Genomic DNA, 112,319 nt, shown 5'->3' with positions numbered 1-112,319 from the left:
TTTCCCGTGGGGGTGAGGCGACCCTCGAAGGCGATCTGGAAGGCGTTCAACGGCGCCTTCCAACGCATCGTCCACCGCTTGCGGCCCTGGCCGGATGAGCGTTTCAGAGTGTCGGCAGGCCGAGCGCGATGATGGTGGACGACAGGCCTTGCCAGGTGCGTACGTCCCAATCGGTGAGTTGCTGCCAGCGCTGCAGGCGGTACTTCACGGTGTTCGGATGCACGTGCAGGACGCGGGCGGTCGCGGTGAGCGAGAAGCCGTTCTCGGCGAACCTGAGCACTGTCTCTGCCAGGTCAGGGTGTTGTTGCGCGGCCTCTCGGCGCGGCTCGAGCAGCACCGCGAAGCGTTGCGCGGTGGGCGCCAAGGTGGCGAGCAGCCAGTGGTCGGCAAAGGATTTGACCTGTCCCGGATCCGTCAGGAGCAGCGCCGCTCTCGCGTCCGCCATGCTCATCGCAGCGCCGGGGAGCCCGGTCCGCGGCAGGCCGATGCCAAAGCTCGCATCAGGGTTCTGCCGCTGGGCCGCTTCGACCACGGCCTGCGGCGAGATGTCCTGGACCAGGGCGATCATGAGGTTGCCGCGGGTCGCGCAGCGCAGCGTGCCCGGCCACCGGCGGTGCCGCAGATCCATCATGCGCTCGTCGGGCCAGGCCTCGGCCGGTGAGCACAGCGCCTGGAACTCGCCGGCCGGGTCGAAGGTGAGGGCGGCAGCCAGTTGCTCGAGGTCGACGCCTGCGGGCGCGGCGGTGGCAAGGCCGTCGAGGAACTGGTGGGTCAGCCTCAGGAGCGTAGCATCGGCGGCGCGGACGGCGACGCCGTACGCCTCGGCGGCCGCGCTGCTGGAATGCTGCACCCACGTCCAGACCATCCCGACGATCGATACGAGTTGCGCGCCGGCCCGGGTGTCGTGCGACTGAGCGCGAGCGAGCAGCACGTTCCACATCTCGCGGTAGCCGACGTGGTAGGCCTCTATGAGGGCGTGCAGCGGCAGGCCGGTGGCGGCGCGTTCGGCTCCGAGCGCATGCGCGGCCTCGACCTCTTCGCGGGTGGGCGAGCGGCGTGCGACCACGCCGGTCAGCAGTCCCTGGTAGTGGCGGGTGACGTCGCGTTCCTGCTGCTCGCGGTCCACGATCTGATAGCTCGGGATCTCGAGCCGTATGCGGTCAACGATCCTCGGGATCACCGTGGGCAGTTCTGCGGCGAGTGATTCGCAGAGTTCGACGACGGGCTGCCACGCCGCAGCGGTGTCGGCCTGCGCCCTGGCTGCCCCCTCGGTCACGGGCTCCACCATCGCCCCTCCCGATGTGGATTTCATAGTGATCTCTCTCGCGAGTGTATGGCACCTTCACTGCGACCATGCGTCGACGAGAGGCGAGCAAGAACGCGCATGCTGCTCTTTGTGGACTCCGCAAAAACGACGCCGGGAAGTTCTCAGATTCGGTTCTGGTCCCGCGGACCGGTCGTCGGCAGGCTGGACAGCGGACGCCGCGGGGGCCTGGTCCCCGGCGATGGGTCGAAAGCATCTGGGTGCACTGGAGGACGCGTGGAGACATTGATGGAGTTCAGTCATGAATCGGTCGTGGTACGACGTGGGCGGCGGAGCCGGCTGCCGATCGTCGTCGCAGTGCACTCCACTGCTCTCGGCCGTGCGGTCGGCGGCTGCCGGATGTGGGCGTATGACAGCTGGGAGGACGGCCTGCGCGACGCGCTGCGCCTGTCAGAGGGCATGACCCGTAAGTGCGCTGCCGCCGGACTGCCGAACGGCGGCGGTAAGACGGTCGTGGTCGTTCCCACCGGGCGGAGCGTCACCGCGGACGAACGCCGCGCGGCGCTGCACGATGTCGGCGACATCGTGGCGGAGCTCGGCGGCGCCTACGTGACCGGTCCCGACGCGGGTACCGGACCGGCCGACATGGCGGTCATCGGCGAACGGACCGAGTACGTGTTCTGCCGGCCGGAGGCCGCCGGCGGAAGCGGTGACCCCTCGCCGTTCACGGCCCTGGGCGTCGTCGCCGCGCTGCGCTCGACCTGCCTGGCGCTGTTCGGCTCGCCGACCTTGGCGGGCAGGAGATTCGCGGTGATCGGCTTGGGACACGTCGGGGAGCAGATCGCCCGGCAGTTGGCGGCGGCGGGAGCCGACCTGGTCCTGAGCGATGTCGACCCGGCGAAGCGCTCGCTCGGCGCAGAACTGGGCGCGGTGTTCGCCGAACCCGACGCAGCGGCCACCGCCGAGGTGGACGTGCTCGTCCCCGCTGCGCTCGGCGGCTTGCTGACCCGGGATCTGGTGGCGCGGCTGCGATGCGGCGCGGTCGCGGGCGCGGCAAACAATCAACTGGCCGATCCCGGCGTGGCGGAGTTGTTGCGGGAGCGCGAGATCCTCTGGGCCCCCGACTACATCGCCAACGCCGGCGGTGTCGTCAACGCGGTATCGCGCGAAGTCCTCGGCGACGAACCGGAGGAAGCGGTCAAGCGCATCGAGTCGATCGCTGACACCCTGACCGGCCTGTTCGACACGGCCGCGCGCACGAAGATCACGACGGCGCAGGCTGCCGACGACCTCGCGCGCCAGCGGCTGGCCGCACCGATGTCCACCGCGCCGGGATCGGCATGAACCCCCGGGTCTACGTGCTGGCCCTGGCCACCTTTACCGTCGGCACCGAGGGCTATGTCATCGCCGGCGTGCTGCCGGCGATCGCGCACTCCATGCACGTGTCCGTATCAGTGTGCGGACAGTTGGTCACGGTCTTCGCGCTAGTCTACGCTCTGGCCGGGCCGCCGCTGATCGGCGCGTTTCGGAGGGTGCCGCCGAAGTCGGTGCTGATCGGGGCCATGCTGGCTTTCGCGCTCAGCAACGTCCTCGCGGCGTGCGCACTCGACTATGCCGTGCTGGCCGCGGCGCGCGTGCTGGCCGCGTTGAGCGCGGCCCTGCTGGCCGCTCCGGCCGCCGCGGCGGCGGCTGCGCTGTGCCGTCCGCAGGACATGCCCAACGCGATCGCGGTCACCGCCAGCGGCAACGCTCTGGCGCTCACCCTGGGCGCGCCGATCGGCACCTTGATCGGCGGAGCGCTCGGCTGGCGGGGTACGTTCCTCTTCGTCGCGATCCTGGCGCTGGCGACCGCGCTGATGCTGGCGGTCTTGCTGCCGACGGTGCCGGCGGCTCCCGTCGGCACCGGTCGAGCCGGACTGCTGCGCGGCCCGGCTGTCCGGTGGAGTCTGCTGACCACCTTCGGGGTCTTCCTCGCCGCGTACTGCACCTACACGTATCTCGCGCCGATCGTCGAGCGGGCGACCAGGATGGGAAGCCAGGGTGTCGCGGCGCTGATGATCGTCTTCGGCGCAGGCGCGTTCCTGGCCGGGTCCACGATCGGCCGGATCCTGATCAAGGCGCCAGTGGCGCGGGTGCTGCGCGTGGCTCTCTCACTGATGGCGCTACTCCTCGGAACCATCGCCGTCGGCACCGCCTGGCATCCCCGCACCGCCGCGGAGATCGCCGCGTTTCCGGTGATGTTCTGCCTGGGTGCCGCCTGGTGCTGCGGCGGGGTCTCCCAGCAGACACGGATCGCCGCCCTGGCGCCCTCGCAGCGATCCCAGGCTCTGGGGCTGCACTTCTCCGTGCAGTTCCTGGGCGTCGCCGTCGGCGGCGCCATCGGCGGGCTCGCCCTGTCGACGGGGGGACCAGTGGCCGTTCCGGCCCTGTCTGCACTGATCGCGTGCGTATCGCTGCTCTCCGTGCGACAGACCGTCCCGGAAACAGCCGGCTCGCCGGATCGCGTGGCGCCCGCGACGATCCCGAGGTGATCACCGCGCAGGAGTGAGCAGCGGATCGGCCCGGAGAGTTACTCAGAAGCGCCTTCGCACGTGGAGGCGCTTCTGATGTTTGTATGCCGCGAATTATCAGCGCCCTGCTGACGCGAGCGGGCCCAGTAAACCCCTGAGTGAGAGGCGCGCCCAATAGTGCAGTTCGGTCTGCGCAGCCCAGACAGAACATCATCCAGCGTGAGTCAGTGAGTCGTCCTCTGTAACCGTTCGTCGCTCTGCGTAGTGGCCAGTTGCCCCTGGTATGCCGTGGCCCGGTGATCGATATGCGTAAAGCGCGGTCAGGTGCACGTTTAGGTTGTCCGACCACCACGCCAGGGGTGCGTTCGGCTACTGGTGGGTGGCCACGATCAGGCCGCGGTAGTCGATTCGGGAGAAACGACTTGAGTTCGTTCGTGCGCCGCCAGTAGACGTGCAGCCTGTAGAACAGGTGCAGCCGTTCGCCGGGCCGGTAGGCCAGGACGGCGGCCTGTTGGCCCGGCCGGAACCCGTGTCGCGGACCGTCGCCACCGGGCGGGCGCCACATGGGGCCCTGGAGGTGAGATGGAAGCTCGATCATGGTCCACAACCTGTGAGCTACAACGGGAACGGGCGGGACTCCGTGAGACTGGAGGCCCGCCCGTACCTACGATGTTCGCCCTGGTCAGCGGCCGGAACCGCTGCTCAAGATCGTGTGGCCCCCTGTAGGATTCGAACCCACGCACCGGCTCCGGAGGCCGGACGGATTCATGCTTGTGACCTGCAGAAATGCCCTTGACAGGCCTGCCCCTGTACGTCTCCCGTACGTGATCGCGCTGCGGCGAACGGTGGCGGGTACGTCACAGCTGAAGGGAGGGCGAAGAAGCAGGAGTTCGCCGAGGCGATAAACGGTGAGTAGCGGCTCACGTCGCCGCGGACGCTCGTCGTCGGTGCGCGTCAGCCAACACGATTATCTCGCTATTGTCGACGTCTAGTGGCGGCGACCGGGGGTTCCATCAACTGGCCGGCAACTACACGACCAGGTTTACCGACGCTCAGGTCAGCACGATTGCCCGCCACTGTCGATGGTGCGCTTGTACGACAGCTAAGCCAGATCCGGCTTCACACAGGCGACACTCTGACAACGGGTAGGCCGTCCGGGGATACCCAGACGGTCACGTCAATCCCGCTCCACGGATGTGAAGCGCGGACAGACTCCATCGAGCTCCTTAGGCTCAAACAGTAGAAATCAAGAAAGAAACACGAACCGCCCGCCTCCGCCGCCTGAACTGGGGAGTAATGAGCGGTGCATTCCACGACCAGCGAGTTCGGAGCGCCGCATTCTTCTCGCGGCGCCTTCCCGCACAGCTCGTGCGTTAAAGCTGCGTAGCAGGCCATGTAGGCGTTTTTCATTCTCGCGCAGACGCCGCTCTCGAGCCCGGCGTTCCTTGCGCATTCGGCCTCCCGATGACCGAGGGCGAAGCAGGAATTCCGCGCGTACTGCTCCTGGCATTCCAGAGCGTCGGTCATAACGCCAGAACACCATGCGTCCGGCTGGCCATAACGGACACGGCACGCCTCGTAAAGCTCTTGTCCTCGACGGCATTGCTCAGCTCCATACGCTGGCGGACATTCTCCCACCTCCGCCACCACGCCCGCGGCCGAAACGGTGCGAGCTGCGACGGCGGGGCCGGGGAACTGCACCGCGATCACGCACGCCAGGAGGACGATTGCCGCGATTCTAATCATGTCGCCCTCCCGGCGCCTCGTCGTTGATCCTTCCAGCACGTACATGCAGCCGTCTGATGAAGGTAAGGGCATAGCTCGATACTACAAGCAACTACAATCACGAGAACTAGGGCAGGGCCTCGCCCTAGCACTGGCCAGGCACGCGCTCAGGCAGCGTTACCCGGACCGTTTCATATCGATCGTCAGCGCGGACGCCATCCTACGTGCGGGGTGGGCCAAGGGATCGTCTGGCTATCCGTACCAACCTGACTTCTTCGCCGAAGTCTGGAAGCCAGGCGAGCCGTCACAGGTCTTCCCGATGGCGACCAAGGGAAATCACGGCCGCGGGCCCAATTCTTCCTACGGGCAACTCGCAGCATGCTCAACCCACGTGGAGGCTATGCACATCGGGAGGTGGGGCCAGACGCCTTGCATCGTCTTCAGTGCGGAGTTGCCAATGGAGGGTCCGGTCACAATCCACTGCCTCCATGCCCGTGGAGAGGGTGGCCAGCTGAGCGCTTTCCCCGAACTGCCGCTGCGCAACATGGACAGTGCCGCCGAGAACGAGAACATCATGCCCGGGATCCAGCCCCTCGCTCAAGGCGGTAAAGTCCCGGATTCAGAGCCAGGCTTTCATATCCAGCCTCAGCATTATGCATGGTTCCAACACTTGCTGGCGCGAACGGCTACAGCTGGGGTGGCAGCCTTTACTGGCGATGGAGACACCACCGCTCAATACTTGACGACACGCCAGGGAACAGCGCTACACCACTGGTTTCGCGCACGCGGCGGCAGGCAGTGTTCAGGACGCGGCCCAGGAACTGCTCGATATTCGATTCATCGGCACGGATCATGTCTTTCGACTGAACGACAAGCGAGTGGAAGCGTTCTCCGGAGTCGCGTTCGATCTCTTCGCCCTCCTAAGCCCAAGAGGCAAGAACGGTCACCCGATGCCGGGAAGAGTTGAGCAGTACCGCAATGACATCTACAACAGGCGTGGAACCTGGCCTGAGCAGACGTGGGGAGGTCCCGTTTCAGTCCACGAGGACGGAACCGTCTTGGCCATGCGTCTACTAAAGGTTTGACCTCGACGGCCCGAGGGTCACCATGTACACGGGTCAACACGCTGCGCCGCCGCGATGCTGACGGCGTGGTCGAATCTCATACACCACGATCTTGGACGCGGCCGATGCAGGTAGATCTAGGCCAGGAAGAGGCGAGGATGCCGAATAAGCAACGTTACCGGGGTGACCAGCCGGTAGTCACGAGCCAACTCTGCGATCTAATTCCTATTTAAGCAGCAATCGCATCGATAGTCACATTAGTGTCACTAGCGTCTTCTCTTTCCTTTCTCTCCGCGGCCTTGCGGCAGTCGGCGAGGATTTCCAGGCCGAGGTAGCGCCGGCCTTCGGTCCACTCATCGTGCTGCTCGGCCAGCACCGCGCCCACCAGCCGGATGATGGCATCACGGTTGGGGAAGATGCCGACCACGTCGGTGCGGCGGCGGATCTCCTTGTTCAGCCGCTCCTGGGGGTTGTTGGACCAGATCTGCCGCCACACGGCCTTGGGATAGACAGCGAAGGCCAAGATGTCCTCGCGTGCGTCATCCAGGTGCTCGGCGGCCTTGGGATACTTGTCCTCCAGCGCTTGGACGACCTGGCGGTGCTGCGCTCGCACCGAGGCCGTGTCGGGCTGCTCGAAGATGGTGCGCAGCATGGTGGCCACCCACGGCTGGGCCACCTTCGGAACTGTCGTCGAAAGATTACGCGCGTAGTGGGCGCGACACCTCTGCCAAGAGGCGCCAGGCAGCGTGGAGCCGATCGCGTCGCGCAGCCCGGCATGGCAATCGGAGATGACCAGACTGACCCCCGACAAGCCGCGGGCGACCAGTCCGCGCAGGAACGCCAGCCAGCCCGCGCCATCCTCGCTGGAGACGACGTCGATGCCGAGGATCTCGCGGTGGCCGTCGGCGTTGACGCCGGTCGCGACCAGGGCGTGCACGTTGACCGTCCGTCCGCCCTCACGCACCTTCTGCGTCAACGCGTCGATCCACGCGAACGTGTACGGCCCGGCATCCAACGGCCGGTTACGGAACTCACTCACCATCTGATCCAGCTCCCGGGACATCACGCTGACCTGCGACTTGGACAGCTTGGTCACCCCGAGCTGCTCGGCCAGCCTCTCCACCCGCCGTGTCGAGACGCCCAGCAGGTACGAGGTCGCCACCACCGAGGCCAGCGCCCGTTCGGCCCGCCGCTGCCGCTCCAGCAGCCAGTCCGGGTAGTACGACCCCTGCCGCAGCTTGGGGATGGCAAGTTCGACCGTGCCCGCGCGGGTGTCCCACTCGCGCCGCCGGTAGCCGTTACGCGAGTTGACGCGCTGGTCCGATACCTCGCCGTAGCCGGCGCCGCAGCGCTGCTCGACCTCGGCGTCCATCATCATCTGCGCCATCCGCACGACCATCTCGCGCAGCACATCGGGCGATGCCTGCGCCAGGGTCTCGTCGAACCACTCACCCTCAGCAGGCAGAATGTCCATAGCGGCCACTTCTCGTTCTCCTTCTTATGCCTTCGACAGCTGTGAAGGATCGCGGAGTGGCCGCCCCCATGTCACATCGATCTTCCCTCACGGGCATCAAGGTGACGAGTAGGTTCAAACCCGTACACCACTCCCGTGGACGCTAACGCTCTCGGGTCGCGGCGCTCTTGGGCGCCGCCCTTCATCGAGGCGTCAAGCAGTGGCCGTTGGGCCGCGAGTTCCAGGTCCCGTCTCGACGCTCCTGGGCACCGCCCTTCATCGAGGCTTGTAGCCCAGCGCGCCCGGGTCATCCATGCCGGAGGTCGCGGCGCTCTCGGGCGGCGCCGCCCTTCATCGAGGCGTCGTCATGCGCACGCCCTCAGTAAGCTGAGAGGCATCCGGTCGCGGCGCTCTCGGTCGCCGCCCTTCATCGAAGCTAGCTCGTCATGGTGTGCTTGGGTAGGCCGTCGCGGGTCGCGGCGTTCATGAAGGCCGCCCTTCATCGAGGCTCCTCGAACACCGCGGCGTCGCCGGTGCGATCGAGCGGGTCGCGGCGCTCTTGGGCGCCGCCCTTCATTGAGGCGCGGGCTGGGTCATGTCGACGACGTCGACCATACGGAGTCGCGTCGGTCTTGGGCGCCGCCTTTCATCGAGGCCCCACGATCGCGGCCACGATGCCGCCGCCGACCAGGTCGTGGCGCTCTTGGGCGCCGCCCTTCATCGAGGTATCCGGACCGTCCGCGCCGACGCCAAGGATCCGCTGTCGCGGCGCTGATGGGCGCCGTCCTTCATCGAGGCCCGTGCGCCAGCGAGAAGGAACAGGCCAGGATCGTGGTCGCGGCGTTCATGGGCGCCGCCCTTCATCGAGACCTCTCGCTGGTCTGCATCATCTTGTTGCAGAACAGGGTCGCGGTGCTGTTGGGGGCCGCTCTTCATCGAGGCCGGTAGATGCGCGGGATGATCGCCAGCCCGGCCCCGGGGTGGGCGCTCTTGGGCGCCGCCCTTCATCGAGGTGAGCACCTCGAGTTCCGGGCGCCGTTCCGGCACCCCAGTCGCGGCGCTCATGGCGCCGCCCTTCATCGAGGCCCGTTGTCGAAGTCGTACGCGAACGACTCCGAGGCGCGTCGCGGCGTTCTTGGGCGCCGCCCTTCATCGAGGCGGCGAGATCGCGCTGCTGCTGCCGCCGCTGCTGCGCGTCGCGGCGCTCTTGGGGCGCCGCCCTTCATCGAGGCTGCGGCACCACCAGGCTGGTGAACGCGCCGGTGCCAGTCGCGGCGCTCATGGGCGCCACCCTTCATCGAGGCACGAAAACGGCGAAGCTGAACCCAGCCAGTGGGCCGAGGTCGCGCCACTCTTCATCGAGGCTTGGGCAGGTTGAAGGTGGTGCCGAGGCCGGTGATCGTCGCGGCGCTCATGGGCGCCGCCCTTCATCGAGGCGCGTCGGCCGTGTGCGGGGCCTTGAACTTCTCGGCGAAGTCGCGGCGCTCTTGGGGGCCGCCCTTCATCAAGGCTCGGTCTTCACGAACACGTTGACCGTGCGGTCCTTGTCGTGGCGCTCTTGGGGGCCGCCCTTCATCGAGGTCGAGGAAACCCCTACCGAGGGCTCGGTAGCGACTCCTCCTGGCGCTTTCCAGCGCCGCCCTCCATTGAAGCCCGATGTCGATGTACGCTCACTGGCCCCGCGTGTCGCGGCGGTCTCCAACGCCGCCCTTCATTGAGGTAATGCGGCATGTGAGGAAGGCACAGGGTGGCATGGCGCCGCCTCACCTTTCGAGGCTTGCTCAGAAGCTCTATCCTGGCCCACACCTGGCCCACAACCCGCGAGCGCCAACGAGAACGGGCGGGACTCCGTGAGACTGGAGGCCCGCCCGTACCTACGATGTTCGCCCTGGTCAGCGGCCGGAACCGCTGCTCAAGATCGTGTGCCCCCTGTAGGATTCGAACCTACGCACCCGGCTCCGGAGGCCGGTGCTCTATCCCCTGAGCTAAGGGGGCTCGACGAGTGAAAGGCTATCAGCATCCCGACACCACTCGGCACCGGATAAAGCTCCTCGTACGCATCCAGCGAAAACCACCCGTCACCACCCCGCTACAGGTAACTTTGCGGCCGTGGGCGAGGTTCTTGGGAAAGTACTGGTCGTCGACGACGATGAGGTCATCCGTCAGCTCATCGCGGTCAATCTGAACCTGGAGGGGTTCGAGGTCGCGACCGCCACCGATGGGCAGGACTGCCTTGATCGCGTGCTCGACGTCATGCCGGATGTCATCACGCTGGATGTGATGATGCCGTGCCTGGACGGATGGGCGACGGCGGAGAAGTTGCGCACCGGGGAGGCTACCAATCACATCAAGATCGTGTTGATCACGGCGCGGGCGCAGGACGATGACAAGAGGCGGGGGCTGGGGATCGGGGTGGACGCCTATCTGACCAAGCCGTTTGATCCGGCCGAGCTGATTCAGGTTGTGAGAGATCTGGCGGCTGGTGGGCTGGGCTGAGGAATGACCTCCGCCAGAGAGGGTGAGTGGGGTGCTGGGCGTGGATGCGCGGCTTGAGCGGGCCGAGGCGATGTACGAGCGGGCCGTTTTCGGTGGTGACGCGGGCGGGCTGGAGGTGGCCGACCGGGAGTTGGACGCTCTGGAGGCCGATCTGGCGCTGGCTCGCGGTCGCGTCGCGCACGCACGGTTTCTCGACGGGCAGGGCGAGGACGCGGAGGAGCTGGCGCTGTTCGAGCGGGCGGTGGCGCTCTATCGGCTGGTCGGCGACGTGCGGGGTGAGGGTGCGGCGCTGTTCTGGGTGGGGGTCTTTCATCAGGTCGTCCGGCGCGACCAGGAGTCCGCGCGGGCGGCTTTCGAGCGCTCCCATGACCTCGCGACCAAGGCCGGCGACAAGCTGACGCTCTCGTACGTCCTACGCCACCTCGGCATCGCCGAGCACGTCGCCGGGCGGTTGCAGGCGGCGCGGGAGCGGCTGGAGGAGTCCGTACGGCTCCGGAGAGAAATCGGGTTCCAGGCCGGCGTGGCGGCCAATCTGGTGGGACTGGCCTATATCGCCGTTGCGGAAGGGCGGCATGATGACGCCGTGGCGGTGCTCGATGAGGCCGGTGAGATTGCCGAGGCCAATGGCGCGGCAGGCGTGATGCGGTCGATCGAAGAGGCGCGGGCCCAGTTGTAGCCGATTCTTTTTACGCGCTGTAGCCGAATTCCTTACGTACGCTGGCCCTACTGCTTGTCCGACCCAGGAAGGCCCAACCGTGCGTAGCTCCATTTTCGGCAATCTCGAGTCCCAGCCGCTGCCCCCGGGATTCGCGCTCCAGAACGGCAAGATGCTCAGAGTTCAGCTGCCGCACGAAGTTCTGGCCAAGCAGGGCTCCATGGTCGCCTTCCAAGGGCAGATGGACTTCGACTACGAAGGCGGAGGCCTCGGCAAGCTGTTCAAGAAGGCCGTGACGGGCGAGGGCGCGTCGCTGATGCGCGTACGCGGTGAAGGGCTGCTCTACCTCGCCGACAATGCCGACGACATTCACCTGTTCTACCTGGAGAACGAGGGGATCACCGTCAACGGGCGCAACCTGCTGGCGTTCCAGCCGCAGCTCACCTGGGACATCCAGCGCGTGCAGGGCGCCGGGATCGCGGCGGGCGGGCTGTTCAACACCACGGTCACGGGGACGGGGTGGGTGGCGGTGACCACGCACGGCACGCCGGTGCTGCTCGACGTCGCCCGCATGCCCACGTACGCCGACGGCCAGTCCGCGGTGTGCTGGAGCACCGGGCTGCGGGTGGGCGTCAACCGGACGATGAAGGTGGGGGCGCTGATCGGGCGTGGCAGTGGGGAGGCCATGCAGCTGGCGTTCAGCGGGCAGGGGTTCGTGCTGGTGCAGGCCAGTGAAGGGGCGCCGGTCGTCACCGCCTCATGATCCGTCGCCGGCAAGGAGAAGGCCGAGGAGCCGGCCGGGAGCATGAGCGGGACGGTGCTCCCGTTCAGCCACGACTCCCGGCTCGAGCTGGTCGCCGACCCGTCGCTGCTCGACCAGCCCGAGCTGTACTTCAACGCCGCCAGGCTCGACCGGTCCGTCGCGCCGGCCACCGACGACTACGTGCGGCTGGGCCGAGCCCAGGCTGGCACCGATCATTCTCACGTAGCCAAGATCAGGCCGTAGCCAAGCCCAGGCCGTAGCCAAGCCCAGGCCGTAGCCAAGCCCAGGCCGTAGCCGATCACGCTCGCGTAGCGTAGGAGAGGTCAGGAGCAGGTGGGCGTGGGAGCGGTGTTCGTGCCGCTCCACGAGGCGATGAAGCCGAACGTCGTCGAGGCCCCGGGCGCGAGCGACCCGTTCCAGCCCACATTACGCACGGTCACCGAAGAGCCGCTCGTGCTCAGCGTGCCGTTCCAGAGCTGGCTGATCTGCTGCCCGTTCCCGAACGCCCACTGCACCGTCCACCCGCTCAGCGCCGCGCCGCCGTTCTTGACGGTGACCTCGCCCTGGAAGCCGTCCTGCCACTGGTTGGTGATCTTGTACGTGGCCGTGCAACCGCCCGCGGGAACGGTAGGAGTAACGGTTGGGGTGATCGTCGGCGTGGAGGTCCCGGACAGGGCGCTCACCAGGGCCGGGTACCACTTGTCGGACATCTTCTGGTCTCCCGCGGCGTTCGGGTGCACGCCGTCGTACGTGTCCGTGCTCGTGCTGAACCCCGTCCACTGATCGACCACCGTGATCGGCGACTGCTGGGTGGTGGTCGCGGCGGCCCAGGCCGGGATGGCGTTGTTGAAGTTCACGGCGCGCTGGCCGCAGTCGGCGCAGCTCGACGGGTTCATGGGGATGATCTTGGCGACGATGATCTTCATGTTGGGGTTGCCGGCCCGCATCTGGTTCACGAGCGTGGTGAACGCGCTGAGGATCGTCGCCGGCGCGATGTTGCTCCACACGTCGTTCGTGCCGAGGTGCATCAGGACGATGTCGGGTTTGGTCGCGGAGAGCCAGCCCGGCAGCTGGTTCTGATTGGCGATGTTGGTGGCCAGGTAGCCGCCGTGGCCCTCGTTGTCGCCGTCGTACGGGACGCCGCAGCCCTGGAGCGGGAGGGTGCCGACGAAGTCGATGTTGGTGTAGCCGGTGCTCTGGAGCCGGTTCCAGAGCAGGGCCCGCCAGCAGCCGGGGGATCCGGTGATCGAGTCACCCAGGGGCATGATCCTGGTGGCGGCGGCGCCGCTGGCCTGGGTGGTCGTCGCGAATAACACCGCAGCGGCAAAGGCCAGCATCACCGCCAGCAAAGTGCTGGTCCTGCGCATCGTCTGCTCTCCCGTCGTAGCCTGCGCTGATCGTAAAAAGCGCTTTGGTACGACGAAAGGCGACTCAGTACGCACAGGTCCATGACCTGCGAAGACGCCGTGTGACTTTCAGGCCTGGCCCTGGCGGACCACGACGAGCGGGCAGGGCGCGTGGTGGAGCATGGCCTGGCTGATCGAGCCCATGAGCATCCCGGCGAGCTGGCTGCGTCCGTGGGAGCCGACCACCAGCAGGTCCGTTCCCTTGGCTGCCTCCCTCAGGACCTCGACGGGATGGCCGTGCACGACCTCCGTCACCACCTCGACCCCGGGATGCCGATCGCGCTGCCCCGCCAGCAGATCGTTCAGCTCCCGCAGCGCGTCCCGCTCGCTGTCGGGGTCGGCGGGCTCGAAACCGCTCGGATGCGGCCAGGCCCACGCGTGTACGGCGCAGAGCCTCGCGCCGCGCAATTCGGACTCGGCGAACGCGAACTCGATCGCCCGCCGGCCTCCTGGTGAGCCGTCGACCCCGACGACGATCTCGCCCCGCGGCGTCGAAGGGCGCTCGCGTACCAGGACCACGTCCGTGGCCGCATGCGCGGCCACCCCGTACGCGACGGAGCCCACCAGCAACCCCCGCACGCCGCCGATCCCCCGGCTGCCGACGACCAGCAGCTCGGCCCCCTCCGAGGCCTTGACCAGGGCGGATCGGGGGTCACCCGGGAGCAGGACGGTCTCTGCGGTGATCTCGGGCCGCTCGCGGAGCGCCCTGTCCCGGGCGGAGACGAGCACCGTCTTCGCGCCCTCGCGCATCCACCGGCCCACCTCGGCGTAGCGGCCTTGGGTCTCCTCGCACACCCACTTCGGAACGGCGTGCGCCACGGTGAGCGGCGCTTGACGCAGCGCCGCTTCCGTGGCGGCCCAGCCGGCGGCGTCCAGCCCGGTGCGCGAGCCGTCGACGCCCACGATGATCACGGAATCTGCTCCTTAGGCGAACGCGTAACACTCCACCTCGGCGCGTCGGAACGGAAGTCCCCTGGCTATGGAGTCGCGGAGGCACTGGCGCTGCGCCTTGCCTAGTTTGAGCGTGCCACAGACGGTAACGCCGGAGTACGTGCGGCAGTCGAGCTTGGTGTCGACCCTGCCCACGCGGTATGTCTCCTTGACCGCTTCCCGGCATTTCGCCTTACCGGTTTCGGCGTAGCGGCACTGGGAGATGAGGGTGTCGTACTGCTGCTGACTCACTTCTTGCTGGCCTGTACCGTCCGCGAAGGCGGCGGTCACGCTGGACGTGGCCATGACCACAAGTCCTGCGACAGCGGCGATCTTTTTCATTGTTTCCCCTGATGGGGACCATACCGCCCAGGGCGCTCGTCAAACCTCACGCTTGATCGCGAGCACGCTGAGCCAGGTGCGGTGGGTCGCGCTCACGCGGTGTTCGAGGACCTCGAACCCGGCCTCGGAGAGCAGGCCGAGCAGCACTTCCGGCTCGCGGTGCACGAACCACCGGTACAGCTCGCCGCCGTACGGCACCTGCTCCCAGCCCTCGCCGTCGCCCGCCGAGGTGCTCAGCCCCAGCATGCCGCCCGGACTCAGGGCCATCGACCAGGCACGCAGCGTGAGCTCGGTCTGGGCGGCGGGCACGTGCAGGAGCGCCGCGACCGACCACAGACCCGACAGGGAGCCGGGGGCGAGCGGCGGCCGTCGCAGGTCACCCAGCATCGCGGGGACCCCGCGGGCGCCGGCCAGCCTGACCATCTCGTACGAGCGATCGACTCCGACGACCAGCAGCCCCTGCTCCAGAAGCCAGGCCGCGTCCCGTCCGGGCCCGCAACCCAGGTCGGCCACCAGGCTGCCTGGGGACAGCGCGTTGGCGAAGCGCTGCCTGAAGGCAAGGAAAGTGCTGTCCAAGGTTTCCGAGCGTGCGGCGAAATCGGGAGCGATGCGGTCGTAACTGGCCGTGGTCGTGGGGGTGGGATCTTCCATCGCTGGATCATGCCATGCCGTGCCACGTCAGGGTCAGGGGATGGGCTCCAGCATCCGGTGGGGTGACTCGAGGGCGCGGCTGACCGGATCGTGCCTGTTGCCCTCCAGGCCGGGGCCCGGCCGTACCTCGATTTCGTCCAGCGGGACGTTGCGGCCGCAGGCCGGGCAGTACGACTGGCGGTCGAGCCTGGTCTCGCAGGTCACGTGGTGGAACAGGCGGCGCGGGCCGCGGTCGCTGAGATGCCTCTCGCCCCACTGGCCCAGGGTCAGCACGGGGATCCAGAGCTCGCGGCCCATGGGGGTCAGGACGTACTCGTCGCGCGGCGGGGTGTCCTGGTAGCGGCGCTTGGCGAGGACGCCAGCCTCGACGAGGGCGGTGAGCCGCTGGGACAGCACCGCGCGCGGGATGTCGAGGTGGGCGAGGAAGTCGCCGTAGCGGCGCACGCCGTACATGGCGTCGCGGACCACGAGGAGCGTCCACCGCTCGCCGATCACTTCCAGGGCTTTGGCCAGGGAGCAGTCCTGGCCGTCGTAGTTCTTGCCGAGCGCCATGGGATCCATATTAGTTCATTCACTGAACTGTGCTACCGTTCGCGGCATGAGTTCAATGACCGAACTGACTGTGGAGCGGCGGGCGACGCTCACCGTGGCGTCGTCGGCGCCGCTGCTCGTGCTGACGAACTACACCTTGCCGATGGTGACGCTGCCGCAGACGGCCGCGTCGCTGGGCGCGGGGCCGACCGGGCCGGTGTGGATCCTGGGGGCGATCGCGCTGGGATTGTCGTCGGTGTTGCTGGTCTCCGGCGGTCTGGCCGACGACTACGGGCGCAGGCGGGTGCTGGTGGTGGGTACGGGAGTGCTGGCAGGTGCGAGCGTGGTGGCCGCGGCGAGCACGTCTGTGCCGGTGTTCGTGCTGGCCCGGCTGGTGCAGGGCGGGGCGAGCGCGGCGATGCTGGCCGCGAGCCTGGGCATCGTCGGTCATGCCTACCCGGGAGGGAGGGAACGGGTGCGGGCCAGCGGGCGGTACGGGGCGATGATGGGGCTCGGCACGGCGCTGGGGCCGCTGGTGTCCGGGGCGCTGGCGACCGTGGTGAGCTGGCGGGCGGTCTACTGGCTGATGGCGGCCTGCGCGCTGGCGTTGGCCGTGGTGTCCGCCCGGGTGCTGGAGGAGTCGCGGTCGGCGATGCCGCGCAGGTTCGACGTGCCGGGGGTTGCGCTGCTCAGCCTCGGCGTGGCCGCGCTGGTCGCGGGGGTCACGGAAGGGCGGGTCGGATGGTCGCGGCCGGTCGTGCTGGGTGCTTTCGTGGTGGCGGTGGTGCTGGTAGGGGCGTTCGTGGCGGTGGAGCGCCGGCGGGCGGAGCCGCTGCTCGACCTGGAGTTGTTCCGGCGGCCGGCGTTCCTCGTGGCGACGGGCGGGGCGCTGGTCGTGGGGGCGGCGGTGGTCGGGATGCTCAGCTACCTGCCGAGCGTGCTGCAGGCCGTGCACGGGCTGACGCCGCTGGACGCGGCGCTGCTGTTCTGCGTCTGGTCGGGGCTGTCGTTCGTGGCGTCGCTGCTGACCAGGCACGTACGGCTGGGCACGGCCGCGCGGCTGGCGCTCGGCCTGGGGCTGAGCGCGGCCGGGTTCGCCGGCCTGCTGGGCGTGGGTGACTCGCTACGCCTTCCGCTGGTCGTCGCCGGACTGGCGGTGAGCGGGGCCGGATCCGGACTGATCAACTCCTCGATCACGCAACTGGCGATCGACAGCGTGCCCGCCCACCGCGTGAGCATGGGCTCCGGGGCCAACAACACCGCCCGCTACGTGGGCTCCTCGCTGGGCGCGGCCGCGGTGGCGGCCGTCATCGGCGCCTTCGGCTGGGGCCGGGGGACGACGATCACGGTGGCGGCCTGCATCGTGCTCATGGCCGTCACTGCGGTCGCCGCCCTCGCCACGCCGGCTCGTGCCCGGCACGAGCTTCCCTGAACCGCTCGTGCGATCTCATCCAGATGGGGTAGGGGGCCTTCGTTGGAAGATTCCCTCGACCGTCTCGGAGGAGGTAGCAATGAGCACATCGGGAGTCGGCAAGACCGTTCAGGACGTGATGCACCACGGAGTGGAATGCATCGGCGAACATGACAGCCTGCGCAGGGCTTCGCAGATGATGCGTGACCTGTCGGTCGGCGCGTTGCCGATCTGCGGGGACGACGACCGGCTCAAAGGAATCATCACCGACCGGGACATCGTCATCAAGTGCTGCGCCGAGGGCAAGGACCTCGACCGGACCACGGCGAGCGAGCTCGCCATGGGGCTGGTGTGGGTGGATGCCGGCAGCAGCGTCGAAGAGGCGCTGATGAAGATGGAGCAGCACCAGATCAAGCGACTGCCCGTGATCGACAACCACCGGATCGTGGGCATGGTAAGCGAGGCCGACCTGGCAAAGGAACTGCCGGACAACAAGCTCGCCGAGTTCGTCCACAGGGTCTACGCACCCTCCTGAGGCGACGCCTGTCCGGACCGATCAGACGAATGGGACTCCAACTGGGGTCCCATTCGCCGTGTAAATGGAGTGCAACCTTTTGCCCTATGGGACGCGTTGGCAACGGGCGAAAGGAGAGCGCATTGGATCGTCACGACGGCTTCCGCGAGTTCGTGCTCGCCCGCCAGCAATCGCTGATGCGAACCGCGTACCTGCTGATGGGAGACGCCCACCTCGCCGAGGACCTGCTCCAGAGCGTGCTGACCAAGGTCGTGGGGCATTGGTCCAAGCTGTCCAGGGACGGCAACCCCGAGGCTTACACGCGAAAAGCACTGGTCAACCAGTACATCTCCTGGCGGCGCCGGCCCCGCCCCGAGTTACCGAGCGCCGACCCGCCCGAGCAGGGCACCTCCCATGACGAGGCCACGCTCGACCGGATCGTGCTGCGGCAGGCGCTGGCCAAGCTGACCCGCAAGCAGCGGGCAGTGATCGTGCTGCGCTTCTGGGAGGACCTCACCGAGGCGCAGACGGCCGACGCGCTCGGCTGCTCGATCGGCAACGTCAAGAGCCAGACCCATCACGCGCTGGCCCGCCTGCGCGCGCTCGCGCCAGAGCTGGCAGACCTGCACATCCAGGAGGTAGCCCGATGACGAGGTTGCGCGAGGCACTGAAGGACCTCGCGGAGGAGGCACCGCTGGTGAGCCTGGCCAACGCGGCCATCGCGGGCCACCGGCGCAGGCAGCGGACCAGGCTGGTGGTGACCGCTGTGGTGACCGCCGCGGCGCTGGTGGCGACGACGGCGGGGGCCGTCGCGATCTGGCCCCGCGTCCCCCAGACGGCCACGCCGCAGCGCACCGCCACGGTGGCCGACCTGCCGGACGGCAAGGTGGGGCCGATCAGCCACGCCTACCTGACGCCCTGCCACATCGACGACAAACGGCGCATCATCGACTGCGGCGTCCAGGAGTGGCGTGTGGTCACCCGCACCGGCACGACCTACCGGGTGCCGCAGGCGCTCGTCGCGAGCGACTTGAGCCGGGACATGCGCATCGCGGTCAGCCGGGACGGACGGATGCTCGCCTACTACAGCCGCGAGGCCCAGGCACACGTGGTCCGTGACCTGGTGAGCGGCGCCGAGGTGACCTCGCCCGTCAAGGTGACGGAGGACCAGTTCGACCTGGGCAACCAGCTCGTGGTCTCCGACGACGGCCGGTATCTGGTCTTCGACCCGAAGGTGGGGAGCAAGAAGCCCGGAATGCTGATCGACGTACGCACCGGCAAGTCGACGACCCTTCCGGGCAAGTACGAGGCCGTCACCGTCAAGGACGGCGTCGTCGAGCTGGTCCGATACGTCAAGACCGACCTGTGGCTGATGCCCGTCACAGGCGGAGGCAAGCCGGTGCGCTTCGACGGCGTGTTCATCAACTTCAGCGAGCTCGCCCCGGACGGCCGCACGGTGGCCGCCTACGACACGAAGGACCGGACCAAGCCGGTGCTCACCCTCCTCGACGCCAAGACCGGGCGGATCCTGCGGAAGGTGACCGTCCGGGGCCTGGCGAAGCCCCGTGGCATCTTCCGCATCTCCGTCTGGCAGAGCCCGTCCGAGGTCACGGTCCTCACTCTGGACGGCGAGTACAGCACCTACGTGGTCGACGTCAACACCGGGAAGGCCAGGCACGTTGCCGACTACTCCCCCAAGACCATGCAGAGCCTTACCCTGCCCGGAACCGCTTCCGGGAAGTAGCCGCGCGGACGAGGACTGGGCGGACCCCTGCTCCGGCCTGGCCGCCGGGAGGGGCCCGCCAGGGGGCGTCAGACGCGGTCGGCGGCGATGAGGAGGTACTGGAAGCTGCCGTCCTTGTACGCCTCGAGAAAGGCCTCCTCGATCCCCGTCGCCAGGTGGGTCTTGGCGCGAAGCTCCCAGTACGGGATGGTGGCGGCGGTGAGATCGACGACGTTGATGGGGACGAGACGGTTGGCCGCCAGCTCCTTGAAATAGGTGCTGCGGGGATGGATGTCGCAGATGTAGTGGGCGTTGATCTGACTGACGGCGCGGGACGGCAGGCCGTAGGCGTCGTTGTAACACCCGGTGATGCACACGTAACGGCCGCCGCGGCTCAGGAGGCGGGCGTGCTCGGCGAACAGCAAGGAGAGCTCGACGTACATCGTGCTCTCGTTGTTCCAGATCGCCTGGAACGATCCAGTCTCGAACCCGGTGTCCAGCATGTTGCGGAAATGAAAGCGCACCTTGTCGGCGACACCCCGCATCCTGGCCTGCTCGTTGGCGAAGACCACCTGGGACTCGGAAATGGACACGCCGTCGACATGGCAGCCGTGCCTGAGGTTGACCAGGAGGCTGGAGCCGCCGCGGCCCGAGCCGGCGTCCAGCACCCGGTGGTCCGGCCGCAGAGGGCCGAGATTGGTGATGAGGGTGTCGGCCTGCGCGTGCTCGAGCCGGTGGAGCTCCTCGACGACTCGTTGCCGGCGGGTCGCCTCCGGACCCTCCAGGACCGACCAGTCCGCTTCTCCGAGGCCGTAGTGGTGGTGGTAAATGCCATCGACCTCGCCCAGGCGCAGGTTGACCGGGTTCTGCTCCGAGTTCCAATAGTCGGCGACCGAGTGCTGGTAGAAGGTGCTGAGGACGGGTGTGGCCGTCATCGGCGGAGCTCCTTTCTCTATGACTTGTAGCGGCTGGTGGTGCTGTGCCATTCGAGGCAGCCGGCCATCCACGCCTGCGCCCCGCGCAGGAAACGCTTCAGTTCGACGGACGGGACGGTGGCGAGTTGTCGCTGGCTGGCTTCGAAGCCTCGGACGAAGTCGTTGTGCATGGCGACGGCGCGTTCTGTCGCCTCGCGGATTGAGCAGCCCTCTTCGGCGGCGATGAGCAGGATCACGTTGGAGTCGGGAAGCTCGTCGGCCGCCTCCCTGGCGACCGAGTGGAGGTCGTTGACGAGCACGCTGGCGGTGCCGGCCTGCATGAGCGCGGTGTGGAACCCGCTGTCGAAGAAGAGGTCGGCGGGCAGTTCGTACGAGCCCACGATGTCGATGAGCGTCATGGACGTGTAGAAGCTGTCGTGCTGCCGGGCGGCGAGATAGCGCCACACCGGCGGCGGCGTCTCCAGGTAGCGCCAGGCCGCGTAGGCGGTCCAGCTCACGTACATCTGGGATGTGATGTTGCAGACCCGCCCCACCTGCGAAGGGCTGGCGTGACGGCGTACGTGGCCGGTGGCCGATCTCAGCGAGACCAGGACGGGGTCCGCCTGGATCGCCTCTTCGAGCTGACGGGTGTAGTCGCCCGCGGGCGGCGGCGGGTCCATGGCCGACGTCACGAGGGCGAGCCGCGGCGGGAGCTCGGTCGGCGTCGCGCCGAGCTCGGTCTCGTCGGCGTAGTAGTCGTCGGCGGCCCACCAGGCGGCGTTCATCTGGGCCGCGACCAGCAGCAGGTCGGGGTCGTCGGTGTCGGGATGGGCGAGCATGGCCAGCCGCCCGTACCCGGTCGCCCGGAACTCCTCCATCCGCCCCTCGTGGATGCCGGCCCGCTCCGCCCAGGCGGCCAACCGCCGGTCCACCTCGTCGGCGAGCTCCTGGTCGTCCCTGACGGTCTCGGGGCAGTACAGCGGCGGGTACGACCCGTCGCCCCACTGCCGCTCCCGGTACGGCAGCGGGGCGAGGCTGTGCTGGTAGGCCGCGCCGCGAAGCGCCTGCGCGGGGTCCAGTGGGACGGGCCTGGGGGGCTCGTGCCCGTCGCCTTCGCCGGGCCGTGGCACGCGATGGCGGTCCACCGGTGGCAGGTGCAGCGCGGAGGTCCCCAGGCCGGTGGGGCCTGCTGCGATGTCGGGCATGACGTCGCCCTTCCTAGACGCGCGGGGCCGCGATGTCGACGTTCTCGAGGATCCCGATCGCGTCGGGCACCAGGATCGCCACCGAGTAGTAGGCGCTGACCAGGTACGACATCACGGCCTGCGGGTTGATCTCCATGAACCGCACGTTCAGCCCCGGCTCGTGCTCCTCCGGGATGCCGGTCTGATAGAGGCCGACGACCCCCTGGTCCTCCTCTCCCGTGCGCAGGGCCATGATCGAGGTGGTGTTGTTCTCCGAGATCGGGATCTTGCCGCAGGGGAAGATCGGGACCCCTCGCCAGGCCGGGATCTCGTGGCCGTCCACGTCCGCGCTGCCGGGCACCAGCCCGCGCTTGTTGCACTCCCTGAAGAACGCGGCGATCGCCTTGGGGTGGGCGAGCAGCAACCGGGTCTTGCGGCGCATGCTGATCAGGTCGTCCAGGTCGTCGGGGGTCGGAGGGCCCGACCAGGTGCTGATCCGCTGGTCGTAGTCCGCGTTGTGCAGCAGGCCGAACTCGCGGTTGTTGAGCAGCTCCCACTCCTGGCGCTCGCGGATCTCGTGGACCGTCAGGCGCAGCTGCTGCTCGAGCTGGCTCATGGGGTCGTTGTAGAGGTCGGCCACGCGCGTGTGGACCCGCAGGACGGTCTGCGTGACGTTGAGCTCGTACTCGCGGGGATGGAGGTCGTAGTCCACGAACGTGCCGTCGATCGTCGGCTCGCCGACGTGCCCGGACGCGATCGCGACGGCCGCCTCCCCGCGGCGGTTGACGGGCTTGCGCGTCTCCTCCAGATACCGCTCGACGTGCTCCCGCAGAGCGGGCGAGCCGTCGAGCAGTCGCTGGAGCTCGGCCTGCGGCGACACCAGGATCGTGCCGGTGGTGGCGGCCCTGACGGTGTACGGCCAGCGCGGGTTCTCGTGCTCGAGCACCTCGTCGCCCAGGTGCTCGCCGTCGGTGGTGACGCCGAGGAGCTGCGTGTCCCCGTAGTCGCCGGTGGCCAGCCGGTTGAGCCGGCCGTGGGCGATGACGTACGTCTCGGTGATCGGGGCGCCGGCCTCGGCGATGACGTCGCCTGCCTGGAACTCCCGCGGCGCGAACGTCGCGGCGATCGCCGTCAGCACGTCGAGGTCGTCGAAGCCGCGCAGCGGGGGAAGCTCCGAGAGCGTTTCGGGGATGATACGGACGTCGTCCGCCCCGTTCAGCACCACGCTCACCCGGCCGCGCCCGATCCGGTGCGTCAGCCTGCGGTTGACCCGGTACGTTCCGCCGCGCACGTCGACCCACGGCAGCCTGCGCAGCAGCCAGCGGGAGGTGATGGCCTGCATCTGCGGGCGCGTCTTGGTGGTGGTGGCCAGGTTGCGCGCGGCCCGAGTGTCCAGGCTCAACCGCGGCTCCGTTGACATGTTCCCTCGCAATCGATCGCCTGTGACAGCAGGTGTTCATGAGGCATCCACCACTGAACGTAGTCAGGCCGGATCATTGCGTAGAGTTGCCTGACGGTCACGTAGCGCTAACCTCGATGCGAGAGTGATCTAGCCACGGCGGCTCACTCGTTTGTGCTCGGCCCTGCCCTGCCGCGCGCGGCACCGCGGTCTCGTCTCCGGCGAGCAGCACGGTCCTGGTGCCGTCCGGCGGGTGAGGCTGACCCCGCCGACGCCATGAGTCCTCTCTCACTGCGCGGGTATGGCCAACGTGCTGTCCTTCGGCCCCGCCCATGACCAGGAAGGACTACATGCCGACACCTACCGGCCCAGGCACTGGCCGGCGGCCGCCCTATTTCGGCCGGCTCGGCTACTTCGCGGGCCGCACGATCTCCGAGCTCGCGCAGGACCTGCGCGAGGGGCGCACCACGTCGGTGGAGCTCACGAAGCACGCGATCGACGCCATCGCGGCGCTCGACACGGCCCTCAACGCGTTCGTCACCGTCGACGCGGAGGGCGCGACGGCCGCGGCGAGCCACGCCGACAGCGAACTGGCGCGCGGGCTCGACCGGGGACCGCTGCACGGCCTGCCCACCGGGGTGAAGGACGTCATCATGGTGGCGGGCCTGCCCGCGACCATGGGTTCGCGGCACTTCGCCGGTTATGTCCCGGACGCCGACGCCGCCTGCGTGGCCCTCCTGCGCCAGGCCGGGGCCGTCATCGTCGGCAAGACCAACACACACGAGTTCGCGTACGGTCCGACCGGTGACCGCTCGGCCGCCGGCCCGACTCTCAACCCGCGGGACATCTCTCGCATGCCGGGCGGATCCAGCAGCGGCAGCGCGGTCGCCGTGGCGGCAGGCATGGTCCCGCTCGCCCTCGGCACCGACACCGACGGCTCGACCCGCATCCCCGCAGCACTGTGCGGGGTCGCGGGCTTCAAGCCCGCGTACGGGGTGATCCCGGCGGACGGCGTCTTCCCCTTGGCACACTCCCTGGACCACGTCGGCCTGCTCGCGGGAGACGCGCAGGACTGCCTCATCGCCTACCGGTCCCTCACGCCGGTCCACCCCGATACGGGCGCGGGCGCGCCGCGTGCGGACTGGCTCGATCCGGCCGCCCTCTTCCCCTGCGACCCGCGCGTGATCCGTACGGCGCGGCAGGCGCTGGAGGCCGGGACCGGCCCGCTGGAGGAGCGGCGGCTGTCGCCGGAGGATGCCGGTGACCTGCACGAGACGTTCACCGCGATCCAGAGCAGTGAGGTGGCGGCCGTGCACGCGGACCGCATGGCGGACCAGCCCTCACTGTTCGACAGCGAGCTGCTCCAGCGCCTGCGGACCGCCGCCACGGTCCCGGGGTGGCGGTACGTACGCGCCCTGCGGGCCAGGACCCGGCTGGCCGAAGCGGCCGGCGCGCTGTTCGAGCACCATGACGTGATCGCGATGCCGACCGTCCCCATCACCGCCCCGCCCCTCGGCCGAAGGGAGCTCGAAGTGGGCGGCACGCTGGTCGCCGTACGAGACGCCCTGCTCTCGCTGACCAGCCCATGGAGCCTGCTGGGCCTGCCCGCGCTGAGCGTCCCCGCCGGAACGGTGGACGGCCTGCCGGTCGGGCTCCAGCTCGTCTGCCGTCCCGGGCATGAGCACCTGCTTTTCCGAACCGCGGCCGACGTGACGTCATGAGGGCCGCATAACCGGCGCGAGCAGCCGTCAAAAATGGGGCATTGACGAAAAATCCTTACATGGTACTCATAGATCAAGTCGGAAAGCTTCAGGACCGTCGAGACCGTCCAGAGCTCACCCAAGGAGGACGCGCATGGCGCGCACCCAGCCCCCCGACACCCCCATCGACTTATACGCCGCGGTCCAAGGAGAGGTCTCCTGGTTCTGCTGCGGCACCGCCTGGGGACCGTGCAGCACGACAGGCAAAGGCGCCTGCGGCACCTGCAACTCCGGCAGCATGCAGCACGCGTGGCCCAACACCTCCGACGCCTGCTGGGCCATCACGCATCCCGACACCTGCGGGGTCAGCCTCTCCCGCAGGACCTGCGGTTTCAAGCACCGCACCACGAATCTGTGCAGCGGCGTCAGCGTCGTCACCTCCATCGCCGACTGCGGCCCGCAGACCGACCTGTTCTGCGGCGAGCGCAGCTGCTGCGGCTCGACCTGCGCCAGCAACCGGCTGGTCGACCTCACGCCCGCGGCGTACAGCAAGATCGCCAGCCTCTCGACCGGCCTGCGGCCGTGCTCGATCGACGTGGGGTGAAGGGGCGACGATGACCAGCAGAAGAGAGATGCTCAAGTCCGCCCTGCTCGGCGGCGGTGCCACGGTCGTCGCCGCGACCGCGCTGGGCTCGCTCGGCCCGGAGGCGGCCTTCGCCAACGCGGCGCCCGACATCGAGCCAGGCTCCCCCGACCCCAACTTCGCCGAGGGCAGGATCCGTTCGATCAAGGACAACACGCTCCTCGTCCTGGGCTCGAACATGGTGTTCCACAACATCAAGATCGTGGACGGCACGAGCCTGTGGAAGCTCGGCCCCGTTCCGTTCGACGAGGCCAAGCCTGGAGACGGCCTGTACGCCCGCGGCGTGCGGATGCCGGACGGCGTGCTGGCCGCCGAGTCGGTGTGGCTCAACATCGTCAACATCAAGGGCCACATCAAGAACATCACCGACAAGACACTCCACCTCGACCACAACGGGCAAGAGGTGCTGTGCCACGTCGTAGCCGGCAAGTCGGTCGCGGTTCACTCCGAGTCGCCGCCCACCGCGGACCTGTCGATGCTGAGGGTGGCCCAGCACGTACAGATCCTCGGCGCCTGGCGGCCGGACACGAACGAGGTCGACATCGCAACCGTCTTCTCCCCCCACTAGGAGTCAGCCGATGCACGGGATCGCCGCGACGCAGCCGTACGTGATCGCCCTGTTCCTCGTCTGGGCGGGCCTGATGAAGCTGTTCAGCCGCAGGATGCGGGCGCGGGCCGGGCAGACCGCCCTGGCCCGGCTGGTCGGCGCGGCGCGCGCGGTCCCGGCGCTCCGGCTCGTCGGAGTGATCGAGCTCGCGGTGGCCGCCGCGCTGCTGGCGCCGCCCTTCTCCCTGTGGGAGGGTGTGGCCGCCGCGCTGCTCTCCGCCGGATTCCTGGCGTATCTCACCTATTCGTACGTGGCCGCGCCCACGGCGTCGTGCGGCTGCCTGGGCGCGCACTCCCGCCCGGTCGACCTGCGTGCCTTCGCCCGCGCGGGTCTCCTGCTGGCCGCGAGCCTCCTGGCGATCCCGGCGGATCCGCAGCCTCCCCTCGTGGCGCTCGGCCTGGCGGAGGCCGTGGCCCTCATGGCCCTCTCAGCCGAGCTGGACCGCCACTGGCTCACCCCCTTGCGACAGCTCCTCGTACGGCTGCGCCGCCCGCTCGCCGTGACGCCGTCCGAGCACGTCCCGCTGGGCACCTCGCTGCACCTGCTCTACCGCAGCCCCGCGTACTGCTCGGCGTCCGCGCAGCTCACCTCGGACATCCAGGACACGTGGGACGAGGACGGCCTGCGGTTCGTCGTCTTCGGCGCTCGCGAGCGTACGGCGGTCTTCGCCATCCCCCTCGCCGGCGACGACCCGTCCGCCGTCCTGGTCACGCTCGTGGGTCATGACACATCGCTCGCGATGTGAGTCCGGATCATCCATCACACGGAAGGTCGGTGCCATGCGTTTACGTGCTTGGCTGGTGTCGGGGGCGATGGCCGCCGCCGGTCTGCTGACGGCTCAACCCGCGATGGCGGCCCAGGCCGTGGTCGGCTTCTACGCCGACTCAGGAGACCAGTGCCTGCGCGGGGTCACGGAAGGCACGCTGGAATGGGTGGAAGGGCCCGTCGTCCGGCCGACCGTCAAGGTCGACGGATACCTGGCCGATGAGGCGTCCATCTCGCCCTGCTCGACGGACGGAATGTACTCCACGGCCACCTTCTCGGCCTACAAGGGCAGCTCCCTTGTCGACTCCGAGACCGCCAAGGCGGACAACGGCAAGGTCGCGCTCTCCTTCGCCTTGTCCGACCCGGCGGGGGTCACCACCATCGATCGCGTGGTCGTGCAGGTGTGCCGGTTCAGCAGCACCCCGGTCGGGACCAGCTACTGCGGCAAGGCGGCCGAGTACAAGGCGCCCTGAGCCGTGAGACCGCGCCGTGCCCGTCCGGCCCGGGACGGGCACGCGCCGGTCAGCGCAGGGTCACCGCGCCCAGAGGAGTGTCGAGCACCGCCTCCAGTGCCTGTTCCGGGCCCTTTGCGACCTCCAGCACAGTGTCCAGAGCGGCCAGATCGCGGTGGAGCGCCTCCGGATCCGGATGGATGGCGGTGAAGGAGACGAGGCGGAGCTGCGGGAGGCCCGAGGCGGCGGGGTGGGCGGTCTCGCCCCAGTCGATGAGGAAGGGCACCGGCCTGATCTCCGCCGGGTCGCCCCACCTGGTCAGGCGCCACTCCAGCAGCGTGCCGGCGGGCGTTCGGCGCGAGAGCGGCTGCACGTCGCCGGGGTCGTAGCCGTGCTCGCGCGCCTGCCGTACGGTCGCGTCAATGTCGTCGGTCCGGACCGCCCACGCGGCGAGCCGGGGCTCGGCGAGGGCCTCCAGGCCGAACGCCCGGGGCCTCGTGCCGGGTGCCGCCGCCGGGTCCGGGCCGATGATCTCCAGGTACGCGGTCGAGCCCAGGCCGGCGAGGTAGTTGGCGGTGCCGCCAGGGTGGCTGCCGCCTGCCGCCGGGGTCACCCCGGTGCGTTCGGCGAACGCGGTGACGCCCGCGACCAGGTCCGGGACCGCGTAGACGAGATGGTCGAGCTCGGCCGTCATGCGGAGGGCTCCTGCACCGGCTCGCCCAGGGAGAGCATGAGGCGGTTGGCCCAGTTGAAGAAGGCCGCCGCGTGGATGACGTCGCTGATCGCCAGGTCGTCGAGGCCGGCCGCGCGCAGAGCCTCGATGTGGTCGGCGTTGAACTCGCCCGGGGTGGCCGCCAGGGCCACCGAGGCGTCGATGATCGCCTGCCACTCCCCGTCCTGAGGCGCGTTGACGCCCTCGTCGAGCAGTCGCTGCACGTCGTCGGCGCGCTTGGAGTAATGGGCTGCGAAGCGGGAGTGCACCGAGGCGCAGAACACGCAGCCGTTGCGGCGCGAGGTCGCCGTCGCCGCCAGCTCGCGCTCCGCCCGGGGCAGCCCGCCGTCGGCGTTGTAGAAGATGTCGTTGTCGGTCTTCGTCCTGGCTTGCAGGATGGCCGGGTCGCGGGCCAGGAGGAGGAAGTACGGCGACTTCGCGCGGGCCTTGTCGACCAGCGCCTCGTAGTGCTCGTCGGTCAGCTCGTCGGTGGCCAGCGGCGCCAGCCACGGCTTCCAGCCGAGCTGCTCTCGCGTGAACGCCAGTTGGGTCATGAGGTCGGTCCCTTCTGCAGGTGACGCAGGCCGGCCACCACGCGGATCTGGAAGGTGAGGAAGGCGACGAGCTGCGACAACGTCACGATGCCCGTGGTGCTCCACCCGGCCCGGGCCAGCGCGTCAAGGGCCTGCGGCCCGGCCTCCCGGGGCCGGAAGACGAGCAGGTGGGCGTGCTCGAAAGCGGCGGCGAGCCGTACGCCCAGCTCGGCCGGGCGCCGTGCCCGGTAACGCAGCCCCTCGTCGCTCTCGGCCGACAGCGGGCCCTCGCCCGGATAGACCCCGTACGGCCCGGTCGTGACCCCGGCCGAGACCTCCGACTCCACGATCTCCAGCAGCCCGGGCGAGAGCTCGGCCAGCCGCTGGGTGTAGAAGCCCGCGACGGCGGGATCGTGGTGCAGCCCGGCCACGAAGGCGGCCACCGCGTCCCGTTCGACGAGCGTGACCTCCTCCTCCGTCTCGGGGCTGAACAGCGCGTCGTAACTGCGCTGGGCGTGCTCGCGGGTGGCGGGCCGGCGACCGCGCAGCCGGTCGAGGGAGGAGCCGGGCTGTATGCCCACCAGATGGTCGATGACGTCAGTGATCATGTGGAGCTCAATTCTGTGGAGGGAACCCAGCCGAGCGCGGGCGCCACCTCGGTAGCCAGCAGTTCGATCGAGCGGAGGATGAGCGGGTGCGGCGGGTCCACCGAGTGCACCTGGAGGACCAGGTCGGTGACCCGTTCGAGGGTCGGGTCGGCCTTCAGGCTCTCAATGACGTCCTGCGGCGTCCCCACGTGCACGTCGAACGCGGCGATGCGCCGGTCGAGGTCGCTGTCCGGCAGCTCGAACGGCAGCCGCCCGCGCCCGAGCCCGAGCTCGGCGTACCGCAGCGCCTCGGCCCTGCTGTCGGCCACGAAAGCGGTCCGCGAGGCCATGATCCGCGGCGCCGCGCCGGGCGGCAGGTTCTCCAGGTACGCGTCCACGATGGGCCGCTGGATCTGGGCCAGCGTGGCCTGCGGGTCGTCGGCCGGCCTGGGCTGCGTACGCGACAGCATGAGCCCGTGGCCGGCCTTCCCCGCGCGTACGCCGCCGCCGGCCGAGAACGTCGCCTGCCACACCGCGTCCAGCAGCCTGGGCGCGGCCGGGTAGAGCCGGTTGCCGCCACCGAGGTCGCCCCCGGACCAGGCGTTGAGCAGCACCGCCAGATGCTCGGCGTAGATGGCCGAGCGGTCCGCGCTTTCGTGCCCGAACGGCGTGAACGACGAGGGTGTCCCGCCGCTGCCCACGCCGACCTCCAGCCGCCCGCCGGTCAGCAGGTCGAGCACGGCGGTGTCCTCCGCCACCCGCACCGGGTGCTCCAGCGGGAGCGTGATGATCCCGGTGCCGAGCCGGATCCGGCTGGTCCTGGCCGCCACGTGGGCCAGGAACACCAGCGGAGCCGGCAGGCCGCCCTCCGCGCCGTCGAAGTGGTGCTGCGCGACCCAGGCCGTGTCGAACCCGTACGCCTCGGCATGCGCGATCTGCTCGGTGGCCAGCCGGTAGCGTTCGCCCGCCGGCGCGTCGTCCAGCAGCCGGGTGAAGAAGCCGAGCCTCATAGCGCCGGCTCCGGGATGGCGGCCAGGAGTTCGCGGGTGTATTCGTGCCGCGGGTCGGTGAAGACCTGCCGGGTCGTTCCTGATTCCACGATGGTTCCCTTGTTCATGACGGATACGGTGTGCGAGATCTGCCGCACCACCGCCAGGTCGTGCGAGATGAAGAGGTATGTCAGCCCGAGGTCGCGCTGGAGCTGTTCGAGCAGGTCGAGGATCTGCGCCTGCACGGTGACGTCGAGGGCGGAGACGGCCTCGTCGAGCACGACCACCTCGGGCCCGGCCGCCAGCGCGCGGGCGATGGCCACCCGCTGCCGCTGCCCGCCGGACAGCTCCCGCGGTTTGCGCGTGAGCACGTCCGGGGGCAGCGCCACGCGCTCCAGCAGGTCGAGCACGCGGGCACGCCGTCCGGCCCGGTCCCCCAGCCGGAAGTTACGCAACGGCTCCTCCACGATGTCGGCGATCGTCTGCCGGGGGTCCAGCGAACCGTACGGGTTCTGGTGGACGAGCTGCACGTGCCGGCGGAACGCGCGGCCCTCCCCCGCCCCGGCGATGCTCACCGTTCCCGACGTGGGCTCGGCGAACCGCACCACCATGCGGGCCGTGGTCGTCTTGCCCGATCCGGACTCCCCCACCAGCGCGTGCGTGGTGCCGCGCGCCACCTCGAACGAGACCCCGTCCACTGCGCGGAACCCCTTGAACTCCTTGACCAGGTCGCGCACCACGATCGCGTGCTCCCTCGCGGCGGGGGGATCGCGGAACGGGGACGCCGACAGTGCGGGGGCGTCGTTCAGCAGGCGCTTGGTGTAGTCGGCGACCGGGGACGCCAGCACCTCCGGCGTCGGTCCCTGCTCCTCGATGCGCCCGCCCTTCATCACGACCAGCCGGTCGGAACGGCCGGCGGCCACGGCGAGGTCGTGGGTCACCAGCAGCAGCGCGGTGCCGGATTCCGCGCGCAGGTCGTCGATGAGGTCCAGGATGCGCCGCTGAACGGTCACGTCCAGGGCGCTGGTGGGCTCGTCTGCGATGATGAGGCGGGGTTCGAGCGCGATCGCGATGGCGATGAGCACGCGCTGGCGCATGCCGCCGGACAGCTCGTGCGGATACTGGCGTGCCCGCCTCTCCGGGTCCGGCAGGCCGACGCGGGCGAGCAGGTCGACGACCCGGTTCCTGATCGCCCGGCGGTCGCCGCGCTTGTGGATGCGCAGCCCCTCGGCGATCTGCGCGCCGACGGTCTTGACCGGGTCCAGCGAGCTGGACGGGTCCTGGGGGATCAGGCCGATCTGCGCGCCGCGTACCGACTCCATGCGCTTGGACGACCAGGTCGCCAGGTCGGTGCCGCCGAGCAGGATCCGGCCCGCGTCCACGGCGCCGTTGGAGGGCAGGAGCCCGATGACGGCGTGCGCCGTGGTCGACTTGCCCGACCCCGACTCGCCGACGACCGCGACGACCTCGCCGGGCTCCACCGCGAACGAGACGCCCTCGACCGCGCGTCTCCCGTCGTAGGAGACGGCCAGGTCACGGACTTCCAGCAGGCTCACGCGTGCCTCCCCATCGAACGGCTGATGCGACCGGCGGCGAGCACGACCGCGACCACGACGGCGCCCGGCAGCGTGGTGAGCCACCACGACGTCGCGAGGTAGTTGCGCCCTTCCGAGATGAGCAGGCCCCACTCGGGCGTGGGCGGCTCGGCGCCGTACCCGAGGAAGCTGAGCGTGGAGATGGCCAGGATCGCCATGCCGAACTGCAGCGCCGCGAGCGCGATGACCGGGCCGAGCGAGTTGGGCAGCACGTGCCGCCACAGCACGGTCAGGAACCGGCCGCCGCTGCCGAACGCCGCCTCCACGTAGTCGGTGCGCCGCACGCGGACCACCTCCGAGCGCGACAGCCTCGCGAAAGCCGCGACCGAGCCGACGCCCACCGCGACGGCCACGTTCACCGTGCCGGGCCCGAGCAGGATGATCACGGTCAGGGCCAGCAGCAGACCGGGAATCGACAGCAGCACGTCCACGACCCGCATGACGGCATCGTCCAGCACCCCTCCGACGGAGCCGGCCAGCAGCCCGAGCAGCGTGCCGGCCACGAGCCCCACGGCGACGGCCACGAACGCGCCCGTCAGCGAGTGCACGGAGCCGTGCACCACCCGCGCGAACAGGTCGCGTCCCACCGCGTCGGTGCCGAACAGGTGGTACGCGCTCGGCGCCTGCAGCTTCTCGGCCGGCACGCCCGCGATCGGGTCGTAACCGGTGAAGACGCCCGGCACGGCCGCCCAGAGCACGACCAGCGCGATCAACGCCCACGCGAGCACCAGCCCGCCCCTGCGGACGCGCTTCACGACGCGGCCTCGAGTCGCGGGTCGAGCACCGGGAACAGCACGTCCACCACCAGGTTGACCAGCACGAACACGGCCGTCGCGAGCACCACTATCGCCAGCATCACCGGCGTGTCCTGCGCGTTGACGGCCTGCTCGGTCAGCCGCCCGATGCCGTTGCGCCCGAAGACCGTCTCGGTCACGACCGACCCGGCGATCAGCTCGCCGAACGTCAGCCCCGCCACGGTCAGTGTCGGCAGCACGGCGTTGCGGGCCACGTGCCGCCACAGGATCCACCACCGCGAGGCGCCCTTGGCCGCCACCACGGGCACGAACGCCTGCGTGGAGACCTGGTCCATGCTGCGCGCCAGCACCTGCGCGATCGGCGCCGAGATGGGCACCGCCAGCGTGAGCACCGGCAGGATGAGTTGCTGCACCGGGCCTCCTCCGATGACGGGCACCAGCTTGAGCCGGAACGAGAACACCTGGATGAGCAGGATGCCCAGCCAGAACGCCGGGACCGACACGAAGATCGACGGCACCGACAGCAGCGCGTTCCTGAGCCAGGAGGTCCTGCTGTAGCCGGCCGCGAACGCGATCAGCACGGCGATCAGCACCGCCAGCACGAACGCGGTCGAGGCCAGCTTCGCCGTCTCCGGCAGCGCCTCCCCCAGCCGCTCGACGACCGGCGTGCCGGTGTCGATCGAGTAGCCGAAGGAGCCGCGCAGGAAGCCGAGCAGGGTGTTCAGATAGTCGAGGATCGGCGGGTCGCCGGCCCCGTAGTACGCCCGGATCTCGGCGATCTGCTGCGGCGACAGGCCGAGCTCGGGGTTCTGGAACTTGATCAGGATCGAGTCGCCGGGCAGCAGCTGCAGCAGCACGTAGCAGGCCGTGAAGGCGATCCAGAGCACCAGCGCCGCCTGCCCGGCCCGGGCGAGGAGGTACCTGGTCACTGCTCCGACTTCCACACCGAGTAGAACCACGGCCGGGCGACCGCCTCGAAGGCCACCCCCTGGACGTACGGGGCCCCGCCGTACACCTGCGGCTCCTCGAAGAGCGGGATCGCGTAGCCCTGGTCGAGCACGTACCGCTGGATCTCGGCGACCTTGGCGTTGCGCTTGGCGACGTCGGGCTCGGCCGACTCCTCTTCGAGCAGCCGGTCCAGTTTGGTGTCGTCGGAGAGGATGACGTCGCGGTTCTTGCTGTGGAAGTGGCTCTTGATCACGTCCTGGTCGGCGCGGCCGACCATGCCGTGCTGGATGGCGGTCTTCTCGGCGTCCTTGATGTCCACGGCCTGGGTGCCCGCGTCGGCGGGGCGGATCTCCAGCTTCACGCCGAGCTTGGCCCACTGCTGGCCGACCAGCTCGAGCGTCTGCTTCGACAGCGGCTGCGGGCCGGAGACGAACACGCCGAGCTGCAGCGGCTTGCCGTCCTTGACGCGGATGCCGTCGGCGCCCTTGGTCCAGCCGGCCTCGTCCAGGAGCCTGTTGGCCTTGTCGGGGTCGTACACGAGCTCCTTCGACAGGTCCACGTAACCCTGCGCGAGGTGGCTGAGCACCGAGGTGGCCGGCGGGTAACTGGTCGTGAAGAGGGTGTCGACGACCTCCTTGGCGTTCGTGCCGGCCTGGAGCGCCTGGCGGACCTTGATGTCCTTCAGGATGCTGTTGCGCGGCCGCAGGTAGAGGCCGTTGTTGACGCCTCTCGTCGGCTCCGCGTAGATCTGGAACCCCGCGTCCTTGACGGTCTTCTCGTCGTACGCCTGGACGTACCGCACGAAGTCGGCCTGGCCGGAGGTGAGAGCGCCGACGCGCACGTTGTCCTCGGGCGTCACGATGATCTTGATCTCGTCCAGGTACGCGCGGCCCTGGTGCTTCGAGGACGCCGGCGCCCAGTTGTAGTCCTTGCGCGCGACCAGGTCCACTTCCTTGTCGACGACCTGGTTCTTCAGGGTGAAGGGGCCGGAGCCGATGACGTTCTTGAGCTGGCACTGCTGCTCGTACGGCAGCGAGATCGTCTTCTTGGAGACCAGGCCGGCCCCGATGACCGAGGTGCCCTGGAGGAAACCGGGGGACGGCTTGTCGAAGTGGAAGCGCACGGTCAGCGGGTCGATGACCTCGCTGCGCTCGTAGTTGTTGACGAACTCGGCGACCGGGAGCTTGAGCTTCTCGTCGCCCAGGCCGTACACGTCGAAGTCGGCCGCCACGGCGGACGCGTCGAGCGGGCTGCCGTCGCTGAAGGTCACGCCGTCGCGCAGGTGGAAGGTGTACTCGGTGGCGTCCTTGTTGATCTCCCACTTGGTGGCGATCCACGGCTCGATCTCGAGCGTCTCCGGGTTCTGCCAGGTGAGCTTGTCGGTGATCTGGTTGAGGATGCCGCCGTTCGGATAGAAGCCGGCCGCGGGCAGGTACAGGCAGGTAGGCGGCTGGTGCTCCAGGTAGGTCAGCGTGCCGCCGTACACCGGCTGCCCGCCGCTCTTCGCGGTGCCGGTCGCTCCGCCACCGCCACAGGCGCCGAGCAGCCCCACGACGGCGAGCATGGCGGTGCTCGCCACGGCTGTGGTGCGCAGTCTGGAGGATGACATGGAGGTGCCCTTCGTGAACGGACGTAGGTGGCTTAAAGCCACTATAACCTACCTACAAAGAAGGAAATAGGTCGGGTCATGGCCTTGCCAAGAGAACCCCCTCGCTCTAACATCCATATGTCGACTTGTTAAGTAGGAAATTAGGAGAATCGGTGAACGTACGCAGGCATCTGGCGACGGCTACGGTCGTGGCGTCGATCGCCACTCTCGCCGCGTGCGGGGGCGGCGGGTCCGACAGCGGGTCGGGCGGTCAGGTACAGCTGTCGCTGGTGGCGTACTCCACGCCACAGGCGGCCTACGAGAAGATCATCAAGGCCTTCCAGGCCACGCCGGAGGGCAAGAACGTCACCTTCACCAAGTCCTTCGGAGCGTCGGGCGACCAGAGCCGGGCCGTGGAGGCCGGCCTGAAAGCCGACATCGTCGCGTTCTCCCTCGAGCCGGACATGACCCGTCTGGTCAAGAAGGGCCTGGTCGCCGAGGACTGGAGCGCCGGCGACAACAAGGGCATGATCACCGACTCGGTCGTGGTCATCGCCACCCGCAAGGGCAACCCGAAGAGCCTCAAGACCTGGGACGACCTGACCAAGCCGGGCGTCGAGGTCATCACCCCCAACCCGTTCACCTCGGGCGGCGCCCGCTGGAACGTCATGGCCGGTTACGGCGCCAAGTCGAACAAGGGCGCAGACAAGCAGACCGGCGTCAACTACCTCAACGCCCTGTTCGCGAACGTTCCGGTGCAGGACGACAGCGCCCGCAAGTCGCTGCAGACCTTCTCCAGCGGCAAGGGCGACGCCATCCTCGCCTACGAGAACGAAGCGATCTTCGCCCAGCAGAACAACCAGCCGCTGGACTACACGGTCCCGGACTCCACGATCCTGATCGAGAACCCGGTCGCGGTGACCAAGAACTCGGCTCACCCGAACGAGGCAAAGGCGTTCCTGAAGTTCCTCTACACCACGGAAGCGCAGAAGATCTTCGCTGACAACGGCTACCGGCCGGTGGTCAAGGGCGTGCAGGGCGTCTCCTTCCCGGCTCCGCCCGCCCTGTTCACCATCGCCGACCTCGGCGGCTGGCCGAAGGTGACCACCGAGTTCTTCGACCCCAAGGGCAGCGTCATGGCCGACATCGAGCGCAAGCTCGGGGTCTCGACGGAGAAGTAGGCACCACGTGTCCGCACAGACTGTCGTCTCCAGGGCGGCGCTCAGCCAGAAGCGAGGCACCTCGCTCGGGCTGGGCGCGGCCGTCCTGTACCTGAGCCTGATCGTGCTGATCCCCCTGGCCGCCGTGGTCTGGCGCTCACAGGAGCGGGGGATCGTCTACTTCTGGGACGCGGTCACCACGCCGGACGCCTGGGCGGCGCTCTCGCTGACGATCGGCGCCTCGGTGGTCGTGGCCGTGATCAACCTGGTCATGGGCACGGTCATCGCCTGGGTCCTCGTCCGGGACCGCTTTCCCGGCAAGGCCGTGGTCGACACGCTCATCGACCTGCCGTTCGCGCTGCCCACCATCGTCGCCGGGCTGGTGCTGCTGGCGCTGTACGGCCCGAAGAGCCCGCTCGGCGTCGACCTGGCCTACAGCCGCGCCGGCGTGGTGCTGGCGCTGCTGTTCGTCACCCTCCCGTTCGCGGTGCGCACGGTCCAGCCGGTCCTGCTGGAGCTCGACAGGGACATGGAGCAGGCCGCGGCCTCGCTCGGCGCGAGCACGGCGCAGATCTTCCGGCGCATCATCCTGCCCAACCTGGTGCCGGCCATGTTGTCGGGCACCGCGCTGGCGTTCTCCCGATCGATGGCCGAGATCGGCTCCGTCGTACTGATCTCGGGAAACCTCCCGTTCAAGACCCAGGTGGCCTCGGTGCAAATCTTCGGACAGATCGAAACCGACAACCCGGTCGGCGCGGCGGCGGTCTCCACGGTCCTGCTCGTCGTCGCCCTGGTGACGCTGGTCCTGCTGGACCTGCTGCAGCGGTGGGGCAGTCGCCGTGGCTAAATACGGGCTCCGCGCGCTCGCGCTCCTCTACCTGCTGTTCCTGCTCGTGCTGCCGGTCGTGCTCATCGGCTGGCGCACCTTCGAGAACGGTCTCGGCCCGGTGCTGGAGGCGCTCACCACGCCCCAGGCCCAGTCGGCCTTCCGCGTCACCCTGATCGTCGCGTTCTGGGCCGTGCTGGCCAACACCGTCTTCGGGGTCGGCACGGCCATTCTCCTGGTACGGCACGACTTCCCCGGCAAGCGGCTGCTGAACGCCCTCATCGACCTGCCCATGGCCGTCTCCCCGGTCGTGGTGGGCCTGGCGCTGATCCTGGTCTACGGCCGCTTCGCCCCCGTGGGCGGATGGCTGGAGGGCCTCGGCGTCCAGGTCATCTTCTCCATCCCCGGCATGGTCATGGCGGCCGTCTTCATCTCCCTGCCCCTGGTCATCCGGGAGGTGATCCCCGTCCTGGAGGAGCTCGGAGACGAGCAGGAGCAGGCGGCCCGCACGCTCGGCGCCGGCCCCTGGCAGACCTTCCGCCGCATCACCATCCCCGGGATCCGCTGGGCGCTGGCCTACGGCGTCGTGCTCTGCCTGGCCCGGGCGCTGGGCGAGTACGGCGCGGTCGCCGTCGTCTCCGGCCGCCTGGTCGAGAAGACCCAGACGCTGACCCTGTTCGTGGAGGAACGCTTCCAGAACTTCGACGAAGCCTCCGCCTTCGCCGCCGCGACCGCGCTCGCGCTGGTGGCGGTCGTCACGCTCCTGCTCACCAAGATCCTGCGCCCGAAGGGCTGAACCCCATGGCCATCCAAGTAAGCGGCGTCAACAAGGCGTTCGGGGGAACGCCGGTGCTGAGCGACGTCTCCATAGACGTGGCGGCCGGATCCCTGACCGCGCTGCTCGGCCCCAGCGGCGGCGGCAAGTCGACGCTGCTGCGCGTCATCGCCGGGCTGGAGACCCCCGACACCGGCACCGTGCTGATCTCCGGCGCGGACGCGACCACGCTGTCACCACAGCGCCGCAATGTCGGCTTCGTCTTCCAGCACTACGCGGCGTTCAAGCACATGAGCGTGTTCAAGAACGTCGCCTTCGGCCTGGAGATCCGCAAACGTCCCAAAGACAAGATCCGCAAGCGCGTGATGGAGCTGCTGGAGCTGGTCCACCTGGAGAACTTCGCCGACCGCTACCCGGCCCAGCTCTCCGGCGGGCAGCGCCAGCGTATGGCCCTGGCCCGCGCGCTGGCGGTCGAGCCTCAGGTCCTGCTGCTCGACGAACCCTTCGGCGCCCTGGACGCCCAGGTACGCAAGGAGCTGCGGACGTGGCTGCGCCGCCTGCACGACGAGGTGCACGTCACCACCGTGTTCGTCACCCACGACCAGGAGGAGGCGATCGAGGTCGCCGACACCATCGTCGTGCTGGCCGACGGACAGGTGAAGCAGATCGGCAGCCCCACGGAGGTCTACGACAACCCTGCCGACCCGTTCGTGATGCGCTTCCTCGGCCCGGTCACCGAACTGGACGGCCGTCTGGTCCGCCCGCATGACATCGAGATCGGCACCGCCCCGGAGAACGGCAGCGTCCCCGCCACCGTCACCCGGGTCGTCCGCCTCGGCTTCGAGGTGCGTGTGGAGCTGCTCATCGACGGCCAGGAAGCCTGGGCCCAGGTCACCCGGAGCACCGTCGAGCGCCTGAACCTGCGTCCGGACCAGGTCATCCATGTGTGGCCCAGCCCGGCCGCCCGCTCCCTCGCCCTGAGCACGACGACGGCCTGATGAGGATCTCTGCCCGCACTCACTACGCGCTGCGCGCCGCCGTCGCCCTCGCGGCGGCGCCACTCGGTCCGGTGCCCGCCGAGAAGATCGCCTCCAGCCAGGACATCCCGCGCCGGTTCTGCGACAACATCCTGCTGCAGTTGCGCCGGGCCGGGCTCGTGCGCAGCCAGCGGGGACCTGACGGGGGCTACTGGCTGGCCCGTCCGGCCGAGGAGATCACCCTCGCCGACGTCATCCGCGTGACGGAGGGGATCGAGGAGGAGATCGAGCGCTTCCCCGGCGTGGCCGGCCCGCTCACCGACATCTGGACGGCGATGCGCGAGCACGAGCACGCCCTGCTGACCGAGGTCACGCTCGCCGACGTCGTCACCACGGCGGCCAAGGACCCCGCCTCCAACTAGCCCCGTTTTCCGCACGTGAGGTTGTTTGAAGATCGCTAGGTCGCTGTGGTGATCGTCATCGCGGTATGACCTGGCTGGTGAGACAGCGTGCGCAGTGGGGTCAGGCCAGTGTCGAGAAGATGCTCGGAGCGTTGCCGGTCATCGCCGGGTTCTGCTCGCGGTTACGGATCCGGGAGTTGGTGGATGCAGCCTGCCCGGTGCGTGATGTCGCGGAGCTGACTCATGGGCAGGTGATCGAGGCGCTGGTGGCCAACCGGCTGACCTCGCCCGCCCCGCTGGTGCACGTGCAGGACTGGGCGCGCGCGTGGGCGGTGGGCGAGGACTTCGGGGTCGAGCCCGGCCTGCTCAACGATGACCGCATCGGCCGCGCTCTGGATGCCATCGCTCCGCACCTGGACCATCTGGCCGGGTCGGTCGGGCTGGCCGCGATCGAGGCGTTCGGAGTGCAGGTGACACGCCTGCACTGGGACATGACCTCGATCTCGTCGCACGGCGACTGCGACAATGCCGAGCCCGGCTACGCGCGGCCGCGTTTCGGCCACCCCAAAGACCGGCGGCCGGATCTGAAGCAGGTCCAGGCCGGGATCGCGGTCAGCTCCGATGGCGCGATCCCGGTCTTTCACCGTGCCTATGACGGCGCGGCCGGTGAGGTCGGGCAGGTTATCGGCGCGATGCAGGGCCTGCAGAAGCTGGCCGGCCCCTCTGCGGCCACCCGGGTGGACTATGTCGCCGCCCGGGATGAGGGCAAGCCCGCCGAGCGGCGTGGCGTCTGGCACGTGAGTGACGACGTCATGACGCTGGCCGGACCGCGCAAGAAGGACCCGGTGCCGAGGCTGCGGAGGATCTTCGTGCACTCCTCGGCCCGTGCTCAGGCGGCCGAGGCCGCCCGGGCCAAGAAGCTGGCGCGGGCCGGTGAGGATCTGGCCAGGCTGGAGCGCGGCCTGGGCGGACGCCACTACCCCGACGAGCAGGCCGTCACCGACCAGCAACCGCCGCATCAGTGCGCTGATCACCGTGATCTGCCTGGCCCTGCTCACCTTCTGCCTGATCGAACGCCAGGTCCGCCACGCCCTGGCGGCTCGCGGCCAGGCCAAGGTAAACGGCCTGTACGCCGGACGGCCCGCCGTGCCCACCGACAAGCTCGTCCTCGACGCGCCGGCCGGCATCCGGCTGATCCCGGGCACCGGCCAGTCACCCCCGACCATCCCGCAGCCCACCGATCTCCAACTCGCTCTCCTAGACCTCCTCGACATCGATCCACGAGACCTCCGCTGAAGATCACTCACGTGCGGAAAACGGGGCTAGCTGCTCTCGATCGCTCGGCGGGCGTAGGCCCGTACGTCGGCGTCCGGATCGCCGGTGGCGGCGCGCAGGCCGGCGGCCACTTCGGAGGCGGTCGCCCAAGGGGTGAGGGCGAGCACGGCCGCCTTGCGTACGTCCTGGTTGGCGTCCGAGAGGGCGCCGACCAGCGGCCCAATCGCCGTCACCGGGTCCGCGGCGGCCAGGCAGCGGGCCGCACCCACGCGTACCTCCCAGTCGGGATCCTCCAGCCCCTTGACGGCGCGCGACTCCAGCGGGACGCCCGCGGCGCCGGACGCCTCCAGCGCGGCGGCCCTGACCAGCGGGTCGGCATCGTCCGCGAGCACCGTCAGCGCCGCGAACGGCCCGTCCGCGGCACCCTCCACCGACGCGCCATCCGCCCGCGCGCCTCCCACTGACGCGCTGCCCACCGGCGCACCGTCCACGGACCGGCCATTCGCCAGGGCACCGTCCACTGAGGCACCGCTCCCCAACGCGCCGTCCACGGCCGCAGAGAGCGGTGGCTCAGCGGCGGGCTGCGGTTGGCCGATGAGGCCCAGGCCCTTCGCGACCCACACCCGAACCTCCCGCGACGGGTCGGCGGCGGCCGTGGCCACCAGATCGGCCTCGTCGAGCGAGACCAGCCCGCGGATCGCCTCGATGCGCACCCGACGGTCGGGGTCACCGATCCCCGCCGCGAACGTCTCCCGCCCGCCGAGCCGCAGCGCCCGCAGCACGTCCAGCGCGGTGGCCCGGACGACGGCGTCCGCCCCGGCCAGGCACGCGGTCAGGACCGCGCCCAGCGAGGCGGTGGCGGGCAGCACCTCCACCAGCTCCTTCAGCCCGGTCGCCGCGGCCCGCCGCACCGTGCCGTGGCCGTCACCGAGGGCCGCGACCAGCGCCGCGCCCACGCCCTCGGGGACGGTCTCGGTGAGTGTGGCGATGGCGGCCCGCCGCACCTTGGGGTCGGGGTCGGCGAGGTAGGGGGCGAGCCGTTCCATGTCGGGCTGCTCCTCGGCCAGCCGGTGCAGCTCCAGGATCCGGGGCGAGCGCCCGACGGCCGCCCGTTCCACCCGTGCCGCGACCGGCCGCCGCACGTCGGCGGAGGACTGCGCACCGAGCAGCACCGGTGCGCCCCCGACCGGCTCGAACTCGGGCACCGGCACCAGGTACGGCTCCACCGGCCGCTTGACGAACTCCATGGCGCCGTCGGCTCGCTTGCGCAGGTTCAGGTGGTAGAGCCACGCGCTGTCGTCGCGCTCGGGCAGGTCGGCGCGCTCGTGGTAGAGGCCCCACCGGCTCTCGGTACGGGTGAGCGAGGAGCGTGCGGCCATCTCGGCGCAGTCCCGGATGAACGTGACCTCCGCGCAGCGCATCAGCCCGTGCGGCGTGCGCGCGCCCATCCCCGCGATCTCCTGGCGCATCCGCTCGAACGTCTCCAGCGCGATCTCCAGCTTGGTGGCCGTCTTCGGCGGGGCCACGTAGTCGTTGACGAAGCGGCGCAGCTTGTATTCGACCTGCTGCTGCGGCGGCCCCTCGGGATTACGCAGCGGCCGGTAGATCAGCTCGTGCGCCTCCGCGATCTGGTCCTCGGGCAGCGTCGGAGCCGGGACGTGGTGCTCGGCCGCGTGCGCCCCGGCCAGGTCGCCGAACACGAACGCGCCGATCATGTAGTTGTGCGGCACGCAGGCCAGGTCGCCGGCCGCATACAGGCCGGGCACGGTGGTGGCGCCGTGCTCGTCCACCCACACCCCGGAGGCCGAGTGGCCGCCGCACAGGCCGATCTCGGAGATGTGCATCTCCACGTCGTGGGTGCGGTAGTCGTGGCCGCGCCCGGCGTGGAAGGTGCCGCGGGTGGGGCGTTCCGTGGTGTGCAGGATGCCCTCCACCGCGGAGATCGTCTCCTCGGGCAGGTGCGTGAGCTTGAGGTAGATCGGCCCGCGGGCCGAGGCGATCTCGTCGGCCACCTCCGACATCATCTGCCCCGACCAGTAGTCGGAGTCGACGAACCGCTCACCCCTGTTGTTGACCTGGTAGCCGCCGAACGGGTTGGCCACGTACGCGCAGGCCGGGCCGTTGTAGTCCTTGATCAGCGGGTTGATCTGGAAGCACTCGATGCCGCTGAGCTCGGCGCCCGCGTGGTAGGCCATGGCGTGGCCATCACCGGCGTTGGTGGGGTTCTCGTACGTGCCGTAGAGGTATCCGCTCGCGGGCAGCCCAAGCCGCCCGGAGGCCCCGGTGGCGAGGATGACGGCGCCCGCCCGGACGGTGACGAACCGCCCCGACCGGGTGTCGAACCCGGCGACCCCCACCGCCCGGCCGTTGGAGGTGAGGACCCTGACCGGCATGACCCGGTTCTCGATGCGGACCCGCTCCCTCATGCCGCGGCGGCGCAGCACCCGGTAGAGGACCTTCTTGACGTCCTTGCCCTCGGGCATCGGAAGGACGTAGCTGCCGGAGCGGTGCACCCTGCGCACGGCATACTCGCCGTACTCGTCCTTCTCGAACTTCACGCCGTAGCGTTCCAGGCGCCTGACCATCTCGTGGCCCCTGGTGGCGGTCTGGTGGATCGTCTTCTGGTTGACGATGCCGTCGTTCGCCCTGGTGATCTCGGCGACGTAGTCCTCCGGGGTGGCCTTGCCGGGGATGACCGCGTTGTTGACGCCGTCCATGCCCATGGCCAGCGCGCCGCTGTGCCGTACGTGCGCCTTCTCGAGCAGCAGGACGTCGGCGCCGCGCTCGGCGGCGGTGATCGCGGCCATCGTGCCCGCGGTGCCGCCGCCGACGACGAGCACCTCGCACTCCAGGCTCAGGCGGTCCTCGATCGGGGGAATCTCCATTTACAGCTCCTCCAGGATCCGGGCGCGCAGTTTCTCCCGGTCGCCGTCGCCCACTTCCAGCACCGAACGCACGTCCTGGCCGCCCAGGACCAGCACGCGGTCGGCGAGCAGCAGCGCCTCGTCCACGTCGTGCGTCACGAAGATCACCGTGGCCCGGGTGCCGCTCAGCACGTCCAGCAGCAGGCGCTGCATCTGGGCCCGGGTCTGGGCGTCCAGCGCACCGAACGGCTCGTCCATCAGCACGGCCCTGGGCGCTCCCGCGAGCGCGCGGGCGAGCTGGACGCGCTGCCGCATACCGCCGGAGAGCTCGCGCGGCAGCTTGTCCTCCGCCCCTGCCAGGCCCACGCGTTCGATCCACTCCCGAGCCTGCGCCGCGCGCTCGCGCCTGGGGACCCCGCGGATGCGCAACGGCAGCTCGACGTTGCGCCTGACGGTCCGCCACGGCAGCAGGCCGTCGTCCTGGAAGACCATCGCGCGGTCTCCCGACGTGCCCGCGACCTCCGCGCCGCCGGCCAGAATCCTGCCCCCGTACGGCGGGAGCAGCCCGGCCAGCGCGCGCAGCAGCGTGGACTTGCCGGAGCCGGAGGCTCCGACCACGACCAGCACCTCGCCCGGCACGACCGTCAGATCCACCTCGCGCAGGACCAGCCCGCCTCCGTAGCCGAGGGACAATCGGTCGAGCGCGAAATCCAGCCCCGCGGTCATCGCCCGCTTCCTTCCGCCCGGGGGAGCCAGCGGGTGACGCGGCGGCCGACCAGCTCGACGGCGGCCGAGGTGAGCCAGCCGAGCAGGCCGATGGTGATCATCCCGACGATCACCGCCGGGTAGTCCACGAGCGTGTACGACTGCCACGTCCGGTAGCCGATCCCGAAGTCGCCGGAGATCATCTCAGCCGAGATCACGCAGATCCACGACACGCCCATGCCGACGGACAGACCGCCGAACACCCCTGGCAGGATCCCGGGCAGTACGACGTTCCAGAGCACGTGGCGGCGCCCGCCTCCGAGCGTCCTGACGGCGTCCTCCCACAGCGTCGGCAGCGCGCGTACGGCGTGCCGGGTGCTCACCATGATCGGGAAGAACGCGGCCACGAACGTGATGAACACGATGCCCTGCTCGTCCGTCGGGAAGAGCAGGATCGCCACCGGGACCAGCGCGATGGCCGGGATCGGGCGGACCGCTTCGAGCAGCGGCAGCAGCACGTCACGCGTGCGCCCCGACCTGCCGACGAGGATACCGACAGCGATGCCCGCAACCGTGGCCAGCCCGAACCCGGTGAGGATGCGGATCAGGCTCTGCACCAGGTCGAGCAGGTAGACCTTGGTCGAGAGCTGCTTGGCCGCCTCGCGGACGATCTCGTCCAGTGACGGCAGCCGGTCGAACCTCAGCCACAGCCGGGCGTCGGTGACGGTGAGCAGCTGCCACAGCCCCGCGGCCACCGCGACGGACGCCACTCTGACGGCCCACCGCGCCTTGCGGGGCCTGGGGAGGACGACCGCTTGCCGAACCGCTGTCGCAGCGGCTGCTCTCCTGGAGCCGGTCTCGTCGCGCGGGAGTGTCTCGGCGCTCGTCATGCGTCGCCGCCTCTCCCGGCCGCCTTCAGCGCGGCCTCGTACGAGACGGGCTCGGTCTTGGGATGGTCCTTCCGGTACGCGTCGGCGCCGTCCTGCGTGGTGAAGGGCAGGAACCGGGACCTGGCCGGAGCGGCCGGGTCGCGCAGCCAGACCGAGCCGTCGGCGAACCACCGGGTGCCGGTCGCCGTGTCGGGCACGTACGCGGCGCGCACGCCCGTGGTGGCCCTGGCGATCTGACGCAACAGGCAGGTGGGCGTCTCCGCGGGCTGGGTGGTCCCGGCTCCGGCTGGCCACAGCTCGGAGGCGGTCCTCGGATCGCTCACCTGGCCGCCGCACACGAGGTCGGTGCCGGTGATCCTGGCGGGGTTCTCCGTGGAGGCGAGATCCTTGTCGTACGCGGGCCCGTACGCCTTGCGCAGGTACGAGTCGTTGACGAAGGACGAGACGTCGACCCCGGCGAAGTCCGTGCCGATGCGCTTGAGGAACGGCACGTCGTGCTCGTGCGCCGCCTTGAGCTGCGGCTTCAGCGTGACGTCGAACGTGGAGATGCCGCCGGGTCCGTTGTAGAGGTAGACGACCTCGGGAGGCAGCCCGGTGGTACTCGCCACGGACTCGGCGGCCTCCAGCGGATGTTCGTGCAGGTAGCGGGTGGCGTCGATCTGCGCCTTGAGGAAGGCGTCCACGACCTCCGGGCGCTCCTTCGCGTACGCCTGGCGCACCACCACGCCGTGGAACGTCGGCACGTCCAGCGCGGAGCCGTCGTAGACCAGCCGCCCCTTGTGCTGGAAGACCAGCAGGCCCGGCCAGGCCACGAACTGCGCGTACCCCTGCACGCCGCCCGACTCCAGCTGCGAAGCCCCGACCGCGGGCTGGTGGTTGACCACTTCGACGCCGGTGATCCCGGCCTTCTCCAGGGCCTGGACCAGGGTGCCGTGCCCGGCGGAGCCCAGGCTGGCGGAGACCTTCGTGCCCTTCAGGTCCGCGAGCGTCTTCGCCTTGGAGCCGGGCGGCACGACCACCATGTTGAGCCCGCCGCGCAGGTTGTAGCCGGTGATCGAGACCAGCTCCGTACGCGCGGCCGGGATGCCCTGGGTGCGGGAGGCGTTGATCAGCAGCGGGTAGTCGCCCATCGAGCCGATGTCGATCTTCCCGGCCACCATCTTCGCGGTGATGGGGGCACCGGTGTCGTAGTCCTGCCACTCGACGGTGTACTTGTCGCCGAGCCGCTTCTCGAAGTAGCCGAGGGAGCGCAGCAGCGTGCCCGCGGTCACCGTGTTGATGGTCTTCGACTGGTAGCCGATGACGATCTTCGTCTTCCCCTCGCCGCCCGCCGCGCCGGCGACCGAGCACCCCGCGGTGGCCAGCAGCATGACGGCCGCCAGGATTGTGCGCATCGTGCTCTCCTTCACCGCAGCAGGTAGGGGATGTTGATGGTGACCGCGTCCACGGGGCAGCGCGCGGCGCAGGGGCCGCAGTACCAGCACTCGTCCACGTGCATGTACGCCTTGCCGGTCTCGTCGCTGATCGCGAGCGAGTCCAGCGGGCATGCCTCGACGCAGAGCGTGCAGCCGTCGATGCAGAGCGCCTCGTCGATGGTCACGGGGACCTCGACCCTCTGGGTGATCAGGGCCATCGCTACTCCTCCTCCACGGCGCGGTTCAGGTGCCCGCGCATGGTCAGCCGGTCACCCCTGAACCGGATGAACTCCAGGTCGACCGGTCGGCCGTCGGCCAAGTGGGTGAGCCGCTCCACCATGAGCAGCGCGGCGCCGCGCGGTGCGTCGAGCGCGGCCGCAGTGTGCGCGTCGGCGTTGACCGCCTCGAGGGTGAGCTCCGCCATGCCGAGGGGCTGGCCCGCGATGCCCTCCAGGAGCACGAAGATGTCGTTGTGCTCCAGGTCGGCGTCGAACAGCGGCTCCCCGACGTCACGCACCAGATAGGTCAGGTCGAGCGAGAGCGGCAGGCCGTTGAGGCGGCGCAGGCGTTCGAGATAGACGACCTGTTCGCCGGCGGGCAGCCCGAGCCGGTGACTCACCGCTTTGGGCGGCTCCATGAGGGTCATGGTCCTGACCTGGTTGGTCACCTCGCCGTGCTCGTGCAGGGTCTCCGCCAGGCCGAGCAGCCGGTGCAGGCCGTGCGGGTACTTCTCCCCTGCGACCGTGGTGCCCACGCCCGGGCACCGCTCGACCAGGCCCTCCTCACGCAGCAGACCGAGCGCCTCGCGCACGGTGTTGCGCGAGGCGCCGAACTCGCGCGCCAGCGCCGTCTCCCGCGGCAGCTGCCCGCGCGGGAAGTGCCCGTGGACGATCTGCCTGCGCAGCAGGTCGGCCACCTGCCGGGCGTGATCGGCCCGGCGCCGTGTGGGTCCCACTTGTGTGCCTCCCGGGGGTCCTCGATCGGCCTCCGACAAGCACAACCTAGCAATCCGGTAGGGAAATAGGGATAACGGCTAGGTTGCGCCACCCGGCCATCCCCGCCACCCACCCCCTAACAGCCGTTTCCCGAGAATCCCGTCAAGATCTGCCACCCCTCACGACGCCGCCAGACCTCATGCCGCCCGCACCGGGCGCAGCGCGCCGGCCCAGGCGAGGAGCTGGTCGAGCACGGCGTCCAGCTTCTCCTCGTGGACGGCGGCGGGCTTGAACTCGGACATGTTCTCGAAGTCCGTGAAGAGCGAGAGCGCCACCAGCTGCGACACGGTGGCCACGCTCACCTGGGAGAGGATCTGGCGCAGGTGCTCGACGGCCCGGGCCCCGCCGTCCACCCCGTACCCGACGAAACCGGCCACCTTGCTGTTCCACTCGGCGTACAGGAAGTCGACAGCGTCCTTGAGCGCGCCGGGGATGGAGCGGTTGTACTCGCGTCACGAAGACGAACGCGTCAAACGAGGCGATCTTCTCGGACCAGCGCTTGGTGTGCTCGTGCGCGTAGTTGCCCATTGGTGGCGCCTGGCCACGGCAGGCCGCCTGCTGCGCGAGTCCGACGCCTCGGTGGCGGAAGTGGCCCAGCGGGTCGGGTACGGATCGGAGTTCGCCTTCGGGAACGCGTTGAAGCGGCAGTTCGGGGTATCGCCCGGCAAGTACCGACGCCAGGTTGCCGCCTGACCCGATGCGTCAGATGGGAATTTAGGGGTGTTTGGGCCGGATGAGCGCTGGTTACACCACAATGGACCAATGGCATACCCTCCGCAGCCTCCGCCACCCCAGCCTCAGCCGCAAGGACCGTGGGGCGCGCAAGGAGCGCCGCAGGGGTACGGCCCGCCCCCGAACCCCCATCCCCATTACGGCCCCCCTCCCAACTACGGCCCGCCACCCGGCCAAAGCGGCCCGCCGCAGCCGGGTCACGGCCAAGGACACCCCGGTCCCGGCCAGGGCCAATCCGGCTATGGCGGCACACCACCACCCGGATACGGCCCACCACCTGGATACGGCCCGCCGTACGGGCACCGGATGGAGCCGCAGCGGACGCTGGTGCTCCCGTCCTCGCCCCCGAAGAGCAACAACGCGCTGATCATCGGCCTGGTCATCGGCCTGGCCGTGCTGCTCGTGGGGGGCGGTGCCGGCGCGTTCCTCTACCTGCGCGGCTCCGGCTCGAAGCCGACGGTCGCCCTGCAGAGCGCCGAGCCGTTCCCCACGACCGCGACGCAGCCGCCGTCTGACCCGCCCTCGGAGACGGCCTCACCGTCGGACCCGCCGACCTCGGAGCCCGCGACCCCGACCCCCAGCGACACCCAGACCTCCTCCGACCGCGTCGATCCAGGCTCGCCGCTCACGGACAAGGAGTTCGACGACTGGGACTTCAAGCTCGGAGACGTGAAGCTCCAAGCCAAGAGGGTCGGCGGCTGGACGTACAGCACCTGCGACCCGGTGGACGCCAAGGGCGTGCTGGCCCAGAACGACTGCCAGCGCGCCATCCAGCTCGCGTACACGGCCTACGGCGGGCACATCAAGGCGGTCCAGCTCATCATGTCCTTCCCCACCGAGCAGGCCGCCAAGAAGACCGTCACGCGGCTGGCCTCGCTCGACTCGGACGCGCTGAAGTGGCGCACGGACAAGACACACAGCACCTACGCCTACGGCAAGATCCGTTCGGGCTACGCCAAGAAGTACGTGGTCGTCACGGTCCTCACCGCGGACAAGACCGCCAAGGCGCTGGCCACGCACTATCACTCATACCTGCAGAGCGACCACGCGAGCTACTTCCTCTTCCGCGACCTGACCATCACGAGCTAGGCAGCCGGACGTGCGCCGCCCCCTCACCCCGGATCGGCGCCGGGCATCCGAACCACCGCAGTAGTTGTCAGAGCAACGCTAGCTCTCCTAGTCGTGCTAGTTTGCATGGTATGTCAATCGCCGCCCGCCGAGCACGGGAACGTGCGCAACGCCATCAGCTGATCATCACCGCCGCCCGCGAACTGGCCGAGTCGGAGGGCTGGGACGCCGTGACGACCCGGCGCCTGTCGGAACGGGTCGAATACAGCCAGCCGGTGCTCTACAGCCACTTCAAAGGCAAAGACGCCATCGTACGGGCGGTGGCGATCGAGGGGTTCGCGGAGCTGGCGAGCAAGCTGCGCGCGGCGCGCGAGGCTTCGCAGGAGCCGGGCGACGACCCCAAGGCGGTGCTGCGCCAGGTCGCGATGGCCTACCTCGACTTCGCCCGCACCCACAGCGCCCTGTACGAGGCCATGTTCGTCATGCCGATCGCCGTCCCCTTCGCCACGGAGGAGACGCCGGAGGAGCTGCGCGAGGCGTTCGGCGAGTTCGTACGCGCGCTGGAGCCGGTGGCCGGGAAATACCACCCCGGCACCTTCGCCGAGGTGGTGTGGGCCGCCCTGCACGGCCTCGCGACCCTCACCCACGACCGCCGGATCCCAGCCGAGCACCAGCAGGACAGAATCGACCTCCTCATGGACCAGCTCACCCGCCCCGGCTGAACGGACACGCCAGTGAAAGAGGTCAGGCCAGCAACCCCCGCTGCCGACCGGCCGCGGCCGCCTGCGTGCGGGTGGAGACCTCCAGCTTGCCCAGAATGTTGGACACGTGGACACTGACCGTCTTCTGCGCGATGAACAGCCGCTCCGCGATCTCCCGGTTGGTCAGCCCCTCGGCGACCAGCCGCAGCACCTCCACCTCCCGAGCCGTCAACCCGCCGTCGCCCTGCCCGCCACCGCCGAACCTGGCCCGCCGCCCGAACTCCAGCAGCGCGTTCTCCAGCGGCGCCGCTCGCAGCTTCCCCGCCGTCTCCCGGGCGAGGGCCCACTGCGCCTGCGCCTCATCCCGGTCTCCGGCCGCCAGCAGCGCCTCGGCCAACCGCCACCGGGCACGCGCCACCTCGTAGACGAACCCGAAGTCGAACGCCTCCACCACCCGGCGCCACAGCTCCACGTCGAGCCGCCCGTGCACGCGATGCCACTCCGCCTCCACGCGCACCGCCCAGGCCAGCCCTTCGGGCCCGAGGTGCCCGGGCTCGCCGGTGGGCCCGGAGTCGACGGCGAGGCGGGCGCGGGCGCGGAGCTCGTCGGCGCCCTCGGTCGTGCCCAGCTCGGCCAGCGCCCACAGCCCGATGGCGGCCATCCGGAGCACGCCCGCCTCGCCGTCGACCATCGGCGCCATGACCGCGCGCACGTGGTCGAGCGCCGCCGCGGGGTCGCCGTGCCAGAGCGCGTGCTCGGCGGCCAGGCCGCGGGACATGTACGCGGCAAGCTCGCTGTACCAGAACGGCCGCAGCCGGCTCAGTCTCTCACCGACCGCGGGCAGATCCCGCGCCACCTCGATGAAGAGCGCGAACGACGACAGGATCGCCTCCGGCAGTGTGCCCACCCGCGTGCCGAACCCGGACGCGACCGCCTCGGCCTGGTCCCACTCGCCGGCCACGTAGTGGATCAGGAACCGCAGGAACCGCAGATCGGTGCCGTAGGTGCTCCACTTGAGCCCGGTCTCGAACGCCACGCGGATGCCGTCGTCGGCCACCTCGGCGGCCTCGGCGAGCAGGCCCTGCTCGTAGTGGATGCGGGCGTGGTGGAAGCGGGCACGCAGGTCCATGGCCAGGTCGCCGCTGCCCTCGGCGGAGGCGGTCTCGATCAGCTCGTGGGCCTTGTCCAGGTCGCCGCGGAGCTCCACGTAGGTGGCCAGCGAGAGCAGGGCGCCCACCTCGGCGTCTCTGACCCCGGCGGCGCGGGCGGTCTCCAGCGCCCGAGCGGTCACGGCCTCGACGTCACGATGGCGGTCGCTCCAGAGCAGCGTGCGGGCGTGGGTCGCCAGGGCGCGGGCCAGCGCCGCCTGGTCCTCGGCGCTCTCGACCGCGCGCTCCGCCGCCGCGATGGCGCCCGGCTGGTCGGCCTCGTACAGGTAGTAGGCGAGCCGCTCGCTGACCTCGGACGTCGGCGGCAGAGCCCTGAGCTGGACGGCCGCCCGATGGTTGTCGCCGCTGTCGGCCGCCATGACGGCGCTGCGGAACGCCAGCCGCTCCCGGCTCTCCCCCACCAGGTCGGCGGCCCCTTCGACCCGATCCCACAGGCCGAGCGCGCGGTCGTAGTGGCTGTGCGCCTCGGCCGGCGCACCGAGCCGCTCGGCCAGGCGGCCCGCCTCGACCGACGCCGACAGCGCCCCGGCCAGCTCGTGGCCGGCGAGGTGGTGGTAGGCCAGCTCGGCGGGTGACGTCAGCAGCCGGGCGAAGGCGGCATGCAGCCGGGTGCGCTCGCCGGGCAGCAGGTCGGTGTAGACGGCCTCCTGGAGCAGCGCGTGGCGGAACGCGTATCCGTAGCCGTCGACCCTGAGCAGCCCGCGCGAGACGATCTCCCTGACCGCCTCCTCGAACTCCGCCAGCGGCAGCCCCGACACCTCCCGCAGCAGCTCGTCCTCCACCCGGCGCCCCGCCACGGCGGCGGCCCGCAGCACCCGCTGCCCCGCCTCGGACAGCACTTCGACCCTGGTCATGAGCAGGCTGGCCAGCCCGTCGGGCAGGCTGTCGCCCTCGGCCATGGCCGCGAACAGCTCCTCCGCGTAGAACGGGTTGCCGTCGGCACGGGACACGATGACGCCGAGCTCCTGAGCGTCCACCTCGCCCAATGTGGCCACATAGTCGGACATGTCGCCGGAGGCCAGCGGCCCCAGCTCGACGCCCGTCACCGTGGGCAGCCGCTTCAGCTCGGCCAGCACGGACCGGAGCGGATGGCGGCGGTGGAGGTCGTCGGTGCGGTATGTGCCGGCCACGCAGACCCGCTCGCTCTGCACCATGCGGCTGAGGAAGACCAGCAGATCGCGGGTGGACCGGTCGGCCCAGTGCAGGTCCTCGATCACGAACAGCACGGGCTGGATGTCGGCCAGCAGCCCGAGCAGCGAGCCGAACAACCGCTGCTGCGTGAGCCCGGTCGAGGGCACGCTCTCCGTGCCCGGCAGCAGCTGGCCCAGCATGGGATGGGCGGCGGCGGCCTCGCGCACGGCCGGCTCCGCGCCGCGCAGCGCGTCGGCCAGCGGCAGGTAGGGCAGTGAGTCGCCCAGCTCGGCGCACTGGCCGACCAGCACGTGGAAGCCGCGCTCACGGGCCTCCGAGACCAGCTCGGCGACCAGCCGGGTCTTGCCTATGCCCGCGTCTCCGCCGACGAGCGCCACCCCTGCCATGCCCTCGGCGGCGGACTGCAGCACCCGCACGAGTCTGGCCAGCTCAGCAGAGCGCCCGACGAGAAGACCATTCACGCCAGAAACTATGCCACCCCTCACCGACATTCGATTGGTCCAGAAAGCCGGCCCGAGATTGGCCCTCACCGACATACCAAGCGCATCCTACGCTGCCATTTCGTGATCCATCCAACCACTTTCGCCCTCTTCGTGGCGGCCTCGCTGGCCCTGGTCCTCATCCCGGGCCCGAACCACCTCTACATCACCGCAAGAGGCCTCGCCCAGGGCAGGGCGGCGGGCCTGGCCAGCGCGTTCGGCGTGGAGGCCGGCACGCTCGTGCACATCGCGGCCGCCGCCGCGGGTCTCTCGTACGTGATCGCACGGTCGGCGACGCTGTTCGCGATCGTGAAGTGGGTCGGCGTCGCGTACCTCATCTACCTGGGCGTGCGCGCGTTCACCGGCAAGCAGTCGGACGCCGGCACGCCGCCCCCGCAGCCGCTGCGCACGGTCTTCCTCGAAGGCGTGCTGGTCAACGTGCTGAACCCCAAGGTGGCGCTGTTCTTCCTGGCGTTCCTGCCGCAGTTCGTCGACCCGGGCGCGGGCTCGCCCGCGCTCCAGATCGTGCTGTTCGGCCTCACGCTGCTGCTCCTGGGGCTGATCTCCGACATCGTGTACGCGTTCACCGCCGGCGCCCTCGGCACCCGGCTCAACGCCTGGGCCAAGACCCTCCGGTACGTCAGCGGCATCGTCTACCTGGGACTTGGAGTGGCCACGGCGTTCGCCGGGAGAAAATGACCTCATGGCGCCCAGGAAACAGCAGGAGATCTTCGATGCGACGTTGCGGCTCGTGGCCGAGAAGGGCTACGACGGGCTGACCGTCGAGGGGGTCGCCGAGCTGTCGGGCGTCAACAAGACCACGATCTACCGCTGGTGGCCGTCGAAGGCCGCGCTGCTGGGGGCGGCGCTGGTGGAGGCCGACGTGCTGGGGTTCGAGGCGCCCGACACGGGCAGCCTGCGCGGTGACCTGGTCGTGCTGGTGGAGGGCGTCAAACGGCTGCTCACCGAACCGCCCGCCAGCGACATCGCCGTCGTCGCGCTCGCCGCCGCCGTCCGCCATCCCGAGCTGGACGCGCGGCGCTTCTTCGCCGACCGGTTCGCGCGGGAGCGGGAGATCTTCGAGCGCGCGGTACGGCGGGGCGAGCTCAAGGAGTCGGTCGACCCGATGCTGATCGTCGACCTGCTGGCCGGTGCCGTGTGGATGAGGGCGGTCTTCCGGGGCCTGCCTGTCGCGGACGACTTCCCCGCCGAGGCGGTCTCGACGCTCCTCGACGGCATCTGAGCCTTACAACGCCTCCGAGAGCGCGGCGGGGATGCGGTCCAGCACCGGGTGCGGCACCAGCCCGTACGCGTAGAAGTCGACGGCGAGCGCCCCCGCCGCCTTCGCCCCCCGGGCCTTGGCCACCAGCCGGTCCGTCGAGTCGCTGTCCGGATGGCCGGGGCGCAGCACGGCCCGCACCTCCCGGTCCTTCCCCACCGACCGCAGGTAGGCCCCCACGTCGTCGGCCACCCGGGCCGCGTCCCGCGCGTACGCGAGCACCCCGAACCCGGGCACGAGATCTCCCAGAGCCACCAGATCGACCCCCAGCTGCCAGGCGTCGTGGGCCGCGAGCCCGGGCGTGGGCAGCCCGTCCGTGTAGCCCTTGACCGCGCCGGTCGAGTCGATGAACACCAGCTTGGACCCCTCGTCGGCCACCGCCGACGCCACCTCCGACACCAGTGTGGTGACGGTCTCGGACCGGGCCCGGGCGTAGGCCACGACGTCGGGCCCCGCGTACGCGGTCAGCGCCGCCCTGGTCACCTCGCCCTGCGCGGGCGGGTCGCCGTCGAAGACGCCGCCCACGATCCTGGCGCACTCGTCCCGCGCCACCTCGGCGTTCACGCCCAGGTCGGTGGCGCGGCGCATGCAGTAGTCACAGAAGCACAACCCGAACAGGTACGCGTCCATCGGCCCGAGCGGCACGAACGAGCGCTGCGGCTTGAGCGGCCTGAAGTGCAGCGACTCGGCCACCACACTGTCGACCCCGAGCCTGGCCACCGACCTGGCGAGCGCGACCGCGTACTCGCGCACGTCGGGGTGGGCGGGGCACAGGTCGGTGAGCGAGCCGCGGTCGCCGAAGCAGTCGCGTACGGTCACATCGGGATGCTCCGTGCCGAGCGTGGCGTTGCGCAGGAACACCGTCCATCCGTGGAGCTTCATGGACCGTTTCGCACATGCCTCGCGAAGCCCGTCGAGGGCGTTCAGGTAGCCGGGCACGGGAGAAAGGCGGAGCCCTGCGAACAGATCGGGCGGCGGGACGAAGTGGGCCCCGTCGTGACGGATGGTCAGCCGGGACAGTCCGTGCGGGGTGACGTCGCGGGAGGCGTGGTGCACGGCTCCGACGGTGACGCCGTTCACGCCGTACGCGCTGATCCTGTCGAGCACCCGCTCGACGCCTTCGCCGCGCAGATCCTCGACGAAGACGTACACCGAACTGTCCACAACCAGACCTTAAGCGCTCTTGTGAGCGACGAAGTCGATCTCTACCAGGATGCCCAGCAGCTGGGATCCTACGGTGGTGCGAACGGGGTACGGCTGGCTGAAATAGGACTTGTAAACCTCGTTGTAGGCCGCGAAGTCGCGCTCGAGGTGCTGCAGGTGGACCGTGGACTTGACCACGTCGTCGAAGCCGAGCCCGTGGGCGGCCAGGATGGCGCCGAGGTTGCGCATGACCTGGTGCGTCTGGGTGGCCACGTCGTCGCCGACGATCTCACCGGTGTGCGGGTCGAGCGGGCCCATGCCGGAGGTGTAGACGAAGTCGCCGACCACGAGACCCTGCGAGTACGCGCCGATGGGGGCCGCGCCTTCCGTGGTCCTGAGCTCCTTTTTCACCCATAACTCCCTAGAAGTTGGTGCTTATGGTGCCTACGACACGGTAGTCCTGGTCCACCAGGGGCAGCATCCGCCACTTGTCGAACGCGGTGCAGGGATGGGAGATGCCGAATCCCAGCAGGTCACCGGGCTCGAGCCCGTTGGCGTGCACGACGGTGTGCTGGTCCTGCATCTTCACGATCGTGACGCCGTCGCGGCGTGGGATGGGCAGACCCTCGTCGTAGGGAGCGTCCCGCTTGCCCATGCCCACGATCGCCAGCCCCGGCTCTGGCGTGGACAGCACGTGCGCCCACACCTCCAGCGCCGGGCGCAGCTCTCCGTCGATGCGGTTGAACGGGGTGCGCTCGCGGTAGTAGCCGTCGTCGTGGGTGACGTACGCGCCGCTGCGCAGCAGGATCCTCGCCTGGGTGGCGACGAGCTCCCGGCCGATCACGTCGAACCACTGGCTGCCGCCCACGGACAGGATGGGGCTTTTGACGCGGACGTACTCGACGGCATCCTGCAGCAAGGACAGATATTTCCGGACATCGTCGGCGGTCTTCAGCGCGCCCTCGTACCCGGCCACCCCGGCCAGTTCGACGTTGGGGACCGCCTGCACATACGCCGCCAGCTCCAGCAGCTGATCCAGCGACCTGCACCCGGCTCGTCCACCTTCGTGTCCCAGCTCCACCAGCACCCGGAACGGCCTGGATGCGGCATGACGAGCGAGAATGTCGACCCCGGCCCGGGAGTCGACGAAGCTCAGGAACTCGAACCCGGGATCACGCTCCAGCTCACCGGCCGCCCAGGCGAGCCCCGCCGGATCCACGACCTGGTTGGCGACCATGATCCGGCCCGCCCCGAACCCGCGGACCACCCGCCCCTGCCGCGGCGTCGCGACCGTGAGCCCCCAAGCGCCGGCTTCGAGCTGAAGCGCGGCGATCTCAGCGGACATGTGCGTCTTCGCGTGCGGCGCCAGCTCCATCCCGTGGTCGCGGACGAAGGCCGCCATCGTGGCGACGTTGTGCTCCAGCGCGTCCCGGCGCACCACCATGAGGGGAAAGTCGAGCCCACCCCCGAAGACCTGCTGCCCGAGCACGACACCCCTTTCGTCCGCGTCCGACCCTATCTCAGACGGTTGACGGATCACGGCCGGAGCGCACGCCCGGGAGTCGCGCCGGTCAGCTCGCCCCCGGCCAGCACGCGTACGCCTGACACGAGCACGTCGTCGACCCCGGCCGCGAGCGTGCGCGGAGTCCCGTACGTCGCCCGGTCGTCCACGGCCGCCGGGTCGAACACCACCACGTCGGCCGCGAACCCGTTCCGCACCAGCCCCCGGTCCACCAGCCCGAAGCGCCTGGCCGGGTGCGAGGCCAGGTGCACCACCGCCTGCTCCCAGGTCCAGTCCGCCAGCTCCCGCACGTGCCGGCCGAGGAACCTGGCGAACGCCCCGAAGCCGCGCGGATGCGGATGGCCGCCCACATAGATGCCGTCGGAGCCGCCGGTGTGCGAGGGGTGCCGCAGAATCCTGCGTACCGACTCCTCGCCCTCCGGGCCCTCGTCGGGCCGGGCGGACACGACCCCGGCCTCCAGCCGCGTCTCCGTCAGGAGGCGGCGGCAGAACTCCGCGGGCGCCACCCTTGCCCGCTCGGCCGCCGCGACCATGGTGAGGCCCTCCGCCCACTCCAGTCCGGGCGCGTGCGAGATGGTCAGCCGCGGCCAGGTGGCGTCCAGCGTCGGCCACCAGCCGTCCAGCTCGCCGGACGCGATCATCTCCAGCGCCCGGTCCGTCTCGGCGCCGGGCACGGAGTCCGGGAGCACGACCATGGCCAGGATCGTGTTGCCACGCAGGTAGGGGTAGGTGTCGAAGGTGAGGTCCACGCCCTTGCCGAGCGCCTCCTCGACCAGCGGCAGCAGCACGTCCGCGGGACCGTGCAGGTGGGAGACGTGGACGGCGGCGCCGGAGCGCTCGGCGATGTCCATGACCTCGGCCATGCCCACGCCTGCCTGCGCGCCGTAGGCCCGCATGTGGGTCACGTACGGGAGCCCGCCGAGCGGGGCGCACAGGGCGGCCAGCTCCTCGGCGGTGGCGTAGCGGCCTGGGAGGTATTCGAGGCCGGTGGACAGGCCCGCCGCTCCTTCCGACAGGCCCCTCTCGACGTGCCGCAGCATGGCCGCCAGGTCGTCGCGGGAGGGCCGGTCGGACGAGGGCCCCATGACGTCGTAGCGGATGGTGCCGTGTGGGAGGAGGTAGGCGGTGTTCAGTGCCACGGCGCGGTCGTAGCCGTCGAGCAGCTCGCCCACGCTCAGCGGAGCGTCGCGCGGAACACCCCCGGACAGCGCGCTCCCGGGCAGCGGGCCGTTGACGGCGGCGAAATAGCGGGAGACGTAGGCGACGGTCGCGGCCGAGCCGGGGGCGAAGGACAGGCCGTCCTGCCCGAGCACGAACGTGGTCACGCCCTGCCGGAGCGCGGCCCGCTGCACCTCAGGGTCGAACACGGCCGCGTCCCCGTGGGCGTGGCAGTCCACGAAGCCCGGCGCGACGAACCGCCCCGTCGCGTCGATCACTGTCTCCGCCTGCGCGCCGGCGAGCCTCCCGACCGCCACGATCCTTCCGTCCGCGACCGCCACATCCGCCCGGTACGGCGGGGCGCCCGTGCCGTCGAGCACCCGGCCACCGCTGATGACTACGTCGAAGCTCACCCCAGGATTCAATCAGAGCCGCGCGAGTACGCCGGGGCGCACTGCGCGGACTTGTCGATGGGCCGCGCGGCCAGCAGGGTCCGGGCTCGGGCCCGGTCCAGGTTCCAGCCGTTCCAGGGGTCGGGGCGGTCGAGCCCGTTGGCCGCGACCACGTCGGCGAGCACGCAGCTGCGCTGCGGCTCGGGCAGCTTGTCCAGGGCGGGCACCGCCTCCGCGCCGAGGTCACCCAGGTAGTCGGAGTCCATCTTGGTGACGCCGCGCACCTCGACCTGTGTCTGGGCGACCTGGAGGTCGGGGTTCACGATGGCGAACGCGCCCAGGCCCAGCCCGGTGACCAGCACGACCGTACGCGGGAGCCAGCCGGAGCCGTGGCCCAGGAGCCGTACCGCACCGGCCAGCAGCACCAGCGCGAACAGCGCGCCCAGCCACCACACCGTGGCCTGCACGGACAGCCTCAGCCTGGACAGGCCGTAGGCGTCGGTGTAGAGGTTCATGCGGTGCAGGGCGGAGGCCAGCACCACCATGGTCAGCCCGCACAGTACGCCGAGCAGCACGGCCAGCAGCAGGCGCTCGCGCCGCTCGACCTTGAGCAGCCCACTGGCGACCGCCACGATGCCCAGCACGAACACGCTGACCACCACGAGCTGGAAGAATCCCTGTCTTGCGTATTCGGCGTAGGTCAGTCCGGCCGTCTTCAGCACCCAGGTGTTGCCGCCGAACAGCGCCGTGATCTGGACCGCCACGAAAGCGGCGAACAGCAGGTTCACCGCCGTGAGCGGCAGGATCCAGACACTCCTGCTCACACTGAACTTCGTGTCGGGCCCCACCGGGTCGGCCACGGGCCTGAGCGCGACCAGGACCACGGCGGCCAGCAGCACGGCGAACAGCGCGAAGAGGAAGATCCGCAGCGGCGCCGAGTCCGCCCAGTCGGGCGCGGTGGTCAGCCGCTCCACGAAGGAGGCGAACACCGCGTCCGCCGACGCGAACAGCAGCCCGAACACCAGGAGCAGCACCGCGGTGATGCCCAGCGCGGCCAGCGTCGGCATGACGCGCCGCTTGGCCGACATCTTCTTGAACGGCTCGGCCAGGAACCACGGCACCGGCCCCAGCGCGAGCAGCACCGAAACGCCGCCCCTGATCACGCCGAGCCATCCCGCTCCGGCTCCCGACACGGCCAGCGCACCCAACCCGGCCCCTGCCACGAGCAGGATCGCGACCAGCCAGTCGGCGTCACGCACCGCCGCCATGGAGATCAGGAAGTACGCCGTCAGCCCGAGCGCCACCGTCCACGGCGTCATCCGCCGCATCACGGCAGGTAGCGCCGCCGCCCCAAGCACCATGGACACCAGCACGATCCCGAGCCCGACCTGCGCGTCCGGCAGCGCCACCGCCGCGAACACCCCCGCCCCGGCCGCCGCGGGCAGCAGCCAGCGGGGCGGCTCGGGCAGGTCGGGCTTGGGGAAGAGCGGCGGCGGCACGTACGGGGGCGGCCCCGCCTGATTCCGGTACGGCCCCGCCACCTGCGGCTGGGCCGCCTGACCGCCCCACTGGCCATGCACCGAAGAACCGCCCGTCTGAGCCTGCACCGAGGAACCGCTCGCCTGAATCTGCGCCGAGAGACCACCAGCCTGGGGTGGCGCCGAGGGACCGCCCGCCTGAGCCTGCGCCGGGAGGCCGCCCATCTGGCCGTGCGGCGAGGGACCCCTCGCCTGGGCTTGCGCCGGGCCACCTGCCTGTGCCTGCGTAAAGTGGCCCACCGCCTGGGCCGCCGGCGTCGCCGCCTGGGCCGCCGATGGGTAGCCCGCGGCTTGAGTCATCGAGTGATACGCCGCGACCTGCGCCGACTGGTAGGCGGCAGCGGCGGCCCGGCGGCCCGAACCGGCGCCCAGTGAAGCGCCGACCGCGCCCATGAACGCGATGCACAGGATGAAGGTGACCAGCGCCAGCCCGTCGCCGACGGTCACGCTGACGAGCACGGCGGCGAACAGGCCGACCAGGAACCCGATCAGCATGCCGATGACGCCGCCGCCGATCATCCTGGCGAACCCGCCACCCCCAGACGGCGCCGGCGGCCCCACGGCCGCGCCTCCACTGGAGGTCCCCACGGCCGCGCGTCCACCGGGCGCTCCCGCACCAGCGCCGCCACCGGCCCCACGCCCCGCCACGGGCCCTCCGGCCGCGAGCCCCACCGCCACGGGGCCGGCCACAGGCCCCACCGCAACACCGTCGCCCGGCACGCGCCCTTCGACCGCACCGCCACCGGAGGCGTTCGCCCTCGCCAAGTCGCCGCCGGGCGCGGGTTCCGCTGCCACGGCGCTACCGCTCGACGCGACACTCGCGGCGTCGTTGCCAGGCGCCCCTGCCGTCGCCAGTTCCGCGAGCACCGCGAGCCCGGCAGCGGCGTCATCGCCGGCCGCCTGCTCCGACGCCGCAGCACCGCCCTCGGACACCGCACCACCGCTGGACACAGCACCACCGCTGGACGCCGCACCGCCGTTCGACGCAGACCCGCCGCTGGACACCGAACCACCATTGGACGCCGCACCACCGTTCGACGCAGGGCCGCCGTTGGACACAGGCGCGCCGTCGGACGCAGGCCTGGCCGCCGCGACGCCGATGGGCGCGCCTTCCCCGACCGCAGCGGCGAGCCCGGCAGCGGTCTCGTCGCCGACGGCGTGTCCCAGCCGAGGCGCGTCACTCTCGGAGACGGCGGCGCCCCCCACCGAGGCGCCCGCTCCGGCCACCAGCTCCCCCTCGCGATCGGCGCCCGCCACCAGACCGCCTCCGGCAGGCCCATCGCCCATCTCCAGGCGCCGCTCGGCGACCCCGTTGCCCACCGCGTCGGCCGCGAAGGGACCGGCGCCGACCCTCGTGTCCCCCTGTGCCGGGGCCGCCTCCACGGTGCGGGGCAGTCGCTCGTCCTCCGTGCCCCGCTCGCCCTCTAACGGCGCATCCGCCATCGTCATCCTCCCTGGTAAATCGACGACCATGCGGCACCCCGCACAATCGTCGATGCGAATGGAGCCCCCGTGCAGCTCGACGATCTCCTTCACGATGGCCAGCCCCAGCCCGGCGCCCCCGGAGTCGGCCGCCCGCCCCGTGTCCAGCCGGGAGAAGCGCTCGAACACCCGCCCCTGGGCAGAAGCCGGGATCCCCGGCCCCTGGTCGGCGACCGTCACGCGTACCCCGGCCCCTGAGGGGGTGGCGCTCACGGTCACCACCCCGTCCGGCGGGCTGTGCCGTACCGCGTTGTCGAGGAGGTTGGCCAGGACTTGGGCGAGCAGGTCGGGGTCGGCGCGTACCGCCAGACCGGCGGGCGACGGCCGGATCGCGACGTCCTCGCGGGCCAGCGACGCCTCGCGGACCGCCTGCTCGATCAGCGGCGCCAGCTCGATCGCCTCGGGCTCGATCAGCCGCACGCCGGAGTCCAGCCGTGACAGGTCCAGCAGCTGGGCCACGAGGCGGCCGAGGCGCTCGGTCTGGGAGAGCGCGGTCCGCATCGTGACGGGGTCGGGGGCGGAGACGCCGTCCACGACGTTCTCCAGGACCGCGCGCAGGCCGGTGATGGGGGTGCGGAGCTCGTGGCTGACGTTCGCGATGAGCTCGCGCCGCTGCCGGTCCACCTCGCCGAGGTCGGCCGCCATCGCGTTGAACGCCCTGGCCAGCTCGCCGACCTCGTCGCGAGACGTGGCGGTCACGCGCAGCCCGTACAGGCCCTTGGCGATCGTCTGGGCGGCGCTGGCCATCTGGCGCAGCGGCTTGGTCATCCCCATGGCCAGCAGCTGCACCATGATCAACGCCAGGACCACCGCGACCGCGATGCGTACCTCGCGGGAGAGGCCGGAGTTGAGCCCGACCTCGTTCACCACGAACGCGGTCCCCACGGCCAGCACGATCACGATGCCGAGCTTGACCTTGATCCGGCCCAGGAAGTCGAGCGGCCTCATCGGCGGACCAGGGCGTAGCCGACGCCGTGCACCGTGCGTACCACGTCGGAGCCCAGCTTGCGGCGCAGCGCCCGGACGTGGCTGTCCACGGTCCTGGTCGCCGCGGCCTCCGAGAAGCCCCACACGTCCGACAGCAGCCGGTCCCGCTCGAAGACCTGCCCGGGCCGCTCCGCCAACCGGCGCAGCAGGTCGAACTCGGTCCTGGTGAGCTGCGCCTCCGCACCCCCCACGAACACCCGGCGGGCCGCCGTGTCGATCTCCACCTCGCCCACTCTGATCACCGTGTCCTCGGCCGCGAGCTGGGCCGCCCGCTGGACCCTGCGCAGCAGCGCGTGGATCCTGGCCACCAGCTCGCGCATGCTGAACGGCTTGGCCAGGTAGTCGTCGGCCCCCACCCCGAGCCCGACCAGCACGTCGGTCTCCTCGCCGAGCGCGGTCAGCATGAGCACGGGCACAGGCCTGGCCGCCTGCATCCTGCGGCACACCTCTAACCCGTCGAGCCCCGGCAGCAGCCGGTCGAGGATCACCAGGTCGGGCTCCGCCCTGCCGTACTGGATCAGGGCGTCCTGCCCGTCGCCGGCCACCCTGACGTCGAAGCCCTCGGCGGCCAGCCGGTTCCGTACGGCCAGCGCGATCGTCTCATCGTCCTCGACCACGAGGATGCGTCGCTGCTCTGCCACGTACGAAAGCCTAGAAGCGCCCTGTGCAGACGACACTCCTAAATCTGTGCACAAACAGTGCAGACTTGGCTGGTGAACACCGCTGGATACCTCAGCCGCATCGGCCTGCCCGACCTGCTCAACGCCCCCACCAGCGCGGACAACCTGCGAGCGCTCCACATCGCGCACATCGAAAAGGTCTCGTACGAGGCGCTGGAGATCTGGCTCGGCCGCACCACCACCGTCGATCCCCTCGAGTCGGCAGAGCGCATCATCCGGGGCCGCGGCGGCTACTGCTACCACCTCAACGGCGCCTTCTCCGAGCTGCTCAGGACGCTGGGATACGACGTGACCAGGCACGTCGGCGGCGTCCAGAACCGCGGCGCGGAGCCCGGCATCACCGCCAACCACCTGGTGCTCACCGTGCGGGGCCTCCCGTCGGAGGACAATCCCGGCGGCGAGTGGCTGGTCGACCTGGGGCTCGGCGACGCGCTCCACGAGCCGCTCCCCCTGATCGCGGGCACGTACCGGCAAGGTCCTTTCGAGTACGGCCTGCGGCCGTCGGAGGTCGCGCCGGGCGGCTGGCGATTCGAGCACGATCCGAGTGGTTCGTTCCAGGGCATGGACTTCGACCCGGCCCCCACGGACATGTCGGCGTTCGTCGATATGCACCGGCACTTGACCACCTCACCGACGTCCGGCTTCGTGCGCACGGCCACGGTCGTGCGGCGGGACGCGTACGGCGTGGACATCGTGCGCGGGCTCGTGCTGAGCCGCATCGGCGGCAAGGCACTCTCGGTCACCCTGGACAACGCGCGGGACTACTTCGCGGCGCTGGCGGACATCTTCCTGCTGTCTCTCGACGACGTGAGCGCCCAGGAGAAGGAGAAGCTCTGGCGCAAACTTTTCGACGCGCACGAGGCCTGGCTGGCCGGTGACCCGTCGTGACGGCCGTACGCTATCGTGCACCTCGACATGGCTGAGACCAGGAAGCTGGCCGGGAGGTACCGGCTGCTCAACCCCCTGGGCGCGGGATCCGTCCGCCTGGCCTTCGACGAGTCGGAGCACCGTGACGTCGCGGTCAGAGAGCTACGGGTGCCGGCCGAGTTGCGCGACGCCGCGCTGCAGGAGGCGCGCAGGGCGTCCGGGCTGCGGCACGCCTCCATCGTGCGGGTGCTGGACGTGGTGATCGAGGACCGCACGCCGTGGCTGGTCATGGAGTTCGTGTCCGGAGCGTCGCTGGAGCAGACCGTACGTTCACGCGCCCCGCTGCCGATGGCGCAGGCGGCCAGGGTGGGCGTCTGCGTCCTGTCGGCCCTGACGGTCGCGCACGAGGCCGGTATCGTGCACGGGCGCGTCGAGCCGGGCAATGTCCTGCTCACTCCGACCGGTCGCGCGGTGCTGACCGGCTTCGGCTTCCCCAGCCTCAGCATGCTGCCCTCCGCCGACATGTGGTCCCTGGCCGCCACGCTGCACTTCGCGGTGGAGGGGCGCCCACCGGGACAGGTGCCCGCGGAGGGCGCGGATCCGCTCAGGTCGCTGATCAGAGCCATGCTCCACCCGTCGGGCCCGCCGCCGCCGGAAGTGATACGCGAGACCCTGGACCTCCTGGCCGTGGACCGCCCGCTGGACGTGATCGTCCGGACGGCGGGGCCGCTGCCGGTCCCCGAGGTGGCCGCGATCGGGCTCTCCCTGATCGACCAGCTCCAGGCCGCGGACACGTTCCACGGCGGGGTGCAGCCGAGCAACGTCCTCCTCGACGCCGAGGGCCGGGCGCGGCTGATCCCGCTGCTGAGGTCGGGAACTCTCGCGGCCTACACGGCCCCGGAGGCCACCCACACCCTGGCAGCCGACCTGTGGTCGCTGGGCGCCACGCTCTTCACCGCTGTCGAGGGCGTGCCACCCGCGCCGGGCGCGCCGCTGACCAGAGCCGGCGCGCTGGCTCCCGTCCTGTTCCGCCTGCTGTCGGGCAACCCCTTGGAACGTCCCACCCCGGACGAGCTCCGCCGTGAACTGGAGTCGCTACGGCGGACGCGTAAAGATTGAGATACATCGCGAGCGGAACCAAGGTGATGGGTTCACTCGTTGGTCAAGCGACGCAGAATGTGGGAGAGGCGGGGCGTGCGCTCCGTGTTCGGAGGAAGTTGAGTATGTCGCCAGTCCAGAAGTACGCCATTGGCGCAGGCGCTGCGGTCCTGCTCTCGCTGATCTTCTTCGGGGCCGGATGGATCACCCTGCTGGTCATCCTCGGCGTGATCGGCGCCCCCGTGGTCGGCTACCTGATGCTCGACCCGTCGCAGCGCGAGCGGCTCAAGAGAGCCCGCAGGCGCGGCATCGGCCACTGAGCCCGGGCGGCGGGGGCCCGGGGGGCCTCCGCCGCGTTCAGGCCTGGGCGGTCGCCGCCGCCTGGGCCGCCAGCACGCGCTGGGTCACCTTGCGCTCGACGAAGAACGACAGGAACGGCACCGTGCCGCCGACCATGACGCCGAGCATGTACTGCCACGTCCAGCGCGCTTTCATGCCCAAGTTCATGACCGTGACCAGGTAGATCATGTAGAGCCCGCCGTGAATGGGCGCGATGATCTTCGACATCGCCGGGTTGTCGAAGCCGTAACGGATCACCATGGCCACGCAGAGCACGAGCAGCATGACGCCCACCACGTACGCGAGCACCCGGAAGGGCTTCAGAGCCGATTCCACGATTAACCTTCCAGAGCCATCTCAGGGGACTTGGCACGGTCCCGATCGCTTCGTACGGCGTCGCGTACGAAATGGAACCACATGAACACAGCGAATCCAGCAAAGATCCACCAGTTGGCGGCATACGCCAGGTTACGCCAGGTCAGCGTGCCGCCCACCTCCGGCGGCTGGACCTTGACCTGCGTCAACGAGCCCGACGGCGGCTGCGCCACGACATAGCCGGTGCGTACCTTCTGGCCGCTCCACAGGTTGACCAGCTCACCTGTGGACACCGTCTGCACCTGGCCGGCAGGCAGTCCTTCCGCGCGCCGCTGCACGCTGTCGGTGCCCTGCTGCGGGCGCAGCCGCCCGGGCACCGTGACCCTGCCCTGCGGCACCGCGGCGACCGCCGGGTCATCGGCCTTGGCCGTCCAGCCTCGTATGACCGGCATGAGCGTGCCGTCGTCGAGCCTGAGCGGCGTGAGCACCCAGTAGCCGCGGTCGCGCGAGACGTTGCCGCCCGGAGCGTCGACGTCGGCCCGCCGGTCGGCGACCAGGAGCTGGCGGCCGGGCTCATAGACGCCCTCCGCCGTGACCCTGCGGCCCACGACCTCACCGCTCAGCTGCGGACCCACCGGAGCGAGCGTGCCGACCGTGACGGGGCCCGGATCCACGGAGGCGTGAGGCTTTCCCGAATCCTGGAAAACGCCGAGCTGCCAGCGCCCGAGCAGGATGAACGCGACAAGGACCACTGCCGTGAGCAGGTGCAACCCCATGACACGGGGAGAGAGCAGGGTCCTGAGCATGCTTCAAAGTTATCCGCCGGGTGGGGTGGTCCCCTAATCAGGCCGCCCCTCGGTGGGGCCGCGTTTCAGCGGACCACCGCAGGGGCCGGCGAAGCTCGACCCATAGAGATCCCGCCAAACGACGCAAATGGCACAGGCACTCACGCTAGGCTGCTGGCCATGTCTGACCAGCATATCGACCCGGCGGGCAACACCCAGCAGTTCAAGGCTTTCGCGCAGCGCCGCGAGCAGGAAGCCGCTGTCCCGCCCAAGAAGTCGCCCCTCGTGCCCATCATCGCGGTTGTCGTCGCGATCGTGATCATCGGCGTCGCCGCCTTCCTCCTGCTGCAGTAGGCCACAGAACAAGATCTACCCGCCGCGGAGGCCGTGGCGGGTTCTCGGCGTTCTGTCGAGTTCCCCCGAAGCACCGCACGTGCGTCGCCCCATCGGCGACGGGTCAGCGCCACTCCGGCGGGTGTCGTGACAGGGCTCACTCTGGACCTGGGGAGGAAGCGCTCCTTATATTGGATATAGCGTCCAATAAGCGCGCGCCCCGGGAGGTCCAATGCCAGGGTTGGCGATCATCGGATCCGGGTTCGCCGGGATCGGCATGGCCATCAAGCTCAAGGAGGCGGGGTTCCACGACTTCGTCATCCTGGAGAAGGCCGCCGAGCTGGGCGGCACCTGGCGCGACAACACCTATCCCGGCTGCGCGTGCGACGTGCCCTCGCACATGTACTCCTACTCATACGAGCTGAACCCGGACTGGTCACGGATGTTCTCCCCGCAGGAGGAGATCTGGGACTACATGCGATCGTGCGCGGACAAGTACGGCGTCACCCCGCACATCAGGTACGGCAAGCGCGTAGTCGCCCTCGAATACGACGACGCCGGGCGGGACTGGTCGGTCACCATGGACGACGGCGAGACCTTCCGCACGAACGCCGTGGTCTCCGCCATCGGCGCCCTACATATCCCGAAATTCCCCGAAATTTCGGGGCGCGAGTCCTTCGTCGGCCCCGCCTTCCACTCCGCCGAATGGGACCACTCGATCGACCTGACCGGCAAGCGCGTGGCCGTCGTCGGCACCGGCGCCTCCGCCATCCAGTTCGTCCCCCAGATCGCCCCGATCGCGGGCAGCCTGACCGTCTTCCAGCGCACGCCCCCGTGGATCCACCCCAAGCCGGACTTCCCGTTCTCGCCGGCCATGCGCCGCGTCCTCCGCGCGCCCGGCCTGGCCAGGACCATGCGCGGCGCCCTCTACTGGGCCCTGGAGTCGAGGGCACTCGGCTTCGCCATCGACCCGCGCCTCATGAAGGTCCACGAGAAGCTGGCCCGCAGGCACCTCGAAGCCCAGGTCCCCGATCCCGGCCTGCGCCGCAGGCTCACCCCCGACTACCTGATCGGCTGCAAGCGCATCCTCGTCTCCAGCGACTACTACCCGGCCCTGACCAGGGAAAATGTCGAGCTGGTGACGGATGAGATCACCGAGATCAGGCCGCACTCGATCGTGGACGCCTCCGGCACCGAGCACGAGGTCGACGTGATCATCTACGGCACCGGCTTCAAGGTCGTGGACGCGCTGCAGGACCAGCACATCGTCGGCAGAGGCGGGCTGAAGCTGCAGGACGCCTGGCAGAACGGCATCGAGACCTACTACGGCATCACCACGACGGGCTTCCCCAACCTGTTCTTCCTGCTCGGCCCCAACACGGGCCTCGGGCACAACTCGGTCGTGTTCATGATCGAGTCGCAGGTCCGTTACGTCATCGACTGCCTGCGCCTGCTCTCCAGGACCCAGGCCAGGGCCGTCGAGGTCAAGCCGGGGGCGCAGCGGGCGTTCAGCCACCGCCTGCGCGAACGGCTCGACCCTCTTGTCTGGAACACAGGCGGCTGCACCTCGTGGTATCTGGACGAGCACGGAGTGAACCGGACGATCTGGCCGGGCTTCACCTTCGAGTACTGGGCGCGTACCAGGAAGGTGAAGCCGGAGGCGTACGAGCTCATCTACTGAGCGGGCCGCCTGGCCTCGATGAGGAACCGTGAGGAGTGGGCGACGAACGGCCCCTCCGCCTCGATCCGGTCGTGCAGCTCGCGCAGCCGGGCCGCGTAGCGCTCGACCGAGAACCCCGGCACGATCCAGATCACCTTACGCAGGAAGTAGATCACCGCCCCGACGTCGTGGAACTCCATCCGCAGCCGCTCGAACCGCAGGTCCACGACCTCCAGCCCGGCGGCCTCCGCCTCCTCCTCGGCAGCCCTGGGATCTCGGGCCGAGCCCTCCAGCGGCCCCAGGAAGAACTCGGCCAGCTCGAAGACGCTCCTGGGACCGACCTGCTGGGAGAAGTAGGCCCCGCCGGGACGCAGCACGCGGGCGATATCCTCCCACCACGTCCGCACGGGGTGGCGGCTGGTCACCAGGTCGAAGGTGCCGCCCCTGAACGGCAGGCATGACCTTTCGTCGTCGGCCACCACCCGAGCCCCCCGCGGTCGCAGCCGGGACGCGGCGAGCGCGAGGTTGGGCGGCCAGGACTCGGTGGCCACAGCCACCGGCGGCAACTTCGGCACGCCGGCGAGGACCTCGCCCCCGCCGGTCTGGATGTCGAGCGCGGCTCGCGCCCCCGCCATCCGCTCGCCGAGCAGCCTGGCGTAGCCCCAGGAGGGCCGCTCCTCGCTGGCCCGGCCGTCGAGCCAGGAGAAGTCCCATCCGTCCACGGAGACCGTGGCGGCCTCCTGGACGAGGTCGTCATACGTGCGGCGCATCCTCTGACCATGTCAGCGGGCCCGCCGCACGTTCAACCAAATTTTCGTCAGGCGACGCAGCCGCGCACCGCCGCCCGGTCGATGCCGAGCTTGTCGATCAGTTGCGCGACCGGATCGGGCCGCCCCTGTGCGAGCAGGGTGAGCACCAGCTGCCGTGGCGCCTCGGCCGACCTGGTCTTCATCGTCGTCGCCTTGATGGCCTGGTTGATGACGGCGCGGGCGCTCGATGTGAGCGCGGTGCCGGGGACCTGCGGATGCTTGCGCGGCGCCCGCGGCATGTCGCCGACCTCCAGGCCGAGCATGCGCAGCGCCGCCCGGTCCAGCTCCTCGAGCGCGGCCCGCCCGCCCGTCACGTCCACGCCGATCGCCCGGGCGAGGTCCGCGTCGTGCAGAGCACCGAGCAGCAGGTGCTCGGTGCCCAGCCGGCGGTCGCCCCGCTGCCTGGCCTCGTCGAACGCGGCCTTGACGATCACCCCGAACCGGCTCTTCTCAAAGCCCAACATCGCGAAACCCTCACTTCCCGTATTTGGCGTGCACGGACTGCCGCGACATGCCGAGTGCGTCGCCGATCTGCTCCCAGGTCCAGCCCTGCTCCCTGGCCAGCGCCACCGACACCGCCTCGACCTGCTCGGCCAGCCGGTGCAGCGCGCCCACCGCCCGCAGCCCCATGGCCGGATCGTTCGACCTGATCCTTTCGGAGAGCTCTGTTACGTCCACGCTTGTCAGGCTAGCTTGACAGCCAGGAATTTGTCAATCTAGCCTGACAGGCATGGAGAACGTGCTGATCGTGGGGGCGGGGCCCGTGGGGCTCATGCTCGCGTGCGAGCTGGGTCTTGCCGGCGCCCGCCCGATCGTGCTGGAGAAGAGGACGGAGCCGAGCGAACTGCCCAGGGCCAACGGCCTGGGCGGGCAGATCATCGACTTCCTCGACCACCGGGGCCTGCTGGAGCGCTTCAGCGCGGGCAGCCCATTCGCGGGGCGGGCGCCCGGCTTCCCGTTCGGCTCGGTGCCGCTGCGCTTCGCGGGCCTCGACGACATGCCGTTACAGCTGCTGCTGATCCAGCAGCCGCGGATCGAGCGCCTGCTGGCCGAGCGCGCGGCCGAGCTCGGAGTCGAGATCAGGCGGGGCTACGAGGTGCGCTCGCTGGCCCAGGACGCTGAGGGGGTGACGCTCAACGACAGCCTGCGGGCCCGCTACGTCGTGGGCTGCGACGGCGGGCACAGCCTGATCCGGGGGCTGGCCGGGATCGGCTTCCCGGGCACCACCGGCGACGAGCCGCTGCGGCTCGGGCACTTCCGCACGGACGTGAACGTGTTCGAGTCGCCGCAGTTCGACGGCCTGGAGCAGGGCTGGACCCGCACCCCGCACGGCCGCCTGCTGCTCACGTCGCTCCACCACGGCGTGCTCGTCGCCGGGGTGCGCGAGAAAGGGGAGCCGCCGGAGGGCCCCACGACGATCGAGGACTTCCGCGCGGCCGTGCGCCGCGTGGTGGGCAGGGATCTGGAGCTGGGCGAGCCGATCTGGTTGTCGAGCACGGTCTCGCAGGCCAGGCTCGCCGAGCGCTACCGGGCGGGCCGGGTGTTCCTCGCGGGGGACGCCGCCCACTTGTTCCCGGCGGGCGGCTCGGCGCTCAACGTGGGCATGACGGACGCGGCCAACCTCGGCTGGAAGCTGGCCGCCGTGCTCCGCGGGCGGGCCTCCGAGGGGCTGCTGGACACGTACGAGTCCGAGCGGCGGCCGGTGGCCGAGCGGGCCCTCTTGCAGACCCGGGCGCAGGCCGCGATCGACCGGGTGGAGGGCGAGGACGGCGCGGCGCTGCGCGAGCTGCTCACCGAGGTGTTCTCCTTCGAGCAGCCGCTGCGCCACCTGGCCGGGCTGCTGCAGGACTCAGGCGTCCGGTACGGCCCGGCTCGTGGCCCTCACGAAGCCCCAGACGCGGTGGCGCACCCGCTGGTCGGCCGGTTCGCCCCCGACCTGGCGCTGTCGGACGGGCGTCGGCTGGCCGAGCTGATGCGCCGGGGGCGGCCCGTGCTGCTCGACCTGGGCGGCGGCCCGGTGCTCGACGACGACTGGATCGACGTGGTCCGGACCCGCGCCGACGACCCGCCCGCCGACGCCCTGCTGATCCGCCCCGACGGGTACGTCGCCTGGGCAGGGAAGGACGGGCTCGCGGAAGCGGCCCAGGAGTGGTTCGGGCTTATAGCCAGCCGGGCTTGACCAGGCCCGACTCGTAGGCGATCACAACGAGCTGGGCGCGGTCGCGGGCGTGCAGCTTCATCATGGCCCGGCTCACGTGCGTCTTCGCGGTCGCCGGCGACATGAACAGCTTGGCCGCGATCTCGTCGTTCGTCATGCCGGTCCCGACCAGGCCGAGCACCTCGCGTTCGCGCTCGGTGAGCTGGTCGAGCCCGGCGGCGGCGACCGGCTCCTTGGCCCGGGAGGCGTACTCGGCGATCAGGCGGCGCGTCACGCTCGGCGACAGCAGCGCCTCCCCCGCCGCCACCACCCGGACCGCCTGGATCAGCTCGGCGGGCTCGGTGTCCTTGACCAGGAAGCCGCTGGCCCCGCCGCGCAGCGCCTCGAAGACGTACTCGTCCAGCTCGAACGTCGTCAGGATGACGATGTGCGGCCCCGGCGGCATCTGGCGGGTGGCGGTCAGGCCGTCGGTGCCCGGCATGCGGATGTCCATCAGGACCACGTCCGGCTGGTGCTCGCCCGCCAGCCGCACCGCCTCGGCGCCGTCGGAGGCCTCGGCCACCACGGTCATGTCCGGCTGGGCGTTCAGCAGCGCCTTGAAGCCCGCGCGGACCAGCGCCTGGTCGTCGGCCAGCAGCACCTTGATCATGAATTCTCCTCGGGTAGTGGCAGCCGGGCCTCGACCTGGAAACCCGTGCCCCCATTGATGAGCAGGGGCCCCGCGACCAGCGTGCCGCCCAGCGCGGAGGCCCGCTCGCGCATGCCGGGGATGCCGTTGCCGCTGCCGGCCTCGGACAGTACGGGAGCGGTCGTCGCGCCCGTGTCGGCGACGTGGATGGTCAGCTCACGTTCGCCGTACTCCAGGCGCACGCTCACCGACGACCCGGGCGCGTGCCTGGCGGCGTTGGTGAGCGACTCCTGCACGATGCGGTACGCGGCCCGCTCCACCTGCGGCGGCAGCGGGCGGGAGCCGACGCGCTTGAGCGTCACGTCCATGCCCGAGCGCTCGATCAGGTCGTCGAGGCGGTCGAGCCCGGCCGTGGGGGAACGAGGGGCGCCTTCGCGCAGGACGTTCAGGACTGAGCGCATCTCGCCCAGTACCTCCTTGGACGCCGTCTTGATGGTGGACAGAGCGGTCCTGGCCTGTTCCGGGTTGTCGTCGATGAGGTGGAGTGCGGTGGACGCCTGGACGTGGATGAGCGAGATGTTGTGCGCGAGCACGTCGTGCAGCTCCTGGGCCATGGTCAGGCGCTCCTCGCTGGCCTGCCGCCTTGCCTCCTCCTCGGCGATGCGCTCCCGCTCGGCCCGGCGTTCCCTGACGATCCTGACCAGTTCGGCCACGACCATGAAGAGCATGATGAACGTCAGGATCCACACGCTGTGGAAGAGGTCGCGGTGGCCGTCCAGCCAGGCGTAGGTGAGGAACGACAACAGCGTCATCGCCGCCATGATCCAGGCCATCAGCCTCTTGCCACGCGTGACCAGCAGGAACAGCAGGACCCCCGGGCTGATGAAGCTGGGGCCGTAGGCGTACCCGCCGGCCAGGAAGAGGTCGCTCGCGCCGAGCGCGGCGGCGGTGGTGAGCAGCGGGAAGCGGCGGTGCAGCAGGATCGCCAGCGGCCCGACCAGCAGCAGCGCGAAGCCATACGGGTGGCCGACGAGCGGCACCCTGAACTCCCGCTGCCCCCAGGACGCGCCCATGCCTATGACGAACTGGGCGGCCGCCACGATGAGGGCCATATAGGGGTCGAAGCCATATTTCCCACGCACAGCCCTACGCTAGGTCAGGCTCCTGACCAGCGCATCACCCCTGTGTGTCAGGGGGCCCTACCGCGATGGGCGTACGTGGGCCATCGTAGGGAACATGCGCCGAGTGATCGTTCCCGCAGTAGCAGTCCTCGTCTCGCTCGTGTCGGCCCCGCCCGCACTGGCGGCTCCGCAGCAGAAAGTGCCGGTCGCGGAGGGGTACGGCGGCGCCGTCGCCACCGTCGACCTCGATGCCAGCAAGGCCGCCATCGCCGTGCTCAGGAAGGGCGGCAACGCCGTTGACGCCGCCGTCGCCGCGGGCGCGGTGCTGGGCGTCACGGAGCCGTACTCCGCGGGCCTGACCGGAGGCGGCTTCATGGTCTACTACGACGCCAGGCAGCGTAAGGTCTTCACGATCGACGGCCGCGAGACCGCTCCGCAGGCCATGACCTCGACCACGTTCGAGGGCATCCCGTTCGATGAGGGCGTCACGAGCGGGCTGTCGGCGGGCATCCCCGGCACGGCCGCGAACTGGGACCTGGCCCTCCGCAAATTCGGCACGATCTCGCTCAAAGAGGCACTCCAGCCTGCGATCGAGGTGGCCTCCAAGGGCTTCGTCGTCGACCAGACCTTCTACGACCAGACCGCCTCGAACCAGGACCGGTTCAAGGACTTCACCTCCACGGCCAAGCTCTACCTCCCGAACGGCGCCCCGCCGCCCGTCGGCTCGGTGTTCAGGAACCCCGAGCTCGCGGCCACGTACCGTGAGCTCGGCAAGCGCGGCCCCGGCTGGCTGTACGGCGGGCAGCTGGGCAAGGAGGTGGTGGCCACGGTCAAGCAGCCGCCGGTCACCCCCGGCAGCACCCGCAACGTCAGGCCGGGCCTGATGGAGCTGTCCGACCTGCGCGCCTACCGCGCGCTCCTGCGCGAGCCCACCAAGGTCACCTACGAGGGCAAGGACGTGTACGGCATGGCGCCGCCGTCCTCCGGCGGTTCGACGGTCGGAGAGGCCCTCAACATCCTCGAGGCCCTGCCCCCGTCCACCGATCCGCTCGTGGAGCTGCACGAATATCTGGAGGCGTCCAGGCTGGCCTTCGCCGACCGGGGCAAATACGTCGGCGACATCCCCGGCGTGCCGCTCAAGGAGCTGCTGTCCGACGGCTTCGCCAAGGAGCGGGCCTGCCTGATCGGCGACAGGGCGATGGCCCACCCGGCGGCGCCCGGCAACCCGGACGGCTCCTACGAGCCCTGCGCCCAGCCCAGCGGCAGCTCCACCCCGGTCGCGGACGAAGGCCCCGAGACCACCCACCTCGTCGTCGCCGACCGCTGGGGCAACGTGATCGCCTACAACCTGACCATCGAGTCCACCGGCGGCAACGGCATCGTGGTGCCGGGGCGCGGCGTGCTCCTCAACAACGAGCTGACCGACTTCACGTTCGGCCCGGCGCCCGGTGACCCCAACCTGCCCGGCCCCGGCAAGCGTCCGCGCTCGTCGATGTCGCCCACGCTGGTGTTCGAGCACGGCAGGCCGGTGCTGGCGGTCGGGTCGCCGGGCGGCTCGACCATCATCACGACCGTGCTGCAGATCCTGGTCAACCGGTACGAGTTCGGGATGAGCCTGCCCGACGCGCTCGCCGCGCCCCGCGCCACCCAGCGCAACACCGCGCAGACGCAGGCCGAGCAGGCGTTCCTGGACAAATACCGGGCCGGGCTCGAGGCCAAGGGGCACAGCTTCGCGCTCAATCCGGAGATCGGGGCGGCCACCGGGCTGGAGTTCGTCGGCAGGGGCCGGATCCAGGCCGTCGCCGAGCCCGTCCGCCGTGGCGGCGGCAGCGCGATGGTGGTGGCGCCCTAGAAGTCTCCCGCGTGGTCCTTCGCCCATTCGGCGAAGGACCGCGCGGGCCGTCCCGTCACTTCCTCGACCACGTTCGTCAGGACCGGCGGCGGGCTGTCGAGCATCTGCGGACGATGAAACGCACCGGCGCGCTACACCCGCGGGCGTACGGGCGGCCCGCACGAACACTCCCTGGGGCGGACCCGGAACAGGGCCTGACGTGCGATTCGGCGAACCCCTCCTCCGGCGGACCCTGGAGGCACAAACCGAGGAGGAGACATGCACAGCTTCTGGCCGATCATCCCGTTCTTCTGGGGCCTGTTCTGGGTCGCCATCGTCGCGCTCGCCATCACCGCCCGCCGCAGGGGCTGGTGGGGGCCGCGCCACACGCCCGCCCCGGCCTCGCCTACAGCGTCCGCGGAGCAGATCCTCTCCGAGCGGTACGCCCGCGGCGAGATGAGCGACGACGAGTACTTCGAAAGGATGTCTGTTCTCAGGGGCGGATCATCCTAAACATCACTAACAGTGCAATTACTGTCACTGGCCGCATTCGGGCTGCCGCGTTACGTTGCGTGTACCGGAATCGTAGAAAGTGGGGACAGGTATGCGGTCCGTCGCGCTGACGCTCGTCCACTGAGCCACCGGTGAGCACCGCCACACTGCTCGCCGGTGGCGTCGCCGCCGGACTCGTGGCGGGGACGGCCACGTGCACGGCAGCGCAGGGCGGGTTGCTCATGGGCCTGGTCGACGGCTGCCACGGGCGCGATCCCGCGCTGGTCGGCTGGTTCCTGGCGGGGCGGCTGGCCTCGTACACCGCGGCCGGAGCGCTGCTCGGGCTGCTCGGCTCGGCCGTCAGCCTGCCGCCCCCGGCGCGGGCGGCGCTGCTCGTCGTGGCCGGCGTCACGGTGGTCGTCTTCGCGGTCCGGCTGATGCGGCGGGGGCACTGCGCGGTCCCGGCCCCTGCGGACGCCCCTTCCCGGTACAAGGCGCCCCTGCTGGGTGCGGCCACCATCCTCGTGCCCTGCGGGGTGACGCTCGGCATGGAGATGATCGCGATCTCCAGCGGCTCCCCGGTGGCGGGGGCGGCGGCCATGGCGGGGTTCGTGGTCGGCACCGCTCCGGCGTTCGCGCTGCTCGGCTACGTGTTGCGGCGCGTCTCCCGCACCCGGCTGGCCCGGCTCGCCGGGGTCGTGGCGATCGCCGCCGGGTTATGGACCATCGGCGCCGGCCTCAATCTGGGCGGCTGGATCGGCGGCACCCCTTCATCCGCCGTGACCGGGCCAGGCGCGCAGACCGTGACCGTCTGGGCCACCCGCGAGGGCTACCGCCCGGCCGTCGTGACGGCACGCGCGGGCGTGCCCGTCGATGTGGTGTTCAAGCTGGTGGACCGGGGATGCACGGGCACCGTCACGATCGACGGTCGCGACGTCGCGCTGCCGGCCACCGTGCGCCTGGCGCCACGGCCGCGGGGATCGCTGCGGTACGTGTGCGGAATGGGCATGTACACCGGCTTCATCAACTTCTCGTAGAGCCGTGTCGGCGATTACCGTTCGCAATCACGCGATCACGTGCCACTCTGGTCGCCATGGCCTGGCAAGGAGAGGTGGCGGCGCCGTCCATACCGGCGCCGCGCGTGGGAGACGAGCCCGAGCTGCTGGCCGCCGCGCGTGCGGGTGACGCGCAGGCCGCGCACCGGCTCGGCAAACTTTATGCCCAGCATGGCGACCGCGCGGCCGCCAAGCTCTGGTGGGAGCGGGCGGCCGCCGCCGGCAACGTCGACAGCGCCTACAACCTGGGCGTCTGGCACGAGAAGCACGGCAGCCTGGAGGATGCGGTCACCTGGTACGAGTTCGCGGCCGGCACCGGCGACGCCGAGGCCGCGGCCAACCTGGCGACGCTCCTGCTGGAGCAGTGCGGCGACGCCGAGGGTGCCAGGCGCTGGTACGAGCAGGCGGCCCACGGCGGGTCCAGGGCGGCGGCCCGCAGGCTGGCGCTTATGTGCGAGGACACGGGTGAGCTGGGGGCGGCACGGGAGTGGCACCGCAGGGCGGCCGCCGACGGCGACCTGACCTCGGCACACGACCTGGGCTTCCTGGCCTACGCCGCGGGCGATGACAACGAGACCCTGCGCTGGTGGGAGTACGCGGCCAGGGGCGGCCACGCGGACTCGGCGTACTGCATGGGCCTCTACCTGGACGCCGGCCGCGATCCCGAGGGCGCGGAGGCCTACTACCGGCTGGCCGCCAAGAGCGAGCACCCGGGCGCCGCCTCCCAGCTCGGCTGCGTCGCGCTGTCCAGGGGCGACCTGCGTACGGCCCGCGGCTGGTTCGAGCAGGCGGCCGGGACGGGGCGGGTCTACGACCAGCGGATGGCCGGGTTCGTGTGCGTGGAGCTGGGTGACTGCGCGGCGGCCAGCCACTGGTTCGGCCGCGCGGCGGCGGGCGGGGACGCCGAGTCGGCCTTCAACTACGGCCTGCTGCTGATCGCCGAGTTCGGCGACATGGCGGGCGGGCAGCACTGGTTCAGGCAGGCGGCGCAGGCCGGGCACCGCGGGGCCGCCGTCGAGCTGGGCGGGCTGCTGTCGGTGACCGGCGAGCTGGGCGAGGCCCAGTCCTGGCTCTCCGACCCACCGCCGGCCGTCTGGGGAAGACACACCGAACCGGAGCTTGCTGCCAGGGCGGAGTTGGCCGCGGCCGCGACCGGGCGAAGGGGCGGCCTCTCGCTGTCGGTGTCGGACCTGGCCGAGGTGCTGGGCACGTGGGATCTGGTGACCAGGCCGCTGCACGACCATTCCGACGTGATCGGGTGGCTGGTGGAGCGGAGCGGGGTGCACCGGAGCGCGATCGAGCACCTGGCCTCGGTACGCGGCACGCTGCTGCGCCCCGGAAGCGCGCCGTGGCCCAGCCCCGGCGAGATCCAGTACGTCCTGTCCACGGCCCGCGACCTGCGACGGCGCCTGGGCGTGCGTTAGCGCTGCCCCAGGTGGAACAGGTGGCCCTCGTCGTCCTTGAAGACCGCGGACCAGCCCCACGGCTCCTGCTTGGGCGCCTGGGTGAACTCGACGCCGCGCGCCGCGAGCTCCTCGTACGTCTCGACTATGTCGTCGGCCTGGAAGAGCACGTAGTTGGGCAGGTCTTTGGCCGGCGTGGGCCAGCTGGGGTCGGCCTTGTAGATGACCAGCCCGGGACCTCCAGTGGGCGGGGTCACCTCGATCCAGCGGTCCTCGCCGTACGGCAGGTCGGTGGTGACCGTGAAGCCCATCTTGTCCGTCCAGAAGTCGACCGCCTTCTGCTGGTCTTCGACGTAGATGGTGACCTGGCTGATGCCGAGCGCCATCGCCCCTCCTTTGTGAAGTTATATCCATTATGGATATAACCACTGTGGTGCTATGGTGTCAATCATGCTCACGGCCGCCGGTTTTCACGTGCTTCTGGCGCTGGCCAGCGGTTCCGGGCACGGTTACGCGGTGATGCGGTTCGTCGAGGAGGTCAGCGGCGGCGCGGTCAAACTGGGCCCCGGCACGCTCTACCGGACCATCAACCGCCTTGAGGCCGACGGCCTGGTCGAGGAGACCGACGAGGGAGATCCGGCGGCGCCGCACGACGCCAGGCGTCGTTACTACAAGCTGACCCCGCAGGGCGAGCGTGCGGCGCGGGAGGAGGCCGAGCTGATGGCCCGCCTGGTGACAGCGGCCAGAGAGGCAGGATTGATCGCATGACATCGCTACGCCCGCAGGGGCTGTGCCCGCACCTGTTCGTGCGCGACGCGGAGGCGGCGATCGCCTTCTACCGCGAGGGCCTGGGCGCAGTAGAGGTGTTCCGCAACACGCTGTCCGACGGAGCGATTCTCTTCGTGGAGCTGCAGCTCGGGGCCGGACGGCTCCTGGTGAGCGAGGAAATGCCCGGCCTGGGCGCGCTGGCGCCGCCGACGCTGGGCGGCAGCCCGGTGCTGATCCTGCTGGAGGTCGCGGACCCCGACACCGTCGCCGAGCAGGCGATCGAGGCCGGGGCCGAGATCGAGCAGCCGGTGCGGGAGATGTTCTGGGGCGAACGGTACGGCGTGCTGCGCGATCCCTTCGGTCACCGCTGGGCGGTGACCACGGCCAGGGAGCAGCTGACGCCCGGCGAGATCGTGCAGGGCACGACGTACCGCCCGGAAGGTTAGACGATCTCGGCGACCGGGGTGAACGGCAGGCCGAGCGCCTCGGCGACCGGCTGGTTGGTCAGCTTGCCGTCGTAGGTGTTGAGCCCGCCCGCGAGGCCCGCGTCGGCCTTGAGCGCGTCGCGCCAGCCCAGGTTGGCCAGCTTGACCGCGTACGGGAGGGTCGCGTTCGTCAGGGCGTACGTGGAGGTGTTGGCCACGGAGCCCGGCATGTTGGCCACGCAGTAGAAGACCGACTCGTGCACCTTGTACGTCGGCTCGGCGTGCGTGGTCGGACGCGAGTCCTCGAAGCAGCCGCCCTGGTCGATGGCGATGTCGACGAGCACGGAGCCCGGCTTCATGCGCGAGACCAGGTCGTTGGAGACGAGCGTCGGGGCCTTGGCGCCGGGGATCAGCACCGCGCCGATGACCAGGTCGGCCTGCAGGACCTCCTGCTCGATCGCGTACGACGTGGAGACCAGCGTCTTGAGCCGCCCCTGGTAGATGGCGTCGATGTGGCGCAGGCGGTCGATGTTGAGGTCGAGCACGGTCACGTCCGCGCCCATGCCGACGGCGATCTGTGCGGCGTTCAGCCCCGAGACGCCGCCCCCGATGACGACCACCTTCGCCGGCGCCACGCCGGGCACGCCGCCGGGCAGGACGCCGCGGCCGCCGTTGAAGCGCATCATGTTGTACGCGCCCACCTGCGGCGCGAGACGACCCGCGACCTCGGACATGGGGGCGAGCAGCGGCAGCGCGTTGCCGACCTGGACGGTCTCGTACGCGATGCCGGTCGTCCTGGCGCCGAGCAGCGCGTCGGTGCAGGGGCGGGAGGCGGCCAGGTGCAGGTACGTGAACAGCACCAGCCCCTCACGGAGCCGGTGGTACTCCTCGGCGATCGGTTCCTTCACCTTGAGCACCATGTCCGCCTCGCCCCACACGGCGTCGGCGCTGTCGAGGAGCTTCGCGCCCGCCGAGAGGTACTCCTCGTCCGGGATGGACGAGCCGAGCCCGGCGCCTCGCTGGACGAGGACGTCGTGGCCGTTGCGCACCAGCTCGTGAACTCCGGCAGGCGTGGCGGCGACGCGATATTCGTGGTTCTTGACCTCGGCAGGAACGCCGATCTTCATGGTTTGTTCCTTTCGCGAACCGGCACGCCGTCGTACCGGGATTACGGTGTTGTGGCGGACCGCGTTCAGCGATCCGCCACAGGTGGCGAATCCGCCCTTACAGGCGCGCCCATGCCTGGGTGAGCACGTCACGGAGAATCGACCCGATCTCGGCGAACTCCTCCGGACCCGCGATCAGCGGGGGCGAGAGCTGGATGACGGGATCTCCGCGGTCGTCGGCGCGGCAGTACAGGCCCGCGTCGAACAGCGCCTTGGACAGGAAGCCACGCAGGAGCCGCTCCGACTCCTCGGCGTTGAACGTCTCCTTGGTGGCTTTGTCCTTGACCAGCTCGATGCCCCAGAAGTAGCCGGAGCCGCGAACGTCACCGACGATGGGCAGGTCGCGCAGGCCGTCGAGGGTCTGCTTGAACAGCGGCTCGTTCCTGGTGACGTGACCGAGCAGGTCCTCACGTTCGAAGATATCAAGGTTGGCCAGTGCAACAGCCGCAGAGACGGGGTGGCCCCCGAACGTGTAGCCGTGGGCGAACATGGTGTCGCCGTTCTTGAACGGCTCGAACAGCCGCTCATGCGCAATCATCGCGCCGATGGGCGAGTAGCCGCTGGTCAGGCCCTTGGCGCACGTGATGATGTCAGGCACGTAGTCGAACTTCTGGCCACCGAACATCGTGCCCAGCCGGCCGAAGGCGCAGATGACCTCGTCGGAGACGAGCAGCACGTCGTACTCGTCGCAGATCTCGCGCAGGCGCTGCCAGTAGCCGGGAGGGGGCGGGAAGCAGCCGCCGGCGTTCTGCACGGGCTCGGCGAAGACGGCGGCCACCGTGTCGGGGCCCTCCATCTCGATGGCGCGGGCCACACGCTCGGCCGCCCAGAAGCCGTACTCCTCGGGGGTCATGCCCTGCACGCCGGTGATCTCGTCGGCGCGGTAGTGGTTGGTGTTGGGGACCCTGATCGAGCCGGGCACCAGCGGCTCGAACATCTGCTTGAACGCGGGGATGCCGGTGATCGACAGCGCGCCCTGCGGTGTGCCGTGGTAGGCGATCTGGCGGCTGATGACCTTGTGCTTGAGGGGCTTGCCGACGAGCTTGTAGTACTGCTTGGCGAGCTTCCAGGCGGTCTCGACCGCCTCGCCGCCGCCGGTGGTGAAGAAGACGCGGTTCAGGTCGCCGGGGGCGTAGGAGGCCAGGCGCTGGGCCAGCTCGGCGGCCTTGGGGTGGGCGTAGGACCACAGCGGGAAGAACGCCAGCTCCTGGGCCTGCTTGGCGGCGGCCTCGGCCAGTTCCTGGCGTCCGTGGCCGACCTGGACCACGAAGAGCCCGGCCAGACCGTCGAGGTAGCGCTTGCCGTGGATGTCGTAGATGTAGGACCCCTCACCGCGCACGATGGTGGGGATCTCGGACTGCTGGTAGGCGCTGTGCCTGGTGAAGTGCAACCACAGGTTGTCCTGCGCGGCCTTCAGGACGTCGTTTTCCGGCTGCGTCATGGTTATCTTCCCTTGTGTCTGAACTTCCCACAGTCTGCATGCTCACCTGCGGATTTGCCAAGCGAATCGGTCGCAGCACTATGCAAGAAAATCGAGATCCGCAGAACCGCTTTGTAACTGCGACGAAATCCGCATGTACATTGGCGCGCGGGTCAGACTCGTTGCCGCACCTGGGACGTTCTGTGATCCAATGAGAGCAACGCGTCTATACCGGCCCTCACCGGCTGAGACCTGTTGATGTTGACCACCACCGACTATGAATGACCCCGGGGGGACCCTTCCGTGACTCCTGAGCAGATCAAGAGCGCTGTCGCCGCGGCGATGCCCCAATCCGTCGAGGACCTCAAGCGGCTCGCCGCCATACCCTCCGTGGCCTTCCCCGGGCACCCGGAGGAGCCGGTGTACGCCGCCGCCGCGCTGACGGAGGAACTGCTGCGCTCGGCGGGACTGCCGCGCGTCCAGCAGGTGCCCGTCGAGGGCAGCTTCCCGGCGGTCTTCGGCGAGGCCCCGGCGCCGCCCGGCGCCCCCACCGTCCTGCTGTACGCGCACTACGACGTGCAGCCGGCGGGCGACACGGCCGCGTGGCGCACCTCGCCGTTCGAGCCGACCTTGATCGACGGCCGCCTGTACGGGCGGGGCTGCGCGGACGACAAGTCAGGCGTCATCTCCCACGTCACCGCCCTGCGCGCCTTCCAGGGCCGGTTCCCCGTAGGCATCAAGGTCATCATCGAGGGCCAGGAGGAGTACGCGGGCGAGCGTCTGGAGGCGTTCGTCGAGCGCCACCCCGACCTGCTGCGGGCCGATGCCATCGTGGTGGCCGACTGCGGCAACCCGCGCGTCGGCGACCCGGCGGTCACCACGTCGCTGCGCGGCATGGCGGCGTTCACCATCGAGGTCCGCACGCTGAAGGAGGCGGTGCACAGCGGCTCGTTCGGCGGCGCCGCCCCCGACGCGCTGGCCGCCCTGATGCGCATGCTGACCTCGCTGCACGACGACAACGGCGACATCCGCGTGCCCGGGCTGCCGCGCGGTTCGTTCCTGGGCCAGGGGCCGTCGGAGGAGGAGTTCAGGAAGACGGCCGGCGTCCTGGACGGGGTCTCCCTGGTGGGCTCGGGCTCGCTGGCGGACCGGCTCTGGTCGTCGTACGCGATCACCGTGACGGGCCTGGACGTTCCGACGGTCTCCGGAGCGGTGAACGCCGTCCAGCCTGCCGCGCGGGCACGCGTGACCGTCCGCGTCCCTCCGGTGGGCGACCCGAAGACCACGGTGAACGCGGTGGTGGAGTTCCTGCGCCAGGTGGCGCCGTGGGGAGTCCAGGTGTCGTTCGGGGACTTCACGGTGGGCTCGGGCTTCCAGGCGGACTCGGGCGGCAAGGCCCGGGCGGCGCTGAACCGCGCCATGGAGTGGGCCTTCGGCCGCCCGCCCCGCGACGTGGGCGCGGGGGGCTCGATTCCGCTGGTGAACACGCTGCTGAAGCAGTTCCCCGCGGCGGAGATCCTGCTGTTCGGGGCGGAGGACGAGGACGCCGCCATTCACGCTCCGAACGAGCGGGTGGACCTGGAGGAGCTACAGCGCGTGGCGACGACCGAGGCCCTGTTCCTCCACGAAATCAGCCTCCCCTCGGCGCTGGGGGTGTAGGTAGTAGGTTGCGCAGGCCCACCCACCCGTTGCCCTACTGGATGGTGGGCCTGCCGGAGCCCACCTCGGGGCGGGGCTCAGGCACCGCCTACCCCTGTCCCACTCGCCGTCATGCCCGACCGGCTCTGTCTCGGCGCGCCGAGCGTCGCGATTCCCCCGCCCGCCCGAGAAGGCGACGTCGAGATATCGCGCACGTCTTGGCCGATCGGATCATTCAGGGGCGAGCTGCAACACCGCGGATTCACCGTTGGCGGCCACTGCCGTGATGCTCAGGCCGTTCTCGGTGGCCTTGCTGTCGGTGCCCAGGACGACCTTGAACCTGTTCCCCGAGCTGGAGGAATTGCAGCTGGTGCCGGTGCAGAATCCGCGCTGCGAGTATCCGAGATAGCGCCCGACAACGGTGACGGTGTCGAACTCGACCGATTGCACCCGTACTGAAGCGACCCCCAGGCGGCGTGGCACAGAGAGGTTCGATCCCGCGCTTACCCGCACCTCACACCGTCCGTCGGCGCAGGCGGCGAGATCGGTGCCGTCCGCGGCCGCCGGCAGGCCGGACGAGCTCGAATGTTCGCCCTGCGACGAGGTGTCCGGTGTGGCGTCGCCTTCGGTGTCGTCCGCCGACAGGTCGGACGGGCTCGGGGACTCGCTCCGCGACGCGGCGTCCGGCGAGGGGTCGCCACCCGCCGCGCACCCGGCCAGAGCCAATGCTCCACCCGCCACCACCGCCGCGACCAGCCGGTGCAGCATGCCCATCCCGTACGAGACGCCGGGCCTCCGCTCGCCGGTGGTTGTTCCTGGGTTGTCCACGTGCCTGCACTCCTCGTCTGCGACTGCACCCAGCGTAACCAAACAGGCACTCAAAGTGTGCGGAAGGTGACCTGCCCGGCGCCAACTTGAGGCGCCGATGCCCACGTTCGGTCCGAGGCGCCCATGTCCGTACTCGGCTCCGGGATCGTGGACGAGCCGGGTCAGGTGCCGTAATCGATCAGGCCCAGCAGACGGTCGGCCTGTGCGCGATCCGAGGCGGCCAGGGCGACGCCCCTGACCAGGGTCAGCAGGTCGCGCACGTCGAGGTCGGCGCGGGCGGCGCCCGCCCGCTTGGCCGTGTCCAGCAGGGCCGAGGCGGTGGCGAGCATGGACGCGTGCCACTCCGCCACCAACGCGGAGCTGCCTTCGTCGTCGGTGACCGCCAGGGCCAGGCCCCGCTTCGTGGTGATGTAGTCCATGAAGAGCCGCAGCCATTCATTCAGCGCCTCGCCGGGTGACTCGGCGGTCAGCAGGGTCTGGCCGCTCGCGCACAGGTGGGCGACCTCGTCGGCGTAGACGGCGACCAGCAGGTCCGTACGGGTGGGGAAATGCCGGTACATGGTGGCGTTCCCGACCCCGGCGCGGCGGGCCACGTCGTCGAGCGGCGCGTCGGTGCCGCGTTCGGCGAAGACCTGCGCGGCCGCGGCCAGCAGCTGGTCGTAGTTGCGCTGCGCGTCCGCCCGGCGAGGCCTCTGTCCCATCAGTCTCCTTGCTAAGTGGGGATTTCCCCGGCTAGTCTAGCCGCGCACATAAACGGGGAACTCCCCACTTAACGGCAGGAGAGCGGCATGATGACGGCCGGCGAGGTGCACAGGCGCATCATCGAGTTGTACGAGGCCAGGCGGATGGACGAGGGGCTGGCGCTCATCGACCCTGAGGTGATCGACCACCGGGGCGGCACGGACGGCGACCACCACGGCCTGGCAGCGTGGAAGGACAAGTGGGAGCGGGCCTTCTCCGGCGGGACGGGCTTTCACGACGCGTCCGTCACGGTGGAGCAGAACATCTCCACCGACGACCTGTCGGCCAACGTCTACCTCAGCCGCGGCACGCACACGGCCTCGGGCCGCCGGTACGAGGTGCGGAGCATCGACATGATCCGCGTACGGGACGGCAGGATCGTCGAGCACTGGGCCGTCATGGACACCACGGCCATGCGCCGTCAGCTCGGCCTCGATCAGTAATCCCGGTACACCAGCCGGAGGCCCGTCTCCACCAGGGCCCAGCCCAGACGCGTCTCCAAGGCGCGGACGACCGAGCCGGACGGCGGCCGGGCCGGGCGGCGCCGTTCCACTCCGGCGTTCAACCGAAGCGCTCGGGCTCGCCGCTCCGCCTCGGCGCGCAACTCGTGGGCTCGCGCCCGCTCGACGTACAGGTATAAGTCCGGATACATCGCACTCACCTCACAGAAAGTCAGGTACGGAACGGGAAGCCGTACGTGTGCACGGCGACGTTCTCGCGCCCCTCGGTGTCACCCGACTCGCGAGCGGCCTGCCCGTGCGCCCGCCACTTCCCGACGACCTCGTTGATCTCGTCGCCGAGCTGACGCACCTCCTTGGCGGTGAGTGAGAGCAGGAATTCCGAGCTGAAGGCCGCGTCGCGCCAGCCGGCCGGCCAGGCGGACTGGGCGTCGAGGTAGCTCTCGTACATCTCGCTCATTTGGCGGGCGTGCATGCGGGACAGCGCGGCGTGGACGGCGGCGCTCTCGGGGGAGTCGCGAAAGTCCTCATCCCGGGTGCTGATGGCGGCGTCCGCGCGCCGCCACCAGCGCTCCCGGGCGTCGCCGCCCGCCTCCGCCTCCTCGATGAGGCCGTGCGCGGCCAGCTTGCGCAGGTGGTAGCTGACCAGCGAGACGGCCTCGCCCACCTGGTCGGCGAGCTGCGAGGCGGTCGCCGTGCCCGCCACATAGACGGCGCGATAGAGCTTCATGCGCAGCGGGTGGCCCAACGCCTTGAGCGTGTCGAGGTCCTTGATGCGGCGGGTCTTCTCGGTGGCCATGAAACCACCATAGAAGCGAAAGAAAATTTGCGCAATAAAATTTGCGGATCTGTCAGAAGCGCCAGCGGGTCTGGCTGAACTCACCCTTGCGGAAACCCAGCACCTTCGACGGCGCCACCTCGAACACCAGGGCCTCGCCGTGCGCGAAGTTCACGAACACGCCGTCGCCGACCTCGAAGTGCCACTCCGGCCCGTACTTGGCCTCCCAGGCGTCGGCCAGCCGCTTGAGCCTGCCCGGGTCCGTGACCCGTTCGGCGACCCCCTCCACCACCAGGTCCAGCCCGCCGCTCATCGAGCTGGCGCCGGTCGTGAGGGCGCAGTTGCGGTTGGATTCGAGGTTCCTGGCCTTCTGTTCCTCCGCTCCCGTCGTGAAGCAGAGCGCGTCGTCCTGCCAGACGGCTATCAGCGTCGTGACATGCGGGCGGCCGTCGGCGCGCACGGTGCTCAGCCAGTACGTCTCAGCGCGTTCGAGCTGGTCGCGGGCCTCGGCCCAGGGCGTGGGCGTGGCGTTCTCGGCGCTGAAGCGGGCGTCCAGTTCGGTGGTGGGTTCCATGTCGCTCCTCGGTTCGGCTCCCATACGTACGGACTTGCCCGGGGGCGGAAACTCATCGCCGGACTAGGGTGAGGGCATGGCGACGTTCGCACTGATCCATGGGGGCGGTGGGTCCGCCTGGGACTGGCACCTGCTGGAGCCCGAGCTACGCGGCCGCGGGCACGACGTGGTGGCGGTGAGCCTGCCGGTCGAGGACGAGTCCGCGGGCCTGTTCGACTACGCGGACTCCGTGGTCGAGGCCGTCGGGGACCGTCGCGACCTGGTCGTGGTGGCGCATTCGTGGGGCGGCTTCGTCGGGCCGCTGGTCTGCGCCCGCGTGCCTGCCGACCTCCTCGTGCTGGTCACCGCCATGATCCCGGCCCCGGGCGAGCCGCCGGCCGATTGGTGGGCCAACACCGGGTTCGACTCGAAGGACATGTCCGACCCGATCGGCCTCTTTCTCCACGACGTGCCCAGGAACGTAGCCGAGGAGTCGCTGACGAGGTCGCGGAACCACGCGGACAAGGCCGTGGCTGAGCCGTGGCCACTGGACGCCTGGCCGGACCTGCCGACGAGATTCCTGCTGTGCAGGGATGACCGGTTCTTCACGCCGGACTTCATGCGTGGTGTCGTACGCGACCGGCTCGGCATCACGCCCGACGAGATCGACGGCAGTCACGCGCCCATGCTGGCCCGGCCGAAGGAACTGGCCGACCGCTTGGAGAGCTATCTCACCGGCAGGTCGTAGACGCGGCGTACGCTGCTGCCCAGCTTGGCCACATCCGCCCCGTACACGTGAATCGACACGCCCACCTCGTCGCTGGTGTTGCGGACCTTGTGGATGTCCCCGGGCGGCGCGAACCCGCTGACCTCGCCGGGCCGGTTGGCGGCCCGCCCGATCTCCACCAGATGGTCGCCCATGTCGCGGTAGAGGGTCTCGTACTCGATACCGCTGATGATGCCGAACGTGCACCACGACACGTGGTCGTGGATCGGCGTCTCCTGGCCGGGGCGCCACACGACGCTCACGATGGAGAAGTCCTCCCGGCTGTGGAGGGGGCGGGAGACGTACCCGTCGGGCGAGCCCTCGCGTTCGCGTGGCGTGAGGATGTCGAGCCCGGGGAGCCGGGCTCGGAGCAGGTCGGCGACGGCGAACGCGGTCTCGCCGCGCCCGAGCCTGCGGTCCACGATTTCGGAAATGCCAGACACGAGCGCATCGAGCCCGGGTCTGACGGCGGTGACGATCGTATCCATGGCATCCCCCCAGGGAAAGACGACAATCTTCCTTCCCCTTCCACGGTGCTACACCTCGACCGATAGGTCCAACAGAACTTCTCTGGTCAACCCATAGATACGATTGATGAATGCTGGATGTAGTGCGCCTACGCGTCCTCGTCGCGGTCGCCCGGACGGGCTCGCTGACCGCCGCCGCCAAGGAGCTCCATTACTCGCAGCCCTCGGTCAGCCATCACCTCGCCCGGCTGGAGGCGGAGACCGGAGCCCGGCTCGTCCAGCGCGTCGGGCGCGGCATCAGGCTCACGGAGGCGGGCCGGCTGCTCGCCGAGCGGGCCGCGGAGATCATCGGACGGCTCGACGCCACCGCCGAGGAGCTCGCCGCGCACGTGGGGCTGCGTTCAGGGCGGGTCCGGCTGGCCGCCTTCCCCTCGGCGCTGGGCACGTTCATCCCGAGGGCGGCCGGGCTGCTGTCCGGCGCGCACCCTGGCCTGCGCCTGCAGCTCACCGAGATCGAGCCGCCGGAGGCGCTCAGGCTGCTGCGGTCCGGGCGGGTGGACGTGGCCGTGATCTTCCGGTACGACGACACGGCGCCCGAGGACAACGGCATCCGCATGATCCACCTTCTCGACGACCCCAGCTACCTGGTGTCCAACGGCCCGCCGGGCGAGCTGGCCGACCATGCGGAGTCGTCCTGGATCGCGGGGTGCGACCGGTGCAGGAGCCATCTGCTGGACATTTGCGACAAGGCGGGATTCGCGCCGCGGATCTCGTTCACCAGCGACGACATCGTGGCCGTCCAGGCCCTGGTGGCGGCCGGTCTGGGCCTGACCATGCTGCCCGGGCTCGCACTGCAGGCCCACCGACACCCGGACGTGCAGGTGGTGGAGGTGCCCGGCTCGACCAGGCACGTGTACGCCGCGGTCTACGGCGAGCCGCCCCACCCGCCGCCCACGGAGGCGTTGCTGGCGGCGCTGCGGGAAAGCCTTTGACGCCGCTTCTACGATGGCCCCATGCCTGACATCTCGACACTTGCCCTCTTCTGCGTGGCCACCCTCGGCCTGCTCGTGGTCCCCGGGCCGGCGGTCTTCTACATCGTCACCCGGAGCGTCTCCCAGGGCCGTGGCGCGGGCCTGATCTCCGTGCTCGGGGTGCACACGGGCTCGCTGGTCCACATCGCGGCCGCGGCGCTGGGCATCAGCGCACTGCTGGCCGCCTCGGCGACGGCGTTCACCATCGTGAAGTACGTGGGCGTGGCGTACCTGCTCTGGCTCGGCGTACGCAAGCTGATGCGACGGGGCGAGGACGAGGGACCCGTGCAGTTGCCGGTGCAGTCGAAGAGGCGGCTGTTCTGGGAGGGGTTCGTGGTGAACATGCTCAATCCCAAGACCGCCATCTTCTTCCTCGCCTTCCTCCCCCAGTTCACCAAACCGGACCTTGGGCCGGTCGGACCGCAGATCCTGCTGCTCGGGGTGCTGTGGCTGCTGCTCGGGATGGCCTCCGACGGCACGTACGCGATGCTCTCGTCGGCGCTGGCCGGTCGGGTGCGCGGGTCGGCCCGCGCGCGGCGGCGTCTTGACGTGGGGAGTGGGCTCGTTTACCTGGGGCTCGCGGCCTGGCTCACGACCGAGAAGGCATGACAAGCCGGGAAATTTCCCGGCCATAGTGCGATAGTGAGATCGGATCGGGGACGGCACGTCGGGACGTAGCGCATAGGCGGACCCTATGGACACGCCACAGAACCGCCTCGGGCTCGAACGGGTCGTCGAGGTCTACTCGGGTCACGGCGACCTCGTCGGCGCGACCGGCTCGGGATATGCGATCGGCGCCGATCTGGTGCTGACCTCCGGGCTGGTGGCGATTCCCGGCACTCCCTGTCAGGTGCGTACGCCTGGGTCGGGGCGGTGGGCCGAGGCCGAGACGGTGTGGCGCGGGCGCGGCGGGGCGGGCGCGGTGCTGCTGCGGGTGGCCGGAGCGCCGTGGGACGGCGTTCCCGGCATCGAGCACGTCCGCTGGGCCAGGGTGGCGGACACCGCAAGCCCTCAATGGGCAGCGGGCGGCGGGTCCGGGCAGGAGCGCTTCAGGGTGCGCTGCGCGGCCCGGGGGTTTCCGCGAGCGGAGCGACGGGGCGGGTTCCGGGGCGCGGAGACGGTGTCCGGCCTGGTCGACGCCCCCACGGGCGCGGTGTCGAAGGTCCTCGAGGTCAGCGTGCTGAGCCCGGGATCCGACGCGCTCTGGCCAGGCCTGCCGGGCGCCGCCCTGCTGGCCGAGCCCGCCGGGCAGATCATCGGCGTGATCACGGCCGGGTACGCCCCGAACCGCCTGGACGCCGTGCCCGTGACCGCGCTGCTGAGCGACGAACGGTTCCGCGAGCTGGCAGGCGTGGCTCCCGGCCGGTTGGAGACCGTGGCGGAGGGCGAGCCCTCGGCCATACTCGCCGACCTCCTGACCCCCGCCCGCGACGAACCGCCCCAGGACTGCCCGGACTGGGCGCTGCTGATGGCGCGTCACGCGATGGTGCCGTTCCTGGGGAGGGACGAGGAACTGGCGCACCTGCGAGCCTGGGCCGCCGAGCCGGCCGCCCTGTCGATCGCGATCCTGACCGGCCGGAGCGGCACGGGCAAGACGAGGCTGGCGAGCGAGCTGTGCGTGGAGCTGGCCGCGGCGGGATGGGACACGGGCTTCCTTCCGCTGGACTCCGCCGGCGCCCCACTGACGAGCCGTACCCTGAACGCGTTACGCCCGACCCTGCTCGTGGTGGACGGCCCGGAGCCGTCCCCGCCCCTGGTGGGCGAGCTGGTACGCCACCTGGCCAAACACGGGCGCAACCCCCGGGTACGGCTCCTGCTGCTGGCCCGCGAGCCCGGCGAGGCGGAGTGGTGGCGGCGGCTCGACACGGCGGCCGGTGGCTGGCTGAGGCGGCTCAACACCACGGCCGTCCAGCTCAACACCCGTCCGCTCACCCTGCGGGAACGCACGGAGCACGCGCTCGCGGCCATGAAGGCGTTCGCCCCCAGCCGGGCCGCCCTGCCCGCCCCGCCCCGGCTCGACGACCCGGAGTACGGCCTCCCGCTCCACGTCCACCTGGCGACCCTGCTACGGCTGTGCGACGGGGACGAGGCCGAGCCTTCGCGCAACGGCTCGGAAGCCGACACCGAGCCGATGCGGCTGCGAGGTGGCGGGCTGTTCAGCCGGTTCCTGGCGCGGGAGAGCGGCCAGTGGGCACGGGTGTGGCCGGCGGGGGAAGAGCGCGTGGACGCCGTGACGGCGCGGCAGGCCGTGGCGGTGCTCACGCTCACCGCTCCCACGCCCGCCGAGCTGCCCGGCCTGCTGACGGCCGTTCCGGGACTGCGTGGTCGCGGGCCGGAGAGGCTGCACGGAACCACCATGAACGTCGCGCGCTGGCTGGGCACGGTCTTCCAGAGCGGCCCGCTCGGCCCGGATCTGCTGGCCGAGCAGCTGCTGGCCGAGACGGACGGCCTGGACGCTCTCGTTCTCGCCATCCATGATCACGAGACTCGCACGGTCGGGCACCTCGTGCGCCTGCTGGACGTCCTGCGGCGCTCCGCCCACGGGGAGCGGGTCAGAGCGACGCTGCGCGCGCTGATCGGGTCCAGGATCGGCGAGCTCGTCGCGGAGGCCGCGGCCAACCCCGCAACCCGGCTCGGCGACATGCTCAACGCCGCCCTGGCGCTGTTCCCCGCCGACCGGGCGCTCGCCGCGTCCGCGTCCGCGCTGCTGACCCGGACCACCTCGGCCGCCGAACCGCCGGCCCGGGCGTGGCCGGCCGGTTCCGCCGCTGAGCCATCGGCACCAGGCCGGGCGGGAGGCGACGCGCCATGGAGCTGGGCGGGAGGCGCGTCGTCGTCACCGGGGGCGGCCCGTGACGCGTCGCCGCCACCGGGGGCGGTCCGTGACGCGTCACCGGCGCGATGGGGTGGTGGCGCGTCCTCGGTGCGGTGGGGTGTGTCGCCGGTGCGGCGTGGTGCGGGACTCGGGTTGCGGGCGTTGGACGTCACGCTTGGTGAGCTGGCCGTGCGGCATCGCCGGGCGACCGGTGAGCGGATGCCGCTGGCGGGGGCGCTGTCCTGGCTGTCAGGCCGGCTGACGGCCGTGGGGAGGGCAGGTGAGGCGGTCGTGGCGGCGGCGGAGGCCGTTGAGATCTACGCGGCCGCTCCGCCGTACGAGGCGGCGGCCGGGCGGGCGGACGCGCTGTTCAACCTGGGCGCGTGTCTGCTGCTGGCCGGCGAGCCCGGTTCCGCGCTCAAGCCGGCGCAGGAGGCGGCGGCCAGGTTCCGCATCCTGGCCGAGGAGGACCCCGGGTATGCGGGGGAGGCCGCGCGGGCGCATCACAACGTCGCGTGCGCGCTGCTGGAGGTCGGGCGGCTTGGCGAGGCCGTGGAGGCGTTCGAGGCGGCGGGCGGCGACGCCGGCTTCGCGGCGAACCTGGCAGCGCTCACCACCGCCGCACAGCGCCGAGCACGCCCGGATTCGACCACCTCCCCGCAGCGCCAACCACACCCCGATCCGACCACCACCCCGCAGCTCGGAGCAGCCGGGCAGTCGCCGACGACCCATCCAGGGACCGCCGGCCAACCGCCGACGGTCCGCTCCACAACAGCCGGCCAGCCGCCGACGGCCCACTCCAGGACGGCCGGCCAACCGCCGACGGTCCGTTCCGCGACGGCGGGTCAGCCACCCGTGGTCCGTTCCGCAGCAGCCGGACAGACGTCGGCGGCGCGTTCCGGGCCGGTGGAGCAGCCGCCGGTCGCAGCCGTCCCAGGTCCGGGGCCGTTGATGCCGTTCGAGGAGGCTGATGCCGCCGCGCTGCCCGAGCTGGGCGGCTGCATCGCCGTCGCCGTCACCGCCGCCGTCAAGGACGTGGCCCCGACGGACAGGGACCTGGCCCACCGGCTCCGCCTCCTGGCCGCCTGGCTGGACGAGCACGGCAGGCCGGCCGACGCCGTGGCCCCCGCCTCGGAGGCCGTCGTACGGCTGCGCGGCCTCGCCGTTCAGGAGCCCGGCCTGCGGTTGATGCTGGCCGAAGCCGCCGGACTGCTGGCCGGGCTCCACGCCCGGCTGGAAGACCTGGACGCCGCCGTGCGGTCCGCCGCCGAGGCCGTACGCAACCTGCGTGCCCTGGTCGCCCTGGAGCCCGACGAGCACCGCCATGCCCTGACCGGGCAACTGCTCCGGCTGGGCGAGCTGCTGCTGGTCGACGACCGGCCCGAGGAGGCGCTGAGACCGTTGCAGGAGGCCGCGAGCGTGGCGGCCGAAGGGCACACGGCCACGCAAGCCGAACGGCACACGACGGCGCAGCCCGAGCGGCACACATCGACACAAGCCGAGCGGCACACGGCGGCGCAGGCCGAGGCCAGGCGGCTGCTCGGCCTCTGCCTGGACGAGCTCGGCCGACCGGCCGACAGCCGGGCGCAGCTGGAGCTCGCCGCCGAGCTGTACGACGTGCTGGGCGCCGAGGACGGCCGCTACCTGCGGCACGCGTCCGAGGCGCGGGCGAGGGCGGCAAGGCTGGAGACGGCGGCCGGGCACGCAGGTGGGCGGCCGTGGCTGCTGGCGCTGGTCACCGCGCAGCCGGCGGAGGCCGTGGCCGGAGCGGAACGGCAGCTGGCGGAGTGCAGGGAGGCCGCCGAGAACGGCGGCACGCCGGAGATCCACGCCTACATCTCCGCGCAGTCCGTGCTCGCCAGGGCCTGGACGGACGTGGGACGGGCCGCGGACGGGCTCGTGCTCGCGAGGCAGGCGGCCGAGCTGCTGCGGCGCCATCCCGTACCCGACGCGCCGCCGCAGCGGTCCGCGGGTCCTGAGCGGCCGCACGCGATAGCCGTGGGGATGGTGGCGGCGGCGCTCGGCCGGACGCTGGTGGGCCTCGGGCGGCACGGGGAGGCCCTCCCCCACCTGGTCACGGCCATCAAGTCCTACGAGCCGCGGGCCGGGACGAGCGTGGTGTTCCGTAAGGAGTTGGCCGAGCTGCTGATCCTGGAGACCGCCGCGCTCTCCGACGCCGCCTGCCCTTCAGAGGCGGAGGCGACGGCCGACCGGCTGGTAGAGCTCTACGCCGGGCTGGTGTCGGAGGGGCTCGCATCCCCGCGCGCCCTGGCCGGGGCACTGCGGCTCCAGGGTGGCCTCCGCTTCACCGGGGAGAACGTCGAGGGCGCGCTGGAGTCGGCCACCCGAGCCCTCGACGTGATGTCCGCGGACCCTGAGGCGGCGAACCGGCTGCTCACCGCCACCTGCCTGGAGCTCAGCGGCCTGTGCCTGGCCGAGCTGCACGACCCCGGCGCGGCCAGGTCGAAGCTGGCCGAGGGCACCGCGTTGCTGCCGTACCCGCCTCCGGACCTCGTCGACGTGCACCTGCTGGCCCTGGCCCGGCTGGCCAGGCTGCGGGTGGAGGAGGAAGGACCCGCCGCCGGAGTCACCCTGTACCGCGAGTTGCTCGACATCCGGCCGCTGCCGGGGACGGATGTGCTCAGAACCCTCGTCGAAGAGGTCGCCGCCTACCCGGGCGACATGTCCGAGCTGCTGCCCGCGCTGGCGTCGTTCACGGAAGCGCTGGAGCAGGAGGTACCGCTGAGCAGTGACGGCGGCGCCGAGGTGCATGACCTGTACGGGCAGTCTCTGATGCGGATGCCGGGCGCCGAACTGGCCGTGCGGGTATACCGGGGGCTGGCCGCCTTCTCCGGCGACTACCGCGGGCGGCTCGGCACAGCGCTCGCCACGCTCTCCCGGCGGGGGCATGGCGATCTCGCCGTTCTGGAGCAGGCCATCGACCTCCTCTCCGGCGAGCCGGGCGGGGAACTGGCCGAGGCCCTCAACCTCTACGCCGTCGAGCTGCTCGAACAGGGCCGTCCCGTCGAGGCCCTGGCGCACTGTGAGCGGGCCGCCGACCTCTGCGACGAGCTGGACGACCCGGCCGTAGCCGCGGTCACGTACGCGCAGCTCGGCTCCAGCCTGGCCGTGCTCGACCGCCCGCAGGCCGCCCTGGAGGCGATCACCTGGTCGCTCGCCGAGCTGGACCGGGCCGCGGAGGCGGACCAGGAACCGCCGGGCGTGCGGGCTCAGGCGGTCCAGGTGCGCGGGCAGGTGCTGCGGGCGTTCGGCAGGGAGCAGGAGGCGCTGGCGCACCTCGTGGAGGCCCTGCACCTCCACACTGACCCGGCGAAGAAGCGGGAGGCCGCCGCGATGATCGCCGACGACCTGCTGGCGACGGCGAGGCCCGAGGAGGCCGCCGAGTACGCCAGGCTCGCCGCCACCGGGCACGAGCCGGGCACGGTCAAGCACGCGCTGGCCACCCAGCGGCTCGTCAGGTGCCACATGATGCTCGGCGAGCTCGCCGAGGCCAACGCGCTCGTCGAGGACCTGATCCCGCAGGCCAGACGGTCGCAGGACGACCTCACGTACCGGGCCGTCCTCGCCGACTCCCTGGCGCAGAGCTCCGAGCTGCTGCCCCTGCTCGGCCTGGACGGCGGCGCGAGTCCTGGGGTGCCGCGCTACCGCGGCGCCACGGATGCCGAGTCCAGGGCCAGAGAGGCCATCGCGATCTACGACGAGCTGCTGACCACGGGCATGAACGCGCAGGCCCTGCACACCAGCCGCGCGGGCGCCTGCCTCACGCTGGCCTCCGCGCTCAGGATGCGGGACCTGGCCGCCGACGCGATCCAGCCGCTGCGGGAGGCGGTCGCGGCGCTGGAAAGGTTCGGCCCGGTGGAACGGCGGTTCGGCTCCGGGAGCCGGGCGCGCCAGGAGTCCGGTCCGGGGAGCCCGATCCAGCGCGAGCTGCTGTCCAGGGCGATGCTCATGCTCGGCGACGCGCTCATGGAGGCGGGCCGGGCGCTGGAGGCCGGGCTCGTCTTCCACCGAGCCACACAGGTGACGCGGGACGAGCTGCCCAGGGCCGTGGCACACGCCAGGCTCGGCTTCTGCCAGCAGGAGCTGGGCAGGGAGGACGCCGCCGACGCCGCGCTGCGGGTCTCGGCCGGGCTGCTGCGCGACCAGCTCGCCCAGGACGGCGTCGCCGACCTGCTCCGCGACGTGCTGCGGGGCAGGCTGAAGCTGCTGGAGAAGGCGGGCAGGACCGACGAGACGGCAGCGGTGGAGGAGGAGCTACACGGGCTCTAGCCGTCGCTCGCCTGCACCGTCTCGCGGGCCCACCGGTAGTCGGCCTTGCCCGCCGGCGAGCGCACCATTTCCTCCACGAACGCGTACGAACGAGGCACCTTGTACCCCGACAGCAGCGTCCTGCAGTGTGCGTCCAGCTCCTCGGCCGTGACCTCGACGCCCGGCCGCGGCTCCACCACGGCGGCCACCCTGCTCCCCCACCGATCGTCGGGCACCCCGGTCACCACCGCGTCGTACACCGCCGGATGCCCCTTGAGCACCGCCTCGACCTCCTCGGGAAACACCTTCTCCCCGCCGGTGTTGATGCACTGCGAGCCCCGGCCGAACACGTTCACGGTCCCGTCGGTGTCCACGGTCGCCAGGTCACCGGTCAGCAACCACCGCGTGCCCTCCTCGTCGGTGACAAACGTGCGGGCCGTCTTCTCGGGATCGTTGTAGTAGCCGAACGCCACCCGGCCCGCCCTGGCCACGGTCCCGAGCTGCCCTGAGCCGGGCTCGACGGGCCGGTGCCGCTCGTCCAGCACGGCCAGCTCGACCACGGAGTTCGGCTGGTAACGCAGGCCCTTCTCCGGCGAGGACCCGGCCACGCCCGACGCCGTGTAGCCGGACTCGGTGGAGCCGAAGCTGTCCAGGATCATGACGTTCGGAAGCAGCTCCTGGAGCCGGTCCCGTACCGCGCCTGACAGGATCGCCCCGGTCGAACTGACCACGAACAGCGACGAGACGTCGTAGCGGTCCTTCTCCAGTGCCTCGGCCAGGGGCCTGGCCATCGCGTCGCCGGTGATGTTCATGGTGAACACGCGCTCCCGCTCGACCGCCCGCCATACGTCCTCGGCGTCGAAGCGGCGCACGTACACCATGGTCGCGCCCATACACCAGGCGATGAACGTGGCCATCTGCGCGGCCCCGTGCATCAGCGGCGGCGCGGCCATCATCACCATGGGACCGGCCTTGACGGCCTCGTCGATCACCTCCTGCGGGGTGGCGCGCGGCTCGCCGTACGGGTTGCCGCCGCCGAAGGCCATGAACAGGTCCTCGACGTGCCACATCGCGCCCTTGGGCATGCCCGTGGTCCCGCCGGTGTAGATGATGTAGACGTCCTGGCCCGAGCGCGGCGGGAAACCCCGTTCCGGCTTGCCGCGTTCAAGAGCCGTCTCGTACGGCACCGCCGAGCCGATCGCCGACGGCCCTCCCACCGCGATGAGGTGCTCCAGCAGCGGCGCCTCGCCGGCCACGGCGGCCACCCGCGCGTCGAACTCCACGTCGTAGAGCAGCGCCCTGATGTCGGAGTCCCGGTAGAGGTAGAGCAGCTCGGCCTCGACGTAGCGGTAGTTGACGTTGATCGGCACGGCCCTGATCTTCAAGGCGGCCAGCAGGCCCGCGACGTATTCGATGCCGTTGTAGAGGTGCAGCCCGACGTGCTGGCCCGGCTGGACCCCCAGGTCCATGAGGTAATGAGCGAGCCGGTTGGCCTCGGCTTCCAGCTCCGCGTAGGTGCGCCGGTCCGGGCCGCAGACGACGGCCGTCCTGTCCCCGATCGCGTCGGCGAGCCCTTCGAACAGATCAGCGTGGTTGAACTCCATCAGGGTCTCTCCCGTCCGACGATCCACATCGCGAAGAACTGGGCTCCCCCGCCGTACGCGTGGCCGAGCGCCGTGCGGGCGCCGTCCACCTGGTGCTCCCCCGCCAGCCCGCGCACCTGCAGCGCGGCCTCGGCGAACCTGATCAGTCCCGAGGCCCCGATCGGGTTGCTCGACAGCACCCCGCCCGAGGCGTTCCACGGGATGTCACCGTCGAGCGCCGTCGCGCCCGACTCGGTGAGCTTCCATCCCTCCCCTTCCGCCGCGAACCCCAGGTTCTCCAGCCACATCGGCTCGTACCAGGAGAACGGCACGTACGTCTCGGCGACGTCGATCTGCCGCCGCGGGTCGGCGATGCCCGCCTGGCGGTAGACGTCGGCCGCGCAGTCCTTGCCGGCCTGCGGGCTGACCGTGTCACGCCCGGCGCGGAAGATCGGCTCGGAGCGCATGGCCGTCCCGTGCACCCAGGCCGGGGTGCCGGTGACCTTGGACTCGGACGAAAGGATCATCGCGCAGGCGCCGTCGCTGGACGGGCAGGTCTCCAGGTAGCGGATCGGCTCCCACAACATGGGCGTGGACTCGACCATCTTCTGGTCGATGCCGGGGATCTTGAGGTGCGCGTACGGGTTCTTGAGAGCGTTCAGCCGATCCTTGACCGCTACCAGCGTCCCGATGTGTCCGGGTGCGCCCGACCTTCGCATGTACTCGCGGATGTGCGGCGCGAAGTAGCCGCCCGCGCCCACCACGAGCGACGCGTTGAACGGAAGGTGCGTGGAGAGCGCCCAGGTGGCGTTGGACTCCGACTGCTTCTCGAACGCCACCACCAGCACCCGGTCGTGCACGCCGCCCTGGATCAGCGAGGCCCCGACCAGCGCGGTGGACCCGCCGACGCTGCCCGCCGTGTGCACGCGCATCATCGGCTTGCCCGCCGCGCCGAGTGCGTCCGCCAGGTACGACTCCGGCATCATCACGCCCTCGAACAGGTCGGGCGCCTTGCCGATGACCACGGCGTCGATGTCCTTGAACGACAGTCCGGCGTCCTCCAGCGCCCGCAGCGCCGCCTCGCGTACGAGGCCGGCGATCGACACGTCCCTGCGCTTGGTCGTGTAGTACGTCTGCCCGACCCCGATGACCGCGCATCGGTTGCCCATCATGCCTCCAGGACGGTGACGAGGTTGTGCTGCAGGCAGGGGCCGCCGGCGGCGTGCCCGACGGTGCGGCTCGCGTCGCCGTCGAGGATGCGCCGCGCGGCCTCGCCGACGCGGATGAGGCCCGTGGCCATGAACGGGTTGGCGGCCAGCGGGCCACCGGACGGGTTGATCACCGTGTCGCCGGACAGCTCCAGCGCACGGCGCAGGATGATCTCCTCGTGGGGGAACTGGGCGTGCAGCTCGGCCACCTCGACGGGACCCTTGCCGACCCCCGCGGCTCGTGCGGCATCGGCCGCGGAGGCCGACAGGGCAAGATCACGCATACCCAGATAGTGGGGCTCTATGCGATGTGCGATGCCCCTGATATAGGCGGGATTCGGGCACAGCTGCCGGGCCAGGTCGCCCGCCGCGAGTACGATCGCGGCCGCGCCGTCCGTGACTGGTGGCACGTCGGTCTTCTTCAGCGGCTGCACCGCGAAACCGTCCGAGTCGTCCGGGTCGGGCAGATCGAGCGCGTACGGGTTGCTCCTCCCGTCCGCCCGGCTCCTGCGGACGATCTCGTCGAGCTCCTTCCTGTCCGCGCCGACCGCGCCGGCCTGGAGCGCGGCGTAGGAGAGCAGGTCGAGGCCGAGCGGCGCCAGATAGTACGGGTCGAGCTGGATCGTCATGATGGTGCGCAGGTCGCCGAGCGACGACTTGCCGAAGCCGTAGACCAGGGCCGAGTCGATGTCGCCGTGCTGGAGGCGTACCCATGCCTCGTACAGCGCCCAGGCGCCGTCCATCTCCACGTGGCTCTCCGAGATGGGCGGCCAGGCGGCCAGCGCGTCGAGTGCCGACACGAACGAGAACGGCGCGCCCGCGAGATAGTCGCAGCTGCCCGAGCAGGTGAAGCCGAACCTCTTGAGCCCCGTGCGCTCCTTGACCTCGTCGATGACGGGCTGGATCAGCTCGGGCTCGGTCTGCCCGGTGTCGTGGTCGGTGTGCCGGGTCTGGGCGAACGCGACGATCGCGACATCTCTCATGACAGCTCCACATCGGGCTCGCCGGTGGGGGCGAACCAGCGGATGTTCGCCATGGACGCCGTGCGCTCGCTCTCGGGAACCCAGACCGCCTTGACCCGCATGCCCTGGCGCACCTCCTGAACGGCTACGTCCCCGACGAGCGCGATCATGGGGATGTCGGAGTTGTCGAGCAGGATGTACGCCGACACGAACGGCACCTGCGGGGCCCGCGGATCGGGCAGGTTGTTGATGGCGAACGTGGTGATCGTGCCGGTGTCGGGGAGTTCGAGCGTTTCCGGGATGCCGCTTCCGCATTCGGGGCAGGACAGGCGGTAGGGCACGTACACCTTGGCGCAGCTGTCGCACCGGCCGCCGAGGAAGACGCCACGCCTGACGCCCTCCAGGAAGACGCGTAGCGCGCCGCCCGCCTGGAGGCGGTATTCGGCGCGCACGTTGGACACGATCTTCGTGACCTCGGGAACGAAGTGGGAGATGTCGGTGATGTGGCCGGTGGGGCGCTCACTCCAGGCGGGCCAGACGCGGGTGCCCGCGGCGAGCGCCTTCGGGTTGCCCGCGTCCACGGCGTGCACCAGCGTGGTGTCCGCCCCGTCCAGCTTGATCAAGGCCCAGGCGAACGGGCGGTCCAGCGGGTGGCTCTCGAGCGGCTCCTCCACCCACGCCCAGGTGGTGACCGTGCCTGCCGGGCCGACCTCGACGTACTCGCCGGTCACCGGCTCGCCCGTCGCGGGGTCGTACTCCAGGGGCGGCACGAGCACCTTGCCCTCTTTCGTCCGCACCCCCACGATGCGCCGGCCGCGCAATTCGCTCAGGAACCGGCCGATCACGGGGCCTGTTGTTCGCGTGTAGCCGCCGGGAAATTCCAGGACGTGCTGGGCGACGAGCGGATCAGATGGCACGGTCGTGTCCCTCCCAATACGGGGCGCGGAGCTTGCGTTTGAGCAGCTTGCCGTTGGGCTCTCGGGGCATCTCGGCGATGAAGTCGAAGCTCTTGGGCCACTTCATCCTGGCCAGGCGGCCCTCCAGCGACGCGAGCAGCTCCCGGGCCAGCTCAGGGCCGGGCTCGACCCCCGGCGCGGGCTCGACCACGGCCTTGATCTGCTCGCCCCACTCCTCGTCCGGGACGCCGAACACGGCCACGTCCGCCACCTTCGGGTGGACCATGAGCTCGTTCTCGATCTCGGCCGGGTAGATGTTGGCTCCTCCCGAGATGATCATGTCGGCCTTGCGGTCGCAGAGGTAGAGGTAGCCGTCCTCGTCCAGGTACCCGATGTCTCCTACGGTGAAGTGGTCCTTGAGGCGGTTCGCGGCGGTCTTGTCGGGGTCGCCCTTGTACTCGAACGGGACGCCCATCATCTTCATGTAAATCGTCCCGGCGGTGCCCGTCGGTACAGGCTCGCCCTGGTCGTCCACGATGAGCAGCTCGCTGATGGGCCAGGCCTTGCCTACCGTGCCCGGGTGCGACTTCCAGCCCTCGGGGGTGGCCAGGGTGCCGCCGCCCTCGGTGGCCGCGTAGTACTCGTACACGCAGTCGCCCCACCACTCGAACATCGCCCACTTGACCGGGACGGGGCAGGGGGCGGCGGCGTGGATCATCCACTTGAGCGAGGACAGGTCGTACCGGGCCCGGGTCTGCTCCGGGAGCGCGAGCAGCCGCTTGAAGTGGGTCGGGACCAGGTGCGAGTTCGTGACGCGGTAGCGCTCGCAGACCCGGAGCATCTCCTCCGCGTCCCACTTGTCCATGTAGACGAGCGTGTGCCCCATGTGCAGCGCGGTGCCGCCGAACTGGGTCACCGCCGTGTGGTAGTTCGGTGAGGTGATCAGGTGGGCGTTGGGGCGGCCCGGCGTGATGCCGAACAGTCCGAGCAGGAACGTCATGAGCTCTGCGGAGTCGTCCGGATCCAGGCCGTTCAGCCGGCGTCTGACGCCTTTCGGCTTGCCGGTCGTGCCCGAGGTGTAGTGCATGGTGGCGCCGGCGGTGCGGTCCGCGGGGGCGGTGTCCGGCTGCCCGTCGGTGAGCTCGCTCGCCTGGCGGAACCCGTCAGTCCCGCCTCCCCCGAGGAGGAAGCGGCGGTGCGGCTCGATCGCCTCGGCTCCCCTGGCGCCCTCCCCGAGGTAACGCGGGTCCACGAAGAAGGCCTTGGCCTCGCTGTCGGAGACGATGTACGCGATCTCGGGGCCGGTGAGATGCCAGTTGACGGGGGTGTAGTACCAGCCTGCCTGCATGGCGGCCAGGTAGAGCACGAGCCCGTCCACGCCGTTCGGGACCAGGCCGCAGATGCCGTCCCCCGGCTGGAGCCCGAGACCGCGCAGCCCGTGCACGAGGCGGTTCGAGCGGGCCAGCAGGTCGCCCGCGCGATGCTCCGTGCCGTCAGGGTCCACGGCCGCGATCCACTCTGGATCCGCCTGCGCGAGCCTCCAGAAACCGAGCGTGCCCATATGAACTCCTTCTCATGGCCTCACTTCGCGAGGCGGGCTCAGTCGCCCTCGATGCCGTCGCCTTCCCCCGCTCTGGTCGCTCCGCTCCCGCCGCTCCTCCAGACGACGGCGCTCCCTCGCGGAGTTGCGGCGCGAGCAAAAACAGGAACCTGTTCTCGTTTGCTGCTGGGAGCGTATCCTGGGGCCGAAGTTCGTAGCAAGCGCTTGATTAGACACTTCGGAGGCGTACGTGGAGCTCCTGCCGATCAGCACACCCCACTGCCGGATCGAACGCGACGGCCACATCCTGATCGTCACCATGAACCGGCCGGAGGCCCGCAACGCGCTCTCCTCGGACATGCTGATCGGCCTGGCCTCGGCGTGGGCGTACGCGTCGGCGGAGCCCGGGATCCGGGTGGCGATCCTGACGGGCGCGGAGGGCACGTTCTGCTCGGGGGCCGACCTCAAGGCCATGGGACAACCGTCGGCGGACCCGGAGGTCCAGGCCAGGGCCGCGCAGATACCGAACTTCCACTGGAAGGGGCTGCTCAGAGAGGACCTGCCCACCAAGCCGATCATCAGCGCGGTGGAGGGCTACGCGGTGGCCGGGGGCACGGAGCTGCTGGTGGGCACGGACCTGCGAGTGGTGGCGGAGTCGGCCACGCTGGGGTTGTTCGAGGCCAAGCGCGCCCTCTTCCCCATGGGCGGCAGCGCCGTACGCCTTCCCCGGCAGATCCCGTACTGCCATGCCATGGACCTGCTCCTCACCGGCCGCGCGATCACGGCGGCGGAGGCGCTGTCCATGGGGCTGGTCAACCGGGTGGTGCCCGACGGCCAGGCGCTGGCCTCGGCCCGGGAGCTGGCCGAGGACGTCGCCGCCTCGGGACCGCTCTCGGTGCAGGCGATCCTGCGCACCTACCGCGACACCCTGGGCATGCCGGAGCCGGAGGCGCTGAAGGTGTCGGACGAGATCGGCTGGCCGGTGATCGGCTCGGAGGACGCCAAGGAAGGCACCCGCGCCTTCCGCGAGAAGCGCCCGCCGACCTATCAGGCGCGCTGAAGACGGGCCTTGTGTGGCACAGGAGGCCACACAAGGCCATGGTCCGCACATGAGGCGCCTGAGGGCTGACCGCCGCGGAGCCTGGTCACCGTCGTTCCCGTATGAACGTCAGTCCTCGGTCAGGCGCTCCAGCCGTTCGAGGGCCTCGCCGTACTCCTCCACCAAGCCGAACACCACGTCCTTCGTCGACCGGACCTGGTTGGTGATCCCGATGATCTGCCCGGCGGGGAAGGTGGACAGCTCGGCGGCGTCGGAGCGGCCGATGCGGCGCAGGGCGTCCGACACCAGCATGAACTGCAGGGGCATCGGCAGCGTGCCGGGCGACTCCTCCGACTCCCACGCGTCCGTCCACTCGTTCTTGAGCAGCCGGGCGGGTTTGCCCGTCCAGCTCCGCGAACGCACGGTGTCCCTGGACGTGGCCTCCAGGATGCGGCGCTTGGCCATCTCCGGGGTGTCGGCCTCCTCCACGGTCAGCCAGAGCGAGCCGGTCCAGACGCCGTCGGCGCCCAGCGCCATCCCCGCCGCCATCTGGCGGCCGTTGCCGATGCCGCCCGCGGCCAGGACAGGCACGCCCACGGCGTCCACCACCTGCGGTATCAGCACCATGGTGGAGATCTCGCCCGTGTGGCCGCCGGCCTCCGTGCCCTGGGCGACGACCACGTCCACCCCGACCTCCACCTGCTTGAGCGCGTGCCGGGGAGTGGACGCCAGGGCGGCGACCTTGACTCCGTGCGCGTGGGCGAGGTCGACCACGTCGGCGGGCGGCGGGCCCAGCGCGTTGGCCAGGAGGGCGATGGGGTGGCGGAGGGCGACCTCCACCTGCGGCCGGGCCGTGGCATCCGTCCAGCCGAGCAGCACCTTGCCGGGGTCGGCGTCCGAGGACAGCGGCGGGACGCCGTGCTTGCCCAGGAGGTTCTCGACGAACGCCCGGTGGCCGTCGGGGATCATCGACTGCAGGCGGCCCACCAGTTCCTCGGGCGCGAAGTCGGCGCCCTCGTAGGAGGCCGGCATGACCACGTCCACGCCGTACGGCTTGCCGTCCACGTGGTCGTCGATCCACTTGAGCTCCGTCTCGAGCTCCTCAGGCGTGAAGTAGAGCGCTCCGAGCACTCCCATGCCGCCCGCGCGGCTGACGGCGGCGACCACGTCCCTGCAGTGGCTGAACGCGAAGATCGGGAACTCGATTCCGAACATGTCCGTGACACGTGTCCGCATGGCCCGACAATACGTCCGGCGGTTGGCGAACTGCAACGTGTTCTAGACTAGAATCTTTCGTCTGGTACCGGTGAGTAACCTTGGACGATAACGAGTTCTAGTTTGACTTCATCAAGGCATGAAAAAAGGGGCCCGCATATCGCGGGCCCCCGAAATGGTCACTCGCCCCGCGGGCGGCGGCCGAGGACGGCGCCGGTCAGCACCAGCGCGAGGCCCACTATGAGCAGGACCAGCGGGATGATGTTACGCAGCAGGTTCATCTGGCTCTTGCCGTCCTGCGCCTTCTTGACCAGGTCGTCGACGGTCTGCTCGGTCATCTTCGCGGTGCCGATGAAGGCCGGCGAGCGCTCGATTCCGTCCTGGGTCTTCAGCACCTCGTGGCGCTGCACCTCCTGCTTGACCGGGGAGCCGGTGACCGGCTCGACCCAGAACGTGGTCTTGCCGTCGTACCAGCGGTCGACCTGCACGTCTCCGGTCGTGCCGGTCATGCCGAGCACGTTGGCGGGCGCGCTGCGGGTCTGGGTCTTGGTCGGCGGGACGGTCTGCTCGAAGACGTAGACGGGCAGGCCGTTGACGTTGTCCTCGCGCACGAAGGCGGCGTCGAAGGCCTTGCCGGCCTGGCCGTTGAACACCTTGTACGTCTTCTTCTCCACGTCGAAGGGGAACTTGTAGATCTGCCCCTCCAGCGTGACCGGCGCCTTGTCGATGTTGGTCCCGCAGCAGTTGAGGCCCACTCCGGTGTAGCGGTTGAAGGCGCTGCGGCGCTCGGAGAGGTCGATCTGCGGCCGGCTGTTCGTCACGTCGTTGACGACCGTGGCCTCGTCCCAGACCACCCGCTGCGAGTTGGCCTCCTTCACGTCACCGCGGGTGGTGACGAAGATCTGGAGGTCGCCGGTGAGGACCTTCAGGTCCTGGAGGGAGAAGTAACGGGCGCCCTTCGCCTCCAGCCGCGCGACGCCGAACTGGTCCGCGGGAGCGGCGATGATCTGCCCGGCCGCCCAGAATTTCAGCAGCGGGGCCAGTGCAATGAAGAAAGCCCCGAACCCGATGAGGACGAGCGTGGAGATACGACCCATCGAGGCCTCCGCATTTGTAGAACGTGTTGTCATCTAGCGCGATCGTCGAGCAACAAAGTATGACAGCGAGTGATGCGCGTCACTGGCGGCCATACCACCGCAATCAAATCGATAGAAACAAGTTCTATCGTGGTTTCCGCTGGCCTGACGAGAGGGTGTGAGCAGGGGTGAAGAGCAGGGACGCGTCCCTCGACGGCATCCGCGCGTTCGCCGCTCTGGGCGTCTGGCTGCTGCACGTCGGCAGCAACACCGGCGTCATGTACCGCGAGGGCATGTACGCCTGGATGATGGCCCGGCTCGGCATCGCCGTACCCATCTTCTTCCTCCTGTCGGGCCTGCTGCTCTACCGCCCGTGGGCGCGCGCGGTGATCGAGAATACGCCACGTCCGAAGCCGCTGCGTTACCTGTGGCGCAGGGTGCTGCGGGTCATGCCGGTCTACTGGCTCGTGGCGGGGCTGGCCTTGTGGGCGTGGAGCTCGCTGGACTGGCTGGGCTGGGTCAAGTGGATGCTGCTGCTGCAGAACTACTTCCCGGGCGAGAACGTGGCCGACGGGCTCTACCAGATGTGGACGCTGCCCATCGAGATGTCCTTCTACGTGGTGCTTCCAGTCCTGGCCTGGCTGCTGCACAAATGGGCGCGCCGCGGCGGCAACCCGCCGGTCAGGCTCCTGGCGGGCATCGCGGTGCTGCCGGTGATCTCGGTGGCCACCGTGGTCGTGACGCGGGAGTTCGGGCAGCCGCAGCTCGCCCTGCTGCTGCCGTACCACCTGGTGTTCTTCGCCTGCGGCATGGCGATGGCGGTGCTGTCGGTGTGGATCGGGCACAGCAGGGTGATCGACTTGCTGGCGCCGCAGCTCCTGATGCTGGCCGCGCTCCTGTACGCCATGCTGAGCACGGGGCTGGCCGGGCCACGCACGCTGACGCTGCCGACCCTGTGGGAGTCGCTGCTGCGGGTGAGCCTGGAGGCGGCGGTGGCGATACTCCTGGTGGCGCCGTTCGCGCTGGCCCCCAGGGGCGACTCGCTCAGGCACCGCCTGGTCGGCAACCCCGTGACCGCCTACATGGGCCGCATCTCCTACAGCTTCTTCCTGTGGCACGCGCCGCTGATCACGTTGCAGCTCAAGCTGACCGGCGCGCCGCCGTTCGGCGGCGACTTCCCCAGCGTGGCGGTGGTGTCGTTCGTGGTGACGCTGCTGCTGAGCGTCGGTAGCTACCATCTCATCGAGGTCCCGGCACTCAAGCTCAGCCGACTCCGGTCAGGATCTGCTCGGCGGCCGGCCGCTCCGGCTCCGGCTCCGGCTGTGCCGGCTCCTTGACGAGCTGGCCGAACAGCACGCCCATGGCCGCGCAGGCGGCCAGTTGCGGCACCTCGTCCAGCAGGAGCTCCATGCCGGGCAGCACCATGGCCGCCGCCAGGGACAGCGTGGCCACGCCGAAGACGGCGGCGGCCGGCCAGTGCGCGGGCAGGCCCCTGGCCCGGAGCACGAGCGTCACGAGCAGGGCGCCGAGGACCGCGAGCATGCCCTGCCAGTTCGCCACCCAGCCGCCGAACGCCAGGCCGAGCACGACGGCGTACGGCGCCCGCAGGTGCCGCAGCCGGGTGGCCGAGGCAGCCGCGGTCTCGCGCACGTGCTCGGGGCGCGGGCCGCGCATGAACAGGGCGATCAGGGTCAGCAGGGCGATCCCGGCCAGGCCGAGGGCGAGCGCGAGCCAGTAGGCGCGGTCCGGCACGTACTCAAGGCGCGCGGTTCCCGTGGTCCCGGCCGGCAGCTCCCAGCCCTGCTTCCAGCCGTCGATCCGCACGGGTTTGAGCGTCTTGCCGGCGATCTGTGCCCGCCAGCCGGCGTTGTAGTTCTCGTTGACGACGAGGAAGGAGTCCTTCGGCGCGGTCACCTCGACCTCGCGCACGGACGGCGTCCAGGTGCTCTGCACGGCCGCCCCCTCCACGCCGCGCGGCCTGTCGGGCAGCGTGCCGGCCACGAGGTCGTCGATGGCGAACGACTCCCAGCCGGCGACCCGTACCCGGTTGTCCCCGGCCACGATCCTGGCCCTGGAGCAGCCGAAGATCTGCACGGGCCGCTGCTCCAGCAGGTCGGCGTGGGTGCCGGCGACCTTGGTCTGGATGATCTGCCCGTTCACCTCGATCCTGGGGCCGGAGCCGCAGGCGAGCCTGAGCGGGATGCCGGCGGGCCTGCCCACCGGATCGACGCCCGGCACCACGATCTCGGTCACCTGCAGCCGCTTGGAGAACGGCGTGAAGCGGAGCTTGAGCCGCGAGGTGGACAGCGGCCTGAACGTGAGGAGGCCGCTCGGGTCCACCCGGCCTGCGCGCACGGCGCCGCGGTCGCCGGTCACGACCACGTCGAGCGGCTGCTTGTCACCCCCGGGGCGGCCGATCCGGATCCGGGAGATCGTCCGCTTGCCCTTCCAGGCGATGTCGAGCGTGGGCTGGGTGTCGTCGCTGCCGGGGATCCAGGTGGTGCTCGCGTCCCCGTCGAACGCCGACCTGGGCGAGACCAGCGCGTCCAGGGTGAGCTGGGACGAGCCGGTCACACTGGTCAGGTCCGCTCTGATGCGCGTGAACCGGTCGGCGAGGGCCGGATCCTTCAGCACGGCCGATCCCCGCACGTTCACGGTCGCGGCGGACCCGGCGGTGAAGGTCCGGTCGAACCCGCTCTCCTCGCCCGGCTTGGCCAGCGCCGTGGCGTTGCAGATCCACCGGTACTGGTTGCGCATGCAGGCGGGCCGCTCGTCGAGCCCCCGGTCCATGACGAACACGTCGCCGCCCTTCCCCGGCAGCCTGATCGTGCGCCCGGGCGTGACGCCGGGGATGGACAGCTCGACGATGCCGACCCGCTGCCCGTAGCTCCACTCGCCGGACACCGTCTGCAGCACCTTGATCCGCACCCAGCTCGTGGGCCCCTCGGGGACGCGCAACCGCTGCGGGTCCGTGACGGACCGCACGTCCTGCGCCAGACTCCCCGACTCCGTCTCCACGGCCACCTGTTTGATCTCCTGCCCGAGCAGCAGGTCGGGGGCGAGCATCACCTGCAGGTACGGGATCCGCATCCGCGCGTGCAGGTCCACACGGAGCCATTCGCCCCGCGGGGACTTCGAGCCGTCGCTCTCCCAGCCGGTCTCGGCATTGCCGTCCATGGCCGCCCACGGGCCCCGGCCGGTCGTGCTGATGCCGGCGATCGCGTACGGGTCGGCGACCGAGGAGGAGGCCGTGATGCCCGCGATCCCGTCGTACTCGGCGGTGGCGGTGTCGTCCAGCCAGCCCTTCTCCAGCAGGTCCAGCGCCCGGACGCCGGAGAAGTCCGCCTTCTTGTCGGCCGTCAGCGTGGGCGACCAGTTCGACCTGATCTCGCCGAACGAGCGCTCGCGCAGCCGCAGCGCGTCGCTGACCACGGTCGGCGCCTCGCGCTTGCCCGCGTCGCCGTTCACCAGCACCGGGCCGTCACCGAGCAGGCCGAGATCGCCCATCGCGAGCAGGGAGTCCGGGCCGCCGCGCACGGCCAGCGCGTCCGCGACCGGCTGCACGGAGACCAGGTCCGAGCTGCCCGTCACCTCGTACAGGTCCAGCGCGGGGAACGGCGCGTCCAGCGACTCCACGGCGTCGTCGGTCTCCTTGTCGCCGACGAGCTCGCCGAACGAGCGCACCCGCTTGATGCCGGGCGACTCCCGCAGCGCTTCGAAGATCCGCGCGGGCCAGGCGCCCTGAAGGTTCGCCCTGTTCAGGTCGTTCCTGACGAGCAGGTAACGCACGCCCATCCTGCGCAGCACGGCGGTCAGCCCGGCAGAGCCGTGGCCCGCGGTGAGCCGCTGGTCGATGGCGTCGAGCAGCCTGGTCAGGCCCACCGAGCCCGGAGGCGTGATCTGCCTGGTGGTCCAGCGGGCGGTGGACAGCGCCTGCATGGGCTCGTCCATCGGGCGGCCCCAGACGTACTCGCCGAACTTGGCGCCCGGCACGATCAGCACGCCGTCGTCGCCGGCGTTCTCGTTGAGCCAGGCCGCCGCCTCCCGCCAGTGCGCCGGCACCTGCTTGAAGTCGCCGGGCGCGGCCAGGCCCTGGTTGAACACGGGCAGGACGAGAGCCGCGAACGCCACCACGGACACGCTACGCAGCGGCAGCCTGGCCCTCACGAGCAGATGGGCGAGCCCGAAGGCGAGCGCGAGGCGTACCAGCGGGTCGAACTTCCGCAGGTTGCGCAGCGGCGCGAGCGGGCCGTCGAGCAGCCAGCGCACCGGCTCGGCCACGACCGGCTCCAGGGCGCTCATGTGCCCGGCGACCAGCGCCGTCACGCCGAGCAGGAACAGCGCCACCACGAATCCTCTGGCGGGCAGGTCGCGGCGGGACAGCCCGGCCAGGCCGAGCGCCGCCAGCACGCCGGTGACGACGACCATGGTCGCGGAGGTGGCGATCGAGAAGCCGGGCGGCTGGTCGAAGACGCCGCTGAGCGGCAGGTAGCGCACCCAGTCGGAGGCGCCCCGCAGGACGTTCGTGAGCGAGGTGACCTGCGTGGTGGTCTCGGCGGTCTCGGTGTACGGCAGGAACGAGAACGCGTACCGGCCGACGAGCAGCAGCGGCAGCGTCCAGAACAGGGTGGCGACCGAGACGGCGGCCGTCCACCAGGCGAGCAGCCGCCAGCGCGGCACCGGGCGCGGCCTGGTGAGGATGTAGAGGACGGGGGCGACGAGCACGGCCAGCACGGCGACCGCGTTCACGCCGCCGCACAGCGCCACGGCCAGTGCCGACCTGATGGCCCCGCGGGCGCGCTGGCCCGTCTCCGAGGCGGTGAGGAGCGGGATCAGGATCCACGGCAGCATCGCGGCGGGCAGCCACTCGATCGAGATCTCGCCCAGAATGGACAGCGTGCGCGGGGCCAGCGCGTACGCCAGCGCGCCCACGACGCGGGTGCCCTCGGTGCCGATGCCTAGCTGCCGGCCCAGCCGCTCCACGCCCAGGAACGCCACGCACATCAGCAGCGTCAGCCAGAGCCGCTGCGTCACCCACGGCGCCAGGCCGGCCAGGTCGCCCAGGGCGAAGAACGGGCCCATCGGGAAGATGTAGCCCGCGACCTGGTTCTGGAGCTGGCCGAAGTGCTGGAGGTCCCAGAGGTGGGAGGCGCGCTCCAGCCAGCCGATCGGGTTCAGCGCCAGGTCCATCTTGGTGTCGGAGATCAGGTTGCCCGGCTTGGTGGTGAACGCCAGCACGCCGAAGCCCAGGCAGCACACGACCAGCCACCACCGCCGCCGCACCCGCTCGCTGACCGGCTCCCGGGCCCCCGAACGCCCGCCCCTCGCCCGGCCGATCGGGCCCGGCTTCCCGGGCGCCGACGTCTCGGACTTCAGGCGGCCGGCCACCAACCGGTCGGTGATAGGCCGGGCCGAGCCCTTGAGGCTCGGTGGCTGCGCGCCGGCTCGCGCGTCACGGGTAGTCCGTGCACTCGCGCTCCCGCCGGCGGGGGACAGTCTGATTGCGGTCCCGTCGGTCAGCGGTGGCTCGTCGTCCGGGCGGCCGGCCACCAGCCGTTCGGTGACGAGCCGGGCCGGGCTCTCGTCAGGGGAAGACGGCGTGGGCGCGTAGGGCGCGGCCTTGGGGCGGCCGGTTCCCGGGCGGCCGGCCACCAGCCGGTCGGTCGCCGGCTGGTTGGGCGAGCGCCCGGCCACGACCCGGTCGAGCGGCGGTTTGCGCGTCACCACGCCTCCCAGCCGGGCTCGACGTCGTGGCCCAGCATCAGCGCGGTGAGACGCTCAGCGCTGCGATCCCAGGAGAAGCGGTCCGCCCATGCCCGACATTTCACGGCATAAGTTTCGTCCAGTTCGGCAAGTGACGCGGCTATGCCCTTGGCCAGCTCCGTGCCTTCAGGCAGCAGCCACCCCGTCTCACCATGCCGTACGGCGTCGCGCAGCCCGTCCACGTCGAACGCCACGGTCGGCACCCCCAGCGCGGCCGCCTCGAGCACGCTCAGCCCCCACCCCTCACCCTGCGAGGCGCTCACGTGCACCCACGCCCGCGCGACCAGCCGCGCCTTGTCCTCCTCCGGCAGGTAGCCGTGCAGCGTGACGCCTTCAGGCAGCCGGGCGCGCAGCCGCGCCTCCTCGGGCCCGCGGCCGATGATGTCGACGGTCAGGCCGGGCCAGCGCTCCCTGAGCTCGGGCACGGCGTCGAGCAGCAGGTGTACGCGTTTGTGCGCGACGAGCCGCCCCACGCAGACGAGCCGCGGCGTCGCGCTCTTCACCACATCGCCGGGCTGGGCGATGCTCACCCCGTTCGGCACGATGTGCACCGGCCCGTCCCACCCGAGCCGCTCCCGCATGGCCCGCACCGTGGAGGGCGACACCGCCACGCTCGCGTGCCGCCGGTAGCTCCACCGGGCCACCGGCCCCTCCAGGAAACGTCCGAACGCCGCCAGCCACCCCGGCATGTGCATCCCGAACTGCCGATCGTGCACGTGGTGCACGACGCAGAACACCTTGGTGCGCCGCCGCACGACCCACGGGGTGAAGAACGGGATCCCGTTCTGGCAGTCGAGCACCACGTCGAAGCGGCCGCGCCTGGGCAGCAGCCAGCAGAGCACCAGCGGATAGACGGTGAACGGACCGCCCATCCGCACGATGCGTACCCCGTCAACGGACTCCCCCCGGCCCTGGCCCGGCGCTCGCGCGGTGACGAAGCACACCTCGTGGCCGGCGCGCGCGAAGCGGCGGGCCAGCTCCCAGGCGAACGTCTCAGCGCCTCCCGCCTGGGGATGCCAGGGGTCACGCCAGTTCACGACAGCGAGCTTCACGGATATCCGACGGGGTCGAGCGGCGGCTCCCAGGCCGGGCGGGCGGCGGCACGCGGCTGGGCGCGCAGCCGGAGCCAGATCCTCCCGAGCTCCAGCACGATGCCGAACGTGTGCCGGGCCGGGGAGAAGCGCGAGCCCGGCATGTCGTGCCAGCGCACGGGGATCTCCTTCACCGCCGAGCCCTGCCCGACGCAGCGCGCGAGCAGCTCGACGTCGAAGGCGAAGCCGGAGGTACGGAGCCGGGCGGCGACCTCGCGGGCCAGCACCCCGTCGAAGAACTTGAACCCGCACTGGGTGTCGCTCACCCCGCGGACCAGCGCGCCGGCCAGCGCGCGGAACCCGAAGGCACCCAGCTCGCGGACCTTGCTGTGGCGGTTCTCGACGTGGGAGCCCT

104 protein-coding genes, 2 tRNA genes and 2 pseudogenes (1 of these 108 running past the window's edge) are annotated in these 112,319 nt (G+C 70.5%); 47 read left to right on the top strand and 61 right to left on the bottom strand.

Features of this window, described 5'->3' with window-relative positions; translation table 11 throughout:
* Window positions 1-103 precede the first annotated feature (103 nt).
* Window positions 104-1,288, bottom strand: a complete 1,185-nt coding sequence (locus ACQPWU_RS08420) for a PucR family transcriptional regulator (protein WP_433438179.1) — start codon at window positions 1,286-1,288, stop codon at window positions 104-106.
* Between the two features lie 96 nt (window positions 1,289-1,384).
* Here ACQPWU_RS08420 and ACQPWU_RS08415 point away from each other — a divergent pair, with 96 nt between their 5' ends.
* Entirely contained in the window at window positions 1,385-2,608 is a 1,224-nt protein-coding gene (locus ACQPWU_RS08415; RefSeq protein WP_433438178.1) for a Glu/Leu/Phe/Val dehydrogenase dimerization domain-containing protein, read from the top strand.
* A 14-nt stretch (window positions 2,609-2,622) separates the two neighbouring features.
* Window positions 2,623-3,795, top strand: coding sequence for an MFS transporter (locus tag ACQPWU_RS08410; RefSeq protein WP_433438176.1), 1,173 nt, complete (start codon window positions 2,623-2,625; stop codon window positions 3,793-3,795).
* 692 nt (window positions 3,796-4,487) lie between these two features.
* On the opposite strand, the gene ACQPWU_RS08405 is transcribed toward ACQPWU_RS08410, so the two are convergent.
* The 4 genes from ACQPWU_RS08405 to ACQPWU_RS08390 form a co-directional block, all read right to left on the bottom strand.
* Window positions 4,488-4,565: transfer RNA gene (locus ACQPWU_RS08405), tRNA-Arg, on the bottom strand.
* Between the two features lie 2,227 nt (window positions 4,566-6,792).
* Window positions 6,793-8,037, bottom strand: a complete 1,245-nt coding sequence (locus ACQPWU_RS08400) for an IS256 family transposase (protein WP_433438174.1) — start codon at window positions 8,035-8,037, stop codon at window positions 6,793-6,795.
* 696 nt (window positions 8,038-8,733) lie between these two features.
* Window positions 8,734-9,081, bottom strand: a complete 348-nt coding sequence (locus ACQPWU_RS08395) for a hypothetical protein (protein WP_433438172.1) — start codon at window positions 9,079-9,081, stop codon at window positions 8,734-8,736.
* An 858-nt stretch (window positions 9,082-9,939) separates the two neighbouring features.
* A tRNA-Arg gene (locus ACQPWU_RS08390) sits at window positions 9,940-10,011 on the bottom strand.
* Between the two features lie 114 nt (window positions 10,012-10,125).
* Here ACQPWU_RS08390 and ACQPWU_RS08385 point away from each other — a divergent pair.
* From ACQPWU_RS08385 to ACQPWU_RS08370, 4 genes are all read left to right on the top strand, one after another.
* Window positions 10,126-10,512, top strand: a complete 387-nt coding sequence (locus ACQPWU_RS08385) for a response regulator transcription factor (protein WP_433438170.1) — start codon at window positions 10,126-10,128, stop codon at window positions 10,510-10,512.
* A gap of 40 nt (window positions 10,513-10,552) precedes the next feature.
* On the top strand, window positions 10,553-11,188 hold the full coding sequence (locus ACQPWU_RS08380) for a hypothetical protein (RefSeq protein WP_433438168.1): 636 nt from the start codon (window positions 10,553-10,555) through the stop codon (window positions 11,186-11,188).
* A 79-nt stretch (window positions 11,189-11,267) separates the two neighbouring features.
* Entirely contained in the window at window positions 11,268-11,930 is a 663-nt protein-coding gene (locus ACQPWU_RS08375; protein WP_433438166.1) for an AIM24 family protein, read from the top strand.
* A gap of 42 nt (window positions 11,931-11,972) precedes the next feature.
* The gene (locus ACQPWU_RS08370) at window positions 11,973-12,173 is read left to right on the top strand and encodes a YbaK/EbsC family protein (protein ID WP_433438164.1); all 201 of its coding nucleotides are present in this window, start codon (window positions 11,973-11,975) and stop codon (window positions 12,171-12,173) included.
* 80 nt (window positions 12,174-12,253) lie between these two features.
* On the opposite strand, the gene ACQPWU_RS08365 is transcribed toward ACQPWU_RS08370, so the two are convergent.
* The 5 genes from ACQPWU_RS08365 to ACQPWU_RS08345 all read right to left on the bottom strand — a co-directional run bounded on the left by ACQPWU_RS08365 (window position 12,254) and on the right by ACQPWU_RS08345 (window position 15,811).
* Entirely contained in the window at window positions 12,254-13,297 is a 1,044-nt protein-coding gene (locus ACQPWU_RS08365) for a cellulose binding domain-containing protein (RefSeq protein ID WP_433438163.1), read from the bottom strand.
* Window positions 13,298-13,405: 108 nt separating this feature from the next.
* The gene (locus ACQPWU_RS08360; protein ID WP_433438161.1) at window positions 13,406-14,248 is read right to left on the bottom strand and encodes a universal stress protein; all 843 of its coding nucleotides are present in this window, start codon (window positions 14,246-14,248) and stop codon (window positions 13,406-13,408) included.
* A 12-nt stretch (window positions 14,249-14,260) separates the two neighbouring features.
* Entirely contained in the window at window positions 14,261-14,608 is a 348-nt protein-coding gene (locus ACQPWU_RS08355; RefSeq protein ID WP_433438160.1) for a hypothetical protein, read from the bottom strand.
* 39 nt (window positions 14,609-14,647) lie between these two features.
* Complete coding sequence (locus ACQPWU_RS08350; protein WP_433438158.1) at window positions 14,648-15,259, bottom strand: class I SAM-dependent methyltransferase; 612 nt, start codon at window positions 15,257-15,259, stop codon at window positions 14,648-14,650.
* A gap of 33 nt (window positions 15,260-15,292) precedes the next feature.
* Window positions 15,293-15,811, bottom strand: a complete 519-nt coding sequence (locus ACQPWU_RS08345; RefSeq protein WP_360684359.1) for a winged helix-turn-helix transcriptional regulator — start codon at window positions 15,809-15,811, stop codon at window positions 15,293-15,295.
* Window positions 15,812-15,857: 46 nt separating this feature from the next.
* Here ACQPWU_RS08345 and ACQPWU_RS08340 point away from each other — a divergent pair, with 46 nt between their 5' ends.
* The 4 genes from ACQPWU_RS08340 (at window position 15,858) to ACQPWU_RS08325 (ending at window position 19,459) form a co-directional block, all read left to right on the top strand.
* Window positions 15,858-17,222, top strand: a complete 1,365-nt coding sequence (locus ACQPWU_RS08340) for an MFS transporter (RefSeq protein ID WP_433438155.1) — start codon at window positions 15,858-15,860, stop codon at window positions 17,220-17,222.
* Window positions 17,223-17,301: 79 nt separating this feature from the next.
* The gene (locus tag ACQPWU_RS08335) at window positions 17,302-17,736 is read left to right on the top strand and encodes a CBS domain-containing protein (RefSeq protein WP_433438153.1); all 435 of its coding nucleotides are present in this window, start codon (window positions 17,302-17,304) and stop codon (window positions 17,734-17,736) included.
* Window positions 17,737-17,858: 122 nt separating this feature from the next.
* A complete protein-coding gene (locus ACQPWU_RS08330; protein WP_433438152.1) occupies window positions 17,859-18,365 on the top strand; it encodes a SigE family RNA polymerase sigma factor in 507 nt (168 codons plus the stop codon).
* Window positions 18,362-19,459, top strand: a complete 1,098-nt coding sequence (locus ACQPWU_RS08325) for a hypothetical protein (RefSeq protein WP_433438150.1) — start codon at window positions 18,362-18,364, stop codon at window positions 19,457-19,459. Before ACQPWU_RS08330 ends, ACQPWU_RS08325 begins: the two co-directional genes overlap by 4 nt.
* A gap of 68 nt (window positions 19,460-19,527) precedes the next feature.
* On the opposite strand, the gene ACQPWU_RS08320 is transcribed toward ACQPWU_RS08325, so the two are convergent.
* The 3 genes from ACQPWU_RS08320 to ACQPWU_RS08310 are packed head-to-tail and all read right to left on the bottom strand — an operon-like array spanning window position 19,528 to window position 22,956.
* Complete coding sequence (locus ACQPWU_RS08320; RefSeq protein ID WP_433438149.1) at window positions 19,528-20,373, bottom strand: geranyl diphosphate 2-C-methyltransferase; 846 nt, start codon at window positions 20,371-20,373, stop codon at window positions 19,528-19,530.
* Between the two features lie 17 nt (window positions 20,374-20,390).
* Entirely contained in the window at window positions 20,391-21,557 is a 1,167-nt protein-coding gene (locus ACQPWU_RS08315) for a family 2 encapsulin nanocompartment cargo protein terpene cyclase (protein WP_433438147.1), read from the bottom strand.
* Between the two features lie 13 nt (window positions 21,558-21,570).
* Complete coding sequence (locus ACQPWU_RS08310) at window positions 21,571-22,956, bottom strand: family 2B encapsulin nanocompartment shell protein (protein WP_433438145.1); 1,386 nt, start codon at window positions 22,954-22,956, stop codon at window positions 21,571-21,573.
* Between the two features lie 329 nt (window positions 22,957-23,285).
* On the opposite strand from ACQPWU_RS08310, the gene ACQPWU_RS08305 reads away from it, so the two are divergent.
* The 5 genes from ACQPWU_RS08305 to ACQPWU_RS08285 all read left to right on the top strand — a co-directional run bounded on the left by ACQPWU_RS08305 (window position 23,286) and on the right by ACQPWU_RS08285 (window position 27,123).
* On the top strand, window positions 23,286-24,656 hold the full coding sequence (locus ACQPWU_RS08305) for an amidase (RefSeq protein WP_433438143.1): 1,371 nt from the start codon (window positions 23,286-23,288) through the stop codon (window positions 24,654-24,656).
* A 133-nt stretch (window positions 24,657-24,789) separates the two neighbouring features.
* Entirely contained in the window at window positions 24,790-25,239 is a 450-nt protein-coding gene (locus ACQPWU_RS08300; protein WP_433438141.1) for a hypothetical protein, read from the top strand.
* 10 nt (window positions 25,240-25,249) lie between these two features.
* The gene (locus ACQPWU_RS08295) at window positions 25,250-25,846 is read left to right on the top strand and encodes a cell wall protein (RefSeq protein ID WP_433438139.1); all 597 of its coding nucleotides are present in this window, start codon (window positions 25,250-25,252) and stop codon (window positions 25,844-25,846) included.
* Window positions 25,847-25,856: 10 nt separating this feature from the next.
* On the top strand, window positions 25,857-26,630 hold the full coding sequence (locus ACQPWU_RS08290) for a MauE/DoxX family redox-associated membrane protein (protein ID WP_433438137.1): 774 nt from the start codon (window positions 25,857-25,859) through the stop codon (window positions 26,628-26,630).
* A 34-nt stretch (window positions 26,631-26,664) separates the two neighbouring features.
* A complete protein-coding gene (locus tag ACQPWU_RS08285) occupies window positions 26,665-27,123 on the top strand; it encodes a hypothetical protein (RefSeq protein ID WP_433438135.1) in 459 nt (152 codons plus the stop codon).
* A gap of 49 nt (window positions 27,124-27,172) precedes the next feature.
* Here ACQPWU_RS08285 and ACQPWU_RS08280 read toward each other — a convergent pair whose 3' ends face one another.
* The 8 genes from ACQPWU_RS08280 to ACQPWU_RS08245 are packed head-to-tail and all read right to left on the bottom strand — an operon-like array spanning window position 27,173 to window position 34,830.
* The gene (locus tag ACQPWU_RS08280; RefSeq protein WP_433438133.1) at window positions 27,173-27,796 is read right to left on the bottom strand and encodes a VOC family protein; all 624 of its coding nucleotides are present in this window, start codon (window positions 27,794-27,796) and stop codon (window positions 27,173-27,175) included.
* Complete coding sequence (locus tag ACQPWU_RS08275) at window positions 27,793-28,368, bottom strand: alkylhydroperoxidase domain protein (protein ID WP_433438131.1); 576 nt, start codon at window positions 28,366-28,368, stop codon at window positions 27,793-27,795. Before ACQPWU_RS08275 ends, ACQPWU_RS08280 begins: the two co-directional genes overlap by 4 nt.
* Complete coding sequence (locus ACQPWU_RS08270) at window positions 28,365-28,955, bottom strand: CMD domain protein (RefSeq protein WP_433438129.1); 591 nt, start codon at window positions 28,953-28,955, stop codon at window positions 28,365-28,367. The genes ACQPWU_RS08275 and ACQPWU_RS08270 overlap by 4 nt, the downstream gene beginning before the upstream one ends.
* Complete coding sequence (locus ACQPWU_RS08265; RefSeq protein WP_433438127.1) at window positions 28,952-29,944, bottom strand: putative FMN-dependent luciferase-like monooxygenase; 993 nt, start codon at window positions 29,942-29,944, stop codon at window positions 28,952-28,954. The genes ACQPWU_RS08270 and ACQPWU_RS08265 overlap by 4 nt, the downstream gene beginning before the upstream one ends.
* Window positions 29,941-31,479 carry a dipeptide ABC transporter ATP-binding protein gene (locus tag ACQPWU_RS08260; RefSeq protein WP_433438125.1) on the bottom strand — a complete coding sequence of 513 codons (1,539 nt, stop codon included), beginning with the start codon at window positions 31,477-31,479 and terminating at the stop codon, window positions 29,941-29,943. Before ACQPWU_RS08260 ends, ACQPWU_RS08265 begins: the two co-directional genes overlap by 4 nt.
* Window positions 31,476-32,273, bottom strand: coding sequence for an ABC transporter permease (locus ACQPWU_RS08255; RefSeq protein ID WP_433438123.1), 798 nt, complete (start codon window positions 32,271-32,273; stop codon window positions 31,476-31,478). The genes ACQPWU_RS08260 and ACQPWU_RS08255 overlap by 4 nt, the downstream gene beginning before the upstream one ends.
* Window positions 32,270-33,202, bottom strand: coding sequence for an ABC transporter permease (locus ACQPWU_RS08250; RefSeq protein ID WP_433438122.1), 933 nt, complete (start codon window positions 33,200-33,202; stop codon window positions 32,270-32,272). Before ACQPWU_RS08250 ends, ACQPWU_RS08255 begins: the two co-directional genes overlap by 4 nt.
* On the bottom strand, window positions 33,199-34,830 hold the full coding sequence (locus tag ACQPWU_RS08245; RefSeq protein ID WP_433438120.1) for a TIGR04028 family ABC transporter substrate-binding protein: 1,632 nt from the start codon (window positions 34,828-34,830) through the stop codon (window positions 33,199-33,201). The genes ACQPWU_RS08250 and ACQPWU_RS08245 overlap by 4 nt, the downstream gene beginning before the upstream one ends.
* A gap of 152 nt (window positions 34,831-34,982) precedes the next feature.
* Between ACQPWU_RS08245 and ACQPWU_RS08240 the strand changes: the two genes are divergently transcribed.
* The 7 genes and pseudogenes from ACQPWU_RS08240 (at window position 34,983) to ACQPWU_RS08210 (ending at window position 40,244) form a co-directional block, all read left to right on the top strand.
* Window positions 34,983-35,990 (top strand): sulfate ABC transporter substrate-binding protein, encoded by a 1,008-nt coding sequence (locus ACQPWU_RS08240; RefSeq protein WP_433438118.1) that lies wholly within the window; start codon window positions 34,983-34,985, stop codon window positions 35,988-35,990.
* A gap of 7 nt (window positions 35,991-35,997) precedes the next feature.
* Window positions 35,998-36,816, top strand: coding sequence for a sulfate ABC transporter permease subunit CysT (gene cysT / locus ACQPWU_RS08235; protein ID WP_433438117.1), 819 nt, complete (start codon window positions 35,998-36,000; stop codon window positions 36,814-36,816).
* Complete coding sequence (locus tag ACQPWU_RS08230) at window positions 36,809-37,591, top strand: sulfate ABC transporter permease (RefSeq protein WP_344996211.1); 783 nt, start codon at window positions 36,809-36,811, stop codon at window positions 37,589-37,591. The genes cysT and ACQPWU_RS08230 overlap by 8 nt, the downstream gene beginning before the upstream one ends.
* Window positions 37,592-37,596: 5 nt before the next feature.
* Window positions 37,597-38,568 (top strand): sulfate/molybdate ABC transporter ATP-binding protein, encoded by a 972-nt coding sequence (locus ACQPWU_RS08225; protein ID WP_433438116.1) that lies wholly within the window; start codon window positions 37,597-37,599, stop codon window positions 38,566-38,568.
* Window positions 38,568-38,969, top strand: coding sequence for an RrF2 family transcriptional regulator (locus tag ACQPWU_RS08220; protein WP_433438115.1), 402 nt, complete (start codon window positions 38,568-38,570; stop codon window positions 38,967-38,969). The genes ACQPWU_RS08225 and ACQPWU_RS08220 overlap by 1 nt, the downstream gene beginning before the upstream one ends.
* A gap of 65 nt (window positions 38,970-39,034) precedes the next feature.
* A pseudogene (locus ACQPWU_RS08215) lies at window positions 39,035-39,604 on the top strand (DUF4277 domain-containing protein); the annotation flags it as partial.
* A 379-nt stretch (window positions 39,605-39,983) separates the two neighbouring features.
* Window positions 39,984-40,244, top strand: coding sequence for a hypothetical protein (locus tag ACQPWU_RS08210; protein ID WP_433445609.1), 261 nt, complete (start codon window positions 39,984-39,986; stop codon window positions 40,242-40,244).
* A gap of 26 nt (window positions 40,245-40,270) precedes the next feature.
* Here the strand turns inward: ACQPWU_RS08210 and ACQPWU_RS08205 are convergent, their stop codons facing one another.
* From ACQPWU_RS08205 to ACQPWU_RS08175, 7 genes are all read right to left on the bottom strand, one after another.
* On the bottom strand, window positions 40,271-43,108 hold the full coding sequence (locus tag ACQPWU_RS08205; RefSeq protein WP_433438113.1) for a fumarate reductase/succinate dehydrogenase flavoprotein subunit: 2,838 nt from the start codon (window positions 43,106-43,108) through the stop codon (window positions 40,271-40,273).
* A complete protein-coding gene (locus ACQPWU_RS08200) occupies window positions 43,109-43,813 on the bottom strand; it encodes an ABC transporter ATP-binding protein (protein ID WP_433438111.1) in 705 nt (234 codons plus the stop codon).
* Window positions 43,810-44,682: an ABC transporter permease gene (locus ACQPWU_RS08195; RefSeq protein WP_433438109.1), complete on the bottom strand. Its 873-nt coding sequence runs from the start codon at window positions 44,680-44,682 to the stop codon at window positions 43,810-43,812. Before ACQPWU_RS08195 ends, ACQPWU_RS08200 begins: the two co-directional genes overlap by 4 nt.
* Entirely contained in the window at window positions 44,679-46,076 is a 1,398-nt protein-coding gene (locus ACQPWU_RS08190) for an ABC transporter substrate-binding protein (protein ID WP_433438107.1), read from the bottom strand. Before ACQPWU_RS08190 ends, ACQPWU_RS08195 begins: the two co-directional genes overlap by 4 nt.
* An 11-nt stretch (window positions 46,077-46,087) precedes the next feature.
* Window positions 46,088-46,315 carry a 4Fe-4S dicluster domain-containing protein gene (locus tag ACQPWU_RS08185; RefSeq protein ID WP_192790340.1) on the bottom strand — a complete coding sequence of 76 codons (228 nt, stop codon included), beginning with the start codon at window positions 46,313-46,315 and terminating at the stop codon, window positions 46,088-46,090.
* A gap of 2 nt (window positions 46,316-46,317) precedes the next feature.
* Window positions 46,318-47,052, bottom strand: coding sequence for a GntR family transcriptional regulator (locus ACQPWU_RS08180; protein WP_433438106.1), 735 nt, complete (start codon window positions 47,050-47,052; stop codon window positions 46,318-46,320).
* A 177-nt stretch (window positions 47,053-47,229) separates the two neighbouring features.
* Window positions 47,230-47,493: an NADPH-dependent FMN reductase gene (locus tag ACQPWU_RS08175; RefSeq protein WP_433445176.1), complete on the bottom strand. Its 264-nt coding sequence runs from the start codon at window positions 47,491-47,493 to the stop codon at window positions 47,230-47,232.
* Window positions 47,494-47,620: 127 nt separating this feature from the next.
* Here ACQPWU_RS08175 and ACQPWU_RS08170 point away from each other — a divergent pair.
* From ACQPWU_RS08170 to ACQPWU_RS08160, 3 genes and pseudogenes are all read left to right on the top strand, one after another.
* A pseudogene (locus ACQPWU_RS08170) lies at window positions 47,621-47,785 on the top strand (helix-turn-helix domain-containing protein); the annotation flags it as partial.
* A 345-nt stretch (window positions 47,786-48,130) separates the two neighbouring features.
* Window positions 48,131-48,913 carry a hypothetical protein gene (locus tag ACQPWU_RS08165; RefSeq protein WP_433438104.1) on the top strand — a complete coding sequence of 261 codons (783 nt, stop codon included), beginning with the start codon at window positions 48,131-48,133 and terminating at the stop codon, window positions 48,911-48,913.
* A gap of 110 nt (window positions 48,914-49,023) precedes the next feature.
* Window positions 49,024-49,614 carry a TetR/AcrR family transcriptional regulator gene (locus ACQPWU_RS08160; protein WP_433438102.1) on the top strand — a complete coding sequence of 197 codons (591 nt, stop codon included), beginning with the start codon at window positions 49,024-49,026 and terminating at the stop codon, window positions 49,612-49,614.
* A 22-nt stretch (window positions 49,615-49,636) separates the two neighbouring features.
* On the opposite strand, the gene ACQPWU_RS08155 is transcribed toward ACQPWU_RS08160, so the two are convergent.
* Window positions 49,637-52,375 carry an ATP-binding protein gene (locus tag ACQPWU_RS08155; protein ID WP_433438100.1) on the bottom strand — a complete coding sequence of 913 codons (2,739 nt, stop codon included), beginning with the start codon at window positions 52,373-52,375 and terminating at the stop codon, window positions 49,637-49,639.
* 102 nt (window positions 52,376-52,477) lie between these two features.
* Between ACQPWU_RS08155 and ACQPWU_RS08150 the strand changes: the two genes are divergently transcribed.
* A complete protein-coding gene (locus ACQPWU_RS08150) occupies window positions 52,478-53,092 on the top strand; it encodes a LysE family translocator (RefSeq protein WP_433438098.1) in 615 nt (204 codons plus the stop codon).
* 4 nt (window positions 53,093-53,096) lie between these two features.
* Window positions 53,097-53,636 (top strand): TetR/AcrR family transcriptional regulator, encoded by a 540-nt coding sequence (locus ACQPWU_RS08145; protein WP_360701569.1) that lies wholly within the window; start codon window positions 53,097-53,099, stop codon window positions 53,634-53,636.
* 3 nt (window positions 53,637-53,639) lie between these two features.
* On the opposite strand, the gene ACQPWU_RS08140 is transcribed toward ACQPWU_RS08145, so the two are convergent.
* From ACQPWU_RS08140 to ACQPWU_RS08115, 6 genes are read right to left on the bottom strand one after another with little or no spacing between them, the layout of a single operon-like run.
* Window positions 53,640-54,836, bottom strand: coding sequence for a hypothetical protein (locus ACQPWU_RS08140; protein WP_433438096.1), 1,197 nt, complete (start codon window positions 54,834-54,836; stop codon window positions 53,640-53,642).
* Window positions 54,837-54,845: 9 nt separating this feature from the next.
* The gene (locus tag ACQPWU_RS08135; RefSeq protein ID WP_360701563.1) at window positions 54,846-55,226 is read right to left on the bottom strand and encodes a RidA family protein; all 381 of its coding nucleotides are present in this window, start codon (window positions 55,224-55,226) and stop codon (window positions 54,846-54,848) included.
* A gap of 10 nt (window positions 55,227-55,236) precedes the next feature.
* Window positions 55,237-56,304 (bottom strand): alanine racemase, encoded by a 1,068-nt coding sequence (locus tag ACQPWU_RS08130; RefSeq protein ID WP_433438094.1) that lies wholly within the window; start codon window positions 56,302-56,304, stop codon window positions 55,237-55,239.
* A 47-nt stretch (window positions 56,305-56,351) separates the two neighbouring features.
* Entirely contained in the window at window positions 56,352-57,908 is a 1,557-nt protein-coding gene (locus tag ACQPWU_RS08125) for an N-acyl-D-amino-acid deacylase family protein (protein WP_433438092.1), read from the bottom strand.
* A gap of 8 nt (window positions 57,909-57,916) precedes the next feature.
* Window positions 57,917-61,855, bottom strand: coding sequence for a DUF4153 domain-containing protein (locus ACQPWU_RS08120; protein WP_433438091.1), 3,939 nt, complete (start codon window positions 61,853-61,855; stop codon window positions 57,917-57,919).
* Window positions 61,852-62,535: a response regulator transcription factor gene (locus ACQPWU_RS08115; protein ID WP_433438089.1), complete on the bottom strand. Its 684-nt coding sequence runs from the start codon at window positions 62,533-62,535 to the stop codon at window positions 61,852-61,854. The genes ACQPWU_RS08120 and ACQPWU_RS08115 overlap by 4 nt, the downstream gene beginning before the upstream one ends.
* Before the next feature lie 72 nt (window positions 62,536-62,607).
* On the opposite strand from ACQPWU_RS08115, the gene ACQPWU_RS08110 reads away from it, so the two are divergent.
* The 3 genes from ACQPWU_RS08110 (at window position 62,608) to ACQPWU_RS08100 (ending at window position 64,859) form a co-directional block, all read left to right on the top strand.
* A complete protein-coding gene (locus ACQPWU_RS08110; RefSeq protein WP_433438087.1) occupies window positions 62,608-63,462 on the top strand; it encodes an arylamine N-acetyltransferase family protein in 855 nt (284 codons plus the stop codon).
* Window positions 63,463-63,489: 27 nt separating this feature from the next.
* Window positions 63,490-64,560 (top strand): protein kinase domain-containing protein, encoded by a 1,071-nt coding sequence (locus ACQPWU_RS08105; RefSeq protein ID WP_433438086.1) that lies wholly within the window; start codon window positions 63,490-63,492, stop codon window positions 64,558-64,560.
* 104 nt (window positions 64,561-64,664) lie between these two features.
* Complete coding sequence (locus ACQPWU_RS08100; protein ID WP_433438084.1) at window positions 64,665-64,859, top strand: hypothetical protein; 195 nt, start codon at window positions 64,665-64,667, stop codon at window positions 64,857-64,859.
* A 37-nt stretch (window positions 64,860-64,896) separates the two neighbouring features.
* On the opposite strand, the gene ACQPWU_RS08095 is transcribed toward ACQPWU_RS08100, so the two are convergent.
* Complete coding sequence (locus ACQPWU_RS08095; RefSeq protein WP_360699339.1) at window positions 64,897-65,214, bottom strand: DUF3817 domain-containing protein; 318 nt, start codon at window positions 65,212-65,214, stop codon at window positions 64,897-64,899.
* A 2-nt stretch (window positions 65,215-65,216) separates the two neighbouring features.
* Window positions 65,217-65,999, bottom strand: a complete 783-nt coding sequence (locus ACQPWU_RS08090) for an SURF1 family protein (RefSeq protein ID WP_360699341.1) — start codon at window positions 65,997-65,999, stop codon at window positions 65,217-65,219.
* Window positions 66,000-66,158: 159 nt separating this feature from the next.
* On the opposite strand from ACQPWU_RS08090, the gene ACQPWU_RS08085 reads away from it, so the two are divergent.
* Together ACQPWU_RS08085 and ACQPWU_RS08080 are read left to right on the top strand one after the other, a co-directional pair.
* Window positions 66,159-66,332, top strand: a complete 174-nt coding sequence (locus tag ACQPWU_RS08085) for a hypothetical protein (protein ID WP_433438082.1) — start codon at window positions 66,159-66,161, stop codon at window positions 66,330-66,332.
* Between the two features lie 211 nt (window positions 66,333-66,543).
* Window positions 66,544-67,992, top strand: coding sequence for a flavin-containing monooxygenase (locus ACQPWU_RS08080; RefSeq protein ID WP_433438080.1), 1,449 nt, complete (start codon window positions 66,544-66,546; stop codon window positions 67,990-67,992).
* On the opposite strand, the gene ACQPWU_RS08075 is transcribed toward ACQPWU_RS08080, so the two are convergent.
* The 3 genes from ACQPWU_RS08075 to ACQPWU_RS08065 are packed head-to-tail and all read right to left on the bottom strand — an operon-like array spanning window position 67,986 to window position 69,458.
* A complete protein-coding gene (locus tag ACQPWU_RS08075) occupies window positions 67,986-68,741 on the bottom strand; it encodes a class I SAM-dependent methyltransferase (RefSeq protein WP_433438078.1) in 756 nt (251 codons plus the stop codon). The genes ACQPWU_RS08080 and ACQPWU_RS08075 overlap by 7 nt on opposite strands.
* Before the next feature lie 47 nt (window positions 68,742-68,788).
* The gene (locus ACQPWU_RS08070) at window positions 68,789-69,244 is read right to left on the bottom strand and encodes a Clp protease N-terminal domain-containing protein (RefSeq protein ID WP_433438076.1); all 456 of its coding nucleotides are present in this window, start codon (window positions 69,242-69,244) and stop codon (window positions 68,789-68,791) included.
* Window positions 69,245-69,254: 10 nt separating this feature from the next.
* A complete protein-coding gene (locus ACQPWU_RS08065) occupies window positions 69,255-69,458 on the bottom strand; it encodes a helix-turn-helix domain-containing protein (RefSeq protein WP_170223733.1) in 204 nt (67 codons plus the stop codon).
* A 52-nt stretch (window positions 69,459-69,510) separates the two neighbouring features.
* Here ACQPWU_RS08065 and ACQPWU_RS08060 point away from each other — a divergent pair, with 52 nt between their 5' ends.
* A complete protein-coding gene (locus ACQPWU_RS08060; RefSeq protein ID WP_433438073.1) occupies window positions 69,511-70,959 on the top strand; it encodes an FAD-dependent monooxygenase in 1,449 nt (482 codons plus the stop codon).
* Here the strand turns inward: ACQPWU_RS08060 and ACQPWU_RS08055 are convergent.
* Window positions 70,940-71,587 (bottom strand): response regulator, encoded by a 648-nt coding sequence (locus tag ACQPWU_RS08055; RefSeq protein ID WP_433438072.1) that lies wholly within the window; start codon window positions 71,585-71,587, stop codon window positions 70,940-70,942. The genes ACQPWU_RS08060 and ACQPWU_RS08055 overlap by 20 nt on opposite strands.
* A complete protein-coding gene (locus ACQPWU_RS08050; RefSeq protein WP_433438070.1) occupies window positions 71,584-72,708 on the bottom strand; it encodes a sensor histidine kinase in 1,125 nt (374 codons plus the stop codon). Before ACQPWU_RS08050 ends, ACQPWU_RS08055 begins: the two co-directional genes overlap by 4 nt.
* 94 nt (window positions 72,709-72,802) lie before the next feature.
* On the opposite strand from ACQPWU_RS08050, the gene ggt reads away from it, so the two are divergent.
* From ggt to ACQPWU_RS08030, 4 genes are all read left to right on the top strand, one after another.
* Window positions 72,803-74,539 (top strand): gamma-glutamyltransferase, encoded by a 1,737-nt coding sequence (gene ggt, locus ACQPWU_RS08045; protein ID WP_433438068.1) that lies wholly within the window; start codon window positions 72,803-72,805, stop codon window positions 74,537-74,539.
* 258 nt (window positions 74,540-74,797) lie between these two features.
* Entirely contained in the window at window positions 74,798-75,031 is a 234-nt protein-coding gene (locus ACQPWU_RS08040) for an SHOCT domain-containing protein (RefSeq protein ID WP_360699360.1), read from the top strand.
* A gap of 131 nt (window positions 75,032-75,162) precedes the next feature.
* Window positions 75,163-76,047, top strand: coding sequence for an urease accessory protein UreH domain-containing protein (locus tag ACQPWU_RS08035; RefSeq protein WP_433438066.1), 885 nt, complete (start codon window positions 75,163-75,165; stop codon window positions 76,045-76,047).
* 56 nt (window positions 76,048-76,103) lie between these two features.
* A complete protein-coding gene (locus ACQPWU_RS08030) occupies window positions 76,104-77,489 on the top strand; it encodes a tetratricopeptide repeat protein (RefSeq protein ID WP_433438065.1) in 1,386 nt (461 codons plus the stop codon).
* Here the strand turns inward: ACQPWU_RS08030 and ACQPWU_RS08025 are convergent.
* Entirely contained in the window at window positions 77,486-77,854 is a 369-nt protein-coding gene (locus tag ACQPWU_RS08025) for a VOC family protein (RefSeq protein ID WP_433438063.1), read from the bottom strand. The two genes, ACQPWU_RS08030 and ACQPWU_RS08025, sit on opposite strands and share 4 nt — an antisense overlap.
* A 64-nt stretch (window positions 77,855-77,918) precedes the next feature.
* Between ACQPWU_RS08025 and ACQPWU_RS08020 the strand changes: the two genes are divergently transcribed.
* Together ACQPWU_RS08020 and ACQPWU_RS08015 are read left to right on the top strand one after the other, a co-directional pair.
* Window positions 77,919-78,236, top strand: coding sequence for a PadR family transcriptional regulator (locus ACQPWU_RS08020; protein ID WP_433438061.1), 318 nt, complete (start codon window positions 77,919-77,921; stop codon window positions 78,234-78,236).
* Entirely contained in the window at window positions 78,233-78,682 is a 450-nt protein-coding gene (locus ACQPWU_RS08015; protein WP_433438060.1) for a VOC family protein, read from the top strand. The genes ACQPWU_RS08020 and ACQPWU_RS08015 overlap by 4 nt, the downstream gene beginning before the upstream one ends.
* Here ACQPWU_RS08015 and ald read toward each other — a convergent pair.
* Window positions 78,679-79,788, bottom strand: coding sequence for an alanine dehydrogenase (ald, locus tag ACQPWU_RS08010; protein WP_433438058.1), 1,110 nt, complete (start codon window positions 79,786-79,788; stop codon window positions 78,679-78,681). The two genes, ACQPWU_RS08015 and ald, sit on opposite strands and share 4 nt — an antisense overlap.
* Before the next feature lie 97 nt (window positions 79,789-79,885).
* Window positions 79,886-81,268: an aspartate aminotransferase family protein gene (locus ACQPWU_RS08005; RefSeq protein WP_433438057.1), complete on the bottom strand. Its 1,383-nt coding sequence runs from the start codon at window positions 81,266-81,268 to the stop codon at window positions 79,886-79,888.
* Between the two features lie 282 nt (window positions 81,269-81,550).
* On the opposite strand from ACQPWU_RS08005, the gene ACQPWU_RS08000 reads away from it, so the two are divergent.
* A complete protein-coding gene (locus ACQPWU_RS08000; protein WP_433438056.1) occupies window positions 81,551-82,906 on the top strand; it encodes a dipeptidase in 1,356 nt (451 codons plus the stop codon).
* Between the two features lie 210 nt (window positions 82,907-83,116).
* Here the strand turns inward: ACQPWU_RS08000 and ACQPWU_RS07995 are convergent, their stop codons facing one another.
* The gene (locus ACQPWU_RS07995; RefSeq protein WP_433438055.1) at window positions 83,117-83,713 is read right to left on the bottom strand and encodes a hypothetical protein; all 597 of its coding nucleotides are present in this window, start codon (window positions 83,711-83,713) and stop codon (window positions 83,117-83,119) included.
* Between the two features lie 161 nt (window positions 83,714-83,874).
* On the bottom strand, window positions 83,875-84,414 hold the full coding sequence (locus ACQPWU_RS07990) for a TetR/AcrR family transcriptional regulator (protein WP_433438054.1): 540 nt from the start codon (window positions 84,412-84,414) through the stop codon (window positions 83,875-83,877).
* Between the two features lie 87 nt (window positions 84,415-84,501).
* Between ACQPWU_RS07990 and ACQPWU_RS07985 the strand changes: the two genes are divergently transcribed.
* A complete protein-coding gene (locus ACQPWU_RS07985) occupies window positions 84,502-84,897 on the top strand; it encodes an ester cyclase (RefSeq protein WP_433438053.1) in 396 nt (131 codons plus the stop codon).
* Here the strand turns inward: ACQPWU_RS07985 and ACQPWU_RS07980 are convergent.
* The 3 genes from ACQPWU_RS07980 to ACQPWU_RS07970 are packed head-to-tail and all read right to left on the bottom strand — an operon-like array spanning window position 84,891 to window position 86,264.
* Window positions 84,891-85,106 (bottom strand): hypothetical protein, encoded by a 216-nt coding sequence (locus ACQPWU_RS07980; protein ID WP_433438051.1) that lies wholly within the window; start codon window positions 85,104-85,106, stop codon window positions 84,891-84,893. The genes ACQPWU_RS07985 and ACQPWU_RS07980 overlap by 7 nt on opposite strands.
* A 20-nt stretch (window positions 85,107-85,126) precedes the next feature.
* Window positions 85,127-85,711 (bottom strand): helix-turn-helix domain-containing protein, encoded by a 585-nt coding sequence (locus tag ACQPWU_RS07975; RefSeq protein ID WP_433438050.1) that lies wholly within the window; start codon window positions 85,709-85,711, stop codon window positions 85,127-85,129.
* Between the two features lie 52 nt (window positions 85,712-85,763).
* Window positions 85,764-86,264: a pyridoxamine 5'-phosphate oxidase family protein gene (locus tag ACQPWU_RS07970; protein ID WP_433438049.1), complete on the bottom strand. Its 501-nt coding sequence runs from the start codon at window positions 86,262-86,264 to the stop codon at window positions 85,764-85,766.
* Window positions 86,265-86,340: 76 nt separating this feature from the next.
* Between ACQPWU_RS07970 and ACQPWU_RS07965 the strand changes: the two genes are divergently transcribed.
* On the top strand, window positions 86,341-86,991 hold the full coding sequence (locus ACQPWU_RS07965) for an alpha/beta fold hydrolase (RefSeq protein WP_433438047.1): 651 nt from the start codon (window positions 86,341-86,343) through the stop codon (window positions 86,989-86,991).
* Here ACQPWU_RS07965 and ACQPWU_RS07960 read toward each other — a convergent pair.
* On the bottom strand, window positions 86,970-87,497 hold the full coding sequence (locus tag ACQPWU_RS07960; RefSeq protein WP_433438045.1) for a cysteine dioxygenase: 528 nt from the start codon (window positions 87,495-87,497) through the stop codon (window positions 86,970-86,972). The two genes, ACQPWU_RS07965 and ACQPWU_RS07960, sit on opposite strands and share 22 nt — an antisense overlap.
* A 110-nt stretch (window positions 87,498-87,607) precedes the next feature.
* Between ACQPWU_RS07960 and ACQPWU_RS07955 the strand changes: the two genes are divergently transcribed.
* The 3 genes from ACQPWU_RS07955 (at window position 87,608) to ACQPWU_RS07945 (ending at window position 95,612) form a co-directional block, all read left to right on the top strand.
* Window positions 87,608-88,468 carry a LysR family transcriptional regulator gene (locus ACQPWU_RS07955; protein WP_433438043.1) on the top strand — a complete coding sequence of 287 codons (861 nt, stop codon included), beginning with the start codon at window positions 87,608-87,610 and terminating at the stop codon, window positions 88,466-88,468.
* A gap of 21 nt (window positions 88,469-88,489) precedes the next feature.
* Window positions 88,490-89,116 (top strand): LysE family translocator, encoded by a 627-nt coding sequence (locus ACQPWU_RS07950; protein WP_433438041.1) that lies wholly within the window; start codon window positions 88,490-88,492, stop codon window positions 89,114-89,116.
* An 85-nt stretch (window positions 89,117-89,201) separates the two neighbouring features.
* Entirely contained in the window at window positions 89,202-95,612 is a 6,411-nt protein-coding gene (locus ACQPWU_RS07945; protein WP_433438039.1) for a hypothetical protein, read from the top strand.
* Here ACQPWU_RS07945 and ACQPWU_RS07940 read toward each other — a convergent pair.
* The 5 genes from ACQPWU_RS07940 to ACQPWU_RS07920 are packed head-to-tail and all read right to left on the bottom strand — an operon-like array spanning window position 95,609 to window position 101,801.
* Entirely contained in the window at window positions 95,609-97,195 is a 1,587-nt protein-coding gene (locus tag ACQPWU_RS07940; RefSeq protein ID WP_433438038.1) for an acyl-CoA synthetase, read from the bottom strand. The two genes, ACQPWU_RS07945 and ACQPWU_RS07940, sit on opposite strands and share 4 nt — an antisense overlap.
* Window positions 97,195-98,343 (bottom strand): thiolase domain-containing protein, encoded by a 1,149-nt coding sequence (locus ACQPWU_RS07935; protein WP_433445175.1) that lies wholly within the window; start codon window positions 98,341-98,343, stop codon window positions 97,195-97,197. The genes ACQPWU_RS07940 and ACQPWU_RS07935 overlap by 1 nt, the downstream gene beginning before the upstream one ends.
* Window positions 98,343-99,365, bottom strand: a complete 1,023-nt coding sequence (locus tag ACQPWU_RS07930) for a thiolase domain-containing protein (protein WP_433438037.1) — start codon at window positions 99,363-99,365, stop codon at window positions 98,343-98,345. The genes ACQPWU_RS07935 and ACQPWU_RS07930 overlap by 1 nt, the downstream gene beginning before the upstream one ends.
* On the bottom strand, window positions 99,362-100,261 hold the full coding sequence (locus ACQPWU_RS07925) for a Zn-ribbon domain-containing OB-fold protein (RefSeq protein WP_433438036.1): 900 nt from the start codon (window positions 100,259-100,261) through the stop codon (window positions 99,362-99,364). The genes ACQPWU_RS07930 and ACQPWU_RS07925 overlap by 4 nt, the downstream gene beginning before the upstream one ends.
* Complete coding sequence (locus tag ACQPWU_RS07920) at window positions 100,251-101,801, bottom strand: acyl-CoA synthetase (RefSeq protein ID WP_433438035.1); 1,551 nt, start codon at window positions 101,799-101,801, stop codon at window positions 100,251-100,253. Before ACQPWU_RS07920 ends, ACQPWU_RS07925 begins: the two co-directional genes overlap by 11 nt.
* A 229-nt stretch (window positions 101,802-102,030) precedes the next feature.
* On the opposite strand from ACQPWU_RS07920, the gene ACQPWU_RS07915 reads away from it, so the two are divergent.
* Entirely contained in the window at window positions 102,031-102,840 is an 810-nt protein-coding gene (locus ACQPWU_RS07915) for a crotonase/enoyl-CoA hydratase family protein (RefSeq protein WP_433438034.1), read from the top strand.
* A 108-nt stretch (window positions 102,841-102,948) separates the two neighbouring features.
* Here the strand turns inward: ACQPWU_RS07915 and ACQPWU_RS07910 are convergent, their stop codons facing one another.
* Complete coding sequence (locus ACQPWU_RS07910) at window positions 102,949-104,055, bottom strand: NAD(P)H-dependent flavin oxidoreductase (RefSeq protein WP_433438033.1); 1,107 nt, start codon at window positions 104,053-104,055, stop codon at window positions 102,949-102,951.
* A 158-nt stretch (window positions 104,056-104,213) separates the two neighbouring features.
* Window positions 104,214-105,131 (bottom strand): DUF3068 domain-containing protein, encoded by a 918-nt coding sequence (locus ACQPWU_RS07905; RefSeq protein WP_433438031.1) that lies wholly within the window; start codon window positions 105,129-105,131, stop codon window positions 104,214-104,216.
* A 167-nt stretch (window positions 105,132-105,298) separates the two neighbouring features.
* Here ACQPWU_RS07905 and ACQPWU_RS07900 point away from each other — a divergent pair, with 167 nt between their 5' ends.
* Window positions 105,299-106,447: an acyltransferase family protein gene (locus ACQPWU_RS07900; RefSeq protein WP_433438029.1), complete on the top strand. Its 1,149-nt coding sequence runs from the start codon at window positions 105,299-105,301 to the stop codon at window positions 106,445-106,447.
* On the opposite strand, the gene ACQPWU_RS07895 is transcribed toward ACQPWU_RS07900, so the two are convergent.
* The 3 genes in view from ACQPWU_RS07895 to ACQPWU_RS07885 are tightly spaced (at most 11 nt apart) and all read right to left on the bottom strand, a layout consistent with a single transcriptional unit that may run on beyond the window.
* Complete coding sequence (locus tag ACQPWU_RS07895) at window positions 106,374-110,834, bottom strand: alpha-(1->3)-arabinofuranosyltransferase domain-containing protein (RefSeq protein WP_433438028.1); 4,461 nt, start codon at window positions 110,832-110,834, stop codon at window positions 106,374-106,376. The genes ACQPWU_RS07900 and ACQPWU_RS07895 overlap by 74 nt on opposite strands.
* Window positions 110,831-111,910, bottom strand: coding sequence for a glycosyltransferase family 4 protein (locus tag ACQPWU_RS07890; RefSeq protein ID WP_433438026.1), 1,080 nt, complete (start codon window positions 111,908-111,910; stop codon window positions 110,831-110,833). The genes ACQPWU_RS07895 and ACQPWU_RS07890 overlap by 4 nt, the downstream gene beginning before the upstream one ends.
* Window positions 111,911-111,921: 11 nt before the next feature.
* Window positions 111,922-112,319: the 3' end of a glycosyltransferase gene (locus tag ACQPWU_RS07885; RefSeq protein ID WP_433438025.1), read on the bottom strand. Its footprint extends 406 nt past the window's final position; the window shows 398 of its 804 coding nt (coding positions 407-804); its start codon lies off the right edge, out of view; the stop codon is at window positions 111,922-111,924.

Source organism: Nonomuraea sp. CA-141351, assembly GCF_050944675.1.
GTDB lineage: Bacteria > Actinomycetota > Actinomycetes > Streptosporangiales > Streptosporangiaceae > Nonomuraea.
This window is presented reverse-complemented; position numbering and strand designations above follow the sequence as displayed.

Excerpts from the sequence above, each read along its gene's own strand:
- ACQPWU_RS08420 (WP_433438179.1), bottom strand. The coding sequence starts at position 1,288 with ATGGTGGAGCCCGTGACCGAGGGGGCAGCCAGGGCGCAGGCCGACACC.
- ACQPWU_RS08415 (WP_433438178.1), top strand. The coding sequence starts at position 1,385 with ATGCTGCTCTTTGTGGACTCCGCAAAAACGACGCCGGGAAGTTCTCAG.
- ACQPWU_RS08400 (WP_433438174.1), bottom strand. The coding sequence starts at position 8,037 with ATGGACATTCTGCCTGCTGAGGGTGAGTGGTTCGACGAGACCCTGGCG.
- ACQPWU_RS08395 (WP_433438172.1), bottom strand. The coding sequence starts at position 9,081 with ATGAGCGCCGCGACTGGGGTGCCGGAACGGCGCCCGGAACTCGAGGTG.
- ACQPWU_RS08370 (WP_433438164.1), top strand. The coding sequence starts at position 11,973 with ATGAGCGGGACGGTGCTCCCGTTCAGCCACGACTCCCGGCTCGAGCTG.
- ACQPWU_RS08365 (WP_433438163.1), bottom strand. The coding sequence starts at position 13,297 with ATGCGCAGGACCAGCACTTTGCTGGCGGTGATGCTGGCCTTTGCCGCT.
- ACQPWU_RS08355 (WP_433438160.1), bottom strand. The coding sequence starts at position 14,608 with ATGAAAAAGATCGCCGCTGTCGCAGGACTTGTGGTCATGGCCACGTCC.
- ACQPWU_RS08350 (WP_433438158.1), bottom strand. The coding sequence starts at position 15,259 with ATGGAAGATCCCACCCCCACGACCACGGCCAGTTACGACCGCATCGCT.
- ACQPWU_RS08345 (WP_360684359.1), bottom strand. The coding sequence starts at position 15,811 with ATGGCGCTCGGCAAGAACTACGACGGCCAGGACTGCTCCCTGGCCAAA.
- ACQPWU_RS08340 (WP_433438155.1), top strand. The coding sequence starts at position 15,858 with ATGAGTTCAATGACCGAACTGACTGTGGAGCGGCGGGCGACGCTCACC.
- ACQPWU_RS08335 (WP_433438153.1), top strand. The coding sequence starts at position 17,302 with ATGAGCACATCGGGAGTCGGCAAGACCGTTCAGGACGTGATGCACCAC.
- ACQPWU_RS08325 (WP_433438150.1), top strand. The coding sequence starts at position 18,362 with ATGACGAGGTTGCGCGAGGCACTGAAGGACCTCGCGGAGGAGGCACCG.
- ACQPWU_RS08320 (WP_433438149.1), bottom strand. The coding sequence starts at position 20,373 with ATGACGGCCACACCCGTCCTCAGCACCTTCTACCAGCACTCGGTCGCC.
- ACQPWU_RS08315 (WP_433438147.1), bottom strand. The coding sequence starts at position 21,557 with ATGCCCGACATCGCAGCAGGCCCCACCGGCCTGGGGACCTCCGCGCTG.
- ACQPWU_RS08310 (WP_433438145.1), bottom strand. The coding sequence starts at position 22,956 with ATGTCAACGGAGCCGCGGTTGAGCCTGGACACTCGGGCCGCGCGCAAC.
- ACQPWU_RS08305 (WP_433438143.1), top strand. The coding sequence starts at position 23,286 with ATGCCGACACCTACCGGCCCAGGCACTGGCCGGCGGCCGCCCTATTTC.
- ACQPWU_RS08300 (WP_433438141.1), top strand. The coding sequence starts at position 24,790 with ATGGCGCGCACCCAGCCCCCCGACACCCCCATCGACTTATACGCCGCG.
- ACQPWU_RS08295 (WP_433438139.1), top strand. The coding sequence starts at position 25,250 with ATGACCAGCAGAAGAGAGATGCTCAAGTCCGCCCTGCTCGGCGGCGGT.
- ACQPWU_RS08290 (WP_433438137.1), top strand. The coding sequence starts at position 25,857 with ATGCACGGGATCGCCGCGACGCAGCCGTACGTGATCGCCCTGTTCCTC.
- ACQPWU_RS08285 (WP_433438135.1), top strand. The coding sequence starts at position 26,665 with ATGCGTTTACGTGCTTGGCTGGTGTCGGGGGCGATGGCCGCCGCCGGT.
- ACQPWU_RS08280 (WP_433438133.1), bottom strand. The coding sequence starts at position 27,796 with ATGACGGCCGAGCTCGACCATCTCGTCTACGCGGTCCCGGACCTGGTC.
- ACQPWU_RS08275 (WP_433438131.1), bottom strand. The coding sequence starts at position 28,368 with ATGACCCAACTGGCGTTCACGCGAGAGCAGCTCGGCTGGAAGCCGTGG.
- ACQPWU_RS08270 (WP_433438129.1), bottom strand. The coding sequence starts at position 28,955 with ATGATCACTGACGTCATCGACCATCTGGTGGGCATACAGCCCGGCTCC.
- ACQPWU_RS08265 (WP_433438127.1), bottom strand. The coding sequence starts at position 29,944 with ATGAGGCTCGGCTTCTTCACCCGGCTGCTGGACGACGCGCCGGCGGGC.
- ACQPWU_RS08245 (WP_433438120.1), bottom strand. The coding sequence starts at position 34,830 with ATGTCATCCTCCAGACTGCGCACCACAGCCGTGGCGAGCACCGCCATG.
- ACQPWU_RS08225 (WP_433438116.1), top strand. The coding sequence starts at position 37,597 with ATGGCCATCCAAGTAAGCGGCGTCAACAAGGCGTTCGGGGGAACGCCG.
- ACQPWU_RS08220 (WP_433438115.1), top strand. The coding sequence starts at position 38,568 with ATGAGGATCTCTGCCCGCACTCACTACGCGCTGCGCGCCGCCGTCGCC.
- ACQPWU_RS08205 (WP_433438113.1), bottom strand. The coding sequence starts at position 43,108 with ATGGAGATTCCCCCGATCGAGGACCGCCTGAGCCTGGAGTGCGAGGTG.
- ACQPWU_RS08200 (WP_433438111.1), bottom strand. The coding sequence starts at position 43,813 with ATGACCGCGGGGCTGGATTTCGCGCTCGACCGATTGTCCCTCGGCTAC.
- ACQPWU_RS08195 (WP_433438109.1), bottom strand. The coding sequence starts at position 44,682 with ATGACGAGCGCCGAGACACTCCCGCGCGACGAGACCGGCTCCAGGAGA.
- ACQPWU_RS08190 (WP_433438107.1), bottom strand. The coding sequence starts at position 46,076 with ATGCGCACAATCCTGGCGGCCGTCATGCTGCTGGCCACCGCGGGGTGC.
- ACQPWU_RS08185 (WP_192790340.1), bottom strand. The coding sequence starts at position 46,315 with ATGGCCCTGATCACCCAGAGGGTCGAGGTCCCCGTGACCATCGACGAG.
- ACQPWU_RS08165 (WP_433438104.1), top strand. The coding sequence starts at position 48,131 with ATGGAGCCGCAGCGGACGCTGGTGCTCCCGTCCTCGCCCCCGAAGAGC.
- ACQPWU_RS08160 (WP_433438102.1), top strand. The coding sequence starts at position 49,024 with ATGTCAATCGCCGCCCGCCGAGCACGGGAACGTGCGCAACGCCATCAG.
- ACQPWU_RS08145 (WP_360701569.1), top strand. The coding sequence starts at position 53,097 with ATGGCGCCCAGGAAACAGCAGGAGATCTTCGATGCGACGTTGCGGCTC.
- ACQPWU_RS08120 (WP_433438091.1), bottom strand. The coding sequence starts at position 61,855 with ATGAGGCCGCTCGACTTCCTGGGCCGGATCAAGGTCAAGCTCGGCATC.
- ACQPWU_RS08105 (WP_433438086.1), top strand. The coding sequence starts at position 63,490 with ATGGCTGAGACCAGGAAGCTGGCCGGGAGGTACCGGCTGCTCAACCCC.
- ACQPWU_RS08100 (WP_433438084.1), top strand. The coding sequence starts at position 64,665 with ATGTCGCCAGTCCAGAAGTACGCCATTGGCGCAGGCGCTGCGGTCCTG.
- ACQPWU_RS08090 (WP_360699341.1), bottom strand. The coding sequence starts at position 65,999 with ATGCTCAGGACCCTGCTCTCTCCCCGTGTCATGGGGTTGCACCTGCTC.
- ACQPWU_RS08085 (WP_433438082.1), top strand. The coding sequence starts at position 66,159 with ATGTCTGACCAGCATATCGACCCGGCGGGCAACACCCAGCAGTTCAAG.
- ACQPWU_RS08080 (WP_433438080.1), top strand. The coding sequence starts at position 66,544 with ATGCCAGGGTTGGCGATCATCGGATCCGGGTTCGCCGGGATCGGCATG.
- ACQPWU_RS08075 (WP_433438078.1), bottom strand. The coding sequence starts at position 68,741 with ATGCGCCGCACGTATGACGACCTCGTCCAGGAGGCCGCCACGGTCTCC.
- ACQPWU_RS08070 (WP_433438076.1), bottom strand. The coding sequence starts at position 69,244 with ATGTTGGGCTTTGAGAAGAGCCGGTTCGGGGTGATCGTCAAGGCCGCG.
- ACQPWU_RS08060 (WP_433438073.1), top strand. The coding sequence starts at position 69,511 with ATGGAGAACGTGCTGATCGTGGGGGCGGGGCCCGTGGGGCTCATGCTC.
- ACQPWU_RS08055 (WP_433438072.1), bottom strand. The coding sequence starts at position 71,587 with ATGATCAAGGTGCTGCTGGCCGACGACCAGGCGCTGGTCCGCGCGGGC.
- ggt (WP_433438068.1), top strand. The coding sequence starts at position 72,803 with ATGCGCCGAGTGATCGTTCCCGCAGTAGCAGTCCTCGTCTCGCTCGTG.
- ACQPWU_RS08040 (WP_360699360.1), top strand. The coding sequence starts at position 74,798 with ATGCACAGCTTCTGGCCGATCATCCCGTTCTTCTGGGGCCTGTTCTGG.
- ACQPWU_RS08030 (WP_433438065.1), top strand. The coding sequence starts at position 76,104 with ATGGCCTGGCAAGGAGAGGTGGCGGCGCCGTCCATACCGGCGCCGCGC.
- ACQPWU_RS08025 (WP_433438063.1), bottom strand. The coding sequence starts at position 77,854 with ATGGCGCTCGGCATCAGCCAGGTCACCATCTACGTCGAAGACCAGCAG.
- ACQPWU_RS08020 (WP_433438061.1), top strand. The coding sequence starts at position 77,919 with ATGCTCACGGCCGCCGGTTTTCACGTGCTTCTGGCGCTGGCCAGCGGT.
- ACQPWU_RS08015 (WP_433438060.1), top strand. The coding sequence starts at position 78,233 with ATGACATCGCTACGCCCGCAGGGGCTGTGCCCGCACCTGTTCGTGCGC.
- ald (WP_433438058.1), bottom strand. The coding sequence starts at position 79,788 with ATGAAGATCGGCGTTCCTGCCGAGGTCAAGAACCACGAATATCGCGTC.
- ACQPWU_RS08005 (WP_433438057.1), bottom strand. The coding sequence starts at position 81,268 with ATGACGCAGCCGGAAAACGACGTCCTGAAGGCCGCGCAGGACAACCTG.
- ACQPWU_RS07990 (WP_433438054.1), bottom strand. The coding sequence starts at position 84,414 with ATGGGACAGAGGCCTCGCCGGGCGGACGCGCAGCGCAACTACGACCAG.
- ACQPWU_RS07985 (WP_433438053.1), top strand. The coding sequence starts at position 84,502 with ATGATGACGGCCGGCGAGGTGCACAGGCGCATCATCGAGTTGTACGAG.
- ACQPWU_RS07980 (WP_433438051.1), bottom strand. The coding sequence starts at position 85,106 with ATGTATCCGGACTTATACCTGTACGTCGAGCGGGCGCGAGCCCACGAG.
- ACQPWU_RS07975 (WP_433438050.1), bottom strand. The coding sequence starts at position 85,711 with ATGGCCACCGAGAAGACCCGCCGCATCAAGGACCTCGACACGCTCAAG.
- ACQPWU_RS07970 (WP_433438049.1), bottom strand. The coding sequence starts at position 86,264 with ATGGAACCCACCACCGAACTGGACGCCCGCTTCAGCGCCGAGAACGCC.
- ACQPWU_RS07965 (WP_433438047.1), top strand. The coding sequence starts at position 86,341 with ATGGCGACGTTCGCACTGATCCATGGGGGCGGTGGGTCCGCCTGGGAC.
- ACQPWU_RS07960 (WP_433438045.1), bottom strand. The coding sequence starts at position 87,497 with ATGGATACGATCGTCACCGCCGTCAGACCCGGGCTCGATGCGCTCGTG.
- ACQPWU_RS07955 (WP_433438043.1), top strand. The coding sequence starts at position 87,608 with ATGCTGGATGTAGTGCGCCTACGCGTCCTCGTCGCGGTCGCCCGGACG.
- ACQPWU_RS07950 (WP_433438041.1), top strand. The coding sequence starts at position 88,490 with ATGCCTGACATCTCGACACTTGCCCTCTTCTGCGTGGCCACCCTCGGC.
- ACQPWU_RS07945 (WP_433438039.1), top strand. The coding sequence starts at position 89,202 with ATGGACACGCCACAGAACCGCCTCGGGCTCGAACGGGTCGTCGAGGTC.
- ACQPWU_RS07940 (WP_433438038.1), bottom strand. The coding sequence starts at position 97,195 with ATGGAGTTCAACCACGCTGATCTGTTCGAAGGGCTCGCCGACGCGATC.
- ACQPWU_RS07935 (WP_433445175.1), bottom strand. The coding sequence starts at position 98,343 with ATGGGCAACCGATGCGCGGTCATCGGGGTCGGGCAGACGTACTACACG.
- ACQPWU_RS07930 (WP_433438037.1), bottom strand. The coding sequence starts at position 99,365 with ATGAGAGATGTCGCGATCGTCGCGTTCGCCCAGACCCGGCACACCGAC.
- ACQPWU_RS07920 (WP_433438035.1), bottom strand. The coding sequence starts at position 101,801 with ATGGGCACGCTCGGTTTCTGGAGGCTCGCGCAGGCGGATCCAGAGTGG.
- ACQPWU_RS07910 (WP_433438033.1), bottom strand. The coding sequence starts at position 104,055 with ATGCGGACACGTGTCACGGACATGTTCGGAATCGAGTTCCCGATCTTC.
- ACQPWU_RS07905 (WP_433438031.1), bottom strand. The coding sequence starts at position 105,131 with ATGGGTCGTATCTCCACGCTCGTCCTCATCGGGTTCGGGGCTTTCTTC.